This window comes from Pseudomonas sp. LBUM1664, from assembly GCF_059695895.1.
In genome coordinates this window covers 5,593,700-5,707,453 of sequence record NZ_CP166791.1, presented here as the reverse complement: position 1 = coordinate 5,707,453, position 113,754 = coordinate 5,593,700, and the positions used below count along the sequence as shown (strand labels likewise).

The 113,754-nt window shown below is 60.9% G+C and carries 102 protein-coding genes (2 of these 102 only partly in view); 39 read left to right on the top strand and 63 right to left on the bottom strand.

Going from position 1 to position 113,754, the window contains the following annotated elements; all coding sequences use genetic code 11:
- Positions 1-288 carry the beginning of a cytokinin riboside 5'-monophosphate phosphoribohydrolase gene (locus ACA047_RS26590; protein ID WP_497354513.1) on the bottom strand. The gene continues 300 nt to the left of window position 1, outside the view, so only the first 288 of its 588 coding nucleotides appear in the window; the start codon lies at positions 286-288; the stop codon falls past the left edge of the window.
- Between the two features lie 341 nt (positions 289-629).
- Between ACA047_RS26590 and azu the strand changes: the two genes are divergently transcribed.
- Positions 630-1,076, top strand: coding sequence for an azurin (gene azu / locus ACA047_RS26585; protein WP_497354511.1), 447 nt, complete (start codon positions 630-632; stop codon positions 1,074-1,076).
- A 99-nt stretch (positions 1,077-1,175) separates the two neighbouring features.
- On the opposite strand, the gene nadE is transcribed toward azu, so the two are convergent.
- The 3 genes from nadE to ACA047_RS26570 form a co-directional block, all read right to left on the bottom strand.
- Positions 1,176-2,003: an NAD(+) synthase gene (gene nadE / locus ACA047_RS26580; protein ID WP_497354509.1), complete on the bottom strand. Its 828-nt coding sequence runs from the start codon at positions 2,001-2,003 to the stop codon at positions 1,176-1,178.
- A 4-nt stretch (positions 2,004-2,007) separates the two neighbouring features.
- Entirely contained in the window at positions 2,008-3,234 is a 1,227-nt protein-coding gene (gene pncB / locus ACA047_RS26575; protein WP_497354507.1) for a nicotinate phosphoribosyltransferase, read from the bottom strand.
- Positions 3,235-3,452: 218 nt separating this feature from the next.
- Complete coding sequence (locus ACA047_RS26570; RefSeq protein WP_497354505.1) at positions 3,453-4,358, bottom strand: LysR family transcriptional regulator; 906 nt, start codon at positions 4,356-4,358, stop codon at positions 3,453-3,455.
- Between the two features lie 178 nt (positions 4,359-4,536).
- On the opposite strand from ACA047_RS26570, the gene amaB reads away from it, so the two are divergent.
- From amaB to ACA047_RS26530, 8 genes are all read left to right on the top strand, one after another.
- Positions 4,537-6,027 carry an L-piperidine-6-carboxylate dehydrogenase gene (gene amaB, locus ACA047_RS26565; protein ID WP_497354503.1) on the top strand — a complete coding sequence of 497 codons (1,491 nt, stop codon included), beginning with the start codon at positions 4,537-4,539 and terminating at the stop codon, positions 6,025-6,027.
- 51 nt (positions 6,028-6,078) lie between these two features.
- Complete coding sequence (amaA, locus tag ACA047_RS26560; protein ID WP_497354501.1) at positions 6,079-7,362, top strand: L-pipecolate oxidase; 1,284 nt, start codon at positions 6,079-6,081, stop codon at positions 7,360-7,362.
- A gap of 379 nt (positions 7,363-7,741) precedes the next feature.
- Positions 7,742-8,875 carry an ABC transporter substrate-binding protein gene (locus ACA047_RS26555; protein WP_497354499.1) on the top strand — a complete coding sequence of 378 codons (1,134 nt, stop codon included), beginning with the start codon at positions 7,742-7,744 and terminating at the stop codon, positions 8,873-8,875.
- 200 nt (positions 8,876-9,075) lie between these two features.
- Positions 9,076-9,990 (top strand): ABC transporter permease subunit, encoded by a 915-nt coding sequence (locus tag ACA047_RS26550; RefSeq protein WP_135843448.1) that lies wholly within the window; start codon positions 9,076-9,078, stop codon positions 9,988-9,990.
- Positions 9,991-9,993: 3 nt separating this feature from the next.
- Positions 9,994-11,277: a high-affinity branched-chain amino acid ABC transporter permease LivM gene (livM, locus tag ACA047_RS26545; RefSeq protein WP_497354497.1), complete on the top strand. Its 1,284-nt coding sequence runs from the start codon at positions 9,994-9,996 to the stop codon at positions 11,275-11,277.
- Complete coding sequence (locus ACA047_RS26540; protein WP_497354495.1) at positions 11,274-12,146, top strand: ATP-binding cassette domain-containing protein; 873 nt, start codon at positions 11,274-11,276, stop codon at positions 12,144-12,146. The genes livM and ACA047_RS26540 overlap by 4 nt, the downstream gene beginning before the upstream one ends.
- Positions 12,143-12,859, top strand: a complete 717-nt coding sequence (locus tag ACA047_RS26535; protein ID WP_497354493.1) for an ABC transporter ATP-binding protein — start codon at positions 12,143-12,145, stop codon at positions 12,857-12,859. The genes ACA047_RS26540 and ACA047_RS26535 overlap by 4 nt, the downstream gene beginning before the upstream one ends.
- Before the next feature lie 751 nt (positions 12,860-13,610).
- Entirely contained in the window at positions 13,611-14,375 is a 765-nt protein-coding gene (locus ACA047_RS26530; protein WP_497354491.1) for an SDR family oxidoreductase, read from the top strand.
- Between the two features lie 119 nt (positions 14,376-14,494).
- Here ACA047_RS26530 and ACA047_RS26525 read toward each other — a convergent pair whose 3' ends face one another.
- The 7 genes from ACA047_RS26525 to ACA047_RS26495 form a co-directional block, all read right to left on the bottom strand.
- The gene (locus ACA047_RS26525; RefSeq protein ID WP_497354489.1) at positions 14,495-15,628 is read right to left on the bottom strand and encodes an AGE family epimerase/isomerase; all 1,134 of its coding nucleotides are present in this window, start codon (positions 15,626-15,628) and stop codon (positions 14,495-14,497) included.
- A gap of 171 nt (positions 15,629-15,799) precedes the next feature.
- On the bottom strand, positions 15,800-16,372 hold the full coding sequence (locus ACA047_RS26520; protein ID WP_497354487.1) for a HupE/UreJ family protein: 573 nt from the start codon (positions 16,370-16,372) through the stop codon (positions 15,800-15,802).
- 44 nt (positions 16,373-16,416) lie between these two features.
- Entirely contained in the window at positions 16,417-17,031 is a 615-nt protein-coding gene (gene ureG / locus ACA047_RS26515) for an urease accessory protein UreG (RefSeq protein WP_497354485.1), read from the bottom strand.
- Between the two features lie 9 nt (positions 17,032-17,040).
- On the bottom strand, positions 17,041-17,715 hold the full coding sequence (locus tag ACA047_RS26510; protein ID WP_497354483.1) for an urease accessory protein UreF: 675 nt from the start codon (positions 17,713-17,715) through the stop codon (positions 17,041-17,043).
- Positions 17,712-18,212 (bottom strand): urease accessory protein UreE, encoded by a 501-nt coding sequence (gene ureE / locus ACA047_RS26505; RefSeq protein ID WP_497354481.1) that lies wholly within the window; start codon positions 18,210-18,212, stop codon positions 17,712-17,714. The genes ACA047_RS26510 and ureE overlap by 4 nt, the downstream gene beginning before the upstream one ends.
- Positions 18,213-18,390: 178 nt before the next feature.
- Positions 18,391-19,023, bottom strand: coding sequence for a TetR family transcriptional regulator (locus tag ACA047_RS26500; RefSeq protein ID WP_497354479.1), 633 nt, complete (start codon positions 19,021-19,023; stop codon positions 18,391-18,393).
- A 156-nt stretch (positions 19,024-19,179) separates the two neighbouring features.
- Positions 19,180-19,560 (bottom strand): hypothetical protein, encoded by a 381-nt coding sequence (locus tag ACA047_RS26495; RefSeq protein WP_497354477.1) that lies wholly within the window; start codon positions 19,558-19,560, stop codon positions 19,180-19,182.
- A gap of 386 nt (positions 19,561-19,946) precedes the next feature.
- Here ACA047_RS26495 and ACA047_RS26490 point away from each other — a divergent pair, with 386 nt between their 5' ends.
- Complete coding sequence (locus ACA047_RS26490; protein ID WP_497354475.1) at positions 19,947-22,022, top strand: AsmA family protein; 2,076 nt, start codon at positions 19,947-19,949, stop codon at positions 22,020-22,022.
- 144 nt (positions 22,023-22,166) lie between these two features.
- Here the strand turns inward: ACA047_RS26490 and ACA047_RS26485 are convergent, their stop codons facing one another.
- Positions 22,167-23,120 (bottom strand): LysR substrate-binding domain-containing protein, encoded by a 954-nt coding sequence (locus ACA047_RS26485; RefSeq protein ID WP_497354473.1) that lies wholly within the window; start codon positions 23,118-23,120, stop codon positions 22,167-22,169.
- Between the two features lie 97 nt (positions 23,121-23,217).
- Here ACA047_RS26485 and ACA047_RS26480 point away from each other — a divergent pair, with 97 nt between their 5' ends.
- The 4 genes from ACA047_RS26480 (at position 23,218) to ACA047_RS26465 (ending at position 26,604) form a co-directional block, all read left to right on the top strand.
- On the top strand, positions 23,218-23,856 hold the full coding sequence (locus ACA047_RS26480; RefSeq protein ID WP_497354471.1) for an FMN-dependent NADH-azoreductase: 639 nt from the start codon (positions 23,218-23,220) through the stop codon (positions 23,854-23,856).
- Between the two features lie 101 nt (positions 23,857-23,957).
- Positions 23,958-24,848 carry an alpha/beta fold hydrolase gene (locus ACA047_RS26475; RefSeq protein WP_497354469.1) on the top strand — a complete coding sequence of 297 codons (891 nt, stop codon included), beginning with the start codon at positions 23,958-23,960 and terminating at the stop codon, positions 24,846-24,848.
- Between the two features lie 212 nt (positions 24,849-25,060).
- Positions 25,061-25,366 carry a PsiF family protein gene (locus ACA047_RS26470; RefSeq protein ID WP_497354467.1) on the top strand — a complete coding sequence of 102 codons (306 nt, stop codon included), beginning with the start codon at positions 25,061-25,063 and terminating at the stop codon, positions 25,364-25,366.
- 224 nt (positions 25,367-25,590) lie between these two features.
- Positions 25,591-26,604: an AI-2E family transporter gene (locus ACA047_RS26465; protein ID WP_497354465.1), complete on the top strand. Its 1,014-nt coding sequence runs from the start codon at positions 25,591-25,593 to the stop codon at positions 26,602-26,604.
- 116 nt (positions 26,605-26,720) lie between these two features.
- Here the strand turns inward: ACA047_RS26465 and ACA047_RS26460 are convergent, their stop codons facing one another.
- Positions 26,721-27,995 carry an Hsp70 family protein gene (locus tag ACA047_RS26460; protein WP_497354463.1) on the bottom strand — a complete coding sequence of 425 codons (1,275 nt, stop codon included), beginning with the start codon at positions 27,993-27,995 and terminating at the stop codon, positions 26,721-26,723.
- Between the two features lie 295 nt (positions 27,996-28,290).
- Here ACA047_RS26460 and ACA047_RS26455 point away from each other — a divergent pair, with 295 nt between their 5' ends.
- Entirely contained in the window at positions 28,291-29,229 is a 939-nt protein-coding gene (locus tag ACA047_RS26455) for a DnaJ C-terminal domain-containing protein (RefSeq protein ID WP_497354461.1), read from the top strand.
- A 48-nt stretch (positions 29,230-29,277) separates the two neighbouring features.
- Positions 29,278-29,577 (top strand): chaperone modulator CbpM, encoded by a 300-nt coding sequence (locus tag ACA047_RS26450; protein WP_497354459.1) that lies wholly within the window; start codon positions 29,278-29,280, stop codon positions 29,575-29,577.
- 140 nt (positions 29,578-29,717) lie between these two features.
- Here ACA047_RS26450 and ureC read toward each other — a convergent pair whose 3' ends face one another.
- The 25 genes from ureC to ACA047_RS26325 all read right to left on the bottom strand — a co-directional run bounded on the left by ureC (position 29,718) and on the right by ACA047_RS26325 (position 53,549).
- The gene (ureC, locus tag ACA047_RS26445; protein ID WP_497354457.1) at positions 29,718-31,418 is read right to left on the bottom strand and encodes an urease subunit alpha; all 1,701 of its coding nucleotides are present in this window, start codon (positions 31,416-31,418) and stop codon (positions 29,718-29,720) included.
- 126 nt (positions 31,419-31,544) lie between these two features.
- Positions 31,545-31,853 (bottom strand): urease subunit beta, encoded by a 309-nt coding sequence (locus tag ACA047_RS26440; protein WP_497354455.1) that lies wholly within the window; start codon positions 31,851-31,853, stop codon positions 31,545-31,547.
- On the bottom strand, positions 31,850-32,383 hold the full coding sequence (locus ACA047_RS26435; RefSeq protein WP_497354453.1) for a GNAT family N-acetyltransferase: 534 nt from the start codon (positions 32,381-32,383) through the stop codon (positions 31,850-31,852). The genes ACA047_RS26440 and ACA047_RS26435 overlap by 4 nt, the downstream gene beginning before the upstream one ends.
- A 5-nt stretch (positions 32,384-32,388) precedes the next feature.
- Entirely contained in the window at positions 32,389-32,922 is a 534-nt protein-coding gene (locus tag ACA047_RS26430) for a GNAT family N-acetyltransferase (protein ID WP_497354451.1), read from the bottom strand.
- A gap of 9 nt (positions 32,923-32,931) precedes the next feature.
- The gene (locus ACA047_RS26425; protein ID WP_497354449.1) at positions 32,932-33,234 is read right to left on the bottom strand and encodes an urease subunit gamma; all 303 of its coding nucleotides are present in this window, start codon (positions 33,232-33,234) and stop codon (positions 32,932-32,934) included.
- Between the two features lie 116 nt (positions 33,235-33,350).
- Positions 33,351-34,202 (bottom strand): urease accessory protein UreD, encoded by an 852-nt coding sequence (locus ACA047_RS26420; RefSeq protein ID WP_497354447.1) that lies wholly within the window; start codon positions 34,200-34,202, stop codon positions 33,351-33,353.
- Positions 34,203-34,232: 30 nt separating this feature from the next.
- Positions 34,233-34,931 carry an urea ABC transporter ATP-binding subunit UrtE gene (gene urtE, locus ACA047_RS26415; RefSeq protein WP_497354445.1) on the bottom strand — a complete coding sequence of 233 codons (699 nt, stop codon included), beginning with the start codon at positions 34,929-34,931 and terminating at the stop codon, positions 34,233-34,235.
- Between the two features lie 101 nt (positions 34,932-35,032).
- Positions 35,033-35,905 carry an urea ABC transporter ATP-binding protein UrtD gene (gene urtD / locus ACA047_RS26410; protein ID WP_497354443.1) on the bottom strand — a complete coding sequence of 291 codons (873 nt, stop codon included), beginning with the start codon at positions 35,903-35,905 and terminating at the stop codon, positions 35,033-35,035.
- Positions 35,902-36,981: an urea ABC transporter permease subunit UrtC gene (gene urtC / locus ACA047_RS26405; protein ID WP_497354441.1), complete on the bottom strand. Its 1,080-nt coding sequence runs from the start codon at positions 36,979-36,981 to the stop codon at positions 35,902-35,904. The genes urtD and urtC overlap by 4 nt, the downstream gene beginning before the upstream one ends.
- Positions 36,981-38,483 (bottom strand): urea ABC transporter permease subunit UrtB, encoded by a 1,503-nt coding sequence (gene urtB, locus ACA047_RS26400; RefSeq protein WP_497354439.1) that lies wholly within the window; start codon positions 38,481-38,483, stop codon positions 36,981-36,983. Before urtB ends, urtC begins: the two co-directional genes overlap by 1 nt.
- A 158-nt stretch (positions 38,484-38,641) precedes the next feature.
- On the bottom strand, positions 38,642-39,907 hold the full coding sequence (urtA, locus tag ACA047_RS26395; protein ID WP_497354437.1) for an urea ABC transporter substrate-binding protein: 1,266 nt from the start codon (positions 39,905-39,907) through the stop codon (positions 38,642-38,644).
- 240 nt (positions 39,908-40,147) lie between these two features.
- Positions 40,148-41,158: a FecCD family ABC transporter permease gene (locus ACA047_RS26390; RefSeq protein WP_497354435.1), complete on the bottom strand. Its 1,011-nt coding sequence runs from the start codon at positions 41,156-41,158 to the stop codon at positions 40,148-40,150.
- Positions 41,155-42,102: an ABC transporter substrate-binding protein gene (locus ACA047_RS26385; RefSeq protein WP_497354433.1), complete on the bottom strand. Its 948-nt coding sequence runs from the start codon at positions 42,100-42,102 to the stop codon at positions 41,155-41,157. Before ACA047_RS26385 ends, ACA047_RS26390 begins: the two co-directional genes overlap by 4 nt.
- Complete coding sequence (locus ACA047_RS26380; RefSeq protein ID WP_497354431.1) at positions 42,099-42,887, bottom strand: ABC transporter ATP-binding protein; 789 nt, start codon at positions 42,885-42,887, stop codon at positions 42,099-42,101. The genes ACA047_RS26385 and ACA047_RS26380 overlap by 4 nt, the downstream gene beginning before the upstream one ends.
- Before the next feature lie 140 nt (positions 42,888-43,027).
- Positions 43,028-44,407, bottom strand: a complete 1,380-nt coding sequence (locus tag ACA047_RS26375; RefSeq protein WP_497354429.1) for a PepSY-associated TM helix domain-containing protein — start codon at positions 44,405-44,407, stop codon at positions 43,028-43,030.
- Positions 44,408-44,536: 129 nt separating this feature from the next.
- A complete protein-coding gene (locus ACA047_RS26370; RefSeq protein WP_497354427.1) occupies positions 44,537-46,651 on the bottom strand; it encodes a TonB-dependent copper receptor in 2,115 nt (704 codons plus the stop codon).
- A 73-nt stretch (positions 46,652-46,724) separates the two neighbouring features.
- Entirely contained in the window at positions 46,725-47,135 is a 411-nt protein-coding gene (locus ACA047_RS26365) for a DUF2946 domain-containing protein (protein ID WP_497354425.1), read from the bottom strand.
- Positions 47,136-47,174: 39 nt separating this feature from the next.
- Complete coding sequence (locus tag ACA047_RS26360) at positions 47,175-47,654, bottom strand: copper chaperone PCu(A)C (RefSeq protein WP_497354423.1); 480 nt, start codon at positions 47,652-47,654, stop codon at positions 47,175-47,177.
- Between the two features lie 46 nt (positions 47,655-47,700).
- On the bottom strand, positions 47,701-48,111 hold the full coding sequence (locus ACA047_RS26355) for a DUF2946 domain-containing protein (protein WP_497354421.1): 411 nt from the start codon (positions 48,109-48,111) through the stop codon (positions 47,701-47,703).
- Positions 48,112-48,387: 276 nt separating this feature from the next.
- A complete protein-coding gene (locus ACA047_RS26350) occupies positions 48,388-48,663 on the bottom strand; it encodes a helix-turn-helix domain-containing transcriptional regulator (protein ID WP_497354419.1) in 276 nt (91 codons plus the stop codon).
- A gap of 114 nt (positions 48,664-48,777) precedes the next feature.
- A complete protein-coding gene (locus ACA047_RS26345) occupies positions 48,778-49,137 on the bottom strand; it encodes a DUF6124 family protein (RefSeq protein WP_497354417.1) in 360 nt (119 codons plus the stop codon).
- Positions 49,138-49,509: 372 nt separating this feature from the next.
- Positions 49,510-50,232, bottom strand: a complete 723-nt coding sequence (locus ACA047_RS26340; RefSeq protein WP_497354415.1) for a cobalt-precorrin-6A reductase — start codon at positions 50,230-50,232, stop codon at positions 49,510-49,512.
- A complete protein-coding gene (locus ACA047_RS26335) occupies positions 50,229-51,326 on the bottom strand; it encodes a cobalt-precorrin-5B (C(1))-methyltransferase (RefSeq protein WP_497354413.1) in 1,098 nt (365 codons plus the stop codon). The genes ACA047_RS26340 and ACA047_RS26335 overlap by 4 nt, the downstream gene beginning before the upstream one ends.
- Positions 51,319-52,530 (bottom strand): precorrin-6y C5,15-methyltransferase (decarboxylating) subunit CbiE, encoded by a 1,212-nt coding sequence (cbiE, locus tag ACA047_RS26330; RefSeq protein WP_497354411.1) that lies wholly within the window; start codon positions 52,528-52,530, stop codon positions 51,319-51,321. Before cbiE ends, ACA047_RS26335 begins: the two co-directional genes overlap by 8 nt.
- Before the next feature lie 119 nt (positions 52,531-52,649).
- Positions 52,650-53,549: a zeta toxin family protein gene (locus ACA047_RS26325; RefSeq protein ID WP_497354409.1), complete on the bottom strand. Its 900-nt coding sequence runs from the start codon at positions 53,547-53,549 to the stop codon at positions 52,650-52,652.
- Positions 53,550-54,015: 466 nt separating this feature from the next.
- Between ACA047_RS26325 and cobG the strand changes: the two genes are divergently transcribed.
- From cobG to ACA047_RS26300, 5 genes are all read left to right on the top strand, one after another.
- Entirely contained in the window at positions 54,016-55,335 is a 1,320-nt protein-coding gene (gene cobG / locus ACA047_RS26320; protein ID WP_497354407.1) for a precorrin-3B synthase, read from the top strand.
- A complete protein-coding gene (locus tag ACA047_RS26315) occupies positions 55,328-55,954 on the top strand; it encodes a precorrin-8X methylmutase (protein ID WP_497354405.1) in 627 nt (208 codons plus the stop codon). Before cobG ends, ACA047_RS26315 begins: the two co-directional genes overlap by 8 nt.
- Positions 55,951-56,685: a precorrin-2 C(20)-methyltransferase gene (locus ACA047_RS26310; protein ID WP_497354403.1), complete on the top strand. Its 735-nt coding sequence runs from the start codon at positions 55,951-55,953 to the stop codon at positions 56,683-56,685. Before ACA047_RS26315 ends, ACA047_RS26310 begins: the two co-directional genes overlap by 4 nt.
- The gene (gene cobJ, locus ACA047_RS26305; protein ID WP_497354401.1) at positions 56,685-58,379 is read left to right on the top strand and encodes a precorrin-3B C(17)-methyltransferase; all 1,695 of its coding nucleotides are present in this window, start codon (positions 56,685-56,687) and stop codon (positions 58,377-58,379) included. The genes ACA047_RS26310 and cobJ overlap by 1 nt, the downstream gene beginning before the upstream one ends.
- 322 nt (positions 58,380-58,701) lie before the next feature.
- Positions 58,702-65,775, top strand: a complete 7,074-nt coding sequence (locus tag ACA047_RS26300; protein ID WP_497354399.1) for a TcdA/TcdB pore-forming domain-containing protein — start codon at positions 58,702-58,704, stop codon at positions 65,773-65,775.
- A 41-nt stretch (positions 65,776-65,816) separates the two neighbouring features.
- On the opposite strand, the gene ACA047_RS26295 is transcribed toward ACA047_RS26300, so the two are convergent.
- The gene (locus ACA047_RS26295) at positions 65,817-66,476 is read right to left on the bottom strand and encodes a hypothetical protein (protein WP_497354397.1); all 660 of its coding nucleotides are present in this window, start codon (positions 66,474-66,476) and stop codon (positions 65,817-65,819) included.
- Between the two features lie 209 nt (positions 66,477-66,685).
- Between ACA047_RS26295 and ACA047_RS26290 the strand changes: the two genes are divergently transcribed.
- Positions 66,686-67,528 carry a hypothetical protein gene (locus tag ACA047_RS26290; RefSeq protein ID WP_497354395.1) on the top strand — a complete coding sequence of 281 codons (843 nt, stop codon included), beginning with the start codon at positions 66,686-66,688 and terminating at the stop codon, positions 67,526-67,528.
- 20 nt (positions 67,529-67,548) lie between these two features.
- Here ACA047_RS26290 and ACA047_RS26285 read toward each other — a convergent pair whose 3' ends face one another.
- The 8 genes from ACA047_RS26285 to prmA form a co-directional block, all read right to left on the bottom strand.
- Complete coding sequence (locus ACA047_RS26285) at positions 67,549-68,145, bottom strand: MarC family protein (protein ID WP_497354393.1); 597 nt, start codon at positions 68,143-68,145, stop codon at positions 67,549-67,551.
- Between the two features lie 62 nt (positions 68,146-68,207).
- Complete coding sequence (locus tag ACA047_RS26280) at positions 68,208-70,982, bottom strand: hybrid sensor histidine kinase/response regulator (protein ID WP_497354391.1); 2,775 nt, start codon at positions 70,980-70,982, stop codon at positions 68,208-68,210.
- A gap of 99 nt (positions 70,983-71,081) precedes the next feature.
- Positions 71,082-72,377 carry a phosphoribosylamine--glycine ligase gene (gene purD, locus ACA047_RS26275; RefSeq protein WP_497354389.1) on the bottom strand — a complete coding sequence of 432 codons (1,296 nt, stop codon included), beginning with the start codon at positions 72,375-72,377 and terminating at the stop codon, positions 71,082-71,084.
- Between the two features lie 84 nt (positions 72,378-72,461).
- Complete coding sequence (gene purH / locus ACA047_RS26270; RefSeq protein WP_497354387.1) at positions 72,462-74,069, bottom strand: bifunctional phosphoribosylaminoimidazolecarboxamide formyltransferase/IMP cyclohydrolase; 1,608 nt, start codon at positions 74,067-74,069, stop codon at positions 72,462-72,464.
- Positions 74,070-74,152: 83 nt separating this feature from the next.
- A complete protein-coding gene (fis, locus tag ACA047_RS26265) occupies positions 74,153-74,473 on the bottom strand; it encodes a DNA-binding transcriptional regulator Fis (protein ID WP_003186237.1) in 321 nt (106 codons plus the stop codon).
- Positions 74,470-75,477, bottom strand: coding sequence for a tRNA dihydrouridine synthase DusB (dusB, locus tag ACA047_RS26260; protein ID WP_497354384.1), 1,008 nt, complete (start codon positions 75,475-75,477; stop codon positions 74,470-74,472). The genes fis and dusB overlap by 4 nt, the downstream gene beginning before the upstream one ends.
- 185 nt (positions 75,478-75,662) lie before the next feature.
- Positions 75,663-76,892, bottom strand: coding sequence for a DUF3426 domain-containing protein (locus ACA047_RS26255; protein ID WP_497354382.1), 1,230 nt, complete (start codon positions 76,890-76,892; stop codon positions 75,663-75,665).
- A gap of 30 nt (positions 76,893-76,922) precedes the next feature.
- Positions 76,923-77,801, bottom strand: coding sequence for a 50S ribosomal protein L11 methyltransferase (gene prmA, locus ACA047_RS26250; RefSeq protein ID WP_497354380.1), 879 nt, complete (start codon positions 77,799-77,801; stop codon positions 76,923-76,925).
- Between the two features lie 190 nt (positions 77,802-77,991).
- Here prmA and ACA047_RS26245 point away from each other — a divergent pair, with 190 nt between their 5' ends.
- On the top strand, positions 77,992-82,008 hold the full coding sequence (locus ACA047_RS26245) for a dermonecrotic toxin domain-containing protein (RefSeq protein ID WP_497354378.1): 4,017 nt from the start codon (positions 77,992-77,994) through the stop codon (positions 82,006-82,008).
- 64 nt (positions 82,009-82,072) lie between these two features.
- On the opposite strand, the gene accC is transcribed toward ACA047_RS26245, so the two are convergent.
- From accC to gcbA, 5 genes are all read right to left on the bottom strand, one after another.
- Complete coding sequence (accC, locus tag ACA047_RS26240) at positions 82,073-83,434, bottom strand: acetyl-CoA carboxylase biotin carboxylase subunit (RefSeq protein ID WP_497354376.1); 1,362 nt, start codon at positions 83,432-83,434, stop codon at positions 82,073-82,075.
- A 17-nt stretch (positions 83,435-83,451) separates the two neighbouring features.
- On the bottom strand, positions 83,452-83,916 hold the full coding sequence (accB, locus tag ACA047_RS26235) for an acetyl-CoA carboxylase biotin carboxyl carrier protein (protein WP_497354374.1): 465 nt from the start codon (positions 83,914-83,916) through the stop codon (positions 83,452-83,454).
- A 48-nt stretch (positions 83,917-83,964) separates the two neighbouring features.
- Positions 83,965-84,417, bottom strand: a complete 453-nt coding sequence (aroQ, locus tag ACA047_RS26230) for a type II 3-dehydroquinate dehydratase (protein WP_497354372.1) — start codon at positions 84,415-84,417, stop codon at positions 83,965-83,967.
- Between the two features lie 188 nt (positions 84,418-84,605).
- Positions 84,606-86,552, bottom strand: a complete 1,947-nt coding sequence (locus tag ACA047_RS26225) for a methyl-accepting chemotaxis protein (protein ID WP_497354370.1) — start codon at positions 86,550-86,552, stop codon at positions 84,606-84,608.
- A 51-nt stretch (positions 86,553-86,603) separates the two neighbouring features.
- Positions 86,604-88,274 (bottom strand): diguanylate cyclase GcbA, encoded by a 1,671-nt coding sequence (gene gcbA / locus ACA047_RS26220; protein ID WP_497354368.1) that lies wholly within the window; start codon positions 88,272-88,274, stop codon positions 86,604-86,606.
- A 287-nt stretch (positions 88,275-88,561) separates the two neighbouring features.
- On the opposite strand from gcbA, the gene ACA047_RS26215 reads away from it, so the two are divergent.
- From ACA047_RS26215 to ACA047_RS26190, 6 genes are all read left to right on the top strand, one after another.
- A complete protein-coding gene (locus ACA047_RS26215; RefSeq protein ID WP_497354366.1) occupies positions 88,562-89,629 on the top strand; it encodes a DUF2333 family protein in 1,068 nt (355 codons plus the stop codon).
- 3 nt (positions 89,630-89,632) lie between these two features.
- Positions 89,633-90,205: an NUDIX hydrolase gene (locus ACA047_RS26210; protein WP_497354364.1), complete on the top strand. Its 573-nt coding sequence runs from the start codon at positions 89,633-89,635 to the stop codon at positions 90,203-90,205.
- Between the two features lie 155 nt (positions 90,206-90,360).
- Positions 90,361-90,732: a translation initiation factor Sui1 gene (locus ACA047_RS26205; protein ID WP_497354362.1), complete on the top strand. Its 372-nt coding sequence runs from the start codon at positions 90,361-90,363 to the stop codon at positions 90,730-90,732.
- A 211-nt stretch (positions 90,733-90,943) separates the two neighbouring features.
- Entirely contained in the window at positions 90,944-92,857 is a 1,914-nt protein-coding gene (gene speA, locus ACA047_RS26200; protein WP_497354360.1) for an arginine decarboxylase, read from the top strand.
- A gap of 233 nt (positions 92,858-93,090) precedes the next feature.
- Positions 93,091-94,410 carry a contractile injection system protein, VgrG/Pvc8 family gene (locus ACA047_RS26195; RefSeq protein ID WP_497354358.1) on the top strand — a complete coding sequence of 440 codons (1,320 nt, stop codon included), beginning with the start codon at positions 93,091-93,093 and terminating at the stop codon, positions 94,408-94,410.
- The gene (locus ACA047_RS26190; protein ID WP_497354356.1) at positions 94,407-95,204 is read left to right on the top strand and encodes a DUF4123 domain-containing protein; all 798 of its coding nucleotides are present in this window, start codon (positions 94,407-94,409) and stop codon (positions 95,202-95,204) included. The genes ACA047_RS26195 and ACA047_RS26190 overlap by 4 nt, the downstream gene beginning before the upstream one ends.
- Here the strand turns inward: ACA047_RS26190 and ACA047_RS26185 are convergent.
- The 3 genes from ACA047_RS26185 to ACA047_RS26175 form a co-directional block, all read right to left on the bottom strand.
- Positions 95,195-96,556 (bottom strand): MATE family efflux transporter, encoded by a 1,362-nt coding sequence (locus ACA047_RS26185; protein ID WP_497354354.1) that lies wholly within the window; start codon positions 96,554-96,556, stop codon positions 95,195-95,197. The two genes, ACA047_RS26190 and ACA047_RS26185, sit on opposite strands and share 10 nt — an antisense overlap.
- A gap of 153 nt (positions 96,557-96,709) precedes the next feature.
- A complete protein-coding gene (locus tag ACA047_RS26180) occupies positions 96,710-97,069 on the bottom strand; it encodes a DUF6124 family protein (protein WP_497354352.1) in 360 nt (119 codons plus the stop codon).
- Positions 97,070-97,506: 437 nt separating this feature from the next.
- Positions 97,507-97,800 (bottom strand): hypothetical protein, encoded by a 294-nt coding sequence (locus ACA047_RS26175; protein ID WP_003197447.1) that lies wholly within the window; start codon positions 97,798-97,800, stop codon positions 97,507-97,509.
- A 165-nt stretch (positions 97,801-97,965) separates the two neighbouring features.
- Here ACA047_RS26175 and ACA047_RS26170 point away from each other — a divergent pair, with 165 nt between their 5' ends.
- The 4 genes from ACA047_RS26170 to ACA047_RS26155 are packed head-to-tail and all read left to right on the top strand — an operon-like array spanning position 97,966 to position 100,216.
- Entirely contained in the window at positions 97,966-98,271 is a 306-nt protein-coding gene (locus tag ACA047_RS26170) for a MazG-like family protein (RefSeq protein WP_497354350.1), read from the top strand.
- Positions 98,268-99,017, top strand: coding sequence for a methyltransferase (locus ACA047_RS26165; protein ID WP_497354348.1), 750 nt, complete (start codon positions 98,268-98,270; stop codon positions 99,015-99,017). Before ACA047_RS26170 ends, ACA047_RS26165 begins: the two co-directional genes overlap by 4 nt.
- 12 nt (positions 99,018-99,029) lie before the next feature.
- Positions 99,030-99,638 (top strand): DUF4136 domain-containing protein, encoded by a 609-nt coding sequence (locus ACA047_RS26160; protein ID WP_497354346.1) that lies wholly within the window; start codon positions 99,030-99,032, stop codon positions 99,636-99,638.
- A gap of 20 nt (positions 99,639-99,658) precedes the next feature.
- On the top strand, positions 99,659-100,216 hold the full coding sequence (locus ACA047_RS26155; protein ID WP_497354344.1) for a DUF4136 domain-containing protein: 558 nt from the start codon (positions 99,659-99,661) through the stop codon (positions 100,214-100,216).
- Positions 100,217-100,349: 133 nt separating this feature from the next.
- Here the strand turns inward: ACA047_RS26155 and ACA047_RS26150 are convergent, their stop codons facing one another.
- A complete protein-coding gene (locus tag ACA047_RS26150) occupies positions 100,350-101,204 on the bottom strand; it encodes a MaoC family dehydratase (RefSeq protein ID WP_497354342.1) in 855 nt (284 codons plus the stop codon).
- 2 nt (positions 101,205-101,206) lie between these two features.
- The gene (locus tag ACA047_RS26145) at positions 101,207-102,559 is read right to left on the bottom strand and encodes a 3-oxoacyl-ACP reductase (RefSeq protein ID WP_497354340.1); all 1,353 of its coding nucleotides are present in this window, start codon (positions 102,557-102,559) and stop codon (positions 101,207-101,209) included.
- 163 nt (positions 102,560-102,722) lie between these two features.
- On the opposite strand from ACA047_RS26145, the gene ACA047_RS26140 reads away from it, so the two are divergent.
- Positions 102,723-104,000, top strand: a complete 1,278-nt coding sequence (locus tag ACA047_RS26140; protein ID WP_497354338.1) for an acetyl-CoA C-acetyltransferase — start codon at positions 102,723-102,725, stop codon at positions 103,998-104,000.
- On the opposite strand, the gene ACA047_RS26135 is transcribed toward ACA047_RS26140, so the two are convergent.
- Entirely contained in the window at positions 103,987-105,015 is a 1,029-nt protein-coding gene (locus ACA047_RS26135) for a bile acid:sodium symporter family protein (RefSeq protein ID WP_497354336.1), read from the bottom strand. The genes ACA047_RS26140 and ACA047_RS26135 overlap by 14 nt on opposite strands.
- A gap of 79 nt (positions 105,016-105,094) precedes the next feature.
- On the opposite strand from ACA047_RS26135, the gene ACA047_RS26130 reads away from it, so the two are divergent.
- Both ACA047_RS26130 and ACA047_RS26125 read left to right on the top strand, forming a co-directional pair.
- Positions 105,095-105,886: an AraC family transcriptional regulator gene (locus tag ACA047_RS26130; RefSeq protein WP_497354334.1), complete on the top strand. Its 792-nt coding sequence runs from the start codon at positions 105,095-105,097 to the stop codon at positions 105,884-105,886.
- 258 nt (positions 105,887-106,144) lie between these two features.
- The gene (locus ACA047_RS26125; protein WP_497354332.1) at positions 106,145-107,038 is read left to right on the top strand and encodes a PA4780 family RIO1-like protein kinase; all 894 of its coding nucleotides are present in this window, start codon (positions 106,145-106,147) and stop codon (positions 107,036-107,038) included.
- Positions 107,039-107,228: 190 nt separating this feature from the next.
- Here the strand turns inward: ACA047_RS26125 and cueR are convergent, their stop codons facing one another.
- The 3 genes from cueR to ACA047_RS26110 all read right to left on the bottom strand — a co-directional run bounded on the left by cueR (position 107,229) and on the right by ACA047_RS26110 (position 110,541).
- Entirely contained in the window at positions 107,229-107,642 is a 414-nt protein-coding gene (gene cueR / locus ACA047_RS26120; RefSeq protein WP_497354330.1) for a Cu(I)-responsive transcriptional regulator, read from the bottom strand.
- The gene (locus ACA047_RS26115) at positions 107,639-110,032 is read right to left on the bottom strand and encodes a heavy metal translocating P-type ATPase (protein WP_497354328.1); all 2,394 of its coding nucleotides are present in this window, start codon (positions 110,030-110,032) and stop codon (positions 107,639-107,641) included. The genes cueR and ACA047_RS26115 overlap by 4 nt, the downstream gene beginning before the upstream one ends.
- Before the next feature lie 125 nt (positions 110,033-110,157).
- Complete coding sequence (locus ACA047_RS26110) at positions 110,158-110,541, bottom strand: hypothetical protein (RefSeq protein WP_497354326.1); 384 nt, start codon at positions 110,539-110,541, stop codon at positions 110,158-110,160.
- Positions 110,542-110,690: 149 nt separating this feature from the next.
- Here ACA047_RS26110 and ACA047_RS26105 point away from each other — a divergent pair, with 149 nt between their 5' ends.
- Both ACA047_RS26105 and ACA047_RS26100 read left to right on the top strand, forming a co-directional pair.
- Entirely contained in the window at positions 110,691-110,888 is a 198-nt protein-coding gene (locus tag ACA047_RS26105) for a heavy-metal-associated domain-containing protein (RefSeq protein ID WP_497354324.1), read from the top strand.
- A gap of 95 nt (positions 110,889-110,983) precedes the next feature.
- Positions 110,984-112,192 (top strand): multidrug effflux MFS transporter, encoded by a 1,209-nt coding sequence (locus tag ACA047_RS26100; RefSeq protein ID WP_497354322.1) that lies wholly within the window; start codon positions 110,984-110,986, stop codon positions 112,190-112,192.
- A 1-nt stretch (position 112,193) separates the two neighbouring features.
- On the opposite strand, the gene ACA047_RS26095 is transcribed toward ACA047_RS26100, so the two are convergent.
- A complete protein-coding gene (locus ACA047_RS26095; protein WP_497354320.1) occupies positions 112,194-112,364 on the bottom strand; it encodes a hypothetical protein in 171 nt (56 codons plus the stop codon).
- A 193-nt stretch (positions 112,365-112,557) separates the two neighbouring features.
- A complete protein-coding gene (locus tag ACA047_RS26090; RefSeq protein WP_497354318.1) occupies positions 112,558-113,571 on the bottom strand; it encodes a zinc-binding alcohol dehydrogenase family protein in 1,014 nt (337 codons plus the stop codon).
- 113 nt (positions 113,572-113,684) lie between these two features.
- Here ACA047_RS26090 and vimR point away from each other — a divergent pair, with 113 nt between their 5' ends.
- Positions 113,685-113,754, top strand: partial view of a transcription regulator VimR gene (gene vimR / locus ACA047_RS26085; RefSeq protein WP_497354316.1) — the 5' end (the start) only. The gene runs 860 nt beyond the window's last position; only the first 70 of its 930 coding nucleotides appear in the window; its start codon is at positions 113,685-113,687; the stop codon falls past the right edge of the window.

The following is a 113,754-nucleotide window of genomic DNA, read 5'->3' as shown; positions in this document are numbered from 1 at the left end:
CATGCGTGCCTTGCGGGCGTGCATGCCGTCCACCACTTCCAGGCGGGTCAGGCCGCTGTGGCCGATTTCCTTGTCTTTCAGGCTTTGCGGGATGATGCCAATGACTTCGCCGCCAGCCTCCAGCGCCGCATCGGCGACGATACCCATCAGGCCCACCGCACCACCGCCGTAGACCAAGGTCAGCTTTCGTTCCGCCAACGCTCGTCCCAGGGCCTGAGCCGCTTCACGATAGGCCGGATTCGTACCGGTGCTGGCGCCGCAAAATACACAAACAGACGCTATGGTCATGCTTCACTCCGTGGTCAGTAACCGCTCCAGAGTAAAGCCTGGCCTTTCTTGCGCAAAGGACTAAACCTCGTACAAGGTTTTTTCGTAGGTGCCACTGGCGCCGCAGGCGTAGGCGGCGAGCAGGCTGCATAACAGGCTGTTGAAGTTCATGACGGGCGCTCCAGAGGGGTGATGTGGCCGATCATAGAAGGGTGTCATCCGTCTGGCTGGTTGATTGTATCCATCAGGCTGATAGCCTTAAGTTGTATACAATCTTTGATTCAGGTCATAGGAACTTGTCTCAAATTCAGGCAGTCTTTGCCCTTGAAGGAATTTTGTTAACCATGCCTTGGAGATTAGCGATGTTTGCCAAACTTGTTGCAGTATCCCTGTTGACGCTGGCCAGCAGCCAACTGATGGCAGCGGAGTGCAAGACCACCATCGATTCGACCGACCAGATGTCCTTTAACACCAAGGCCATCGAGATCGACAAGAGCTGCAAGACATTCACCGTTGAGTTGACCCACTCGGGCAGCTTGCCGAAAAACGTCATGGGCCATAACTGGGTGCTGAGCAAAGAGGCTGACATGCAGCCGATCGCTACCGATGGCCTGGGCGCTGGCATCGACAAGAACTACCTCAAGGAAGGTGATGCTCGCATCATTGCCCATACCAAAGTCATCGGTTCCGGCGAGAAAGACTCGGTGACCTTTGACGTCTCGAAACTTGATGCCGCCGAAAAATACGGCTTCTTCTGCTCGTTCCCGGGCCACATCTCGATGATGAAAGGCACTGTTACCCTGAAGTGATGACCCCAGGCACAAAAAAGCGCCCCATGCAGGGCGCTTTTTTGTGTCTGGCAAATAACCGCACCTCCTGTGGGCGCTCGCTCCCACAGGAATTACCAATCAAGGCGCGTACGGCATCACCCGCTTGTGCTCAGTCTTGCGATAGGTCTCGCAAATAATTTTGGCCGCTTCTTCCCGTATCGTTTGGCCATGCAAAAAGGCATCGATCTCGCCATAGGTCACGCCGTGGGCTGCTTCGTCGGGCTTGCCGGGGGACAGGTCTTCGAGGTCGGCGGTGGGGACTTTTTCCACCAGCGATTCCGGCGCGCCGAAGTCACGAGCGATGGACCGGACCTGGTGTTTCACCAAGCCGCTCAGCGGAGTCAGGTCACAAGCGCCGTCACCGAACTTGGTGAAGAAACCCATCACGGCTTCGGCCGCATGGTCGGTGCCGATCACCAGGCCCTGCTCGGCGCCGGCGATGCTGTATTGCGCCACCATGCGCATCCGCGCTTTGGTATTGCCCACCACGAAATCCCGCATGCCTGGCGCTTTGCCTTCGAACGCCAGGATTTCGTTGGCCAGTGCCTTGACCGCCGGGCCAATGTTGACGGTATGGCGTTCGTCCGGTTCGATGAAGTCCACACAGGCTTGTGCTTCATGCTCGTCGAACTGGGTTTCGTAGGGCAGGCGCACGGCGATGAACTTGTAGGCCGCGTTGCCGGTTTTCTCCCGTAGTTCGCGCATGGCACGCTGGGCCAGCAGGCCGGCGGTCAACGAGTCGACCCCACCGCTGATGCCTAGCACGAGGGACTTGAGCCCGGAGTTGACCAGGCAATCCTGAATAAAGCTCACCCGGCGAGCGATTTCGGCCTTGAGGGCGGCGTCATCGGCGAACGGTGGCTGGACCTTGAGCTGTTCAGCAATCTCACGCTGTACGGCTTGCATGAATTCACTCCTTGCTTGATGTGTCAGAAAGGGCGGCAGGTACTTGGAAAACGTGTCGCATGTAGGCGACAAAATTCGGGTCTTTGCAATGGGTCTTGCCGGGCTCGTCTGAAATCTTGGCCACGGGCTGCCCGTCACAGCTGATCATTTTAAGCACGATGCTCATGGGCTCCACACCTGGAATGTCACAGGTCAGGTTGGTGCCAATGCCGAAGCTGACATTAATGCGACCATGCAATGCCCGAAAAATCTCCAGGCATCTGGGCAATGTCAGACTATCGGAGAACACCAGGGTCTTGCTCATCGGGTCGATACCGAGCTTGTGATAGTGAGCAATGGCTTTTTCAGCCCAGATGATCGGGTCACCCGAGTCATGGCGCAAACCGTCGAACAGCTTGGCGAAGAACAGATCGAAGTCCGTCAGGAAGGCGTCCATGGTGATGCAATCGGTCAGTGCGATCCCCAGCAGGCCCCGGTACTCGCGCACCCAGCAATCGAGGGCGGCGATCTGGCTGTCGATCAGCCGAGGGCCCAGTTGCTGGTGGGCCATGATCCACTCATGGGCCATGGTGCCCAGGGGTTTCATGTCCAGCTCGCGGGACAGGTGCACATTGCTGGTACCGACGAAACGCCCGGGGAAGTCGTGTTTGAGCACGTTCACCACTTCTTCTTGGGTGCGGTAAGAAAACCGACGACGGGTGCCGAAGTCCGCTACTTGCAATTCGGACAATTCGTCGCTGCTGGCGTTGGCGGTCAGCCAGTCGAACTTGCGGTACAACTGCTCCCGCGCCTGCTCCAGGACGATTTCACGGTAGCGATAGCGATTGCGCACTTCGCTGACAATGGCCAGCAGCGGTACTTCGAACAGAATGACATGTAACCACGGCCCACGCAGGCGGATAAACAGCTCGCCGTTCTCGATGCCGGTGTGTACGTACCGCAGGTTGAAGCGAAACAGCCCCAGAAAGCGAAGGAAATCCGGCTTGAGAAAACTGATGCGCTCCAGGAAACCCAACTGGTCGGCGCTCAGGCTCAACTCGGCCAGGCGTTCGATCTGGAAGCGGATTTCCGCCAGATACGGGCGCAGGTCCTCGCTGTTGCGGCAGCGAAACTCCCATTCGACTTCGACGTTGGGGTAGTTGTGCAGCACCGCCTGCATCATCGTCAGTTTGTAGAAGTCGGTGTCGAGCAGGTTCTGCACGATACGATCGGCAAACACACTCTCGCTCATAGCGGGGTCTCCAGACAGGCCACTGCGCTGGGCAGTGGGATGCAGCGGTTTGTAGTGAAGGGGCTAGTGGCGCATAACCTTGGTGGGTATTGCCAGCGATTTTTTAGCAGCAACGGGTACCACGCTGGAGTGTCTGGATACGACAACTGGTCTCATCGCGGGCAAGCCTTGCACCCACCACAACCCTGTGGGAGCAAGGCTTGTCCGCGATAGCATTCTCAAGGTGCCATTGGAGCTTCGATCTGTTCCAACATCCACTTCACAAAATCGCGCACCTTGGGCACTTCTGCCGAATGCTCGGGATAGGCCAAATAATAGGCGTTGGTACTGGGCATCGCATGCTGCCACGCGATTACCAGTTTGCCGTCGGTCAGTTCCTCTTCCACCAGAAACCGTGGCAGCAGGGCTACGCCGCAACCGACCTGGGCGGCACGGATGCACATGTAGAAGGTTTCGAAGCGCGGCCCGTGGTAGCTGTGTTCAGTGTGGTAGCCCTGGCTGTCGAACCAGTCGTGCCAAGCCTGGGGGCGCGACGCGTTTTGCAGCAACACCAGGTCGGCCAATTGGGTCGGGTCGGTGAAGGGCTGATCCGGCAGAGTGCCCGGCGCGCAGACTGGCACCAGTTCTTCGCCGAACAGTTTCAGCGATTCGGTGCCCGGTCGTGAGCCCTGGCCGAAGTAGAACGCCAGGTCGCTGCGTCCTTGCACCAAGTCGTCAGCCTCCTGCTCACTGCACAAATCCAGATGAATTGTCGGATGCCGCAGGCGCCAGCCCTTCAGGCGTGGGACCAGCCATCGGGCACCGAAGGTCGGTGGTGTGGAAACCCGCAGGACTTCGGTATCGCCGCCGTAGGAGCGCAGATAGTGGGTGGACATTTCCACCTGTGTAAGGATTTTTCGCACTTCCCCCAGGTACAAATTCCCGGCTGGTGTCAGCTGCAAGCGTCGGCGTACGCGCCGGAACAGCAGGTGCTGCAGCAATTCCTCCAGTTGGGCGACCTGTTTGCTGACGGCGCTCTGGGTCAGGTTCAGCTCTTCGGCGGCGCGGGTGAAGCTCAGGTGACGGGTCACCGCTTCAAAGCACTGCAGCGCCGTGATCGACGGCAAATAGCGTTTATTGAGCATGATGAGGCCTTATTTCTTGTCGCTCTGCTTATCCGGTCATGGCCAGCATGAATAAACGGAATGATATCTCGCTTAAAGGTCGTTTGTTGGCAAGTCTCGGGCCAGCTACAACTACAGGTCTGATCAGCCGTGATCGTCCGGCTGCCAATCCTTTGTTTTTCGTTTGAGGAAATTCCCCATGGTTGCTGCATTGCTTGATCGTCTGGGCGTCAATCCGGCCCTGTACCAGAACGGCGCACAACCGGTGCATTCGCCCATTGATGGCAGCCGCATCGGCGCCGTGAACTGGGAAGGTGCCGCTGAAGTCGAGCAGCAAGTCAGCCGGGCCGAGCACGCCTTCGACCTGTGGCGCCAGGTGCCGGCCCCACGTCGCGGCGAGCTGGTGCGCCAGTTCGGCGACCTGCTGCGCGAATACAAAACCGATCTCGGCGAGCTGGTGTCGTGGGAAGCCGGCAAGATCACCCAGGAAGGCCTGGGGGAAGTGCAGGAGATGATCGACATCTGCGACTTCGCCGTCGGTCTGTCCCGTCAGTTGTACGGCCTGACCATCGCCTCCGAGCGTCCGGGCCACCACATGCGTGAATCCTGGCATCCGCTGGGCGTGGTCGGGGTGATCAGCGCCTTCAACTTCCCCGTGGCGGTCTGGGCCTGGAACACCACGCTGGCCCTGGTGTGCGGCAACGCGGTGATCTGGAAGCCGTCGGAGAAAACCCCACTGACCGCCCTGGCTTGCCAGGCGCTGTTCGAGCGTGTGCTGAAGAACTTCAGCGATGCGCCGCCGTACCTGAGCCAGGTGATCATCGGCGGTCGCGATGCCGGCGAAGCGCTGGTGGATGACCCGCGTGTGGCGCTGATCAGTGCTACCGGCAGCACTCGCATGGGTCGCGAAGTGGCGCCGAAAGTCGCCGCGCGTTTCGCCCGCAGCATTCTGGAACTGGGTGGCAACAACGCCATGATCCTGGCCCCGAGCGCCGATCTGGACATGGCCGTGCGCGCCATCCTGTTCAGCGCCGTCGGCACCGCCGGCCAACGTTGCACCACCCTGCGCCGGCTGATTGCCCATGAATCGGTGAAGGAAGAAATTGTCACCCGCCTCAAGGCCGCCTATTCGAAAGTGCGCATCGGCCATCCGCTGGAAGGCAACCTGGTCGGGCCGCTGATCGACAAACACAGCTTCGACAACATGCAGGATGCATTGGAGCAAGCGCTGAGCGAAGGCGGGCGGGTGTTTGGTGGCAAGCGCCAGCTTGAAGATCAGTTCCCGAATGCCTACTACGTGTCCCCGGCCATCGTCGAAATGCCGGAGCAGAGCGACGTGGTGCGCAGCGAAACCTTCGCGCCGATTCTGTATGTGGTCGGCTACAAGGACTTCGCCCAAGCGCTGGACCTGAACAACTCAGTGCCTCAGGGCCTGTCGTCCTGCATCTTCACCACCGACGTGCGTGAAGCCGAGCAGTTCATGTCGGCAGTGGGCAGCGACTGCGGCATAGCCAACGTCAACATCGGCCCGAGCGGCGCGGAAATCGGCGGCGCGTTCGGCGGCGAGAAAGAAACCGGCGGCGGTCGCGAATCCGGCTCCGACGCCTGGCGCGGATACATGCGCCGCCAGACCAACACCGTGAACTACTCGCTGCAATTGCCGTTGGCCCAGGGGATTACCTTCGACTGAGGGAGCACATTGAATTGTGTAGTGGTTGGGTTTCATTTCCGGAGTCTGGCAATGCCGTTACGCGAAGAATGTCTGTGGGAAAAACTGACGCCGCAAAGGCCTGAAAATACTGCGCTCAATGGTGAAGTCACGGTCGATGTCTGCGTGATCGGTGCCGGCTTTACCGGGTTGTCGGCGGCGGTGCACTTGCTGGAGCAAGGCAAGCGTGTCGCAGTGCTCGAAGCTCACCGGGCCGGGCATGGCGGGTCGGGACGTAACGTAGGCCTGGTGAACGCCGGCCTGTGGATTCCACCGGACGACATAGAGGCCGGGTTCGGCGAAGCGGTGGGCAGTCAGCTCAACCGCATGCTGGGGGCTGCGCCGGCACTGGTGTTCAGCCTCGTCGATAAATACAACATCGATTGCCAACTGCGCCGCGAAGGCACCTTGCACATGGCCCATAACGCTCGGGGCGAGGCAGACCTGCGCAGTCGCGAAGAACAATGGAAGCGCCGCGGTGCTCCGGTGGAACTGCTCACCGGCCAGGCCTGCCTTGATGCCACCGGCACTTCGAAAATCGCCGCGGCATTGTTGGACCGGCGCGCCGGCACGCTCAATCCGATGGCCTACACCAGCGGATTGGCCAAGGCCGCCACGGACCTTGGCGGGCAGCTGTTTGATCATTCGCCCGTGACACGCCTGGAGCGCCAGGGCCAACGCTGGTCGGTGCAGACTGCCGAGGGTTCGGTACTGGCCGAGCAGGTGGTCATTGCCTCCAACGCCTACACCGAGGGCGACTGGACCGAGCTGCGGCGCAATTTCTTCCCTGGTTATTACTATCAGGTCGCCTCCGTCCCACTGACCGACGAGGCGGCGCAACGCATTCTGCCGGGCGGCCAGGGCTCGTGGGACACTCGCCAAGTGTTGAGCAGCATCCGTCGGGACAAGGACGGCCGCCTGTTGCTGGGCAGCCTGGGCAATGGCAACCGCAAGCCGACCTGGTTTCTCAAGGCCTGGGCCGACCGGGTGCAGCAGCACTATTTTCCCTACCTCAAGCCGGTGGAGTGGGCGTGCACCTGGACCGGTTGCATCGCTTTCACGCCCGATCACCTGATGCGCCTGTTCGAGCCGGCGCCCGGCCTGGTGGCGGTAACCGGTTATAACGGCCGGGGCGTGACCACCGGTACGGTGGTGGGTAAAGCGTTTGCCGATTACTTGTGCCATGGCGACACCAAGGCGCTACCGATCCCCTTCGCTCCCATGCAGCCGTTGGCCGGTGTTGGTCTGCGCAGTTGTTTGTATGAGACGGGTTTTTCGCTGTATCACGCGGGCCAGTGCCTGCGGATTGTCATTTGAGTGTTGAAAAGTGTTGCTGGAACCGGCTTTTTTTTCCGCAGCGTCTAGCCTGTTATGGTGCGGGTTGTAGCAGTTGCGCACCGCCAGTGTGCAGTTCGGTGACGTGGGTTGTTACACGCGGGTTGCACGTCGTTTCGCGGGAAGGTTGCAATGATGGCTCGTGAAGGGTTGCTCCTATTTAAATAGTAGGTTGTACCTCGTGCGGTTTAGACGGTTGCACGCCCTATGAAAAAGGGCTCGAAACAGTCGAAATAACAATAAGGCAGCGACTTTTTTCAGAATAAAAAACCGATGGCACGGCCCTTGCTCTGAGCTTCTCCGTGAAGCGCTTTTCAGTGAAGTCGCAGTGCCAACTAAAAAAACCTAGGAGCACCACCTCATGTCCCAGACGTTTTACAAGAAAGGCTTTCTGGCCCTCGCAGTGGCAACTGCGCTGGGTGTTTCTGCGTTTGCCCAGGCCGACATCAAGATCGGCGTAGCGGGTCCCATGACCGGTGCCAACGCGGCATTTGGCGAGCAGTACATGAAGGGTGCACAGGCCGCGGCAGAGGAGATCAATGCCAAGGGCGGCGTGAACGGGGAAAAAATCGTGCTGGTCAAGGGCGATGACGCCTGCGAACCGAAACAGGCTGTGACGGTTGCCAAGGACCTGACCAACCAGAAAGTGGCAGGTGTTGTCGGTCACTTCTGCTCCTCGTCGACCATCCCGGCCTCCGAGATCTACGACGAAGCGGGCATCATCGCCATCACTCCGGGTTCTACCAACCCACAGGTGACCGAGCGCGGCCTGAGCGCCATGTTCCGTATGTGCGGTCGTGACGATCAGCAAGGCATTGTCGCCGGTGACTACATCGTCGACGTGCTCAAGGGCAAAAAAGTCGTAGTGCTGCACGACAAGGATACCTACGGCCAAGGCCTGGCGGATGCCACCAAGGCTCAACTGGTAAAGCGCGGCGTTACGCCAGTGCTGTACGAAGGCCTGACCCGTGGTGAAAAAGACTTCAGCACCATTGTCACCAAAATCCGCGGTGCTGGCGCCGATGTCGTGTACTTCGGCGGTCTGCACCCGGAAGCGGGTCCTCTGGTTCGTCAACTGCGTGAGCAAGGCCTCAAAGACGTCAAGTTCATGTCCGACGATGGCATCGTGACTGACGAACTGGTCACCACCGCTGGCGGCCCGCAATTTGTCGATGGCGTGCTGATGACCTTCGGCGCCGACCCGCGCATGCTGCCAGAGAGCAAGGCTGTGGTGGACGCATTCCGTGCCTCGGGCACCGAGCCGGAAGGCTACACCCTGTATGCCTACGCTTCGGTTCAAACCCTCGCGGCTGCCTTCAATGGCGCCAAGTCCAACAGTGGCGAAAAAGCTGCCGAGTGGCTGAAGAAAAACCCGGTTAAAACCGTGATGGGCGAGAAGAGCTGGGACGCCAAGGGCGACCTGAAAGTCTCCGACTACGTGGTTTACCAGTGGGACAAGGATGGCAAATACCACCAATTGGAAAAACAGAAGTAATTTGAAGGGATGACCGGCCGGTGGCGAGGGAACTTGCTCCCTCGCCACCGAGACTGTGTTCACCCTTCCCGGATTGGCATTAGCCAGAAGGCCCGTCTGTTTTTTCTCTACGAGCCGCACATCCCCGGGGAGCGCGGGGCCTCGGGCCCGTTGCCGCGCTTTGCGAGGTTGTGCAGTCTCTTACTGCGTGAGATTGCGTTATGGATGGTATTTTCCTGCAGCAACTGGTCAATGGCCTGACCCTCGGGTCGGTCTATGGCCTGATCGCCATCGGCTACACAATGGTCTATGGCATCATTGGCATGATCAACTTCGCCCATGGCGAGGTTTACATGATCTCTGCGTACCTCGCGGCGATCAGTCTGGCTCTGCTGGCATACTTCGGTATTGAATCCTTCCCTCTGCTGATGCTTGGCACACTGATCTTCACCATCGTCGTCACGGCGGTATATGGCTGGGTCATCGAGCGTGTCGCCTACAAACCCCTGCGTAACTCCACCCGACTGGCACCGCTGATCAGCGCCATCGGTATTTCGCTGATCCTGCAAAACTATGCGCAGATCGCCCAAGGCGCGAAGCAACAAGGCGTTCCAACCTTGCTGACGGGTGCCTGGCGCGTCGAAGTCGGTACAGGTTTCGTGCAACTGACTTACACCAAGGTTTTCATTCTGGTCGCAGCGTTTGCCGGGATGGCCCTGCTGACCTACGTCATCAAATACACCAAACTCGGCCGTATGTGCCGCGCGACCCAGCAAGACCGCAAGATGGCCTCGATCCTGGGGATCAACACCGACCGCGTGATCTCCTATGTGTTCATCATCGGTGCAGCAATGGCCGCACTGGCCGGCGTGCTCATCACCATGAACTACGGGACGTTCGACTTCTATGCCGGTTTCATCATCGGGATCAAGGCATTCACCGCCGCGGTACTCGGCGGCATCGGCTCGCTACCCGGCGCGATGCTCGGCGGGATCATTCTCGGGATCTCCGAGTCGCTGTTCTCGGGTCTGGTCAACTCGGACTACAAAGACGTTTTCAGCTTCTCGCTGCTCGTTCTCGTTCTGGTCTTTCGGCCCCAAGGCCTGCTCGGCCGTCCTCTTGTGTCGAAGGTGTAAGCGATGTCTTCAACCACTAAAAAAACCATTGATATCAAAAGAAGTCTGGTTGACGCGATTCTTGCCGGTCTGGTCGCCCTCATTGTGTTCGGCCCGATTGTTGGCGTCGTCCTCGACGGCTACGGCTTCAACCTGCAGCCGACCCGTGTGGCTTGGATTGTCGCCATCGTCATGGCTGGCCGCTTTGCCCTGAGCCTGTTCCTGCAAACGCCCAAGGGTTTGAAAATTCTTGAAGGCTTTGAAAGCACCGGCTCCGGGGTTCATGTACTGCCGCCCGATTACAAAACCCGCTTGCGCTGGATCATCCCGCTGGTGATCGTCATCGCCGTGGTGTTCCCGTTTTTCTCCAACTCGTACCTGCTGGGCGTGGTCATCCTCGGGCTGATCTACGTGCTGCTGGGCCTGGGCCTGAATATCGTGGTCGGTCTGGCCGGCCTGCTCGACCTGGGTTACGTGGCGTTCTACGCCATTGGTGCCTATGGGCTGGCGCTCGGTTATCAATACCTGGGGCTGGGTTTCTGGACGGTGCTGCCACTGGCGGCGATCACGGCGGGGCTGGCCGGTTGCATCCTTGGTTTCCCAGTGTTGCGCCTGCACGGAGACTACCTGGCGATCGTGACCCTGGGCTTCGGTGAAATCATCCGGTTGATCCTCAATAACTGGCTGAGCTTGACCGGTGGTCCGAACGGCATGCCGGCACCGTTGCCAACCTTCTTCGGCCTCGAGTTCGGCAAAAGAGCGAAGGACGGCGGTATACCGTTCCATGAGTTTTTCGGCATCGCCTACAACCCGGACGTGAAGTACTACTTCATCTATGCGGTGTTGTTCCTTGTCGTGCTGGCCGTGCTGTACATCAAGCATCGCCTGACCCGCATGCCGGTCGGTCGCGCCTGGGAAGCCTTGCGTGAGGATGAAATCGCCTGCCGCTCGATGGGCCTGAACCACGTGCTGGTCAAGCTCTCGGCGTTCACTATCGGGGCCTCGACGGCCGGTCTGGCCGGGGTGTTCTTCGCCACTTACCAAGGCTTCGTCAATCCGACGTCGTTTACCTTCTTTGAATCGGCGTTGATCCTCGCCATTGTGGTGCTGGGCGGCATGGGCTCGACTATCGGCGTGGTGATTGCGGCCTTCGTGCTGACTGTGGCCCCGGAACTGCTGCGCGGATTTGCCGAATACCGGGTGCTGCTGTTCGGCATACTGATGGTGTTGATGATGATCTGGCGGCCTCGCGGCCTGATTCGCATCAGCCGTACCGGCGTGACGCCGCGCAAGGGGGTAGCGCCATGAGCGAAGTCGTACTCAGCGTTGAAAACCTGATGATGCAATTCGGTGGGATCAAGGCCCTCAACGACGTCAGCCTGCAAGTTAAACGCAACTCGATCTTCGCTCTGATCGGCCCCAACGGTGCGGGCAAGACCACGGTGTTCAACTGCCTGACCGGGTTTTACAAGGCCACGGGGGGCAAGATCGAACTCAACGTGCGTGGCGAGCAGACCAATGTCATCCAGTTGTTGGGCGAAGCGTTTCGCCCGACGGACTTCGTGTCGCCGAAATCCTTCGCCAGCCGGATGTACTACAAGATGTTCGGCGGCACCCATCTGGTGAACCGCGCCGGCCTGGCGCGCACTTTCCAGAACATTCGCCTGTTCAAGGAAATGTCGGTGTTGGAAAACCTGCTGGTGGCCCAGCACATGTGGGTCAACCGCAGCTTGTTGGCGGGCATCCTCAACACCAAGGGCTACCGCAAGGCCGAAAGCGATGCCCTGGACCATGCCTTCTACTGGTTGGAAGTGGTGGACCTGGTGGATTGTGCCAACCGCCTCGCCGGGGAGCTTTCCTACGGCCAGCAACGGCGCCTGGAGATTGCCCGGGCCATGTGCACCCGCCCGCAGATCATCTGCCTCGACGAGCCGGCCGCCGGCCTCAATCCTCAGGAAACCGAAGCGCTGAGCGCGATGATCCGGCTGCTGCGCGACGAGCACGATCTGACCGTGGTGCTGATCGAACACGACATGGGCATGGTAATGAGCATTTCCGACCACATCGTGGTGCTGGACCACGGCACCGTTATTGCCGAGGGCGGTCCCGAGGCGATTCGCAACGATCCGAAAGTGATCGCGGCCTACCTGGGTGCCGACGAAGAGGAGCTGGTATGAGTGGACCTATCCTCGAACTCAAGGAGCTGGACGTGTTTTACGGGCCGATCCAGGCCCTGAAAAAAGTATCGATGCACATTGGGGAAGGTGAAACCGTGAGCCTGATCGGCTCCAACGGCGCCGGCAAGTCCACGCTGCTGATGTCGATTTTTGGCCAGCCGCGCGCGTCGGGCGGGCAGATCCTTTACCGGGGGGTGGACATCACCCATAAGTCGTCCCACTACATTGCGTCCAATGGCATCGCGCAATCGCCGGAAGGGCGACGGGTGTTCCCCGACATGACCGTCGAGGAAAACCTGCTGATGGGCACCATCCCCATCGGTGACAAGTACGCCAGCGAAGACATGCAGCGCATGTTCGAGCTGTTCCCGCGGCTCAAGGAGCGGCGCAACCAGCGGGCCATGACCATGTCCGGGGGCGAGCAGCAAATGCTTGCCATCGCTCGGGCGTTGATGAGCCGGCCGAAGTTGTTGCTGCTCGATGAGCCGAGCCTGGGGTTGGCGCCGATTGTGGTGAAACAGATCTTTGCCACCCTGCGTGAACTGGCGTCCACCGGCATGACCATCTTCCTGGTGGAACAGAACGCCAACCACGCCCTCAGGCTGTCGGACCGGGCCTATGTCATGGTTAACGGCGAAATCCGCCTGACTGGGACCGGCCAGGAACTGCTGGCCAACGAGGAGGTGCGTAACGCGTATCTGGGCGGACATTAAGCCTGGTGCTGCAATGAAAAAAACCGGCGAGTGATCGCCGGTTTTTTATGTCTTGAAATCAAGGGATTTGTTGCTTTGTAGCAATTGTGGACAACAATCTCGAGCCCCTGCGAAACCGCGACATAAAGTCGCCGCAAATAGTTGTTTTGTCACGGTTTTGACTTGTCCCCGTTTGCTGTGGAACCGGCTGTGGGTAACGTGGGAGTAGCTGGCTGAAAGCCTTTGAATACGTGGCTTACAGGCTTGTGATCGTTTTTTGATCAGGCGTTTTTGGTCAAGCGTGAGTAGCGGTTGTCAACCCTTTTATGAGCACTGGAACAGGCTCGAAAAACGGTGTGCGGGCCTGTGGATAAGTCTGTGACTAAACTCTGGAAAGACCGCGCTGAGGGCCGTGGTTACTGGCTTGGAGCCATCGCCCTGTCGAGCATCGGCTTATAGCAGATAACTCGAGCTGCACAACCGCACTTGCAGGGTCAAGGGAAAAAATTTTCCAAACACCCCGCAAAGCCTTATGCACAGCGGCTTGTGGCATTTGCACTTGCCCCCGATTACTGTGGACCCGCCTGTGGATAAGGTGCGGGCAGTCGGCTGCGGGCCCCGTTTAATAAGGCCTGGCGGCGATTGGTTGTTTTATGAGCAGTCATTGGGCAACGCTTGCCTTCACAAGCCTTGCCCCTACCGTGCCAGGCCGGGCATTCTGTTGGCCGATTTCCATTCAATGGCTGCCTTAAGCCCCAGCAAGGAGAACACGATGTCCAACACCCTATTTATTACCGGTGCGACGTCCGGTTTTGGTGAAGCCTGTGCCCGTCGTTTTGCCGAGGCCGGCTGGAAACTGGTACTGACCGGTCGTCGTGAGGAACGCCTCAATGCCCTGTGTGCCGAGTTGTCGAAGCAGACCGAAGTCCATGGCCTGGTCTTGGACGTGCGTGACCGCAAGGCCATGGAAGAGGCCATAGCCAACCTGCCACCGTCCTTCGCCAAACTGCGTGGGCTGATCAACAACGCCGGGTTGGCCCTGGGCGTTGACCCAGCGCCCAAGTGCGATCTCGATGACTGGGACACGATGGTCGACACCAACGTGAAAGGGCTGATCTACAGCACTCGCCTGCTGCTGCCGCGTCTGATCGCCCATGGCCGTGGTGCCGGGATTATCAACCTGGGTTCCATCGCCGGTAACTATCCGTACCCGGGTAGCCACGTGTATGGCGCGAGCAAGGCGTTCGTCAAACAGTTCTCGCTGAACCTGCGCTGCGACTTGCAAGGTACCGGCGTGCGGGTGAGCAACATCGAGCCGGGCCTGTGCGAGAGCGAATTCTCCCTGGTGCGCTTTGGTGGCGATCAGGAGCGCTACAATGCGACCTACGCCGGGGCCGAGGCGATCCAGCCGCAGGACATTGCCGATACCATTTTCTGGGTGCTCAACACACCGGCGCATATCAATATCAACAGCCTGGAACTGATGCCGGTGAGCCAGACCTGGGCCGGGTTTGCCATCGAGCGCAACAAGGCATAAGACCGCGTTATCGTTCATCGCGGGCAAGCCTTGCTCCCACGGGGATTTGAGCAGTCTTGCTCCCTAGAGATGAATCAAACCTGTGGAAGCAAGGCTTGCCCGCGATAGCGATTTACCGGTCAGCCTAGATAGTCGGCCAACCCGCGATAGCAGGTCAGCAGGTGATACGGCGTGGTGGACGGCATGTCCAGGCGGCTGACGGTGCCATCGGCGTCCAGGCATTCATTCCAGCCTTGGGCATGCAGGAAATGTTGCTGCAGCGCCTGCAACTGACTCAGCAGCAACGCCTGGTTTTCGGGGCGCAGGGTCAGCGCCCGCAGGTACTCGGCCTGGGCCCAGATGCGCTGGGTGGCGTCGCGCGGCGTGCCTTGGGATTCCAGGCTCAGCATGGCGCACACCGCGCCGGACTGCGGGTTCACACCTTGTTGCTCGGTATGGCTGAAGCTGTGTTCCAGGGCTGTGTGCAACTTGCTATCTCGCAGCAGGGACGAGGAGGCCAGCAGGAAATACCACTCGAACTGGTGTCCCGGCTCGAACCAGTTATCCACAGCCTTGAGCGGCTTTTCCATCATGACGCGCTGCTGCGGGTCGATGAAGCGCTTGAACATCCCGTCGCACAGACTCAGCAACGCTTGACGAACGTAGGCGTCTTCGCGAACCGAGAGGGTGGCGAGGAAGGCTTCGGCCAGGTGCATCAGCGGGTTTTGCAACGGCCCGGATTCGACAGTTGACCAATCGCGCTTGAGGCTGGCTTCGTAGAGACCGTCTGCGGTGGCAAAGCGCCGGGCGATGACTTCCAGGGTGGCGTTGAGCACCGATTCCACCAGCGGTTCGCGGACCTTGCCCCAGTAATGGGCGCAGGCGAACAGGATGAAGGCGTGGGTATAGAGGTCTTTGCCGGTGTCCAGCGGCGCGCCTTGCGGGTCGATACTGTAGAACCAGCCGCCGTGTTCGGCATCGTGAAAATGCCGTTGCAGCGAGCGAAAGAGTGCGGCGGCCCGTTCTTCGGCTGCCGGCACTTCACCGATCAGGCTGGCGAACACATACAGCTGCCGTGCACAGGCCATGGCGCGATAGCGCTGGGGTGGCAGCGGCGCATGTCCGGCGTCCAGGGATTCATGGGGCAATGCCAGCTCGGCATTCCAACCCGGGCCTTGCCACATTGGCACGATCACGTCGTGAAAATGCTGACGCACCGTTGCAAACAGGGCGGTCAATTCAGGCAGAGGAGCAGAGCGGGAAGCATCAGGCATTGGCGGACGTCGTCACGGCAGGGGCGATTGCGCGACATGGTAGCAGAGTGACTGGCTTCAGAGAGATGGCGCCTGTAAGTCCGTCATCGCGAGCAGGCTCGCTCCCACATTAGGTACGGTGTACACCGATCAAACTGTGGGAGCAGGCTTGCTTTGAAGGTGCTGGAAAAATCAGCCCGCCAGCAACCAAACCCCAGCCGCCGCCGAAGCCGCACCGGCCACGCGCACCAATGGCGCGGCTGCTCGCGGCAGGACGCGAACCAGGGCAAAGCCTGCGCCATGCAGCGCCGCCGTGGCAGCGACGAAGCCAACCGCGTAGGCCCATGGGCTCGACATGTCTGGCAACTCCAGGCCGTGGGCCACGCCGTGGAACAGTGCAAACAGTGCCGTCGCGCCGACCGCCAGGCTCAGCGGCGGACGCACCGCCAGCGCCACTGCCAGGCCCAGGGCCAGCACCGAGGCGGCAATCCCGCTTTCCAGCGCCGGCAGGTTCAGGCCTTCAAAGCCCAGCAAACCGCCGATCAGCAGGGTGCCGACGAAGGTGCACGGTAGGGCCCAGCGCGCCGCGCCTTGTTGTTGCGCGGCCCACAAGCCGACCGCCAGCATCGCCAGCAAATGATCGAGCCCGCCGAAGGGGTGGCCGAGGCCGGCGATCAGGCCATTGTCGCCGTGGCCGGGGTGGGCGAAGGCCAGGGCCGGGGTCAGCAGCAGGGCGAGGGCGCCGAGGATGCGTTTGAATGTCATGGATAAGCTTCCTTGTTGAAAGTGTAAAAGTTGACGTTGAAAAGTCAGGCGGCAGTCAGCAGGCCCTGGCGCTCGATGAAAGCAATGATGTCGTCCAGGCCCTGACCGGTTTTCTGGTTGCTGAACACGAACGGCTTTCCGTTGCGCATCCGTTTGGTGTCGCTGTCCATCATTTCCAGGGACGCGCCCACCAGTGGCGCCAGGTCGATCTTGTTGATCACCAGCAGGTCGGATTTGCAGATGCCCGGCCCGCCCTTGCGTGGCAGCTTGTCACCGGCCGATACGTCGATCACGTAGATGGTCAGGTCCGACAGCTCCGGGCTGAAGGTCGCCGAAAGGTTGTCGCCGCCGGATTCCACCAGGATCAGATCCAGGCCCGGGAAGCGCCGGTTCAACTGGTCCACTGCTTCGAGGTTGATCGAGGCGTCTTCGCGAATTGCCGTGTGCGGGCAGCCGCCGGTTTCCACGCCGATGATCCGCTCCGGCGCGAGGGCTTCGTTGCGCACCAGGAAATCGGCGTCTTCGCGGGTGTAGATATCGTTGGTGACCACCGCCAGGTTGTAGCGTTCACGCAGGGCCAGGCACAGGGCCAGCGTCAGGGCGGTTTTGCCGGAACCCACCGGGCCGCCGATACCGACGCGCAGAGGTTGTGTGTTCATGTGTGTCTCCTAGGAACGGAACAGGCGGCTGTATTGGCGCTCATGGGCCATGCACGCCAGGGACAGGCCAAACGCGGCGCTGCCGTAATGATCGGGGTCGATGGTCGAGGCGTTGTGCTGGGCCTGTTGCAGCAACGGCAGCAGTTCGCTGGTCAGGCGCTGGGCGGCTTGCTGACCCAGGGGCAGGGTTTTCATCAGCACCGCGAGTTGGTTTTCCAGCCAGCTCCACAGCCAGGCGGCGAGGGCGTCCTGGGGGCTGATATGCCAGGCGCGAGCAGCCAGGGCCCAGCCCAGGGCCAGGTGCGGCTCGGCGCGTTGTTCGAGAAAACCTCGTGCGGCGGCGTCGAGTTCTGGCAGGCCGTTGAGCAATTGCTGCAACGAGTAGCCCATCTGCCGGCTCTCCTGATACAGCTCGCGGGTTTCCCGGCTGGCGCGGTGTTCTTCACAGTGTTGCAGCAGGGCATCCCAGTCGTCGGCGGCAGCTGCGGTGCAGTGAGCCAGCAGCATGGGCGCCTCGAACCGCGCCAGGTTCAGCAGCAATTGGTCGCTGATCCAGCGACGTGCGTCGTCGCAGGTTTTGACCTGGCCGTTATCCACCGCCATTTCCAGCCCTTGGGAATAGCTGTAGCCGCCAATCGGCAATTGCGGGCTGGCCAGACGCAGCAGCGCCCAGGCCGGGTTCATGTGCGCACGCCGAACTGATGCAGGCGCGGCGCGTAGTTGAAATCGTCGTCGCCGTGCCGCGAATGATGATGGCCGCCGCCATAGGCGCCGTGTTCCGGCTGGAACGCAGCTTCGAGGTGCTCAGTGCTGGCACCCAGTTGTTCGAGCATCGCCTTGAGCACGTAATCGTCCAGCAGGCGCAACCAGCCATCGCCCACTTGCAGGGCGACATGGCGATTGCCCAGGTGGTAGGCCGCGCGGGTCAGTTCGAACGCGTTGGCGCAAGTGACATGCAACAGTTGTTCGGGGCGGGCGCAGACACGCACGATGCGTCCGTCTTCGGCCTGCAGGCATTCGCCGTCGTACAGCGGCGGTTGGCCTCGCTCCAGAAACAACCCCACGTCTTCACCCTCGGCACTGAAACAGCGCAGACGGCTCTTGCTGCGGGCGTCGAAGGTCAGGTGCAGCTCGGCATCCCAGCGGGGTTGAGTGTCGATTCTGCGATGAATCACCAGCATCGGAGTGCTTCCAGCAATGAACGGTGCTGTGTTTAGAGCAAGGGGCTTGCCAATCGAAGGGGGTGTAGGAAATAGTGGTAGGAATGCTGGGGAAGGTGTTTCATGGTGCGCCTTTTTGGTGCTTATACTAATGGGCGTGCACTATTTTGTGGCTTGTCGAGAACTTGTGGGACAGGGATTACTCGGTGCTACCCAAACCTTGCCAATGCTTGAGGCCAATAAAGATAAACCGCAGCTGCTGGGTGATCTTCACCTGGGGGGTGAGGTGTTCGGGCAGGGCTTCGGCGGGTGGATCGATGATGTCGGGCAGGGTGGCGAACACGCTTTTGACGATGAGGTCGGCCATCACGCTCAACCCGGCAAGGTCCAAGTGCTGCAATTTAGGCATCAATGCCAAGTCGGCGGCCAAGTCAGAGCTGATGTCTTCGCGCAGCCGTCCGATAGCCTGGCGCACCGGCAGGGAGCCACCGTATTGCTCACGGGCCAGGAACAGGAACTGCGAGCGGTTGGCTTGCACCACATCGAGAAAAATCCGCACCGACGCATCGATAATGCCGCCCATGACGAATTCGTTGTGGCGCACCAGTCGGATGGTTTCGCGGAAGGTCTGGCCGACTTCGCAGACGAGCGCCAGGCCCAGTTGGTCCATGTCGTCGAAGTGCCGGTAGAACCCGGTGGGCACGATGCCGGCGGTCCGGGCGACTTCTCGCAGGCTCAGGCTGCCGAACCCTCGACCGCACTCCATCAAATGGCGGGCTGCATCCATCAGGGCATTTCGGGTCTGTTGTTTCTGTTCGGCGCGGGGCAGCATCGCAAGGCTGACTTCTGATTCACGGGATCGACGCACTCTAGCAAATCGGCTTTGCCGACGTCGAACGGTAGAGAAGGATCAAGCGGGGAAAACGAAGCTCTTGAAAGTCAAAAGCCCGATTGGGGGAATCGGGCTTTTTTCTGGGCCACCATGGGCTCAGCTCACTGTGCCGTTGCGTTCGATCACACGATCACCACCGCCTTCGGCAACAACCTGGCCTTGATGGGTGCGCTCGTAGCCGTCTTCAACCAGGCCTTTTTGCTCCAGACGATCACGACCACCTTCGGCAACTTCCTGGCCTTGAAGAGTGCGTTTGTAGCCGTCTTCGGCAACTTCCCGGCCTTGAAGGGTACGATCATAACCACCTTCGGCAACTTGGCCTTGATGGGTGTGCTCGAAACCGTCTTCAGCAACGGTCTGGCTGTAGACCGAATGGCTGTCCCTGACTTGTGGCGTGGCTTGTTCGGCGGCTGGCAGTGCGAAGGCAGTGGAGGCCAGCAGTGAAAGGCTCAGGCTCAACAGTAATTGGTTTTTCATGATCATTGCTCCTTGGGGGGGCGATAAAGTGGGTACGAGGGCAATGCTACTCTCGATAAATCGATATAAAAGTTCATAAGCGCAATGGTAATAATCAACGGAATTGATTGTTCTGTGGGGAGGCTCTAGAACGGGCCTTTCAGCGGTGCGGTTTTGCACTGTGGTGGGTATTTTGTACCCAGCGGTGCCTCGCAAAAGTGCGGGGTCGGTAACAGGTAGCTGTCGGGTCGGTCAGGATTTTAAGAATTTTTTATGCCGTTCATCGCCTGTGGTGTTAAACCTGTTGGCCGTTTCACCGGTCTTACTCTTCACAACGAGCCGACTACAGGCTCGTGTTTTCCAGGCGTCGCGGTTCGGACGCTGACTTGTCATCAGGAGCCTTGTGCATGACGCGCACCTCAAAAATCCTTGCCTGGAGCTTTGCCAGCCTTGTTGTCCTGCTGGCCGTGCTGGTGCTCATCATCGCCTTCTTCGATTGGAACCGGATCAAACCTACGCTCAACAGCAAGGTTTCCGAGGAGTTGCATCGGCCGTTCGCCATCAATGGCAACCTGGCGGTGGTCTGGCAACGCGAGCCAGAGGAAGGTGGCTGGCGGGCCTGGGTACCGTGGCCGCATGTGGTGGCCGAAGACTTGAGCCTGGGTAACCCGCACTGGTCGAAAACCCCGCAAATGGTCACGCTCAAGCGCGTCGAGTTGCGTGTTTCCCCCCTGGCCTTGCTGGCCCGGCGAGTGGCGATTCCCCGTATCGACCTGACCGAGCCCAACGCCAACCTGCAACGCTTGGCTGACGGGCGTGCCAACTGGACGTTCCAGTTCGACCCGAAAGACCCGGATGCCGAGCCATCCAGTTGGGTCGTGGACATCGGCGCCATTGGCTTCGACAAAGGCCACGTCACGCTAGATGACCAGACCCTGAAAACCCGGCTCGATCTGCTGATCGACCTATTGGGCAAACCCATCCCGTTCAGCGATATCGTCGGTGAAAAGGCCGCAAAAAAAGTCCGGGACCAGGGTGTGGCTCTCCAGGACTATGTGTTCGCCTTCAAGGTCACCGGGCAGTATCACGGGCAAAACCTTACCGGCTCTGGCAAGGTTGGCGGTCTGCTGGCGCTGCAGGATGCATCGAAACCCTTTCCATTGCAGGCCCAGGCGAAGATCGCCGATACCCGCGTCGAACTGGCCGGCACCCTCACCGATCCGATGAACCTCGGCGCCCTCGACCTGCGCTTGAAGCTGGCTGGCAGCAGCCTGGCCAATCTTTATCCACTGACCGGCGTGACCCTGCCGGATTCACCGCCCTATGCCACCGATGGCCGCCTGATCGCCAAGCTCCACGAGCCGGACGGAGCGCTGTTTCGCTATGAGGACTTCAACGGCAAGATTGGCGACAGCGATATCCACGGCAACCTGGCCTACGTCGCCAGCCAGCCCCGACCGAAACTCAGTGGCGCGCTGGTTTCCAACCAACTGTTGTTCAGCGACCTGGCGCCGTTGATCGGCGCTGACTCCAACACCGAGCAAAAGGCCCGAGGTGGCGCCAGCAAACAGCCCTCCGACAAAGTGTTGCCTGTGGAGGAATTTCGCACCGAGCGCTGGGGCGTGATGGACGCCGACGTGGAGTTCACTGGCAAACGCATCGTCCACAGTGAACAGCTGCCGTTCACCGACCTTTACACTCATCTGGTGCTCAACGACGGTCAGCTCAGCCTCGAACCCCTGCGCTTCGGCGTGGCCGGTGGCCGGCTCGATGCGCAGATCCGCCTCAACGGCCACACCCAGCCTCTTGAAGGCCGGGCGAAGTTGACGGCGCGGGGTTTCAAGCTCAAGCAACTGTTTCCCGGTTTCGAGCCGATGAAAACCAGCTTCGGTGAACTGAACGGCGATGCCGATATCGCCGGGCGCGGCAATTCGGTGGCGGCGTTGCTGGGCACCTCCAACGGCACGCTGAAAATGCTCATCAACGATGGTGCCATCAGTCGCGAGCTGATGGAGCTGGCGGGGCTGAACGTCGGCAACTACGTGGTGGGGAAAATCTTTGGCGACAAGGAAGTGAAGATCAACTGCGCGGCAGCGGACTTCGGCATCAAGACCGGCCTGGCAACCACCCGACTGTTCGTGTTCGACACCGAGAGCGCAATCATCTACGTCGACGGCACGGCGAACATGGCCACCGAAAAACTGGACCTGACGGTCACCCCGGAGTCCAAGGGCTGGCGGCTGATTTCCCTGCGCTCGCCGTTGTACGTGCGGGGCACGTTCGCCAAGCCCGCCGCCGGCGTCAAGGCCGTGCCGCTGATGCTGCGCGGTGCCGGGATGGTGGCGCTGGGTCTGATCGCCGCGCCGGCGGCAGGGTTGCTGGCCCTGGTTGCTCCCAGCGGTGGCGAGCCGAACCAGTGCGCGCCGCTGCTGGAGCAGATGAGGGCTGGCAAGGCACCGGTGACGGTCAAGCCGACCCGGTAGCCAGACTTTGCGGTGAGGCTACCGACCCTATCGCGAGCAGGCTCGCGATGGCGGTATTACAAATCCGCGATCTTTCCCCGGACAATTGAGTCGCGAGCGAGCGCCCACAGATCAAGATCAAAAAATCGCAGCCTTCGGCAGCTCCTACAACGGCGACGGTGTCAGGAGTGATGCGCACTGCCGCACCTCTTCGCGCAACCACTGGAAGAACGCCCGCACCGGCGGATGACGTTCGCGGCCCGGTACGCACAGGGCGCTGTAGCCGGCGCCGTTGACCTGGATCTGCGGGCGATAACCCGCCAGCAAACCGCTGGCAACGCTTTCCGAGACCAGGATATTGCTCGCCAGCACCAGGCCTTGCCCGGCGATCGCTGCTTGCAGGGCGTAGTGTTCCTCGTCGTACTCGCGTACGCAGGGCTGCCGGGCCATCCAGGTTTCCCCGGCCTGGGCGCACCAGGCATCCCAGCCGTGGGCATACAGCTTGGTGTTATGCCAGCGCACACTGATCAACGTCGGCGCTTGCCGGGCCGCCAGGACCACCTGTTCGGGCGAGCCATACACGCCGAAGCTTTCATCGAACAGACACAGGCCGTACAGGTTCGGGTAGGTGTCCAGGCTGTAACGCACCACCAGGTCGACGCTGGCGTCCTGGTGCAGGTCAATCACTTCGCAATGGGTGTCCAGACGCACGTTGATGTTCGGGTGGCGTGCATAGAACCGGCCCAGGCGCGGCACCAGCCAGAGGGCGGCAAACGCCGCGGTGGTAGAGATCGTCAGGTGGTTGCCGCTGCGTTGCGGGCGCAAGGTGTCGACGCTTTGCGCCACCTCCAGCAAGGCCCCGTGCAGGCTGTGGAACAAGCGTTGGCCGCCCTCGGTGAGCCGCACCTGGCGCGGCAGGCGCTCGAACAGCGGCATGCCCAGCCAGGTTTCCAGGGTGCGAATCTGATGGGAGATCGCGGTGGGCGTCACGGACAGTTCTTGGGCCGCTGCCTTGAAACTGAGCAGCCGCGCGGCGGACTCGAAAGCACGCAGGGCGTTGAGGGGCAGGTTGGCGAACATCTGTAACCTCCAGAATCCAAATGGATGAAATAAATTCATCCAGATGAACTAGCGCTCATTTGAATGAAAGCAGCGATGCGCTCCAAGCTCAAAGGCACAGGCGGTGTTAATTCTAGTCGCAAAAAAGGAGATTCAGATGAGCAGTATTCTTGTAGTGCATGGCAGTCCCCGTGGTGAGCGCTCTCATTCCCGGCGCTTGGCAGAAACGTTTTTATCGGCTTGGCAATCCGTCCATCCGCAAAACCAGCTGACCCGCCGCGAAGTCGGAAGGGCCATGATTGCTCCCGTCAACGAAGCCTTCATCGCGGCAGCGTTCTACCCCGAACCCCAGGCTCGACCCTTGATCATGCAGGCGGATCTGGCGCTGAGCGACGCGTTGGTGGCGCAACTGCTGGCCCACGAGCGGCTGGTGATCTCCGCGCCCATGCACAACTTCAGCGTACCCAGCGGCGTAAAGGCCTGGATCGACCAGATCGTGCGCATCGGGCTGACGTTCAACCACAGCCTGGACAACGGCGTGTCGCAATACGAGCCGTTGGTGCTGGGCAAGAAGGCCTTGATCGTGACCAGCCGTGGCGATTTCGGTTTCGGGCCCGGTGGGCAGTTGGAGGGGATGAACCATGCCGATACACTGCTGCGAACGGTCTTGGGTTTTATCGGCATCACCGATGTGACAGTGGTGGCCGCCGAAGGCGAAGAGTCGGCCGAGCGCAGCTTTGCGCTGTCCTGCGCCGAGGCCGAGCAGCGCTTGCTGGCGTTGGCGCGGACGTTCTGATGGCGTGGATTGTGGCGGGGGCGGGCTGAAGTGACGCGAGTGTCATAGACTGGTCATCATCGATACCGATGCTGACCACCTATTGATCACAGGATGTCGTTATGTCGCAACAGTGTGCCACTCGCTACCCGCTGGTGCTGGTTCCGGGAATGCTCGGGTTCATTCGTCTGGTGTTGTATCCGTACTGGTATGGGATCGTTTCGGCGCTGCGTCGGGGTGGGGCGGTGGTGATTGCCGTCCAGGTATCGCCGCTCAATTCGTCCGAGGTGCGCGGTGAGCAATTGCTCGCGCGTATCGAGGAAATTCTGCGGCAAACCGGTGCGCAGAAGGTCAACCTGATCGGCCACAGCCAAGGCGCCCTCACTGCCCGCTACGCGGCGGCCAAACGCCCGGATCTGGTGGCATCGGTGACCTCGGTGGCTGGCACCAACCACGGCTCGGAGCTGGCTGATTACCTGCAAATCCATTACCCGGCCGACAGCGCCAAGGGCCGCTTGCTCAGCGCTTTGTTGCGGCTGATCGGCGCCCTGATGAGTCTGCTGGAAACCGGCTATCGCGGGCCGAAGCTGCCGGTGGATATCCATGCTTCCCACAACTCGCTTACTACGACGGGCGTGGCGCTGTTCAACCAACGTTATCCACAGGGCCTGCCTGAAACCTGGGGCGGGCATGGACCGGAAGAGGTCAACGGCGTGCGCTATTACTCCTGGTCGGGGACGTTGCAGCCGGGCAAGACCGATAAGGGACGCAACCTGTTCGACGGCACCAACCGCAGCTGCCGGCTGTTCGCCCGCACCTTTGTGCGCGAGGCAGGGCAGTGCGACGGTATGGTCGGGCGCTACAGCTCGCACCTGGGTACGGTGATCGGCGATGACTATCCGCTGGACCACTTCGACATCGTCAACCAGTCGCTGGGGCTGGTGGGCCGGGGCGCCGAGCCGATCCGGTTGTTCGTCGAGCATGCGGCGCGGTTGAAGGCTTCGGGGGTGTAGCCAGTCGGTCCGCGTTCTCGTTCATCGCGAGCAGGCTCGCTCCCACATGCGACCGAGGTTCTGCAGAAGGAATGCGGTCAACTGTGGGAGCGAGCCTGCTCGCGAAATCGGTAGGACCAGGCACAGAGAATCAAGCAGATGAAGGTGTAACGGGCTTTGTCTACACTGCAACCCATCGCCGTCCCCATCGGACGGCAATCAGGAGAAATACTATGAAGATGTTGCGCGTGCCCTTGTTGATGATCGGTTTGTTGCTGTGTTCCCAGGGCTTCGCCGCCACGGCTCAACAGACCAAGATGACCACTTGCAACGCCGACGCCTCCGCCAAGGCTCTCAAGGGCGACGAGCGCAAAGCCTTCATGAGCAACTGCCTCAAGGCCACTCCGGCTACCCCGGCCGTCGCTGCCCCGAGTACGCCGCAGGAACGCATGAAAACCTGCAACGCCACGGCCACCACCCAGGCGCTGAAAGGCGATGCCCGCAAGGCTTTCATGAGTGATTGCCTGAAGAAAAAATAACTGCTGGGATTTTCTTGAGCCTGTGAAGGCCTCATCGCGAGCAGGCTCGCTTGCACAATGGGCCCAGCAATGAAAACGCCTGAGGGAGCGAGCTTGCTCGCGATGGGGGCGGGGCGCAGGCACTACAAGAACTCCGACCAAGGTCGACCAATACAATCTCTAGTGCTGTTGGTGGAAGGCTGGCAGACTGCCAATCCTTTCACGCCGTTTCGTTCTGAGGCTGTATGCCAACGTTTTCTCAGCGTCATGTATTGTTGGTGATCAGTTGGGTGATCATTTTTGGTGGGCTGCTGCTGGTTCTGCCGCTGCGCCTGCTACCGAGCCTGCTGGCCGGGTTGTTGGTGTTCGAACTGGTCAATATGCTCACCCCGCAGTTGCAACGGCTGATCGAAGGCCGGCGAGCTCGCTGGCTGGCGGTGGCGTTGCTGGGCACGCTGGTGGTCAGTGTGCTGACATTGATTTTCGCCGGGGCCTTCAGTTTTCTGCTGCATGAAGCGGAAAACCCCGGCGCCTCTCTGGACAAATTCATGGTGGTGGTCGACCGCGCCCGCGGGCAGTTGCCGCCGTTCATCGACGCCTACCTGCCGGCCAGCGCAGCCGAGTTCCGGGTGGCGATTGGTGACTGGATAAGCAAGCACCTGAGCGACCTGCAACTGGTGGGCAAGGATGCGGCCCACATGTTCGTGACGCTGCTGATCGGCATGGTGCTGGGGGCAATCATCGCCTTGCAGCGCATCCCCGACCTGACCAAGCGCAAACCCCTGGCCGCCGCGCTGTTCGATCGCCTGAACCTGCTGGTCAAGGCGTTCCGCAACATTGTCTTCGCCCAGATCAAGATTTCCCTGCTCAACACCTTCTTCACCGGGATCTTCCTGGCGGTGGTGCTGCCGCTGTTCGGTATAAAACTACCGCTGACCAAGACCCTGATCGTGATGACCTTCCTGCTGGGGCTGCTGCCGGTCATCGGCAACCTCATCTCCAATACGCTGATCACCATCGTCGGCCTGTCGCTGTCGATCTGGGTGGCGGTGGCGGCGCTGGGTTACTTGATCGTGATCCACAAGCTCGAATACTTCCTCAACGCCCGCATCGTCGGCGGACAGATCAGCGCCAAGTCCTGGGAGTTGCTCCTGGCGATGCTGGTGTTCGAAGCCGCGTTCGGCCTGCCGGGAGTGGTGGCGGGGCCGATTTATTATGCGTATTTGAAGAGTGAGTTGAAGCAGGTGGGGATGGTTTGACTCAAGGGATGTGTTGTCTGTTCTGACGCCATCGCGAGCAGGCTCGCTCCCACATTGATCGGCATTCCGTCTGAAGGAACTCGGTCTATTGTGGGAGCGAGCCTGCTCGCGACGGATCAGACCTGGGTGCCGTAGCGCTTCATCGCCTCAATCGCCAACCCGCTGCCGATGCTGCCGAAGATGTTGCCTTCCACATGCCGCGCCAGGGGCAACATGGCCGAAACGCTGTTGCGCAGCGCCGGGATACCGCTGGAGCCGCCGGTAAAGAACACCGTATCGACCTGATCGACGCGTACGTTGGCATCGTTAAGCAATTGCGTGACGCTGCCGCGAACCCGCTCCAGCAAACCGTCGATGGAGGTTTCGAATAACCCCCGGCTCAGGTCCACGCTCAGGCCTGGCTCGATCCGGTCCAGGGCCACATGGCGGTGGTCAGTCTGGGTCAGGTGGATCTTGGTTTCTTCCACTTCCATTGCCAGCCAATGCCCGGCGCGCTGTTCGATCAACTTGAACAGCCGGTCGATGCCGCCGGTGTCTTCGATGTCGTAGCGCATGCTGCCCAGGGCCAGGGTGGATTTCTGCGAGTACACCGCGTTGATGGTGTGCCAGGTCGCCAGGTTCATGTGGTGGCTGGTGGGCATGTAGGCGCCGCTTTTCATGCGGCTGCCGTAACCGAACAACGGCATCAGGCCGGCCAGCGAGAGTTGTTTATCGAAATCGGTCCCGCCGATGTGCACGCCGCCGGTGGCGAGGATGTCGGCGTGACGGTTATCGTGGGTGCGGCGTTCGGGCGACAGGCGCACCAGGGAGAAGTCCGAGGTCCCGCCGCCGATGTCGACGATCAGTACCAGCTCTTCTTTCTCGATGGTCGATTCATAATCGAATGCCGCTGCGATGGGTTCGTACTGGAATGACACTTCCTTGAAACCGATGGCGCGGGCCACATCCACCAACGTGTTTTCGGCTTCCTGGTCGGCCAGTTCGTCGTCATCGACGAAAAACACCGGACGACCCAGTACCACTTCTTCGAATTCCCGACCGGCGGTGGCCTCGGCGCGCTGTTTCAGCTGACCGATGAACAGCCCCAGCAGGTCCTTGAATGGCATGGCCGTGCCCAACACGCTGGTGTCGTGCTTGATCAGCTTGGAGCCCAGCAGGCTCTTGAGCGAGCGCATCAGCCGGCCTTCATAACCTTCCAGATACTCGTGCAGCGCTAGGCGGCCGTACACCGGGCGACGCTCCTCGAAATTGAAAAAGACCACCGAGGGCAGGGTAATCTTGTCGTCCTCCAGCGCGATCAGCGTTTCCATGCCGGGGCGCAGCCAGCCGACAGTGGAGTTGGACGTGCCAAAGTCGATACCGCAGGCACGGGCCGGGGATGCGTTTTTCATTCTTTCGGGTTCCAGTTGAAAAAACGGCCGCGCAGTGTATGTCAGTGCGGCCCGGATTCGAAGGCCGGTTATCTGCTAATTCGCAAACTCTGGTCTTGAAAGATGCCCTTTTACCCCCAAACTTGCTGGCATGGGTCTGGCAGCCACAGGTCGGGTACAAGAACCGCCGCCAGCTGCCGATAAACTTCTGATGCACCGCCCGGTCACAAACCTTGAGATCGGTCAAACCCCAGGACTTGTACCACGAGCATGCTGCGGGTGGCGGTGCGATATCGATAACGGTGGTGATACTTAGATGGACTTCAAAGACTATTACAAGATTCTGGGTGTGGAGCCGACCGCGGACGACAGCACGATCAAGGCCGCCTACCGCAAACTGGCGCGCAAATACCACCCGGATGTGAGCAAGGAAAAGGACGCCGAGACCAAGTTCAAGGACGTCTCCGAGGCCTATGAAGCGCTGAAAAGCGCCGACAAACGCGCCGAATATGACGACCTGCGTCGGTACGGCCAACATGGCCAGCCGTTCCAAGGCCCGCCGGGCTGGCAGAGCCGTGGTGGTTTTGGCGGTCAGGACACCGGGGATTTCTCGGACTTCTTCAGTTCGATTTTCGGTAATCGCGGGCCGGGTTTCGGTGGCGGACAATCAGGTCGCAGCACCGGCCGTCGAGGGCAAGACGTGGAAATGGAATTACCGATCTTCCTGGAAGAAACCCTGTCGGACGACTCGAAGAAGGTCAGCTTCCAGGTGCCGCAATACAACCCCGCCGGCCAGCACGTGAGCAACACCAGCAAAAGCCTGAACGTGAAAATTCCGCTGGGCGTGACCGACGGCGAACGCATCCGCCTCAAGGGCCAGGGTGCGCCCGGCGTCGGTGGTGGCGCCAATGGCGATTTGTACCTGACCATTCGTTTCGCGCCGCACCCCAAGTTCGATGTCGAAGGCCAGGACCTGATCATCACCTTGCCCCTGGCACCGTGGGAACTGGCGCTGGGCGCTGAAGTGGCGGTACCGACCCTCACCGGCAAGATCAACCTCAAGGTCCCGGCCGGCAGCCAGAACGGCCAGCGCATGCGCGCCAAGGGCCACGGCCTGCGCAACAAGGCGAGTGAGCGCGGTTACCTGTTCGTGCAGCTCAAGGCTGTGATGCCTAAGACCTGCGACGAGGAGGTCAAGGCGCTGTGGGAGGAGTTGGCGAAGAAAGCCGCGTTCGACCCGCGGGAGAACTTTTGACGGCTAGGCTATTCGCACCGAGCCTGTAAGCATTGGGAGAAGCAGACCATGGACAACCCGATCATTGAACTGAACCTGATGGAGTTTTGCGAGGCCGCTGCGTTGGCCGATGTCCATGTGATCGAAATCATCGCGCATGGCATCCTCGAACCCCACGGCGCGGCCCCGGCGGATTGGCGTTTCACCGATTACGAACTGGTCCTGGCCCGGCGCGCCGCCAAGCTGCGACGCGAGTTGGAGCTGGGATGGGAAGGCGTCGCCCTGGCGCTGGACCTGTTGGAAGAGGTGCAGCACCTGCGCAACGAAAACCGCATGCTCAAGCAGCGGTTGGGGCGGTTGGTGGAGTGAAAAGCGGTCAATGAGCAAGCGCCAACCTGTGGGAGCAAGGCTTGCCCGCGATGAATTCAACTCGGTTCCAAAGAGTTGAGGCGCCTGTATCGCGAGCAAGCTTTGCTCCCACAAGTCTTGCTCTCAGGTCCTTACTCCATTCAAAACAGAAAATACCGCTGCGCCATCGGCAGCACGTCGGCCGGTTCGCACCAGAGCAACACGCCGTCGGCCTTGACTTGGTAAGTCTGCGGATCGACGTCGATGCTCGGCAGGTAATCGTTGTGGATCAGGTCGGTTTTCTGCACGTCGCGGCAGCCTTTGACCACGGCGATTTTCTTCTTTAGCCCAAGCTGTTCCGGTAGCCCCGCCTCGGCGGCCGCCTGGCTGATGAAGGTCAGGCTGGTGGCGTGCCGCGAGCCACCGTAGCTTGCAAACATCGGCCGGTAGTGCACCGGTTGCGGCGTCGGAATCGAGGCATTGGCGTCGCCCATCAGGCTGGCGGCAATCGCCCCGCCCTTGAGGATCAGGGTCGGCTTGACGCCGAAGAACGCCGGACGCCACAACACCAGGTCGGCCCACTTGCCCACTTCGATGGACCCCACTTCATGGCTGATGCCATGGGTGATCGCCGGGTTGATGGTGTATTTGGCGATGTAGCGCTTGATGCGGAAGTTGTCGTTGCCTTCGCCGTCACCGGGCAGGGCGCCGCGCTGTTTCTTCATTTTGTCGGCGGTCTGCCAGGTGCGGGTGATGACTTCGCCGACGCGGCCCATGGCCTGGCTGTCGGAGCTGATCATCGAGAACGCACCGAGGTCATGGAGAATGTCTTCGGCAGCGATGGTTTCACGACGGATGCGGCTTTCGGCGAAGGCCACGTCTTCGGCGATGCTCGGGTCCAGGTGATGGCAGACCATCAGCATGTCCAGGTGTTCGTCGATCGTGTTGCGGGTGAACGGTCGGGTCGGGTTGGTGGAGCTGGGCAACACGTTGGGGAAACCGCAGGCCTTGATGATGTCCGGTGCGTGACCGCCGCCAGCGCCTTCGGTGTGGTAGGTGTGAATGGTGCGGCCCTTGAACGCGGCCAGGGTGGTTTCCACAAAGCCGGACTCGTTGAGGGTGTCGGTGTGGATCGCCACCTGCACGTCGTACTGGTCGGCCACGCTCAGGCAGTTGTCGATGGCCGCCGGCGTGGTGCCCCAGTCTTCGTGCAGCTTCAAGCCGATGGCGCCGGCCTTGACCTGCTCGACCAGCGGCTCTGGCAGGCTGGCGTTGCCCTTGCCGGTGAAGCCTAAGTTCATCGGGAAGGCATCGGCGGCCTGGAGCATGCGCGCCAGGTGCCAAGGGCCGGAGGTGCAGGTGGTGGCGTTGGTCCCGGTGGCCGGGCCCGTGCCGCCGCCAATCATGGTGGTCACGCCGCTCATCAGCGCTTCTTCGATCTGCTGTGGGCAGATGAAGTGGATGTGGGTATCGATACCGCCGGCGGTGAGGATCATGCCTTCGCCAGCAATCACTTCGGTGCTGGCGCCGATGGCGATGGTTACGTCGGGTTGGATGTCCGGGTTGCCCGCCTTGCCAATGGCCGCGATGCGCCCGTCCTTGAGGCCGACATCGGCCTTGACGATGCCCCAGTGATCGATGATCAGCGCGTTGGTGATCACGGTGTCCACGACCTCGGCGGCCAATAGCTGACTCTGGCCCATGCCGTCGCGAATCACTTTGCCGCCGCCGAATTTCACTTCTTCGCCGTAGGTGGTGCAGTCCTTTTCCACTTCGATCCACAACTCGGTGTCGGCCAGACGGACCTTGTCACCGACGGTGGGGCCGAACATGTCGGCGTAGGCTTGGCGGGAGATTTTCATGTGTTCGCCTTGGGATTCAATTGGATGTTGGACCGCTTGCATTACTCGCTATCGCAGCCTTCGGCAGCGCCTACGGGGCGTACGCCTTCCTCTGTAGAGCTGCCGAAGGCTGCGATCTTTTGATCTTTAATCCAGGTCGCCCATGATGCGCCCGGCAAACCCGAACACCCGGCGATGGCCGGCCAAGTCCACCAGTTCCACCTCGCGACTCTGGCCCGGCTCGAAGCGCACGGCGGTGCCGGCCGGGATGTTCAGGCGCATGCCGCGGCTGGCGGCGCGGTCGAAGGTCAGGGCGTCGTTGGTTTCGAAAAAGTGATAATGCGAGCCGACCTGGATCGGCCGGTCGCCGCTGTTGGCGACGTTCAGCGTCAGGGTGCGGCGGCCGGCGTTGATCTCGATGTCGCCGGGCTGGACCTGGTATTGGCCTGGAATCATTGCGGTTGCCCCAAAGTCTTGTAGTAAATGGTGGTCGGGGTGTATGTCCCGTCGGGGCTCTGGCAGTAGTCGGGCAGTTCACCGACGCGGGTGTAGCCCATGGCGCGGTAGAACGCCTCGGCCTCGGAGCCGGCCTCGGTGTCGAGGTACAGCAGGCCGCGCTTGTGCTGGTGGGCGCCGAGTTCCAGGGCGCTCATCAATTGCTGGCCCAGGCCTCGGCGGCGGGCCTCACCCCGCACGAGCAGCTTCTGCACTTCGGCGCGGTTGAGCCCGTTGGGTTTCTGGCACAGGGCAAGCTGGACGCTGGCCTGCACCTGCTCGTCCTTGACCACCACCCACAGCAGCAGGCTGCCCTGGTTAAGGCTGGCCTGGACCTCGTCAAAGTACGCACGGGCCTGGACGGCATCGAGGTCGGCCATGAACCCCACACTGGCGCCATACCCGACGGCGTCGAGCAACAGATCGATCAGGCCCTGGCGATAATGCGCAAAGCTTTCAGCGTGGACTCGACGCAATTGGGCGGCGTTCATCGGTTTCACTCCTTGTTGAAGGCAGGCGGTAGCGCCCCGGGGTTGAGGCTCAACTGCATGAAGGTCAGGTCCAGCCAACGGCCGAATTTAGTACCCACTTGGGGCATTTGCCCCGTGGTGGTGAAACCGGCCCGTTCATGTAAACGAATCGAAGCCGCGTTGCCGCTTTCGATGGCCGCGACCATGATGTGTTTGCCGCAGGCCCTGGCGCGCTCGACCAGCGCCGTCATCAACAGTGGACCGAGGCCATTGCCGCGCTGGTCGCTGCGCACATACACCGAATGCTCCACGGTGTACCCGTAGCCGTCGAAAGGCCGCCAGTCGCCGAACGAGGCGTAGCCGAACACGTTCTCCTCGCCATCGACGATCACCAGCACCGGATAGCCTTGGGCTTGCCGGGCGCTGAACCAGGCCTGGCGGTTACCCAGGTCCACGGTCTGTTCGTTCCAGATCGCCGTGGTATGGAGCACCGCATCGTTGTAGATGTCGCGGATCGCCGGCAAGTCCACAGGCTGGGCATCACGAATGTGGTAGGTCATGACACGGCCTCAGGCGATGGGCTGGTGGACGGTGACCAGTTTGGTGCCGTCGGGAAAGGTCGCCTCGACCTGGATCTCCGGGATCATCTCCGGGATGCCTTCCATCACCTGCTCGCGGGTCAGCAAGGTGGTGCCAAAGTGCATCAGCTCGGCCACGGTCTGGCCGTCGCGGGCGCCTTCGAGCAGGGCCGCGGAAATATAGGCCATGGCTTCCGGGTAGTTGAGCTTCAAGCCGCGAGCCAAGCGCCGCTCGGCGACGAGGCCGGCGGTGAAGATCAGCAACTTGTCTTTTTCGCGTGGGGTCAGGTCCATGTGCAGTCCATAAGGGCAGATAAATAATTCAAACTCAAAGCACGAATCCCTGTGGGATCGAGCCTGTGGGAGCAAAGTCATTGCTTCCACACCATTGCTCCCACAGAAAAGCAAATTCATGTGCTCCAGATTCTCGGTGGTACGGCCTCTCTTCCGAGCAATGCCGGGCGCAAAAGCCGCCACAATGCAATCAACCACCCCCGCGCCAGCAATGCCTCTTTCGCCAGGCAGCGGGCTACAACCAGCCCGGGCAATTGGGTCAGGTCGCCGCGTACGTCATGGCCCAGGGAGCGGCATTGCTCCAGCAACGCGCTATCGATATCCCCTGTCACCAGCAACGTGGCAAAAACCGGATCGCCACCCAACCCGATTGGCGAGTCGAGCAATCCATCACCGCCCACAATGCGCTGGCGCTCATGCCACAGCAACTGCCCGTCGCGGCGAATGTCCAGCCGCGCCTGAAAATGCCCAAGGTCAAACCGCTCGCCGCTGGCCGGTCGGCCAAGGGCAACCATGTCCCAGTAGAACAAACGTCCGTCGCCCTGCAGTTCGATGGAGGTGCTGAGTTCAGCCTGGGCCGCGCTGAAGACGATGGTCTCCTGGGGCAGCCATTCCAGCGTCGCACCGGCGGCCACACTCAGGCTCAGTTGCTGGTACGCCGGGCCGGCGGCGCGATACCACTTGGCCGCGCCGGGGCTGGTCAGCTGCGCCCAGGCGCCAGTGCCGACGTGGGCCGAGATGTCCAGCCGGTCACCGCCGGCAATCCCGCCGGGCGGGTGGACGATGATGTGCTGGCACACCTCGGGGCCTTCGGCGTACAGATGCTTTTGCACCCGCAGCGGACCTTTATGGCGACGCTGTACCGGGCGGGTGCAGTCGCCGAATCGGGCGTAACCCAGTTCCAACTCGGCATGCCAGCTGGGGGTGAACAGGGCCGAAGGCGCCAGTAAAGAGACAGGTAGGTTCATGATTTCTGATTATCGTCAGGACGCTACAGACTAGATCGTAACCAGCCCGCGCACACCCTCGGCTTCCATATTTTCTCCGCGCCCCTGCTGCACGATCTCGCCCCGGGACATCACCAGGTATTGATCGGCCAGTTCGGCGGCGAAGTCGTAGAACTGCTCCACCAGCAAAATTGCCATGTCGCCCCGGGCCGCGAGTTTCTTGATGACCACGCCGATCTCCTTGATCACCGAAGGCTGGATGCCCTCGGTGGGCTCGTCGAGAATCAGCAGGCGCGGGCGGCTGGCCAAGGCCCGGCCAATGGCGAGCTGCTGTTGCTGGCCGCCGGACAAGTCACCGCCCCGACGCTGTTTCATTTGCAGCAGCACCGGGAACAATTCGTAGATAAACGCCGGCACCTCTTTGGCCTCGGAGCCGGGAAAACGCGACAGGCCCATCAGCAGATTTTCTTCCACCGTCAGCCGCCCGAAAATCTCCCGGCCCTGGGGCACGTAGGCAATGCCGGCATGGACCCGCTGATGCGGTTTGAAGGTGGTGATCGGTTTGCCTTCCCAATTCACCGCGCCTTCCTTGGCCGGCAGCAGGCCCATCAGGCATTTGAGCAGGGTGGTCTTGCCCACGCCGTTGCGACCCAGCAGGCACGTCACCTCGCCGACCTTCACGTCGAACGACAGGCCCCGCAGGATGTGGCTACCGCCGTAGTACTGGTGCAGCTTGTCGACTTGCAGCATGTCTTAAATTCCCCTCAAGTCCCCTGTGGGAGTAATAGCTTTCTGTGGGAGCAAGCTTTGCTCCCACAGGCCCGCTCCCACAAGGGAATGTGTTCACAGGCCTATCGACCGAGGTACACCTCGATCACCCGCTCGTTTTCCTGCACCTGTTCCAGCGACCCTTCGGCCAGCACGCTGCCCTGGTGCAGCACGGTGACGTGGTCGGCAATCGCGCCGACGAAGCCCATGTCGTGTTCCACCACCATCAGTGAATGCTTGCCCGCCAGGGATTTGAACAGCTCGGCGGTGAAGTCGGTTTCGGCGTCGGTCATGCCCGCCACCGGTTCGTCGAGCAGCAGCAGTTGCGGGTCCTGCACCAACAGCATGCCGATCTCCAGGAACTGCTTTTGCCCGTGGGACAGCAACCCGGCGGCGCGATTGACCGAGGCACTGAGGCGGATGGTCTCCAGCACTTCGCTGATACGATCATGCTGCTCGCCGGTCAGTTTCGCCCGCAGGCTGGCCCACACCGATTTGTCAGTTTTGAGCGCCAGCTCCAGGTTCTCGAACACGCTCAGGGCTTCGAACACCGTGGGCTTCTGGAACTTGCGACCGATGCCGGCCTGGGCAATCTGCACTTCGCTCATGCTCGTCAGGTCCAGGGTTTCGCCGAACCAGGCCTTGCCGTGGCTGGGACGGGTTTTGCCGGTGATCACGTCCATCAGCGTGGTCTTGCCCGCGCCGTTGGGGCCGATGATGCAGCGCAATTCGCCGACGCCGATGTACAGGTTCAGATCGTTCAAGGCCTTGAAGCCGTCGAAGCTGACGCTGATGTCTTCCAGGGTCAGGATGGTGCCGTGACGGGTGTTCAGGCCAATGCCGGCTGCCTGGCCGAGGCCGATGGCGTCGCGGCTGCTGCCTTGGTCCCGATTGGCATCGACAGGGGGGTCAAGGATGGGTTCGAGCATGAATTCGGCCGTTGGAGTGATTCTCATGATTCGCCCCTTTTCTTCAGCAACCCGATCACGCCCTTAGGTAGGTACAAGGTCACCACGATGAACAGCGCGCCGAGGAAGAACAGCCAGTACTCGGGAAACGCCACGGTGAACCAGCTTTTCATGCCATTGACCACGCCAGCGCCCAGCAGCGGGCCGATCAGCGTGCCGCGCCCGCCGAGCGCCACCCACACAGCGGCTTCGATGGAGTTGGTCGGCGACATTTCGCTGGGGTTGATGATGCCCACCTGTGGCACATACAGCGCACCGGCCAGGCCGCAGAGGACCGCACTCAATACCCAGACGAACAGCTTGAACCCCCGGGGATCGTAGCCGCAGAACATCAGGCGATTCTCTGCGTCTCGCAGTGCGGTCAGCACCCGACCGAATTTGCTGCGGGCCAGGCGCCAGCCGATGAACAGGCTTGTCACCAGCAACAGCACGGTGGCCAGGAACAGCACCGCCCGGGTGCTGGGCTCGGTGATGCCAAACCCCAGGATCGAGCGGAAATTGGTGAAGCCGTTGTTGCCACCAAACCCGGTTTCGTTACGGAAAAACAGCAGCATCCCGGCGAACGTCAGGGCCTGGGTCATGATCGAGAAATACACGCCCTTGATCCGCGAGCGAAAGGCGAAGAAGCCGAACACCAGCGCGAGTAAACCCGGCGCCAGCACCACCAGGCACATGGCCCAGAGGAAGCTGCTGGTGCCGGCCCAGTACCAGGGCAATTCGGTCCACGACAAAAAGGTCATGAACGCCGGCAACTCATCACCGGAGGCCTGGCGCATCAGGTACATGCCCATGGCGTAGCCGCCCAGGGCGAAGAACAGGCCGTGGCCCAGAGACAGCAGGCCTGCGTAACCCCATACCAGGTCCAGCGCGAGGGCGACGATGGCGTAGCAAAGAATCTTGCCCACCAGCGTCAGGGTATAAGCGGAGACGTGCAGCGGGTTGTCCGCCGACAACAGCGACAGCAGCGGCAGGCTCAGCAGCACTGCCAGGATCACCGCGCCGATGGCGAGGGTGACTTTGGGGCCGGCCTTTTGCGTGGCCGTGAGCATCAGGGGCTGGTTCATCAGTCGATTACCCGTCCTTTGAGCGCGAAGAGGCCTTGCGGACGCTTCTGGATGAACAGAATGATCAACGCCAGGATCAGGATCTTGCCGAGCACGGCGCCGATCTGCGGTTCGAGAATCTTGTTGGCGATGCCCAGCCCGAATGCAGCGAATACGCTGCCGGCCAATTGGCCGACCCCGCCGAGCACCACCACCAGGAACGAGTCGATGATGTAGCTCTGGCCCAGGTCCGGACCGACGTTGCCGATCTGGCTCAGCGCCACGCCACCCAGCCCGGCGATGCCCGAGCCGAGGCCGAAGGCGAGCATGTCTACGCGACCAGTGGGCACGCCGCAGCAGGCGGCCATGTTGCGGTTCTGGGTCACGGCACGCACGTTCAGGCCCAGGCGGGTTCTGTTCAGCAGCAGCCAGGTGAGCACCACCACGAACAGCGCAAAAGCGATGATCACGATGCGGTTGTACGGCAGCACGAGGTTGGGCAACACCTGGATCCCGCCTGACAGCCAGCCCGGGTTGGCGACCTCGACGTTCTGTGCGCCGAACACCAGGCGCACCAGTTGGATCAGCATCAGGCTGATGCCCCAGGTGGCGAGCAGGGTTTCCAGCGGACGCCCATAGAGGTGGCGAATCACCGTGCGCTCCAGGGCCATGCCGATGGCGGCGGTGATGAAAAACGCCACCGGCAGGGCGATCAGTGGATAGAACTCGATGGCGTTCGGGGCGAAGCGCTGGAACAGCATCTGCACCACATAAGTGGAATAGGCGCCGAGCATGAGCATCTCGCCGTGGGCCATGTTGATCACCCCCAGCAGGCCGAACGTGATTGCCAGGCCGAGGGCGGCCAGCAGCAGGATCGAGCCCAGGGACATGCCGCTGAAGGCCTGGCCCAGCAGTTCGCCGACCAGAAGCTTGCGCTTGACCTGAGCGAGGCTGGTTTCGGCGGCGGTGCGCACCGTGGCATCGGCTTCGACGCCAGGTTCGAGCAAACCTTCGAGGCGCGTGCGGGCCAGCGGATCGCCGGTTTCCCCCAGCAGCCGGACGGCGGCCAGGCGCACGGACGGGTTGGCGTCCACCAGTTGCAGGTTGGCCAGGGCCAGGCTCAGGGCGGCATGCACGTCTTCGTCCTGCTCGCCGGCCAGTTGCCGGTCAAGAAAAGCCAGTTGGGCCGCACGCGCGCTTTTTTGCAGTTGCTGTGCGGCGCCCAGGCGCAGGCGGGCATCGGTGGCGAGCAGTTGATGGCTGGCCAGGGCGGTTTCGATCAGCCCGCGCAAGCGGTTGTTCAGGCGCAGGGTCTTGGGCTGGCCATCGACGGTCAGTTGGCCTTGCTGCAAGGCGTTGATCAGTTCGACACGTTCAGGCTCAGGCTGCGCGGCCCAGGCTTCCAGGAGTTTGGCCTGCTGGGTCGGGTTGGCGGCGACGAAGTCTTCGGCGTCGCCGGCGTGGGCGGCCATCGGCAATAACAGCGCGATGGCGAGGATGAGGCGGTAAAGGGCAGTGGGCATATTGTTGGCCTTGCGCAAACTTCTATGTGGGAGCGAGCCTGCTCGCGATTGCGGTATGTCAGTCACATCTTTTCTGGCTGACCCACCGCAATCGCGAGCAGGCTCGCTCCCACAAGGTTGTGTGTCGGTCCTGGGATCCGGGACCGACACCCATGGGCTCAGTTGCTCTTCACCGCATAGTCAGGCTTCTTGTCGTTGCCGGCGATGAACGGGCTCCACGGCTGGGCGCGGATCGGACCTTCGGTCTGCCAGACCACGTTGAACTGACCGTCGGCCTGGATCTCGCCGATCATCACCGGCTTGTGCAGGTGGTGGTTGGTCTTGTCCATGGTCAGGGTGTAGCCCGACGGTGCAGCGAAGGTCTGGCCGGCCAGGGCTTCGCGGACTTTGTCGACGTCGGTGGACTTGGCTTTTTCAACCGCTTGCGCCCACATGTGGATACCCACGTAGGTGGCTTCCATCGGGTCGTTGGTCACCGCTTTATCGGCGCCTGGCAGGTTCTTGGCCTTGGCGTAGGCTTTCCAGTCGTCCACGAATTTCTTGTTCACCGGGTTATCGATGGATTCGAAGTAGTTCCACGCCGCCAGGTTGCCCACCAGCGGTTTGGTGTCGATGCCACGCAGTTCTTCTTCACCCACCGAGAATGCCACGACCGGTACGTCGGTGGCCTTCAGGCCCTGGTTCGCCAGTTCTTTATAGAACGGCACGTTGGAGTCGCCGTTGACCGTGGAGATGACCGCAGTCTTGCCGCCGGCCGAGAATTTTTTGATGTTGGCCACGATGGTCTGGTAGTCGCTGTGGCCGAACGGGGTGTAGACCTCTTCGATGTCCTTGTCCGCTACGCCTTTGGAGTGCAGGAACGAGCGCAGGATTTTGTTGGTGGTGCGCGGGTAGACGTAGTCGGTGCCCAGCAGGAAGTAGCGTTTGGCGCTGCCGCCTTCTTCGCTCATCAGGTATTCCACCGCTGGGATCGCCTGTTGGTTCGGCGCTGCGCCGGTGTAGAACACGTTTGGCGACATCTCTTCGCCTTCGTATTGCACTGGGTAGAACAACAGGCCGTTGAGTTCTTCGAACACCGGCAACACGGATTTGCGCGACACCGAAGTCCAGCAGCCGAACACCACCGCGACCTTGTCCTGGGTCAGCAACTGGCGGCCTTTTTCCGCGAACAGCGGCCAGTTCGACGCCGGGTCCACGACCACTGCTTCAAGCTTCTTGCCGTTCACCCCACCCTTGGCGTTGATCTCGTCGATGGTCATCAGCGCCATGTCCTTGAGGGACGTTTCGGAGATCGCCATGGTGCCGGACAGCGAATGCAGGATACCGACCTTGATGGTCTCGGCTGCCTGGACGGTCCAGGTCATGCCCATCGCGGCAATGCTTGCCGTGAGTGTAAAAGCCTTGATCAAGCTACGACGCTTCATGGTGCGATCTCCGTGGATTTATGAGTTTTTTTCGAAGGTAGATGCGGACGCTGAAGGCGCTTTTGCAAGGGGTGTGCCCGGTTGGGAAAAGTCCCGTAAATACGGGGTTGGCGCACAGGGGATAAACGACGATGCACCATGAGCGACCGCGTCATGGGGGTTGGTGCGAAGAGATGCGCCACTTTGGAGCGCAGGCTTGCTCCCACAGGTTATTTTGCAAGTCAGGGGAAAGGGGGACGTTCAGCGGCGGCGCATCAGGCCGATGAAGAACAATCCGCCAATGGCGGCAGTGGCGACGCCAATCGGCAGGTCCTCCGGTGCGATCAAGGTCCGGGCGGCCACGTCCACCCACACCAGGAACAGGCTGCCCAGCAGCACGCAGGCCGGCAGCAACCGACGATGCTCGGCGCCCACCAGGCGCCTGGCAATGTGCGGCACCATCAGCCCGACAAAACCGATGGAGCCACTGATGGACACCAGCACGCCGGTCATCAGCGACGCGATCAAAAAGACCCACAGCCGCACCTTCGGCGCGTTCAGGCCCAGGGTCACGGCGGTTTGCTCGCCCGCCATCAGCGCATTCAGCGGGCGGGCCATGCCCAGCAGCAACACCAATCCCAGCAACACACTGGCGGCCGGTACTGCCAGCAGTTCCCAGCGCGCCAGGCCCAGGCCACCGAGCATCCAGAACATCACTGCGGAACTGGCGCGATGATCACCCAAAAACAGCAGCAAATTAGCCGCCGCCATCATCACAAATGACACCGCCACGCCGCACAGCAACAGACGATCGCTTTCCAGGCGACCCTGGCGGCTGGCGATGGCCAGCACCAACAGCATGCTCAGCAGCGCGCCGATGAACGCGGCGAGGGGCAGGGTCAGCAGGCCGATGATTTCGCCGACATGCAACACCACGATGACCGCCCCCAGGGTCGCGCCGGACGTGACACCCAGCAGGTGCGGATCGGCCAGCGGGTTGCGAGTCACCGCTTGCAGCACCGCACCGATCAACGCCAGCCCCGCGCCCACCAAGGCACCGAGCAGCAAGCGCGGTACGCGAATCAGCCACACGATGTGTTCCTGGCCGGGCGTCCAATAGACGTTACCCACACCGAAAGCCTTGTTCAGCAGAATGTCCCAGACCACAGCCACCGGCACCCGCGCCGGACCGAAGCCCAGGGACACCACGCAGGACACCAGCATCAGTGCGCCGAGCAGCATCAGCAGAGCGCCATAGCGACGATCGTTCATGGGGTGTGAAAACCCTTCGCCAGGGTTTGTACCGCCAACACGTTATCGATGCCCGGCGTGGCCTGGACGTAGGGGATCACGATGAAGCGCCGATGCTTGATCGCATCCACCGATTGCAGGGCCGGGTTGTTCAGCAGAAATTGCTGCTTTTGCTCGGCGGTGACTTCGCCGTAGTCGACAATCACGATCACTTGGGGGTTGCGTTCGACCACGTTCTCCCAGTTCACCCGGGTCCAGCTGGCCTCCACGTCATCGAGGATGTTGCGCCCGCCGGCCGCGTCGATCAGGGCCTGGGGCATGCCCAGGCGGCCGGAGGTCATGGCGCGGTCTTCGCCGCTGTCGTACAGGAACACCCGTGGCTGCTGGGCAGGCAAGTGCTTGCGGACTTCGGCCACCTGAGCCTGCATCGTGGCGATCAGGTCGTTGGCGCGGTCCTGGACGTCGAAAATCTTCCCGAGATTGCGCAGGTCGTTGTAGGTGTCTTCCAGCGAGGCGGCGGGACGTTTCATCACGAACGCGCAGGACTCGGTCAATTCGTACACGTTGATGCCCAGCGGTTGCAGGGTCTGTGGCGTCAGGTCGCCGCCCACCCGCATGCCGTAGTCCCAACCGGCGAAGAAGAAATCCACGTTGGCATTGAGCAGGGTTTCCACCGACGGGTATTTGGCGGCCAGTTCTGGCAGGCCATCGAGGATTTTCTCCATCTGGGGCGTCACCGACTTCCAGCCACTGATGCCGCTGTAGCCCACCATGCGTGACTTGAGGCCCAGGGCGAGCATCATCTGGGTCATGTTGATGTCATGGCTGACGGCGTGCCGGGGGGCCTCGTTGAACACGACCTGGCGGTTACAGCTCTGGATTGTCAACGGGTAGCGGGTGGCCTCGGCCAGGGCATGAGCACTGCCCAGCAGCAGAGGGAGACACAGCAGGTGACGCAGATTCATGGTTGGGTTATCCAGGTGATTCGTGGGTAGCCGGACAAAGGGTGTTCGTCCACCAGCGCTTCGACGCCGAACACGTCACGCAACAGCCCTGCGGTGAGGACGTCCTTGGGCGTGCCGCTGGCGACGATATGTCCGTGTTCGATCACGTACAGCCGGTCACAGAACGCGGCGGCCAGGTTCAGGTCATGGATGCTGGCCAGGGTGCCGATACCCAGGCCTTTGATCAGTTGCAGCAATTGCAGTTGATAGTGCGGGTCGAGGTGATTGGTCGGCTCGTCGAGGATCAGCAACTGCGGCTGCTGGGCCAGGGCGCGGGCCAGGATCACCCGTTGTTTTTCACCGCCCGACAGCGTGGCGAAGGCATGGTCGCCAAAACCTTCAAGCCCCGCCGATTCCAGTGCCTGGATGACCAGGCGCCGATCCTCCTGGTTATCGCCGTCGAACAGGCCTTTGTGGGGCGTGCGGCCCATGGCGACCACCTCTTCGACCGTCAGGCCGAAGGCGTCGGGAAACTCCTGCAACACCACGGCGATGCGCTGGGCACACCAGCGCGAGGACTGTTTCCAAACGTTGTGGTGCTCGAGTTTCACCTCGCCGCTTTCCGGCTGGCTGAACCGATAGGCGCAGCGCAGCAGGCTGGTCTTGCCACTGCCGTTGGGCCCGATCAACCCGACGAACTCCCCGGCCGCCACCTGCAACGTGACGTCACGCAGCTGGAACTGGTGATGGCAGTGGCCATGGCCCAGAGGTGTCCAGGCGAGGTGGGAGAGGGTCAGCGAGGTCATGCGTGCACTCAAGTTATTAGGTTGAAACACAATCCCATTGTGGGAGCGAGCCTGCTCGCTCCCACAGGGAATTGTGTTCGTAGTTCGAAAGGCGGGCGCGATTGTAGAGGTTTCGCACCCTTTCCGTTAACGCACTGTCTTCAGCTTGAAGATGAAGCCGACTCAGGCTGGCGATTGACCCGGGTGACGAGCCAGTCCAGCAACCACACCCCCACCAGCGAAGCCCCCACCAGCGGAAATACCACCGCCAGCGCCAGCATGATGAACACGCCGGTTTTCCACGTCGGCAGATCGTGACGCAACGGCGGCACGCCGAACTTGCCCTGTGGCCGGCGCTTCCACCAGATCACCACGCCACTGACGGCGCTGAGCAGGATCATCAGGCAAATCAGCAGCACGATGATTTGGTTCAGCGGGCCGAACATCTTGCCTTCGTGCAGCATCACCCCGGTTTCGGTGGCGCGGGCCACGGTGCTGTAGTGGGCCCAGCGCACGTCGGCCAGGACTTTGCCGGTGTACTGGTCCACGTGCAGGGTCGCGTCGTTGCGCGGGTCGTCGGCGAACATGGCGATGGTGAACACCCCCGTGGAGGTGGTCGGCAGGGTGATGCTGTAGCCCGGTTCGACCTTGCGCTCGGTGGCGATGTCCTGCACCGCTTGCAGGCCGACGGTCGGAGCGGCGGGGCCTTCGTGCATGCCGCCGTGGCCCATGTGCTCGGCATGGTCGCCAGACATCGGCATCGGCGTGTTTTCCATGGCCCAGGGCACGGTCTGGCGGTGGGCGTTGTTGAGGCTGCCGGCCTCGACGTCGGACTTGGGCACGTCGTTCCACATCGCCGCCGGGAAGCGGTTCCAGAGGTTGGCGTATTGCTTGCCCCAGAAGCCGGTCCAGGTCATGCCACTGAGCAGCATCACCAACAGCAACGCCGAGCCCCAGAAGCCGATAACCACATGCAGGTCGCGCCAGAACAAGCGGCCGCGACTGCTCCAGCGTGGCCACAGCACACCGGCCGGCGATTGGCCGCGCGGCCACCATAGGAACAGCCCCGACACCACCAGCACCACGCCCCAACCGGCGGCCATTTCCACCAGCCGGTCACCGACGGTGCCGATCAGCAATTCGCCGTGGATGGCCCGGGCCATGGCTTGCAGGTTGTTTTTCGCATCCTGTTCGCCGAGTACATCGCCATGGTACGGGTCGATGAAGACGTTCAGCTCCCGGCCCTTGTCGATCACCACGAACTGCGCGCTGCGCTCGGCGTTGACCGGCGGCAGGTACTGTTTGACCTGGCCTTCGGGGTAGGCCTGGCGGATCTGTTTGAGCAGATCGTCCGCCGCCAGGGTGTGATGGCCGGCCGGCACGTTCAGCAGGCTGCCGTACATCAGTGGATCGAGTTGTGGCTTGAACAGGTAAATGATGCCGGTCAGGGCCAGCATCACCATGAACGGCGCCACGAACAGCCCGGCATAAAAATGCCAGCGCCAGGCTAGGTTGTAGAAGTTCGGTTTCGGTTGGCTCATCAGAAAGCGCTCCGCTTGGCAAATTGGGTTGTTATGTTTTTTGCGGTTGCCGTGCAACCGATCGCGGGCAAGCCTTGCTCCCACAGTATTTGTCATTGCTGTGGGAGCAAGGCTTGCCCGCGATGCTTTTTAGAAACTCATATCCACCTTGGTCCAGAGCGTACGCCCCGGTTCGTTGATGGCCTGCGAGTCGTTCGCCGGGTAGCCGAACCCGGCATTGCCGGCCAGGTTCAGGTGTTCGGCGTAGGCTTTGCCAAACAGGTTGTCGACGCCGCTGCTGACCTTCCAGTGTTTATTGATGCGGTAGGCGCCGTTGAGTGAGAACACACCGAACCCCGAGCTTTTGCCGTAATCCTTGCCCACCACGTTACCCTTGTTTTCGTCGACACGGTTCTGCGCCGCCACCACGCGCCACAGGGCGCCAGCGCTCCAGCGGTCTTCGCTGTAGGTCAGGCCCAGGCGTGCGTCCAGCGGCGGCATTTGCGCCAGGGCGGTGCCGTCGCTGCTGTTCTTGCCCCAGGCGTAGGCCAGGGTTGCGTCGGCTTTCCAGCGTTCGGTCAGCTTGTAGGCCGCGCCCAGTTCACCGCCCATGATCCGCGCGTCGATGTTCTCGGCCTGGGAGGTGGTGCCCATCATGCCGGAGGTGTAATTGAACAGGATGTAGTCGCGCACCTGTCCGACATAACCCGACGCCCAGGCTTCAAGGGTGTCGGTCTTGTATTGCAGGCCGAAGTCGAGCTGGGTGGTTTTCTCCGGCTTGATCGAGTCGAAGGCATTCAGCGAGCCGGCGGGGCCGGCATCCGGCGAAAACAGTTCCCAGTAGTCCGGGAAACGTTGCGCATGGCCCAGGCCCGCATAAACGGTGGTGGGGCTGTCGGCCAAGTCGTGTTCATAGCGTACGAAACCGCTGGGCAGGGTGTCGGCACGGGTCTGATCGGCGGTTGGGTTGGGACTGGAGTCGACACTTTGCCGGTAATCCTTGGCCGAGGCGCGGTCAAGCCGGGCACCGGTGACCAGCCTGTCGCGGTCGGCGGCGTACCAGGTCAATTCACTGAACACACCGTAATTGTGAAAGTCGGCGTCTTGAGTGCGCGGCAGTTCTTTGTAGGTGTCGACGCCCATGCTGCTGCGTTGGCGATGCTCGTTGGTCTGGGCGTCCAGGCCGCTGATCAACTGCACATCGGCCCAGCGCCAAGTGGCCTTGATGCGCGCGCCGAGGGTGCGGCGGTCGACGTTGGAGGCCATGGGGCCGGCCATCATCCCGGTGCCGGAGGGCGTGCGCAGGCTGTAGTTGTCCATCACATGGTCGGCGTAGTTGTAGTAGACCTGCGCCTCGATCTTATCCAGCACGTCGCCGATGTTCGATCGCTCGAAACGCAGCCCGAGGCTTTCACGCTTGAACTGCGAGCCGTCCATGCTGCGCCCGGCGTACCGCGCTTCACCGTCGCCCTTGCCGGCCGTCAACTCCAGCAGCGTGTCGGCATCTGGCGTCCAGCCGAGGGTAACGTCGCCATTCCACTTGTCGTAGCGCGACGCCACGGTGTCGTTATTGCCGTCACGGTAATCGTCCGAATGGGCGGTGTTACCGATTACCCGCACATAGCCCAGCGACCCACCGGCGGCGGCATCCAGCACCTTGTCGATTCGCCCGTTGGAGCCGACCAGGACGCTGGCATTGACCCGGCTGCCCAGTTCGCCGAACTGTTGCGGCTCACGGTCGAACAGGATGGTCCCGGCCGATGCGCCGGGGCCCCATAGCACGGTTTGCGGGCCTTTGATCACGGTGAGTTTGTCGTAAGTTTCCGGGGAGATATAGGACGTTGGCGCATCCATCCGGCCCGGGCAGGCGCCCAGCAGCATGCTGCCGTTGGTGAGGATGTTCAGCCGCGAGCCGAACATGCCCCGCAACACCGGGTCGCCATTGGTGCCGCCATTGCGCACCAGGGCGAAGCCGGGGATGGTCTTGAGGTAATCGCCGCCGTCGCTGGCCGGTACCGGCTGACGTGGGTCCTTGGGGTTGGTGACGACGGTCAGGGGCGAGCTGGGCGCAACGGCGGTAATGACCGTCGGGCTGAGCTCTTCGACCTGGCCCTCATGATGATCGTGCTCGTCGGCCAGCGCGTAGGGCGTGAGCAGCAGGCCGCACAGCGCGGCGGCAGTGTGGCCTAAACGAGCCCGTGGCTCGCTCGTGGGGCATCGAACCTGGGCAGAACCCAAAGCGATGCCAGCAGAAAACCTGGACATGATGATTCCATCAAACAGACGTAAACGACACGGTCGGGCAGTTTTTTGCGACCGGGTTAGGTAAGTGTCGGGTTTACGCTGTAAGAGGGGGCGCACGGGTGCGGGCACCCGGGAAGAATGACTGCCGGGCATGACCCAGGCGCGGGGACGGGCTGGTGTAGGTGTTGGCCGGTGGCGTGTCGAAGACGACAAAGGTGTGACCGCCAGGCAGCGCCGGGCAGTTAAACAACAGGCTGCAATAGCCGCACTTTTCCCATAACGCGTGATGCTCGCTCTGCGGCGGGCAGTGTTCAGCTGCCGGTGCCTCATGCTCGGCGTGGGCGCCCGCCGACATGTCCATGTCCATACTCATGGTCATGGACGAAGACATGCGTTGATCCATCGGCATCGACTGAGAAATCAGTGGACCGATAAAGATCATCAGCATGGCGAACAGGCTGATCCAGCTGCCGCGTGCCAGGCTCAGGGGCTGACGGCGGGGCATGGACAGTCTGGCGCGAAGAGGTTGCACGAGCGGCTACGTTTACTGGGCGTGCATGTGCGTTTTCGTGCCATCAGGGGCTTTTTTCTGCACCGCGACGTCGACGACGATATCCCCTGCTTTTTCGAAATGCAGGGTCATGGAGAAGCGTTTGCCGTCGCTCAGCAGGCTGCGGCCCTTCAGCTCCAGCAGCATCACGTGATAAGCCATCGGCGCGAAGGTGACGGTAGCGCCGGGGGCAATATCGACAGCGGGCACGGGCTGCATCTTCATCATGTCGTCTTGCTTCACATGCTCATGGAGCTCGGCCTTGCCGGCAATCGGCGAGTCGACGCTGAGCAATCGGTCGGCGGTTGTGCCGCCGTTATGAATCACGAAATACGCGGCCACGGTCGGTGCGTTGGGCGGCAACTCCTGGGACCACGGATGGGCGATCTCAAGCTCGCCGATCTTGTATTGGTGAGCATGGGCGAAGCCAACGGGAAGCAACAAGGCAGCCAGCAGGATGAGTCTGTTCAGCATGGTAATTCTCCGGAACGATTCAGGACGCAGATGTAATGCGGAGGAATCAGACCAGAGGCGAGGCGCGGGGGTTGAGGCTCGGCCATTGCTGGCGTGGCGTGGGACTGTCGAGCGGCGCATAGGCAACACCACGATGGGTCGACCGTGCATCCAGGTACAACTGCGGGGCATGCCCGGTAAGCGCCACCAGCGACGCCGAACCTGCGCAGCACCAGCAATGCTGCATCGTTGAGTGATCGTCTTTGTGCGGCGCGCTCTGCTCGAACTTGCCCAGGGAAATCGCCACCATTTTCGTGCCGCTGGAGGAGCAGAAACTGCCCCACAGCAATTGCTCTGCCGGCGACTGGGCCTGAGAATTCGCCATCGCACCACCGTTGCCGGAAAGCGGCATGGCAAGCATGTTGAACAGCACTGCGAAGCAGGCGATCCAGGCAAATGCAAGCCGTTGTCGGGACATGGGCGAATACGCTCGGTTGGGCGATCAGGTGGCGGTATTTAGCCTGATCGGGGTTCAGAAGTAAAAAGGCCACGTGCGGTGTAGGGTCGCAGGGCTTGTGTTGACAGTAGCAACAGATCGTTAAGTGGGTGCTGTCGTGGCGAGGGGACTTGCTCCCGCTGGGGCGCGAAGCGGTCCTGAACCTGACATTGCGCGGCTTCAGGAGAATGGCGTTCACCTTTTTGGGGCTGCTGTGCAGCCCAGCGGGAGCAAGCTCCCTCGCCACGGGGATTTTTATCAGTCGATACTTGATCGTTCCAAATCCTCATCGGGGGCCACTTGCGTCCTACCTTTTGCCCGAGCGATATCGTTAAGGGCTGCTCGAACCAGTACGCCGTCACCCGCATCTTCTTCGAAACAGGCATCCAGATAAGCCACCATTTCCCCAGGCGTCTTGAGATAGGTAGCAGTGTTGAAGCGCGTAGCGGCTTCATCTCGCAGGATGCCGGCGAACTCCGGAGCACGCTTGGCGCGCTCCGCAATCGTATGTTTATAGCTTCGTGTAAGGGCCATTTCGTTACCTTTCGAATCTAATGGCGTGTGTATCTTTGTGGCGAGGGGATAAATCCCCTCGCCACAGGGTTGGGTTTGACCAATCGATTTTGATCAAACCCAAGACCCTGTCGCTTATCTCGGGTCGACCACATCCAGTGCCCGATTCGCCAGCAACTGGCCCAGCTCAATCATCTGTTGGACCCCTAGCGCGATATGCCGTCGCGAACCTTCCAGATCGAATGCTAGGTCGCTGACCATGGCATTGGCCGAGGCCAGTGTTTCGCTGAGGTTGGCGAGCAGGCATTCGGCGTCGATGTCGGGAGCGATGACGAAAAGGGTGTCGAGTGTGTCGGACTTTTCTTTATCGGAGGGCGGCTTGAGGTAGTAGTCCAAGGCGCGGGTGGCGGCGTCGTGGGGTTTTTTTGAATCGAGGCTGCTATAAGCGGATGCGGGGTCGTCGGTGACGGGGGGATTCGGTGTGATCTTGAACATTGCTGAAAACTCCATAGATGGAGCCGCAACGGTTTCGCGACTAAACGAGGGGTGGCGGCTGTACGCAGGTTAGTCGACCGGGGAGTTCAGCATTACCGGCGCGCCCGGGGGCGCCCTGCGCACAACCACCATCAAGTGCAGGGATGAGATACCTGACTGGACGGAGCTTATGAACCTGCTGAAAACCACGGGCGACTAAACCCGATCACAGTGACGCGAACCAAGTTACCGACGAGCCTCCAGGCGCACAAGCCGGCGGATTCTGGCGCAGTTGTAGGCAGCGGCGCAAGACGATGTAGCCTGCTGTTGTAGTTTGGATGGGGCAGAATCCTGGAGGTGTGTAGGTTCAAAAGAATGACCCTGCTGAGCCAGTCAGCTCGCATCCCTCAGCGCCAGCAGCACGTCATCCACCGTCCCAAATTCCCGATCAGCTTTTGGCAACATCGGCCGCTTCAACACTAACACCGGCACCCCACGCTCCCGCGCCACTTCCAGCTTCGGCTCAGTGGCCGTACTCCCGCTGTTCTTACTGATCAGCACATCGATCCGCCGTCGCTCAAACAGCTCGCGCTCATCCTCGATGTGGAACGGCCCACGGGCACCAATGACTTCGCAGCGTTCATTTCCGGGATAAACATCGAGGGCGCGCAGGGTCCAGAATTGCTCTGGCGGAATTTCGTGCAGGTGTTGCAGCGGTTCTCGGCCGAGGGTGAACAGGGGGCGGCGGAAGGGTTTCAGGGCCTGGATCAGTTCGGCCCAGTCGGCCACTTCGCGCCAGTCATCTCCAGCCTGGGGTTGCCATGCCGGGCGGCGCAGGGCCCAGCAAGCAATGCCGCAGGCGCGTGCCGCATGGGCGGCGTTGTGGCTGATCTGGGCTGCGTAGGGGTGGGTCGCGTCCAGCAGCAGGTCGATGCCCTGATCGCGAATGAATTGCGCCAGGCCATCGGCACCGCCGTAACCGCCGACGTGCACCTGACAGGCCAGGTCCGTAGGAACGCGGCCGATGCCCGCCAGGCTGTAGATGTGTTGTGGTCCAAGGGTGCGGGCGATGGCCAGGGCTTCGGTGACGCCACCCAGCAGCAGGATGCGTTTCATGGCAAGGCTCCGGCGTGGCCGACGATCCCGCCCTGGCGGTCGATGGCGAACACTTCGACCTGAACCTGCGCGGGCACCACGCTGCGAGCGAACGCCAGGGCGTGCTCGCACACCGCGTCGCCGAGGGCGATGCCGGCGGCGCTGGCCATTGCCAGGGCTTGCTGGCTGGTGTTGGCCTCGCGGATGCCTTGTTGCAAAGCTTCGTCGGCGCCGACTGCGGCCGCCCATTCAGCCAGCTGTGGCAGGTCGATGCTCGAATGACGGCTGTGCAGGTCCATGTGCCCGGCAGCGAGTTTGCTGATTTTGCCGAAGCCGCCGCAGAGACTGAGTTTTTCCACCGGCACCTTGCGCACGTGTTTGAGCACGGCGCCGACGAAATCGCCCATTTCGATCAGGGCGATCTCTGGCAGGTTGTAGACCCGGCGCATGGTGTCTTCGCTGGCATTGCCGGTGCAGGCGGCGATGTGCAGGTAACCGTTGGTTTTCGCTACGTCGATACCTTGGTGGATCGAGGCAATGTAGGCCGCGCAGGAGAACGGTCGGACGATGCCGCTGGTGCCGAGGATCGACAGGCCGCCGAGAATCCCCAGCCGTGGGTTCATGGTTTTCAGTGCCAATGCTTCGCCGCCCTCGACGTTGACCGTGACCTCGAAACCGCCGGCATAACCGCTTTCTTCGGCCAGCCGACCGAGGTGATCGTTGATCATTTTGCGCGGCACCGGGTTGATCGCTGGCTCACCGACTTCCAGCACCAATCCCGGTCGCGTCACGGTGCCTACGCCTCGCCCGGCGACGAAACGCACTCCCGGCTCGGGCATCAGCCGCACTTGGGAGAACAGCAGTGCACCGTGGGTCACGTCTGGATCGTCGCCGGCGTCCTTGATCGTCCCGGCCTCGGCGCCTTGTTCGGTCAGCCGGCAGAATTCCAGACGCATCTGCACCTGTTTGCCCTTGGGCAACATGATCTCCACGGCATCGGCAGCGGTGCTGCAGAGCAGCAGGCGGGCCGCCGCCAGACTGGTGGCGGTGGCGCAACTGCCGGTGGTCAGGCCGCTGCGCAGGGGGGCGGGCTGTTCGGCGGTTTCGTCACGCATCGAAGGGTTTCACCAGGTCCAGCAAGGTGATCGGCAATGCCTGGCGCCAGGTGTCGAACTCGCCTAATGGCTGGGCCTGGGCGATGTGGATACGGGTCAGTTCGCCGCCGTGAAGTGCGCGCCAGTTCATGAGCGTCATCTCGCTTTGCAGGGTCACGGCGTTGGCCACCAGCCGTCCGCCGGGCTTGAGTTGGGCCCAGCAGGCATCGAGTACGCCTTCGCGGGTCACACCACCGCCGATGAACACGGCGTCCGGGCGCTCCAGCCCTTCCAGTACCAGCGGGGCTTTCCCACAAATCAGTTGCAGGCCGGGCACGCCGAGGGCGTCGCGGTTACGTTCGATCAACCCTTGGCGGCCTTCGTCGGCCTCGATGGCCAGTGCTCGGCAACTGGGATGGGCGCGCATCCACTCGATGCCGATGGAGCCGCTGCCGGCACCGACATCCCAAAGCAATTCGCCGGGCGTCGGGGCGAGGCGGGCCAGGGTAATGGCCCGCACGTCGCGCTTGGTCAACTGGCCGTCATGCTCGAACGCGGCGTCCGGCAAGCCGGCCAGGCGTGACAGGCGCAACGCCGAGGGTTCGGCCCGGCATTCGATGGCGATCAGGTTCAAGTCCGCGATGGCTGGATCGGACCATTGCGTTGCGCAGCTTTCTATCCGTCGTTCTGCCGCGCCGCCCAGGTGCTCCAGCACGGTCATGGGGCTGGGGCCGAACCCGCGCTCGCGCAGTAACGCCGCCACCGCAGCAGGCGTGTGTCGGTCATTGCTCAGCAGCAACAGCCTGACGCCTGTGGATAAATGAACGTTGAGCGCCGCCAACGGGCGCGCTACCAGCGACAGCGTGACCACATCCTGCAATGGCCAACCCAGGCGTGCCGCCGCCAGCGAACAGGAGGATGGTGCCGGGATGACCAGCATCTGCTCGCCAGGCAGCTGTTTGGCGAGGCTGGCGCCCACGCCGTAGAACATTGGGTCGCCGCTGGCAAGTACGCACACCGGTTCGCCCCGCCGTGCCAACAGCGGCTCAAGGGAAAATGGACTGGGCCACAGCTCCCGTTCGCCGCGGATGCACACCGGCAACAGCGCCAGTTGACGGTCGCTGCCCAGAATGCGCGACGCCTGCAGCAATGCGTGACGGGCCGTTCGGCCCAGGCCCTTGAAGCCGTCTTCACCGATGCCCACTACGGTCAGCCAAGGGGTCATCTCTGTTCCTCGAATCTGATGTGTTTGATCGGCGGGCCCGTAGCGTCCGCCAACCGGGCCGCCATCATACCGCGCCCCTCAGATTAAGGCGTGAACCTGTGGCGCAGGTTTGGTCGGGGTTATCGGTACACATACCTGAGGATATAGGTGTAGAGATCGTTATAGAGGGAGTCGGGCGGCTGTGTAGTCGATGTCTGAATGTTGAGCAATGCCAAATGACATTCTTTTACCATTTCTTCGCGATCCTTCAGTTCATAGATAGGGCGATGGGTGATCGTTTCAAAAAGGCTTGCATAATTGTGCTCGGCCCCAGTGATGGTCAGGTTTCCTTCCGCATCTTTGGTATAAGTGCTTTGCGCGCGTAAGGCCCGCTCTTTGAGCGCGCCAAGTCCGCGTTCATAAAAAAAGATCGACGAACCGCTGACTGCTTTGGCGGCCGTATCCAGGGCAGGAAGAGCCGCTTTCGCATGGTCCAGGCTGGCATCAAGCATCGGCACAGTGACGAACCTTTCCATTTCACTCTCTTGGATGCTTTTGAAGGCTCTTTTGATGCTTGATAAATGAGCGAAGTCTTTACTGCAGGCGACGATGTGCGTTTCGAATTGATAGCCGGCTGCCGTGGCTACTGGAGGGAAGGTCGCAAAGTCCTGACTGTCGAAGGCGGCTTCCATGATGATATTGTATTTTTGAGCAAACGCTTCCTCGAAGATTTTTTTGCCGATTTCCCGAATGAATGCTTCGGTGTGCTGATAAGCATGCAGGACACTCTTGTCTTTCAGTTCTGCGTAGTGCGGATGTTTTTCTCGGTATGCGGGCAAGTACAACCGAACATAATTCTTGTAGCTGTTGGTGCGCAGCAGTTTTTTTTCCAGCAGGTAGGTTTTGCCCGAGCTTTGCAGACCCGCGACAACCAGCATTTTAGGGACTGGCTCGGCAGTGATGTCTTTGAACAGTGTGAGGGCGATTTCTTCAAATGCAGCTGTGAGCTGTTCCGGAGTGTAATTTCGATCCTGCGACATAGCTTGATTTCCTTATCAAAAAGATTCGCTTGAAGTGATTGCTGCTCTTTGAATAAAGCGGTGTTTTACGATTTGCTCAAATGGGCATTGATTTCAAGATATATATCTGTTTTTAAAGGTGAAAATACCTACGGGAGAGAAGGCGAAAACCTACATGTCTGTGCCGTCATAGATCCTTGGTGGGAGCGGGGTTGTTCATAAGTTTGGTGCTCATCCCAATATCCTGTGGGGGCGAGCCTGCTCGCGATGACGGCGGCACATCCAGCATTTTCATCACAGACAAACCCCAATCGCGAGCAGGCTCGCTCCTCAGCTTTGATTGGGGTTATTCAAAAGTTGTGTCTGCCACCGGATTCCTGTGGTGAGTTCGCCGCAATCGGACCAGTAAGCTTTTCATGCCCCCCGGCAAAGCAGGCATAATGGCCGTCCTTCGCCGTTGCGGCGTGCCTAAACTAGCGGTTTTTCCTTGAACGAACGTCCATCCTCCTGCGTCATACGCCCCTCGGGTTGCCCGGGGTTGTTGCGTGTCGTCCAGGCGCTGGACGGTGGTATTTGTCGGATCAAGCTCGATGGCGGTTCCATCCACGCGGATCAGGCCGAAGCCGTGGCGTCGGCAGCCGAGCGGTTTGCCGGTGGTGTGATCGAGGCGACCAACCGTGGCAACCTGCAAATCCGTGGCATCGGTCCTGAACACGGCGCGCTGATCGAGCAATTGCTGGGCGCCGGGCTTGGCCCCCGAACACCGGCGGGTGATGACGTACGCAACCTGATGCTCAGCCCCTCGGCCGGTATCGACCGGCAGATGCTGCTCGACACCCGTCCGTTGGCCGCGCAGGTCCTCCTTACCCTGCAAACCCATGAACGTTTTCATGAGCTGTCGGCCAAGTTCGCCGTGCAACTGGACGGTGGAGAAGCGCTGGCGATGCTCGAGCATCACCACGACTTGTGGCTGTCGACCCTCATTCGCGACGGCGAGCCCTGGCTGGCCTTCGGGCTGGCGGGCTCTCCGCTGGATGAACCGGCAGGCGCGGTGCCCTTGGCCCAGGGGCATGGGTTGGTGGTGGCGGTGCTGGAGCTATTTCTCGACCTGGCCCGCCCGGACCAGATACGCATGCGTCACTTGCTGGCTGAAATCCCCACAGATGAATTCATGACCCAGTTGGCCCGTCGCGTGCCGCTGCAACCTTGCCCTGATTGGCAACGGGGCGCGTCCATCGACGGATTGCACATCGGCATCCATCCCCAGCGCGACGACCGGGTCTACGTGGGCGCAGCGGCGCCCCTTGGCCGGCTCGACGCGGTCATGCTGCGAGGGGCAGCTCAACTGGCGCGGGAGAAGGGCGACGCCAGCCTTCGTTTCACTCCCTGGCAAAGCCTTCTGCTTCCCGACGTGCGTCGCGAGGATGCGGATGCAGTGCTGGCGCGGCTCCAGGCGTTGGGCCTGTTGTGTTCGGTCGATCAACCCCTGGCGCAACTCATCGCCTGCACCGGCTCCAGTGGCTGCGGCAAGGCGCTGGCCGACACCAAGGCCGATGCCCGGCAACTGGCCGACCTGCTGCAACGCCAGGGTCATGCCCTGAAGGTTCATCTGTCCGGTTGCCCGCGCTCCTGCGCGGCGGCCCACATTGCGTCTGTCACCTTGCTGGCGGTCGCCCCCGGTCGTTACGACCTCTATTTTCGCGATGCTGCGTTGCCGGGTTTCGGCACGTTGCAGGCGCACAATCTGACTATTGAAGCGCTCGGCCATTGGCTCGACGCTCGCCCCCGGAGTCCCCTTGATGCTTGATTACATCCGCGACGGTCAGGAGATCTATCGCAACTCCTTCGCGATCATTCGCGCCGAGGCCAACCTGGCGCGCATTCCGGCCGATCTGGAAAAACTCGCGGTGCGGGTGATCCACGCCTGCGGCATGGTCGAGGCGGTCGACGGCCTGCAGTTTTCCGCGGGCGCGGGCACGGCGGGGCGCCAGGCGTTGGCCGCTGGTGCGCCGATCCTGTGCGATGCGCGGATGGTCTCTGAGGGCGTGACCCGCGCTCGCCTGCCGGCCAACAACCCGGTGATCTGCACCTTGCGCGACGAGAGCGTGCCGGCGTTGGCCCTTGAACTGGGCAACACCCGTTCGGCGGCCGCCCTGGAGCTGTGGCGTCCGCACCTGGAAGGCAGCGTCGTGGTGATCGGCAACGCGCCGACCGCGCTGTTCTACTTGCTGGAAATGCTCGATGCCGGCGCGCCAAAACCGGCGCTGATCCTGGGCTTTCCGGTGGGCTTCGTCGGGGCCGCCGAGTCCAAGGCGATGCTGGCAGCCAACAGCCGTGGCGTGCCGTTCGTGATCATGCAAGGCCGGCTTGGCGGCAGCGCCATGGCCGCCGCGGCCGTCAATGCCCTCGCCACGGAGGTTGAATGATGCAGCAGCCTGGACGTCTGATCGGCCTCGGCGTGGGCCCCGGAGACCCGGAACTGATTACAGTCAAGGCCCTGCGCCTGCTGCGCGAATCGCCGGTGGTGGCGTACTTCGTCGCCAAGGGCAAGAAGGGTAACGCCTTCGGCATTATCGAGGCCCATTTGCAGGGCGCGCAGACCTTGCTGCCGCTGGTCTACCCGGTCACCACCGAAGCGTTGCTGGCGCCGCTGTCCTATGAACAGGTGATCGCCGACTTCTACGACACCGCCGCCGAACAGTTGGCCGTGCACCTGGATGCTGGCCGCGACGTGGCGGTGATCTGCGAGGGCGATCCGTTCTTCTACGGCTCTTATATGTATCTGCACGATCGCCTGGCCGAGCGCTATGACGCCGAAGTCATCCCGGGTGTGTGCTCGATGCTCGGTGGCGCCTCGGTACTCGGCGCGCCGCTGGTGTATCGCAACCAGAGCCTGTCGGTGCTCTCCGGTGTGCTGCCCTTTGAGGAACTCAAGCGCCGCCTGGCCGATGCCGACGCGGCGGTGATCATGAAGCTGGGGCGCAACTTCCCCAAGGTCCGCCAAGTGCTCCAGGAACTGGGCCTGGACGGACGGGCGCTGTACGTTGAACGGGCAACCATGGCCAACCAGAAAATCGTGCCGCTGGACGAAGTCGAGCCGATGTCCTCGCCGTACTTCTCGCTGATCATCGTGCCGGGCGAACGGTGGCAAGGCTGATGACATCCAAGACACCGGCCATCGTCATCCTCGGCCCGGGCAGCCTCGCAACGGCCCGGCGTATCCAGCAGGGCTATCCCGACGCCTTGATCCACGGCCTGGCCGGGCGGGTTGAGGGCGCGGATCGTCAATACCTTGAGTTCGGCGCAACGTTGCGCGAGCTCTATCAACAAGACACACCGATCATCGCCCTGTGCGCGGCCGGCATCGTCATCCGCACCTTGGCGCCGCTACTTCTGGAAAAAGGCGCCGAGCCGCCAGTGCTGGCAGTGGCCGAGGATGGCAGTGCCGTGGTGCCGCTGCTGGGTGGCCTGGGCGGTGTGAATGTCATGGCCCGGGAAATTGCCGCAGCGCTGCAAGTCGCGCCGGCGATCACCACCAGCGGCGAATTACGGTTTGGTACATGCCTGCTCAATCCACCGAGCGGTTACAGCCTTGGCGACCTGGAGCAGGGCAAGCGCTTCGTGTCCGATCTGCTGGCCGGTGAGGCGGTGCGTATCGAAGGTGCCGCGCCGTGGCTGGATCAGGCGCAGTTGCCCCAGAATGAACAGGCGCGGTTGGCGATCCGCATCGACAGTGCTGCGGGTGCGCCTGCTGGGCACGAATTGCGTATTTATCCGCGCAATGTGGTGGTGGCGGTGAGTGCGGGTGCATCAGCGGCTATCGACCAGGTCTTGCGTGAGGCAGGTCTGGCGGAGCAATCGCTGGCGTGTCTGTTGGCGGTGGACAGCGACATGGCACGTTCAGAATTGCATGAAGCCGCATCGGCATTGAATGTACCGCTGCGTTTCGCAACGGCCAGTGGTGAGGTCACCCAGTGGTTGAGCGCCGCTCTCGATCAACCGTCATCGGTCCGAGCGGTGGGCGATTGTGCCGTCGCGGTGGCTGAGCAGCCCCTCGATCCACAGCGGATCGGCCGCCCGCGCGGGCGTCTTGCGGTGATTGGCCTTGGCCCTGGGGCGGCCGAATTGATGGTGCCGGCGGTGCGCGCCGAGCTCGACCGCGCCACCGACGTGCTGGGCTACGAAACCTACGTGCGCATGGCCGGCCCGTTCCGGGCTGATCAGGTGCAACATTGCACCGACAACCGTGAAGAAATGCAACGTGCCCGACATGCCTTCGAACTGGCCGCCCAAGGGCGATCAGTGGTGGTGGTGTCGTCCGGCGACCCAGGTGTGTTCGCCATGGCCGCCGCTGTACTCGAAGCGCTGCATGAGTCGACGGATGCCCAGTGGCACACCGTCGACCTGCAAATCCTGCCGGGCGTCTCGGCCTCCCTCGCCACCGCCGCCCAGGCCGGTGCGCCGCTGGGTCATGATTTTTGCGTGATGTCGCTGTCGGACAATCTCAAGCCATGGTCGATCATCGAAAAGCGCCTGGACCTGGCGGCTGAAGCGGATCTGGCGTTGGCCTTCTACAACCCGATCTCCCGCGCGCGGCCGTGGCAATTGGGGCGGGCACTGGAAATTGTCGCGCAGCACCGCACCTCCGATACGCCGGTGGTGCTGGGACGGGACATCGGGCGTGCGGGGCAGACGCTTCGCGTTACAACGCTGGGGCAGTTGACCCCGGATCAGGTGGACATGCGCACGATGGTCTTGATCGGCTCATCCACCACCTGCGTATTTGCGCGCCCGGCGGGAGGAAGCTGGGTGTATACGCCACGCTGGTACGGGCTCAAGCCTGTTTCCTGAAATTGGTGCGGCCCGTCCGGGCCGCTCGTCTATTCATGGTGTTGATTAATATTCGATTAAACAAACTATGAATGTGCGGTTAATTAACTGCTCTTTGACATGCGTTGAAAGCCTTAAGGTTTGAACTGCCGGTTTTTAAACGTTAGGGTTTTGCTTGCCGAAAGATTCTTTGAAGTGTGCTGTAACGCCGCGTATCCATGGGTTTCAAGGGGTTAAGTTTTACAATTTTTTTTGATGTAAAAAGGGTCGCCGGACTTTCGTGCTTGCGACAATGCTTTTATAGGTTTGTTTGTTAATGGAATGAGGTTTGGAGTGCGTTTTCATGGAAGAATTTAACGTCAAAAACAACGGCGCCTATGTCAAGTTCGTCAATCTCTTCAAGTTGACTGAGCTTGAACAGGGGCTATTGCCGTATAAAAATACCGAGCAATACGAGTCGGTTATCCGTTATTACTTTGCCTGTATCGGTATGCAGGATTCACCCAGGCTGCTGGAGCCACTGTGTCTCTTGAAACAGGCGCTGTCACAGTTTCAAGGCAGCCGTCGAGTGACGCGCAGCCCGAAATCGCGGACGGCTGGTTCTGTTGCAGGTGTGTCACGGATATCTGGCGAATTAGAGCATTTTTCATCGCGTGTTGAGTTCAGTGTTGAGCGAATGAAAGAATTGCCAACGAAGGTGCCGAAAACGTTGCACTTTGTCTGGCTCGGCGGCGGGCTTGGCGATATTCAGCGCGATTATCTTAATGTCTGGAAGCAGGTGTTGGCCGAGCAGGGTTATATCCTTAACCTTTGGTATGACAGCGATGCGCTGCTGGCTTGGGAAACTAACAGACTGATTGTCGAGGCCGCCAAGGCCGATGCTTTTTTACAGGGGGTGGACGACAGTATTTCTTCAAATGAACTGGCTACCCTGTATGAGGAGCGCGCGATTGTTTTGAAGCAACAGATGTATGCGCATATTAATGAAATAGTGGCAAGCGATGGGTCAGCCGATGCAGCCCGGATCGATTTACTGAGCCGTGCCTACAGCCAGGATGCTGCGCAGTTGCAAGTATTGATGGAAAACAATCGTCGCAGCGTCTTGGCTATGGCCGAGGGTGGCTTTCAATTACGCGATCTTGCTGCCGGAACAGTTCCCTTGCAGGCGCAGGACATCTATGAACAGGAGATGCGTTTGCGCGGCAATATGGCGGCGGCGTCCGATGTTGCGCGCGCCGAGATCCTGTATGCCGAAGGTGGCAGTTATGCCGATATCGACCATCTTCCTCCGTTCTCCAGGACCCTCGGTGGAGTCGACATCAGCGGCCTGGGCCACGATGCCCGTGTGGGAATTTTGCAGTTGCTGCTGAACAACAATCCGGAATGGATGCCTGGGCGTCAGGCATCTTCGCGCTATTACGCGCGTATTCCTTCGGAACATTTTCCTGCACTTGAAGTTTTCGCCAAGAGCCGGCCAGACCTGAGCAGGGTTTTCCAGGCTCCGGCGGATCGGCTTGTGCGTCCCTTCGCGCTGCGGGCCGCGGCCATACGTCAATCATTAACGAATGCATTTCTGATGGCTCATCCAGGCTGCGCAATACTCAAGGCCGTGATTGACCGTTTCCGGTTCAATTATGGGGTGATGGAGGCCTCGACCCGTTTGGCCATTCAGCGCGGTGTTGCATTGAGCGATTTTGGCGCCATGGCACTGCTGGTGGAGGAGGTATTGGAAAAAACCTATGGGCCGCTGACTGAGCTACCGTCGGAAGAAGGGATGATCGCGGCACTTCTGATAGATGCGATGGCGACCTATTTCCGCGACGGCATCCGGCTTCAGAGCGAAGGGACTATCTATCTGACGGGGCCCGTGGCCATTCGCGATGGAATGGGCGACTACGCGAAAGCACACTTGACCCCTTCAATGGCTGAGACCCTGCGCAAAGAGGCCGCCATTGCACCTTATTTGACAGTTAATGGCGCCACCGAAGAGGAGCAAGATCATTCCTGGAAAGACAATGAAACCGATCCCAAAAAATGGGTCAATGACGAGCAGGCGCGTTGGAAAAATGGCCGGTACAAGACGCGTTACAAGGGTGATATCGCGCAGCTTCTCAAGCAATCGACGATAGAGTTCGAACAGGGATGGCCGGTGATCGAAGGACGGGCGGTGCTGCTGACCGACGTGCTGGAGCGGTTGGCCGAGGGGCTCGGCGAGCGGTTTATCGAGGCAATGAGCCAGGGGCACGATGGTGAAATCCGCTTCGAGAAACCTTTACCGTTGAGCTTTAACGATCGCCAGGCCATCAGAAACCAGGCCCCCGAAGCGCTGGCTCCAGCCTTCCTGAGCGATGCGCAAATTGGAGGCCTGGGGGTTGACGAAGTGTTGAGCGATATCGCCAGTGGCTCCCGACGTTTTATTGAGGTGAGTCCTTCGCAAAGGTTGTCGTTGGGTGTGTTGTTGGGCTTGGATTTGTTGGACAACCGGCGCTTTACACAGTCCGCCAGCGAGTTGGAGAACCTCGCCAACAGCGTTGCCGAGCAGGGCGTGTCCGGCCGATATGCTGCCATTGAGCGGCAACTTTACAAGCGTAAGGCCAGGGGGTTCACGGATGGCCTGTCCAGCGAGCCGGATCAGGCGCCGATGCCGTCCGACAACGCGCTGGAGCTGAAAAAAACCGCCTTGAAACAGGCGAGGACGCTGTTTCAGTGGGGCTGTCATGTGGCGCGGATTCAGAAAGTGGCCATCCTTGAACATCGTATTCAGATCGTCGAGCGGTTGGGGTTACTGCTGGATGTATTCGGGCATACCGGCGTCCAAATGATTCCCCAGGATCTGTTGCTCAATAGCGATGGAGAGGCAATTGGTGGGCGGTGTTACCCGCTGGCGCTGGTGATGAGCGCGGCGTTTGCGCAGGATGATAGGGCTTCCCAACAGTTGCGCATGCGTTTCCATCTGGCAGGGGCGACACCTGGGGAAGACGATTCGCAAGCCTTTGTGCAAGCGCTGGAAGAGTTGCGGGACGTGCCACTGAGTGATGTCGGGACGCGGCTTGGACATGCGGATCTGGAGCAGGTCACTGCCGCACTCCAAAGCCACGTCGGCCCCCGTACGCTGATGCTCAATTCTGCCAATCATTCGATGCTGGTAGCCAAGACCGTCAACGGAGAGCGCCTCACTTATCATTTTTTTGACCCCAACTTCGGTTTGTGCAAATTCGAGCGCCCGGAAGCGTTCCAGCTGGCACTGAAACAATTTTTCCTGGAAAAGGACATGGCCAGGTATTACGAAGCCTATGGTCACGAACGACCTGAATTTGATTTGATCGAGCTGCAGGGTGAAAAAATTTCTGCCTTGAAACTGTCTGACGGATTCACGGTGGAGCACCTGCTCAAACCCGATCCTTTGCCAGGAAAACCGGCCCAAGGGATTCGCCAGCGCCTGAACCTTGCTCATGGAAAATCCCTGGTCGACAACTCGCACTTGGGCAGCAGCTTGCTGGAACTGGACAGCCACTGGTGGGGCCAGCAGATCGCCCATGCAACGGTCGCTTTACAGGAACTGCATCCCTCGGCAACACCGTTGGTGCCACTGTTCGAAACGCTGGAGATCACCCCCGAGGGCAAATACCGGGTGAGTCTGATCAACCCGTCAGACCCGCAACACCTGGTTCAGGTGTTCAGCGACGATCATCGCTTGTTGCGGATCAAGAACTGGTTGACGGAACAGTTTTCGACCCTGGCGGGCAAACCGGTCGAGACGGGTGGCGTCCCGGACCCGACCGAAGCCGGCAGCGTCCACACCCTTAACGCAGGCTTCACCATCCAGGCATTGATGATTGCCTTGCGAGGAAGGGAAGGGGATGGTCGGACATTGACCATGGCTGTACGTCTGCATGCTTACGTCAACTATGCGCAGTTGGTACATGGCAACGTCGTGGATGTGGCGGGTCTGGTGCAGTTGGTTCGCACTGCGTTGGCTGAAGAAAAAAACATTGCCCGCACGTGCGCACCGATAGTCGGCGAGGCCTTGGGGCATGCGGCTAACGAGGGGGTCGGCGCCGTGTTGGGGCTGGCCAATGTTGGTTTTGATATCTATCAGTTGACGACGGCGCAAACTGAAGTCGAGAAAGCTCAGTTCGGCACTCAGCTGACATTCGACTCTGCCAGCCTGGCGCTGATGGCAGGCGGCCTCGGTGCCGGGGCGGCTGGTGCTTCGACCGCCGCTGCGGTGCTCGGTGGCGCGGGAGTGATTCTCGGTGGGTTGGCCGTGGGTGTTGCGGCGCTGGCCCAAGGGTTTGCCACTATCGCGCGCGAGGCGCAGGAGGTCGGGAAGTTTTTCGCCGACATGGAGCAGGCCTATCGCGGGGACGCCTATCATTTCGACCACTCCCTGTCCGCGTGGGTTGTACACCCTTCATTGATCGTGAAAAGCATCGACCTCAGCGAGGGGAAGGTGATGCTCGACAGTCCGAAGCTGTACCCTCTGCGCGATCATTTCGGTGTGCCGGAGTACGAACCCGATTACGCAAGGGCGATCAATCTCCGCCAACAATTCGCACTGCCCGGACAAATGGAATTTACACCGCCCGCCGGACAACTCATCGTACTGCCGTGTACGCCGCGGACCTGTTATGGCTATGCGTACAAAGCGCTGCCCTTTGCCAACTGGCGTCACGATCGCGGTTTTGACACCGCCCGGCGCCTGGAAAAGAAAACACCGGACGGCCAATGGCAGTTTCTGTTTTCGTTCTATTCCTTTCCCTCGGATTACATTCTCAATCGCCTGACCCCCGAGTATCGCGAAACGGTTATCAAGGTGTATCTGGATGCGGTGGAGCGTGCGCTGTTAATCCCCCTTTTGCCAAAAGTCTGGCACGGCAAATTGTCCTATTGGCTCAGAGGCGCAGATCACGCCCGCTGTACAGTGACGCTCAATCCCGGGGCTAATCTAAGCCTCGTCGCACCGAGTCAAACGTTTTGCCGCTGGGTGTTGCAGGCCAGTTGGGCCAGTGAGAGTGATATCCGGGTCGAGCCTTCCGGCGAACTGTACATCGGCACCGTTCAGGTGATGCGTTTGGGAGGCGGTCGGCATGAGGTGCTGATCCGAACGCGTGACCAGCTGTTCAGCGTCACTCAAGATAAACGCGAGTTGGACCTTATCGAGCAGACGGCGGCAGAAGGACTCGATGAGCAAAAGTTGCTTGAGCGCTACAAGACCCTGACGCAGGAGCATCGACTGGCGCTGCCGTATACGCCGGTTCATCACTATCTGATCCCGTTCGAAGATCCGCAGGTACCGCGCCATACCACCGCCTGGTATGACTCGCGCGAAGATCGCTTTCTGTACGTTCGCGACGAGGAGGTGTTGGGGATCAATGAGCCGCAGCTGTCGGCAGTCATCGGTGGCGCTGCGTATTTCTACGACCCGGAGAGTTTTCAGATTTGGCAAACGGACTGTGTCACGGGCTTGCTCACACATCGGTATCGGTTATTGATTGAGGATGGAAAAAGCACGATTAGCAGTGTCGAAGCCGACGCCCAAGGGGTGATTCATGTCGTGCAGGAATGCACCGTGGGCAATCAACCCTCCAGGCAATACCGTTATCTGATTCATGATGGGCAACTGTTGTTGAGTTCCGTCACTCACGACAGGGCCCCGCAACTGCAGGCACTGCTGTCGGGCGGCGATACCCTGGCCGAGTGGTCAACGGTACTGGGCAATTTTCAGCGGCTCAAAGCCCCCTCCTTGAGCAACGGTGCCTCAACGGTCGAGTGGCAGCCGGCACCCTATGTGTCGATCTGCTGGAAGATTGATTCGCAATACCGGGACATGGTGTGGGTGCGCAGCCGCGATCGACTTCTTATCCCCGCGCAGCCCGGTCGCAACCATGCCCGTGGCTGGGACGATTCAATCAAGAACCTGAACGGCCTGATGCTGTTTGCCATGGCCGACGACAGTGATGTGTTCTTCATTTACCAACGAGTCGCCCTCAACCAAACACTCTGCCGGCTGCAACGCAACGTAATCAACGGCGAAGTACGATGGACGCACAAATGGGTGCAACCCAACGGGCTCAAGGACGTCTTCGCCGTCGAGGGCGGCTATGTATTAGTTGATAAAAACGGGCTGTTTTTCAACCTGACCGAGCAAGGCGAGGCGCAACTGGGGGGCTTGAGTGCGCAGTGGCTCAAGGATCGTGTTCAGTGGTGGCAGGCGCTCGAGCCGATTGCCAAGCGATACCCGGGCAAAGATTTTGCCATTGTCGGTTTGCGCAATTTCCAAGGTAACGGCAACTTGTGTGCCTGGTACGTGGATAACCGTTTGCTGCTGTGCGATCCAGGCCCCGGCAAGGACGTCCGTTTGCTCGGCGTAACCCCGGACAATCAGGCGGTCTGGTTATTCGATCTATCGAACGGTGAGATCTGGAGTCAGACATTCATCGATCTGCAACAACTTGATCAGGCATTCGGCACCGGTTCGCAATTGTTGCTAAGCGCCAGTCTGCCGCCTTATCAACGGGAGTGGGAGGACTGGCGGTTCGCCGATGTTACTGTCGATGGCGCCGGATTACGCGGGACAACCATCGACGGCGTGTCACTGACGCTTCGTCATCAGGAGATGGATGTCATCACCGGGGTCAAGCACGTTTGGGTGACCGCCCATAGCGACCGCTTGATCGAAGATCTCCAGCTATTGCTGGAAGAGGCGGAACATGGCGAGTTTGTGTCGGTGGAGTCCGAGCCTGGCAGCTTGCAATGGTATGACGTGAAATGTACTCGACTGATTCTGATCGCCGATACAAACCTGCCCAGGGATTATGCGCTGCTGGGTACTCAAGACCAGGTCAATGTGTTGCTGCATGAGCGCGAGGATGGACGGGTGCATATCTATCCGGACACGAGCAGTATCGGGCCGTTCGATTATGTCCAGCGCAACGCCGGAGTGCTGGTTGTCGAGGGGCAGAAGGTCCGTAGCCATCTCGCGGCGCTGATACCCGATGATGTCAATACGTTGCTGGTGCGATTGGGCCAGGGCGCTGTGACCTGTCACCTGACGAAGGCTGTCTGGCTGAAGCTCGATTCGGTCGTTGTCGACTGTCGACATGGCCTGGATGAAGTTCCCGCCATCCCAGGCAAATTAATCTGGGCGTTCGATGAGCCAGAAAAACTGTTGTTCGAGATCGTTCAGGAGCACCTGGTCATTGTTGATCCGGACAGCGAGCACTGCTTGATCTTCCGTGATGTGTGTTCCGTCGACCCGGTATTGCGCGGCGAAGTGTTCCTCGGGTTTGACGGGGTTAAAGTGCTGCCGTCGGTCCCGGTATCGACGCTGGTCGCGCTGTTACGGGACAGAAAAAACAAGGTTGGCGGTACAACCCTGTTGGCGCTACAGGGGGAATTGCCAATTGCAGGGTAGGCCGTTGCCACTGTAGAGCCGTCATTGGTGTTACGAGCCAATTAATCATTCATGGGGCGATTTTTCCTTAAGGTGAATCGACTCATGAGATGTTCTTCCAGTTTCTTTTTGATCAGCACTCTTTTGTTGTCGAGTTCGTTTTTGTCCAATCTCAGGAACACGCGCCGCTGAACGATTTTTGCAGATCGCTTTTCCCAATCCCAAAACAGAAAGCTACGTTTTTTTATATCAACGCTCAATTCGAGTTTATAGATAGCGATATGCAGGTTGCCTTGTGAGTCGTATCGGGCCGGGATGATTTGAAAGGCCTCGCCTTGTTGGGTCTCACTGTCAAAAGACAGCAGTGCCGGGTGATCGGTTTTCAAGGTGTCGAGCGTATCGATCATCGCGTTCGCTTGCCGCGAATCCTTCATGGTATGGGCGCTCTCTACCAGGAAGTCCGCCACGGAGCCTGAGACGATATGCTGGGTACGCGTGTAGATGGTGTCGCCATACAGCGACCAACCCAGAAAATTCAACGTGCGAGCATACTCTTCAAACCAGCCTTTCGGGTCGGTATAGCGGTGATGGCCAAGGTCGGCTGATTTCGTGGCGATGTTGGTGCAATCGGCGATGTCATTGTGGTCTTGCAGGGGCGGTGTTTCGATGTACGAAAACAGATTGGGGCCGGTTACCAGTCCGGTTAACAGTTCGTTGTCCATGAAGTTCTCTCCGTCAGAGTAGGTGGGCTGTTGTGCTTTTACAAATACAACAATGGGCGTGGACTTCAAGTGTGCGGGAGGCTTTAATTTAAAACTGGATGTTTTAATTTTGGTCTGGGAAGTGTCGCGGCCTACATATGTTGTAATCAGTCGGAGTTGTTGTTTGTGTGAAGGATAAATTAGATTGGCGTCTGTCCGCAGGAGCGGTCATGTACATAACCAAGGAAGTTTTTATGGAACAGTTTGAAAGTGAAGTCAGTGTTGCGCAAAGTGCCGAGTTAATCCAGACGCGTATAAACAAACGCAAGGTGCCGTTCTCCGCCAGTCGGCGTGTGCGTAGATCTCTCGAGCAGCTTGATGCTCCAACCAAGGCAATGGATGCACTGATGTTGGGCGATGCGCTCGTCGGCTATGGTAATAACATGTCGCTCAATAATATGGCGATCATGGAAAACCTCATGACCATGGCCATCATGGAGGCTAACTTTGAGTTTCCTGGCGGCAGGAATACCCAGGCGTGGTATGACGAGTTTATCCGATGCTTGCATGACCTCGGGTGTTTCGTGGCCGATGACGGGTATACACGCTACTCCGAGAGTTCCCAGCGTGTAGACATGGACTATGTGATCAGCGATATCGTCAAAGGGATCATTGACGGAGTGAAAGCCAGTCTGCCGGCAGCGTCGGTGCTCGGAGCGGTGGTAGACACCACGATTGACGGTTTGAAGAACGATAAGGAAACCATCAATCTGTTCAACAGCCAGGTCAAGACGGCCGACGGTGCGCGTTTATCGGTCATTCCCTGCGAACAGTTGGCCAACGGTATTCTGATCGCCTCGTCTGCCTCGATAAAACAGTCCGGTTCGTCGAATAACGGCGGTGTTCTTTTCGTGAACTGGCAAGCTTCGGCGCGGGAGATCTTTCGCGGTAAATCGTTCGTGACCTTCAACCCTGCTCGTTATGAGGAGTTCAGGTCCGATATCGAAGAGTACCTGGGCGAACATCGCAGGGAAGTCCTGAGGAAAAGATTCAACCGTCGCAAGCAGGCCTGAGTCTTCAGTTGCTGATGTTGCTACGGCACCAGATACCCTTTCACCCCGGTAAAGATAATCTGCGCGGCTAACGCACAAACAAACAGCCCCATCAGGCGGCTGACAATCTGCAAGCCCTGGTCGCCAAGAATCCGCTCGATGCGGCTGGACAGGTAAAGCACTACGCCGACGGTGAAGCTGGCCAGGGCGATGCTGATGATGGCCATGAGTTTGTCGTCCCAGTGCGGCTGGCTCACGCCCATCACCAGCAGGGCGCCGATGGTGCCGGGGCCGACGGTCAACGGAATGGTCAGCGGGACGATGGTCACGTCCTGCTGAACGTTGTCAGTTTGTACGGCCGACTTGCCTTGGGCCATGCCCAACGCCGAAATGAACAGCACGCTGCCGGCGCCGATACGAAACGCATCCACCGTGATGCCGAACACGCTGAAAATCACCCGCCCGAACAAGTACAGCAATACGCTGGACACCAGCGTCGCGGTCGCGACCTTCCAGGCCAGGCGTCGTTGTTCCTTGCGCGAATAACCGCGCGTCAGGCTGATAAAGCACGACAACACAAAGAAGGGGCTATAGAGCACCAGCATTTTCAGGTAAACACTGAACAGCACATGGAGCATGGTCGAAGCTCAAGACGGAGAAAGACGACGGGAGTCTATCAGGCGTTTTGCCGTCTGTCGGCTCAGGTCGTCTGCACTGTCCGGTTCTGCTGATCGCGCTGGGCCACCCAGTGTTCGATCAGCTCGCGCAGTTGCGACAGTTCCACCGGTTTGGCCATGTGCCCATCCATCCCGGCCTGACGCGCGCGTTCCTTATGTTCGGCCAGGATGTGTGCAGTGAGCGCCACCACCGGTGTGCGGGTTCGTTGGTTGCCGACTTCCCAGGCACGCAGTTGTTCGGTGGCGGAAAACCCGTCGAGGATCGGCATTTCGCAGTCCATCAATACCAGGTCGTAGCGCTGCTCCTTCATGGCCTTGAGGGCTTCTTCGCCATTGCTGGCGGTGTCGGGTTGCAAGTTGAGCTTGCCGAGCATGCCACGGATAACCTTGGTGGAAATGCTGTTGTCCTCGGCCACCAGGATGCGGAAATCGCTGGGTACTTTCACCGCGGCGGCAGGGACTGCGTTCACCGGTACGTTCGGCGTCTGACCTTTGTTGCGCTGGTTCAGTTCGTCCGCCAGGGTGGTCTTGAGGGTATAGCCGGCCACCGGTTTGGCGAGGATGCGCTTGACCCCGCTGTTACGCGCCACGATCTTGCTCGGCGCGTTGCTGATGCCGGTGAGCATGATCAACAGGATGTCGTGGTTCAGGCTCGGGTCTTCCTTGATCTTCGCCGCCAGTTGCATGCCGGTCATCCCGGGCATGTTCTGGTCCAGCAGCACCACGTCGAAATAGTCCCGCAGGTGAGCCTTGGTGCGCAGCAGCGCCAGGGCTTCCTTGCCTGATGGCACCGCGCTGACATTCAAGCCCCAGGCGCTGCATTGCTGTACCAGCACTTTGCGGCAGGTGTCATTGTCATCGACGATCAACACCCGCGCGCCTTGAAGGGGGCCATCGAGGTCGGAAGTTGGATGTTCGAGGCGATCCGGGTCCAGCGGCAAGGTCAGCCACAAGGTGCTGCCCTGTTTGCTGCCGCTTTTGATGCCGAATTCCCCGTGCATCAGCATGATCAGTTGGCGGGCGATGACCAGGCCCAGGTTGCCGCCCAGGCGTGTGGCCGAGAGGAAGTTCTTGCTGTGCAACTCGGCATGCATCAGCGTGTCACGTTCTTCGGCGTCCATGGGCGTCCCGCTGTCCTGCACTGCGATGCGCAGGCGCGGCTGATTGCTGCGCTCGTCGAGGGCCACGACGAGCAAGACTTCGCCCTCGTCGGTTTTTTTCAAGGCGTTTTCCAGCAGGCTCAGCAACGCCTGGCGCAGCCGCGTCGGGTCGCCGCTGATCACCCGCGGCACCTGAGGCTGGATGAAGCTGATCAGCTCGACGTTTTGCTGTTCGGCCTTGGCGCGGAAGATGCTCAGGCAGTCCTCGATCAACGCATTGAGGTCGAACTGCACGTCGTCCAATTCGATCTGCCCGGATTCGAGTCGGGAAATGTCGAGGATCTCGTTGATCAGGGTCAGCAGTTCATTGCCGGCGCTGTGGATCGTCTGCACGTAGTCGCGCTGCTTGACCGACAGCGGTGTGCCCAGCAGCAGTTCGGTCATGCCCAGTACGCCGTTCATCGGCGTGCGGATCTCGTGGCTGATCTTGGCCAGGAACTCGGCCTTGGCATTGATCTCGGCATTGCTCGCCGCCAGGTCGCGGCTGATGCTGAAACGGCTCTCGTTGATGGATCGCTGGCGTTCGCCCAAAGCGACACTCATCAGCAGGCCACTGATGCAGATGAACCCCAGCAGTGTAACGATCAGGCCTTGGGGCGCGACTTCCGTGAGCCCTTGCAGGGCGGGAAGGATGATCAGCGTGCCCAGGTTGAAAACCACCATCGCCGCGACGAACAGCCGTGCCGGGCGGTAGCCCTTTTGCCAGTGCCAGGCGCTGACGAACAGCATGCTCAGGCCGGCCAGGGCCACCAGTGCATAGGTCATGACATTGAGCGGCAGTGTGTTGACGAACAACAGCAGCAGGCCGCACAGCATGATGAACATGATCTCCCCCAGCAGCAGCCGGTTCAACGGATGCGCTCCCAGGGGTGCGAAAAAGCGGTAGGCAAACATCAGGCCGCAGGGCGCGGTCAGCAGCAGGGCCAGGTAGGCGCCCGGTGTCTGGATTGCCGGCCAGTCAGGCAGCCAGGCCCCGGCCAGGTTCAGCAGCAGCACCAGGCTCAGCATCAGCAGCCCTTCACAGGCCGCCAGCCACAGGCAGCTGCGGGAACGGGTGTAGGCGTAGCGGGTGAGGTTGTGCAGGATCAGCATGGCGATGCAGCCGAACAGCAACCCATAGATCAGCGTCTGGTTCTGATCGGCCGCCGCCATTATTGCCGGTTGCAGGGTTACGTAGGGGCGCAGTTCGAGTCGGGACGACAGGCGCAGGTAGACGTCCAGCGGTTTATCGCTGCGAGGCAGCGCGAGCATGAAATCGCTGCTGGGCATGGGGTGTTCGGTACGTGGCAGGGTATTGCCGATGACTTGCTGGTCAACCAGGGCATCGCCGTCCAGCACGTAGAGATTCAGGCGTGCCAGGTCGGGCGCGAAGACGCGCAATATTTGTTCATGCTGGTCGGGGGCCAGCCGGAAACGCAGCCACAGAGCCCCGTTGGGTGCGGCTGGCCTGAGGCGGTCCAGGTCGATGGGGCTGAATTGATTGGTGTAGCGGGCAGAGCGGATGTCGCTCAGCTTCAGGTCGCCCTGTTCGTCGAGCAATACCGCCCAGCCACTGCCTGGCACGGCCTGCGCCGGGAGCATGCAGAGCAGCGTCAGCAGGGTGACGGTAAAGCCTATGGCAATCCTGAGCCAGCGCACGGCGAAATCCCTTCGTAGGTTGATGCCAGATTATAACTATGCGCGGCGCCCGAGCAGACAGGCAAGGGCCATGGACCCTTGCCTGGCTAAATGGCCGGGTTATTCCAGACTTTCGCCACGTTCGCGGGCAATGGCGCGGTAGCCAATGTCCTTGCGGTAGAAACAGCCTTCCCAATTGATCTCGGCGGCAAGCTTGTAGGCCTGCTGCTGAGCGGCATCGACACTGGCGCCCATGGCGGTGGCGCAAAGCACGCGACCGCCGGCGGTGACCACTTGTCCATCCTTCAACCCAGTGCCAGCGTGGAAAACCTTGCCTTCCAACCGGGCCGCGGCGTCCAGGCCTTGAATCGCGCTGCCCTTGGCGTAGTCGCCCGGGTAACCGCCAGCCGCCAATACGACACCGACGCTTGGGCGCGGATCCCATTGGGCTTCGACTTTGTCCAGCGCCTGGGCCAGGGCGGCTTCGACCAGCAACACCAGGCTCGATTGCAGGCGCAGCATCACCGGCTGGGTTTCAGGATCGCCGAAACGGCAGTTGAATTCGATGACTTTTGGGTTACCAGCCTTGTCGATCATCAGGCCGGCATACAGGAAACCGGTGTAGACGTTGCCTTCCTCGGCCATGCCGCGCACGGTCGGCCAGATCACCAGGTCCATGACCCGCTGATGCACTTGGGCGGTAACCACTGGGGCAGGGGAGTAGGCACCCATGCCGCCGGTGTTCGGACCGCTGTCGCCGTCGCCGACACGTTTGTGGTCCTGGCTGGTGGCCATCGGCAAGACGTTCTTGCCATCGACCATGACGATGAAGCTGGCTTCTTCGCCGTCGAGGAACTCTTCGATCACCACCCGGGAACCGGCGTCACCGAAGGCATTGCCGGCCAGCATGTCGCGCACCGCGTCTTCGGCCTCGGCCAGGGTCATGGCAACGATCACACCTTTACCGGCGGCCAGGCCATCGGCCTTGATCACGATCGGTGCGCCTTTCTCGCGCAGGTAAGCCAGGGCCGGCTCGATTTCGGTGAAGTTTTGGTAATCGGCGGTCGGAATCTTGTGACGCGCCAGGAAATCCTTGGTAAAGGCTTTAGAGCCTTCCAGCTGCGCGGCGCCAGCGGTCGGGCCGAAGCAATCCAGGCCACGGGAGCGGAACAGATCGACCACACCGGCAACCAGCGGCACTTCCGGACCGACGATGGTCAGCGAGACGTTCTTTTCGGCGAAATCGGCCAGTTGTTCCAGGGCCAGCACGTCGATAGCGACGTTTTCGCACTTGGCTTCGATGGCGGTGCCGGCATTGCCCGGTGCCACGAAAACTTTCTGCACACGCGGATCCTGAGCCACTTTCCAGGCCAGGGCGTGTTCACGGCCACCGCTGCCAATGATCAAAACATTCATTTCAAAAACCTCGGATGACGCTGATTCTGTTGAGCACCGCAGAGATGCTTTTCTGTGGGAGCCAGCTCCCACAGTGGATCTATGTTAGTGACGGAAGTGGCGCATTCCCGTGAATACCATTGCAATCCCTGCCTCATCAGCGGCAGCAATCACTTCGCTGTCACGCATCGAGCCACCCGGTTGGATCACCGCAGTGATACCCACTTTGGCCGCGTTGTCGATGCCGTCGCGGAACGGGAAAAACGCATCGGAGGCCATGACCGCGCCCTGTACCTGCAAGCCGGCGTGTTCAGCCTTGATCGCGGCGATGCGGGCCGAGTTCACGCGGCTCATCTGGCCGGCGCCGACGCCGATGGTCTGACGGTTCTTGGCGTAGACGATGGCGTTGGACTTGACGTACTTGGCGACTTTCCAGGCGAAGATCAGGTCGTTGATTTCCTGCTCGCTCGGGGCGCGCTTGGTCACCACTTTAAGATCTTCGCTGCCGATCATGCCAATGTCGCGGCTCTGTACCAGCAGGCCGCCGTTGACACGCTTGTAGTCCCAAGCCGGCGCACGATCAGCCGACCATTGACCGCAGGCCAGCAGGCGCACATTGGCCTTGGCGGCGACAATGGCACGGGCTTCTTCGCTGACCGAAGGCGCGATGATCACTTCGACGAACTGGCGCTCGACGATGGCCTTGGCGGTCTCGGCGTCCAGTTCACGGTTGAAGGCGATGATGCCGCCGAAGGCCGATTCAGTGTCGGTGGCGTAGGCCAGTTCGTAGGCCTGGCGAATGCCGCCCTCGGCGTCCGGGCTCACGGCCACGCCGCACGGGTTGGCGTGCTTGACGATCACGCAGGCTGGCTTGACGAAGCTCTTCACGCATTCCAGCGCGGCATCGGTGTCGGCCACGTTGTTGAACGACAGTTCCTTGCCTTGCAGCTGGGTGGCGGTGGCAATGCCGACTTCGGCAGGCTTGGCTTCCACGTAGAACGCCGCGCTCTGGTGCGGGTTCTCGCCGTAGCGCATTTCCTGGGCCTTGATGAACTGGCTGTTGAAGGTGCGCGGGAACTCGCTGCGACCGGAGGTCGAAAGGGCTTCGGCCGCCTGGTTCACGGTGCCCATGTAGTTGGCGATCATGCCGTCATAGGCGGCGGTGTGTTCGAAGGCCTTGAGCATCAGGTCGAAACGCTGGGCGTAGGTCAGGCCGCCGGCCTTGAGGTTGTCCAGCACGCTGGCGTAGTAGCTGGCGTTGACCACGATGGCCACGTCTTTGTGGTTCTTGGCCGCCGAGCGGACCATGGTCGGGCCACCGATGTCGATGTTCTCGATGGCGGTCGGCAGGTCGCAGCCTGGCTTGTTGATGGTGGCTTCGAACGGGTACAGGTTCACCGCTACCAGGTCGATCGGCTTGATGCCGTGTTCGTTCATGATGGCGTCGTCGATGCCGCGACGACCCAGGATCCCGCCATGGATTTTCGGGTGCAGGGTCTTGACCCGACCGTCCATCATCTCCGCAAAACCGGTGTAGTCCGCAACTTCCACTGCGGCTACGCCGTTGTCCTGCAGCAACTTGAAGGTCCCGCCGGTGGAGAGAATCTCGACGCCTAGCTGTTGCAGCTCGCGGGCGAATTCGAGGATCCCGGTCTTGTCGGAGACGCTGATCAAGGCGCGGCGGATCGGCAGGCGGGTGGTCTGGTCGGTCATTTCAATTTCCATCAAAAGCAAGGGAAGTCAGCAAAAAAGGCGACCGTTTTTTACGCGGGCGCCTTTCTGGTTTGATTGAATGCTTACAGCAGATCGTACTGCTTGAGTTTCTTGCGCAGGGTGCCGCGGTTCAGGCCCAGCAGCTCACTGGCCTTGGTCTGGTTGCCCTTGACGTAGTTCATCACGCTTTCGAGCAGGGGTGCCTCGACTTCGGAAAGCACCAGGTTGTACACATCCGTGACGGCAGCGCCCTCAAGGTGGGCGAAATAATTGTGCAGCGCCTTCTCGACACTCCCGCGAAGGGTCTGACCTTCTTCGCTGGGCGTATTGAGGTGCTGTTTCAAATTCACGTTGTCGCTCACGGGTGTTGTTCCACTCACTAAAGTCTCGGTCATCATCGTCATGCGGCCACCCCTTCGTCCCCTGTCAGGCTCTTGTAACGTTCAGCGAAGAACACCTGAACGTCGGCGCATTGTGCTTGCGTACCATCCAAACGATTGAAGCGGGCGCGAAACTCCCTGGCGCCCGGCAGGGTTGCGAGATACCAGCCCACATGCTTGCGTGCGATGCGTACACCCATGACTTCTCCATAGAAGGCATGCAGCGCGGCCAGATGCTCTAGCAGAATACGTTCCACCTCGGACAACTGCGGCGCAGCGAGCTTTTCGCCGGTGCGCAGGAAGTGTTCGATCTCACGAAAAATCCATGGCCGCCCCTGGGCAGCCCGGCCGATCAACAGGCCATCGGCACCGGTCGCGTCCAACACGTACCGGGCCTTCTCGGGCGAATCGACGTCGCCGTTGGCAAAGACCGGAATCGACACCGCCTGCTTGATCGCGGCGATGGTGTCGTACTCAGCCTCACCGGTGTACAGGTCGGCACGGGTGCGGCCATGCACCGCCAGCGCCGTGATACCTGCCTGTTCGGCGATCTTCGCCACCGTCAGGCCGTTCTTGTTCTCCCGGTCCCACCCGGTGCGGATCTTCAGGGTCACCGGCACATCAACCGCGGCGACGACCGCCTGCAGGATCTCGGTGACCAGGGCTTCATTTTTCAACAGTGCCGAGCCTGCAGCCTTGTTGCAGACCTTCTTCGCCGGGCAGCCCATGTTGATGTCGATGATCTGTGCGCCCAGCGCCACATTGGCGCGGGCCGCCTCCGCCAGCATCTGTGCGTCGCCACCGGCGATCTGTACCGAGCGGGGCTCGGGATCGCCTTCGTGGATCATGCGCAGACGCGATTTGCGGGTGTTCCACAAACTCATGTCGCTGGTGACCATTTCCGAAACCACAAGACCGGCGCCCAATCGCTTGCACAACTGACGAAAGGGCTGATCGGTGACGCCCGCCATAGGGGCGAGAACCAGGCCGTTCTGTAATGTATATGGGCCGATGCGTACCGCCGACATAGGACTTCCCTGAAGTGGGGCCGGATCATGAGACTTCGAAAAAGGGTTGGCATGATACCCGCTCTCGATGACTGGATAAAGGTCGAATTGGATAAAATCTGAACAGCTATTTTGTTATCGCCAGCGGTTTGGTCCGGGTGGGGTGAGTCAGGAACCTGCCGTCAATTGGCCGGCCCTGGCGGCTTTCACTCGGGTGAATGGAAGCTCAGGCTGTAGTTCACCGCTTTGGGTCCAGGGTCCAGGATATCCAGCGCGATGTGGATGGGCGTCTGCGGTGGCATTTCCCCCCGGCCTTCAAGATCGCCACCCAGATACTCCCCGGGCTTGAAACGTCGACTGGCGATCAGGTGCCCGTTGAGGTCGGCGAAGCGCAGTTCCAGCAACGGAAAAGGTTGGGAGAAAGGCGCACGGTTGTAAATGATCGCGTCTACCACAAGGGCGCCGCTGAACTCCGGATGGCTGCGCACCACCAGATTACTGCTTTTGATCTTGGCGATGTCGACCTTGGACGGTACGTCGCAACCAATGGTCGGGCAGATTTGCAGGAACCACGGGCGGTACTGGTCCTGGCGGGCCAGTTCCTCGAAATGGTAGGCAATGTACTGGCCGGCCAGGGCGGCGGCGGCGAGCAGTATCAACAGGCTCCACAGCAGGCGTCGACCCCAGGGCGAGCGGCGTTTGCGCCAGTCCAGTTGCAGTGGGTCGTCGTCCAGGTCCTGAAGGGCTTCGGCGCGTATTCCGGGCTCGTGGCGCTCGCGCGTCTTGCGAGGCGGCACCAGTTGCGTCGGTTCTTCGTCGTGGTCGTCGGTGGCCGACAGGCGCTCGAGGTGTTCGTGGGGCTCGTCGTCCGGCTCCAGGCGCAACGGCGTGGCAGGCTCATCGTCCGGCTCCAGCGGTTCAAGGGCCAGGGACAAGGACGGCTCGGTGCGCGGCGGCCGGGCGGGCTCATGGGGGGAGAACGGCTCGGCGGGTGCCTGGATGACGGCTTCGGCGCGTTCGTTGGAGGATTCGCTGTACAGGCTATCGGACCAGGGCTCCTGCTCGTTCGAGAGGGGGTCGCGTTGCGCACTCAGGTTGTCTTCGCGGCGCCTGCCGACATTTCCCGGGGCTCGATTGTCTCGCCGCTCCAGGCGCGCCAGCTCCTTGTCCAGATCATCGAGGTCCAGCTCGGCGGCAGACCATTGTTTCTGGCTGATCGCCCGGGGCGGCACTTGGGCAGCAGGAGGCTTGATGGGCGGCGCAAGGGCGGGAACCGCTTCCTTGACTATGCGTTTTTCCAGCAATTGCCGTGCGGCATTGAACACTTGCAGGCACGAGCCGCAACGAACCACCCCGCGGGCCACGTTCAATTGAGCATGGCTGACGCGAAAACTGGTGTGGCAATGCGGGCACTGGGTGACGAAGCTGTCAGTCATGCGGCAATCCGGTCGATACAAGCGGCCATTCTAGCGCCGACGTCCGGTGATGCGCACCCAGCCATCGCGATTGGCGATCGGGTCCAGGTCAAAGTCTGCGGCATAAGCGGCGGCAACTTCTTCGCCCTGTTCGGCCAGGATGCCCGACAGCGCCAGGCGCCCGCCCGGCTTGACCAGGCTCGACAGTTGCGGCGCCAGGGACACCAGCGGACCGGCCAGGATATTGGCCACCAGCACGTCGGCCTGGACCTGTGGCAAGTCTTGCGGCAGGTACAGCGGGAACAGTTCTTCGGCAATGTTGTTGCGCCCGGCGTTGTCGCGGGATGCTTCCAGGGCCTGGACGTCGATGTCGGTACCGACCGCCTCCTTGGCGCCCAGCAGGAGCGCGGCAATGGCCAGGATCCCTGAGCCGCAGCCGAAGTCGAGCACGTTGCAGTCCTTCAGATCCTGGCCGTCGAGCCATTCCAGGCACAGCGCGGTGGTCGGGTGTGTGCCGGTGCCGAACGCCAGGCCCGGGTCCAGCAGCAGGTTCACCGCATCTGGCTGCGGCGCGGCATGCCAGCTCGGTACGATCCACAGGCGCTGGCCGAAGCGCATTGGCTGGAAGTTGTCCATCCAGCTGCGTTCCCAGTCCTGGTCTTCGATCACTTCGCTGTGATGCTCGGGCAACGGGCTGCCAGTCAGCAGCTCCAGATGGGCGAGCACGCTGGTCGCTTCGGTGCCGCCTTCGAACAGGGCCAGCAGGTGGGTGTGGGACCACAGTGGGGTGGTATTGAGTTCCGGCTCGAAGATCGGCTGGTCTTCGGCGTCCATGAAGGTGACCGATACGGCGCCCACTTCAAGAAACGCGTCTTCGTAGGTTTCGGCTTGTTCCGGGCTGATGGCCAGACGTACTTGCAGCCAAGGCATGGCGGGCACCTTTGGAAAATATCTACAGGGGCAGCGCGGGGCTGCAAAGGCGCGCAGTGTACGCCAGGTCACCGTCAAAGTGGATAAGGAGTCTTGTACCGTTCAGGTGGGTGTTTCGATATATATATGTACGACATGGGCGTGTTGCAGGCGGATAAGGTGAGGGTCCACACAACAGGGAGGAAAAGTGATGGACAACACCACAGAGCAGCAAAGTAAAGGGAATGGCACGGGGCCGGTATCTTCCCCGCAGGTAGTCACTGCAAAAGCGATTCTGGAGAAATTGTCCCAATGGGCGGCTGCCATTGATCCACGGTTGCAAAACCAGATGACCTTGCTGGAGATGCTGGAAGAGTATCTCTTGATCGAACTGCGCACCCATTACAGTGAAGGCAATATAGATCAACACTTCATCGGGGTCCTGCTCGACACCGTACTGCAACGAATGATTGACCAGAAACCTTTGTCTTATGACGAAGAGCAGGATGCGCCCTACCGCTGGCCTGGAGGCGCTGACCTGGGGTTCCCGGCCGAGAGGCGGGATGTCCTGACCCAGATTGTGGAAAGTGCGTCCTCGGGTTTTATCAAACACTACAAGGACTATCTGCATCGTCATTGGAGTTTGACAGGCGAGGATACCGCGCTTGTTCGGGCGGTCGAACAAAAGCGTGCTGAGCACCTGGCTGCAATCAGCACGCTTTTCCAGCGCGACCAGTTGGTTGCCATGAGCGTTGATGAACTACGAGAAAAAGTTGAAGAGACACAGGGTGCCTGGCGTCGGGCGTTGCAAATAACCGCGCTGGCGACATCGCAAGAACGCCAGCGTCTTGAGGCTATCGCGCACTCGCAATTGCCTGGTTGGCTGAGGGCGCTGAGTGAGCCCGATCAAGCACTGTTGCAGGATTACCTGCAGCAGACATCGCAAGCGCAGGAGCTGGTGGATGAGCAGCTCGAGGGCCTGGATTCGCTGCGGGCCTACGCGCGTCGACTGATCAGGGACTATGTCCGGGTTGAGTTGGGCATGGAGGTCGACCCCGACAGCATTCAGCTGCGCCTGCAGTGGAAAACGGTTGTTGGCGAGCCAGTGCACACCTGCAACCTGAGCGAGTTGCTGGCGGGGGGGCCATTAAGGAACGACACCATCTCGGTACTCTCGGTGAAAAATGGCACCATGCGGCGCAATCAGCCCCTTTCTCCTGAGTTCATGACCCGGTTGCTCGCGGATGTGGATGCTCCAGCAGGATATTTGCAAGCGCTTACCGACCAATATGGTCGTGCAGAACTGAAAGACGCCATGCTCGATTGGTACACGGCTCGACTGTGGCAAAGCGCCTTTATTGCGCGTTGCGCAGGCCATTTGAGCGTGACCGGCCATGACAGTTTCAAAGCCCTGTGGGAGAGCGGCCTCTCGCAGAGGTCCGCCACCGTTTTGCGTGTCTGCGGTCTTGAGCTTCCCAACGCCCTGGAATGTGCTGATCTTCTGTTGTTCTACCGCGAAGATGAGCAGGGTGCGGCCAGCGACCTGTTGCTGTATGCCCCCGGCAAGCCCGATGGGCAGGAGTGGATCGAACTGGTCTCTCTGAGGGCTTTGAGCGCAGAGATAGGCGGGTGGACCAAAAACGAGGCCGGTCGTGAGTACCTGTTGCAGCAACTCGATCCCTCCCGTCGTGGGGCGGCCGAGGCTTTTTTTATCACGACGCTGGACAAGCCGGCGTCATGGGATTTGAGCAAAGACCTCCGGGGCGCGGTAGCTGGCCTCGTGTTTTGTCTTGCGGACGCGGTTGAGATGGGACTGGCTAATCATCTGAAGCAAGTGGAGCTGAGCGAGTCCCCCCGATGGTACTCCGCTCGGCCAATTGATTCCCGGCGACTCATTAGCAGTTTGGGTCATGAGCTGCGGGTCCATCAGCAAGTGTTCAATGATCAGCTTGCGAGTTATGAAGTTTTTGTGGACTTCGCCAAACGAACCGTCATGCACGAGATTGCCCCTTACATGCGCAGCAAAGGGGTGCGAGAGCCGGTTGACCCTGCAACTGTTCTCATCGACTACCACCCAGGGCTGGCGGATGGACAGGCGAAGGTAGCCAGCTTGCTGGAGCTGGCGATTCATGGGTACGACGACAACTCGGGTATCGACCATCCCCAAAAAGGTGTGCGCTCTTCTGTTGGGCAGGATCTCAGGCAGGTTCGCAGCGCGGAGTTGGCGCCCTACATCCGAAGTGCGTACCTGGGCGAAAAATATGCCAGGCATATACGTGCCCGGTTTCTTACGGTTACGGATCCTGCATACGATGGGCGCCGCGATGCCTACAAAAGAATGTTGCGGGTCAAGATGGACCGCGACCTGCGGGTCGCCCACGGCAAATCCCGGTTGAACGATGAAGAGTTCTCCAAGCTCACCCGACAAGTCACCCTTTTAGATCGTCGGGACGTTGCGGGCAGTCCTTCGCACCCGAGCGCTGTCGTAGCGCGTGAAGGGCTTGTCAAGTTCACCCTCGGCGGCCATGTGGTACTGGGCGCTTACGTTTTTACCTATTTTGATTCGACGGGAGCCCATTATTGGTTGTACACCCCCGACGCTCCGGACGGTGTCATGTTCCGCCCGTATTGGGGGTTTTTTGGGGAGGTCGTCGCACAACTGCACGATTACCTGCTGGGCCGGGTTGCACTCAGCGCGCGTGCCGCAGCAAGGCGCTCACTGACCGCTTTAAGGGCGTCGACCACTCGCGTCGATACATTGCGCGAGTTCAATCGCGTGAGTGATTTAAAGACTGAGTTCGATGCCTATATCACCCGTGCCCTCACGGATGTGGAGCATGTCACCAAAAGTCGTGCCGAGGTGATCACGCATCAGGTCATCAAGGGGCTGCTCCTGGCGACCGTTCCGGTGTGCATGGTTTATCCACCCTTTGCCTTGCTGCTGGATGTCGTCTTTATTGTCATCAGCTCCAGGCAGGCGATCGAGGCACACTCCGAAGGCGATACGGCCGGCGCGCTGGAACACTGGTTGCACGCATCCTGGGGAGCACTGTTCGCGGTGCTCGGGGCAGGGGCTGCCGTCATGCTGCTAGGGCTGGCGGCCAGGAACTTGAAGACTGCCGTTAGACCTCTGTCATTGGCCGCCCAGCGCTTAAAGAAAGTGACTTCGGTCGCAGCCAGGGAGGGCGGGCCGGTGATTCAGCCCATACGCTTTAAACCGAAACAGGCGGTCAGAGCAACGCCTGAAAACCTGCAACTGGTGACCGAGCAGAGCCTCTATCGGGGCACCTATCGCAGCCCGGCCAGTGCGTCACAACCACTGGATACTTACTACATTGCCAGCAAAGGCAGGTACTACCAGGTGAGGAGGGATCCCTATTTTGACGGCCTGTGTCTGGTGGATGCCAGTCGTCCGGGAGCGTTCTACAAGCAGCCGATAACCAGGATGGCGAATGGGAAGTGGACCTTCAATAAAGTGGGGTTGAGGGGGGGCAACGGCGAGGTGCGCGATCTCGGGAGCATAACCGACCTGCGTGAGGTGTTTCATGGCGCGCCGATAATGGAAAGGGGAGCGTTGCAGGGCGAAGCAGTGGTTGGAAGGTTCAGAGCGCATGCGCATGCCAACTATCTGTTCTCGCTGAACGGACAGACAACCGTGATAGCGTCGTTGTATAACCCGAGCAACAAGCTTGGTGCAGTCATCCATTACGATCACAACATCGGCCATCTCATCGAGCGAAGTGTCCGGGATTTGATCAGGCGCCTGGGGGGATCTGCGAAGGATATTCGCGTCACCCTGGTGGGCGGGGTTGGGCAGGTGGACGGTGGTATAGGCAGTTCGGTCAGGTCGGTGATGAGCACGCTAGGGTTGAGCCCCACGGGGCATCATTGGACCCATTACACGAGCTGGAACAGTATTCATGGCGTATCACTGAATCTGGAAAATGGCGTCACTTCGGTGTTCAGGACATCAAGAAGTCTGGTCGAGAGGTACTACTCCTTTACCCTTTCGCAAGCGAAATATCCTTTTGGTAGTCTCGCGGACCCGATATTGGTGCGCTCGCGAATGTTTCTGAGGCGCACCGAGAGTGAAAGGTTGCTGGAGCGGGCGGATGGCTTCGTTTATGACGGGGCTGGCGCGCCAGGGAGCGCTAGGGATATTGAATCATTCAAGTTCCATGCAGTGGATCTGACGGTGGAGATGAGCCCATCCGTTTCCCTGCCGTAACCTGCGGCAAGACAAAAAAAGACCCCGGCCAATGGACCGGGGTCTTTTTACATCACGTGAAGCATCAAGCCTGGTTAGCCAGCTTGTGTTCCAGGTAATGGATGTTGACGCCGCCTTTGCAGAAGCCTTCGTCACGGACCAGGTCGCGGTGCAGCGGGATGTTGGTCTTGATCCCGTCCACCACGATTTCGTCCAGCGCATTGCGCATGCGCGCCATGGCTTCTTCGCGGGTCGCCCCGTAGGTGATCAGCTTGCCGATCAACGAATCGTAGTTCGGTGGAACCGCGTAACCGCTGTACAGGTGCGAATCGACACGAACGCCATTGCCGCCCGGGGCGTGGAAATGCTTGACCGTGCCTGGGCTTGGCATGAAGGTTTTCGGGTCCTCGGCGTTGATCCGGCATTCCAGCGAGTGACCGCGGATAACCACATCATCCTGGGTGAACGACAGCTTGTTGCCGGCGGCGATGCTGAGCATCTCCTTGACGATGTCGATACCGGTGACCATTTCCGAAACCGGGTGCTCCACCTGAACACGGGTGTTCATCTCGATGAAGTAGAAACTGCCGTTCTCGTACAGGAACTCGAAGGTACCGGCACCGCGGTAGCCGATGTCGATGCAGGCCTTGACGCAGCGTGCCAGGACTTCCTCGCGAGCCTTCTCGTCGATGCCCGGTGCCGGCGCTTCTTCGAGAACCTTCTGGTGACGACGTTGCAGCGAGCAATCGCGGTCGCCCAGATGGATGGCATGGCCCTGGCCGTCGGACAGCACCTGGACTTCGACGTGGCGCGGGTTGGTCAGGAATTTTTCCAGGTAGACCATCGGGTTGCCGAACGCCGCGCCTGCTTCGGAGCGGGTCAGTTTCGCCGAGGAAATCAGGTCTTCTTCCTTGTGTACCACGCGCATGCCGCGACCACCGCCGCCGCCAGCGGCCTTGATGATCACCGGGTAACCGACTTCGCGACCGATGCGCAAAGCGGTTTCTTCGTCTTCAGGCAGCGGGCCGTCGGAACCCGGAACGGTAGGTACACCAGCGGCAATCATGGCGTGCTTGGCCGAAACCTTGTCGCCCATCAGGCGGATGGTGTCGGCTTTCGGACCGATGAAAGCAAAACCGGACTTTTCGACCTGTTCGGCGAAGTCGGCGTTTTCCGCCAGGAAACCGTAACCTGGGTGAATGGCGGTGGCGCCGGTCACTTCGGCGGCGGCGATGATCGCCGGGATGTGCAGGTAAGAGTGCGCAGCCGACGCCGGACCGATGCAGACGGATTCGTCTGCCAGGCCCAGGTGCATCAGTTCTTTGTCGGCCTTGGAGTAAACGGCGACGGTCTTGATGCCCATCTCTTTGCAGGCACGCAGAATCCGCAGGGCAATTTCACCGCGGTTGGCGATCAGTACTTTTTCCAACTTCGCAGGTTTCAACATCGAAGGCTCTCCGCGGTTCAAACGATAGTGAACAGCGGTTGGTCGAACTCAACCGGCTGGCCGTCTTCAACGAGGATGGACTCGATCGCACCGCTGGTTTCAGCTTCGATGTGGTTCATCATCTTCATGGCTTCGACGATGCACAGGGTGTCGCCTTTCTTCACGGTCTGGCCAACTTCAACGAAGGACGGTGAGCCCGGGCCAGACTTGCGATAGAACGTGCCTACCATTGGCGAGCGAGCCACGGTGCCGTTGAGCACTGGCGCGGCAGGTGCTGCTGGCGCGGCGGCGGCAACTGGCGCTGCTGCCGGAGCAGGTGCAGCGACCGGAGCCTGCATCGGGGCCGGTGCATAGAACTGCTGGGCCGGGGTTTTGCTGTGGCGGCTGATGCGTACGGACTCTTCGCCTTCCTTGATCTCAAGCTCGTCGATGCCGGACTCTTCCAGCAATTCGATTAGTTTCTTAACTTTACGGATATCCATGAATCATCAACTCCCAAGGGTCGGTCAGGGGCGTTTAACGCTTGTTGTTCAAGCTGTTGCCTGTCTTTCAAGCTGTTCTAGAGCGGCCTCCAGGGCCAGTCGGTAACCGCTGGCGCCAAGGCCGCAGATCACTCCCACCGCTACATCGGAGAAGTAAGAGTGATGGCGGAAAGGTTCGCGTTTGTGCACGTTCGACAAATGCACTTCGATGAATGGGATGCTCACCGCCAGCAGCGCGTCACGTAATGCGACACTTGTGTGCGTAAAAGCTGCGGGATTGATCAAAATGAAGTCCACACCTTCGCCACGCGCGGCATGGATACGGTCGATCAATTCATATTCGGCGTTGCTTTGCAGATAGAGCAAATGATGGCCGGCGTTGCGGGCCCTCTGTTCCAGGTCCTGGTTGATCTGGGCCAGTGTCACGGCCCCGTAGAGCCCCGGTTCACGGGTGCCAAGCAGGTTCAAGTTGGGTCCGTGGAGGACCAATAGGGTCGCCATCTGCTATTCCTTGTTATCTGTGAGCAGGTGTCAGAACCCGGCGACTATGCCGCAAAGCCTTTATGACTGTCCAGTTCTCTGCAATAGCCAGCACGATGACCGATGTTTGCGCGAAATTTGTGACTATGGTCCCAAATCCAGTCACCCCCCCCACCAACCCTTGTGGGAGCGGGCCCGCTCCCACAAAGTTAAACCCGAAACGCCTGTACCGCCGTATGCAGCCGCCCACCCAGTATCAGCAGATTATCGCCCTGTTCCCGCCCCTGGCCGATGCGCAGCAGGTTATCCCCACCCAATTGGTGAATCCGTTCGCTGTGATCGCGGATTTCGCTGACGGCGCCGCTTTGTTGGGCGGTGACATCGGCGATGCGCACCGCGGTTTCGGAAATGGTCTGAATGGCCCCGACGATTTTATCCAATGCACCGTCGGCCGCTTGTGCCTGGCTGGCGGTGGCTTCGGCGTGTTCGACCTGGGCCCGCATGCCATCTACCGACTGACGCGCGGCCAGTTGCAGGCGGGCGATCAGCGTCTGAATTTCGGCCGTGGCCCCCGCCGTGCGTTGGGCCAAGGAGCGGACTTCTTCGGCCACTACTGCAAAGCCCCGGCCCATTTCCCCGGCGCGGGCGGCTTCGATGGCGGCGTTCAGGGCCAGCAGGTTGGTCTGGTCGGCAATCGAGCGAATCACCGTCAGCACGCCACCGATGGTGGCCGATTCCTCGGCCAGTTGTTCGATCATTTGCGCATTGCCTTGCACTTCGCCCACCAGCGCATGCAGGCCCGTGAGGCTCAAACCGATGACTTTCTGCCCGTGTTCCACGGCATGCCCGGCGCTGCGGCTGGCGTCTGCGGCCTGGCTGGCATCGCCGGCCACTTGCTGGATGGTCGCCTCCAGTTCGCTGAGGGAATCGCGGATCAGCGCGGTGTCGTCGGCCTGATCCTCAGCACCACTGTGCAGTTCGCCGCTCAGCTCGGCCAGGGCGCGGCTGCTGCCGGCGACCTGTTCGGCGTTCAGGCGAATGGTGCCCACCAAGTCCACCAAGTAAGCACGTAGACGATTGAGCGATGCTTCGATGTCTTGCAGCTCGCGGTTGCTGGCGCCCACCTGGATGTCACGGCTGAAATCCCCTTCGGCCCAGGTCGACAGGGCCGGTGCCAGGTGCGTCAAGGTGCGAGCCAGGCGCCGCTGCAAGGTGTCGATGAGCAGCGCGATCAGCAGGATCAGGCCGATCATCACCCCTTGGATCAACCGGACCTCTCCCTGGATCTGCCCATGCAGGGCACGAACTGTGGGCTCCATGGCATTGATTGCCTGTTGCACATCTGCGGTTTTCTGATGGGTGGCGTTGCTCAACTCGGTGCGTTTCTGGATCAGTTCGCGGGTGCGCCCCAGTTCCGCGGGGTAGCGGCCAAGCAGGCTGTTGAGTTCGCGCTTGAGGGCGATGCCGGCGTCTTCGGCGGCGGTTTTTTCCTGGGCCTCCAACCCCATCAGTGCGGCGAAGTCATCGTTGCCCGATTCGCTACTGGCCGTTACGCCGAGCAGCGGCAGGCTGTCCAGGTGTTCGGCTTGCGCGCGGATGCTGGCCAGTTCTCGTTCGACATCGACGGCCAACTCGCTGCGGCCACTGCTGACCAGTTTGTCCCGTGTCAGGGACAGTCGGCCCAAGTGTTGCGAAGCGGCGAATAAGGGTGGCAGGTAAGCCGGGGCGCCATTGGCGTATTGGGCGAGTTGGTCCAGGCTGGCGCTCAATTCCCGCTCGGCCTGCAACAGCAGGGCCTGCGGATCGCCGGCCAGTTTGCCGGCGGCCAGCAGATCGGTCTTGCTGAAGCCGTCGAGGCTCGACAGGCTCGGGCGCAGGGTCTGGGCCAGCTCCGGCGGGAATTGATCCAGGTCTTTTTGCAGGGCTTCCAGGGCCTGGGTGGCAGCACTCAGGCGTAAGGCATCGCCGCTGGCCAGATAATCCTCGATGTTGCGCGTCACCTCGCCCTGGAACTGTCGCGACAGACCCAAGTAGCGCTCCATCAGAAGATAGGGGCGCTCCAGGGCGATCTGCGACCACCAAAGCGTGGCGCCCAAGCCAAGGCACACGGCAACTAAAAGAAGAGTATTGAGATTGGTCAGCAGCTTCAGGCGCATCAAGGTCTACCGAGGGCAGAATCGTAAGTGCCTGAAGTTATTGCGTTTTGGTTACAGCTTTATGACCGAATCGGTTGATTCCGATGAAAAGGTGGCACTTTGCTTTGATTGCCGTGCGCTTTGAACTCGGTTGCGTCCGGCGTGCTTGGCGCGGTACAGCGCTTCGTCTGCCTGGCTGGCCATCATCAGGCTGTCGGATTCGTCGCTCATCTCCACCACGCCGGCGCTGAAGGTGCACCACAAGTCATGGGGCTGGGCCGGGTAGTGGATTTCGGCAAAGCGTTGTCGGATTTCATCCAGCACCTTGCAGGCGGCGTCGATGTCAGTGTCGGGCATGACGATGGCGAACTCTTCACCGCCGTAACGGCCAATAAAGTCGGTCTTGCGCAGGCGCTGCTTGAGGAACAGCGCCAGGCTTTTGATCACCCGGTCGCCCATGGGATGGCCGTGGCTGTCGTTGACCCGTTTGAAATGATCGATGTCCAGCATGGCAAAGCTCAGGGGTTTGCCTTCGCGGCGAGCGCGGAAGCTGCAATCTTCGAGCAACTGCAGGATGTGGGTGTGGTTGTACAGCCCGGTGAGGCTGTCGCGCACCATCCGCGCCTTGAGGTTGCGGGCCCGGGCCGCGCGGTTGCGCACGGTGGTGATCAAGTGCCGAGGCTTGATCGGTTTGGTCAGGAAGTCGTCGCCGCCTTCGCTCATGGCGTCGAGCTGTTTGTCCAGGTCGTCTTCGGCGGACAGGTAAATGATCGGCACGCTGACGTAGCGGTCATTGTGGCGGATCACCTTGGCCAGTTCCGTGCCGGTGCAGGCGGGCATGTACATGTCGAGGATGATCAGGTCCGGCTGGAAATCCGCCAACTCGGCCATGGCCTGGATCGGTTCGATCAGCGTGCGGGTGACGATGCCGGCGCTGTTGAGCAGGCGCTCGGTGTGCAAAGCTTGGGCGCGGGAGTCATCGATGATCAGCACTTTGTAGGGTTCGTACTGGGCGACGCAGGTCAGCACTTCGATTTTTTCCAGCAGACTCGAGGCGTCGAGGGTGCCGGTGAGGAATTCCTGCCCGCCAGCGCGCACGGCCGCCAGCCGTGTCGGTGTATCGGTTTCCAGCAGGCTGAAGAACAACAGTGGCAACGGTTGCTCAAGACCTTCCTGGGCTTCGGCCGCCAGTTTCAGGCCGACGCCGGGGCCGCTGAAGTCTACGTCCATGACAATCGCCGCCGGCAGGCGCTCGACTATAGACGCCCGAAATGCCGCGACACTGTCCAGCGCCTGGGCGCTGAGGCCGAAGAACTCCAATTGCTTGGCCAGGCGCTCGGCGCGGTCATAGTCTTGCAACATCACGTAGATGGGCTTGCGCAGCGGCGGCAGGAAGGTTTGTTCGAGCTGGTCGCCGTGGCGCAGGCCGGTGCGGGACAGACGCTGCATCAGGCGATTGATTTCAGTGATCAGGTGGCTGCTCAGGCGCCCGCGATTGGCGTCCACCGCTTGCAATGACTGGCTGATGCCGTGGGCAAGCTGAGAATGCTCCGGCTGCTCGAAGCGCTCGGCAAAGCGCAGCAGGCGCAGATTGGCTTCGCTGAGCTCTGACAGATCGGCACTGGACCATTCACTGCGTTGCAGGCGCTGCCAAATCTCCAGGATCTGACGAGCCTGATGAATTACCCGCTGGGCAAAGTGGTGCTTGAGGCGCTCACGGCTGGGGTCTTCTGGCTCGGTCATATCCTGACTACTAGTTAGGGTGCATGCTGAGGTCGACTGGTGGCTCTATGCTAGCACTTCTTCTCCCCCGGCATGAGTGTCATACGTCAATAATATGTTTGGTCGCGAAATTCAGTTTATGACTGGCCGGTGTCGTAGGCCGATGGCGGCGCTTCCTTTATAGTGGCCGTTCGATTGCCCTGCGGTGGCCGGCATGAGGGGCGCCGCATTATCGCGTTTCAAATCAGGCACGATGGCGTAGGGTTGTGGTCGAAACCGTGAACTCAAGTGATTGAAGGGATATCGCCATGCTGGACTGGAAAAACCGCGCGGGCAGCGCGCCTGAACGTGCCGCCGAGCCGAAATCGGCCACCCGCAGCTACCTGGGTGGGCTGTTTTTCAGCCGGGCGCTGGCCACATTGGTCGGCCTGTACCTGCTGGTGACCATTGCCGTCGGTTGGTATTGGAGCCAGGAGCCCGCTCTGTTCCCCGTGCAGCAGAACGCCCAGGCGGCGGCCGAGAGGGACGGCCGGCAAATGGTGGTTGGCTACACCACCGTCGAGACCCTCAAGACCGTGGCTGGAACCCTGCTGACCAAGCCGGGCGGCTACATTTCCAACGATCGTTTCCCGCCGGGCCTGTGGATGGACAACATGCCGAGCTGGGAATACGGCGTGCTGGTCCAGGTCCGCGACCTGAGCCGCGCCTTGCGCAAGGACTTCGCCCGTTCCCAGTCCCAGTCCGCCGAGGACGCCGACCTGGCCAAGGCCGAGCCGCGCTTCAACTTCGACAACCGTAGCTGGGTGCTGCCTTCCAGCGAGTCGGAATACCAGGAAGGCATCAATTCCCTGAGTCGCTATCAGGCGCGCCTGTCCGACCCTGCCCAGAAAAGCGCACTGTTCTACGCCCGCGCCGACAACCTGAACAACTGGTTGGGGGATGTCGGCACCCGTCTGGGCTCGCTGTCCCAGCGCCTGTCGGCCAGTGTGGGTCGGGTCAAGCTCAATACCTCGTTGAAAACCGAAGTCCCGGCCCCGGGCCAGGTGCCGCAGGTGGATGAAGAGGTGGTTGAAACCCCTTGGCTGCAAATCGATAACGTATTCTATGAGGCGCGCGGCCAGGCCTGGGCGCTGTCCCACTTGCTGCGTGCCATCGAAGTGGATTTCGCCGATGTGCTGGCGAAAAAGAACGCGACGGTCAGCGTGCGGCAGATCATTCGCGAGCTGGAAGCCTCCCAGGAGCCGGTCTGGAGCCCGATGATTCTCAATGGCAGCGGCTTTGGTGTATTGGCGAACCATTCGTTGGTCATGGCCAACTACATCTCCCGCGCCAACGCGGCGGTGATCGACTTGCGGCAATTGCTGAATCAGGGCTGATTCATGAACGAAAGCACCCGGGAGGTCGCTCACCGAGTGGCCTCGGATGCCGAGCTTATCGCTTGGGTCGATGAAAACGACAATCTGCTCGGCAGCCTGGTGCGCTCCGATCTGCGTGAGCGAGGCCTGATTGGCCGCGGCACCTACATCATGCTGTTCAACTCGGCCGGTGAACTGTGCGTTCATCGACGTACCCTGAGCAAGGCGATTTATCCGGGGTTCTGGGACGTGGCGGCGGGAGGGATGGTGCAGGCGAACGAGACCTACGCCGAGTCGGCCGCCCGTGAGCTGGCAGAGGAGTTGGGGGTGAGCGGTGTCGAATTGACGGCTCATGACCATTTTTATTTCGAAGACCCCGGCAGTCGCCTGTGGTGTTCGGCGTTCTCGGCGGTGTGGGACGGCCCCCTGGTATTGCAACCTGAAGAAGTGCTTGAAGCGCGTTTCCTGCCCGTCGAACAGGTCCTGGATGAAATCCAGCGCAAGCCTTACTGCCCGGACTCTCTGGCGGCGCTTGAGCGCTATTTGCGCGCCCATGGCCGTGACGTGAAAAAGAAGCTACAAATTGGCGCCGATTAGCCCTTAGCAAGTCGGCTTTTTGCCGTTACACTGCGCGACTTTTCAAGCTGAACCGGCGTCTGCGGTCCAGCAGCGCTGCCCCTGCCTGAGTGGGGCTTCGCGGTCGAGAGCACTTCTCTGCTCGACCAGTCTTTGTCCTCCCAAGAGGATTGCCGGTGGCCAAAAAAGCCGCATCCTTCGCCGCCTTGGGCGGCCTGGTATTTTCTACCGACGCCGGTCGTCATTGCCCTGATTGCCGTCAACCGGTGGATGCCTGCATCTGCAAACAGACCGTTATCCCCGCCGGTGACGGCATCGCTCGCGTGCGCCGTGAAAGCAAAGGCCGCGGCGGCAAGACGGTGACCACGATCACTGGCGTGCCGTTGGCCGAAGACGCGCTCAAGGAACTGGCCACTACGTTGAAAAAACGCTGTGGCACCGGTGGCGCGTTGAAAGACGGCATCATCGAGATCCAGGGCGATCACGTCGAGCTGCTGCTGGCGGAACTGACCAAACACGGTTTCAAGGCAAAAAAATCCGGCGGCTAGCAGCCTCTGTGAAAACCACCCTCGGCTTGATCCGAACCCGACGTTCGAGATCGCCCACATGGTTTTCACAGAGCCTGTTCTGAACGGGCTTCTAAACTCAGCGCTGCAAGCAGGGTCTACCTTGCTGACAGACAATTCGTCATTTTCACTCTTTAGACTGCGCCAGCCTCCGACCGGATGGTGCATTTTGACTTCTTTATAGGGGACTTCGATGTCCGTAAGACGCACACGCAAAGACGATGGCAGCCAATGGACAGTTGCGGACAGCCGCAGTGTTTACGGGATTCGCCATTGGGGGGCCGGGTATTTCGCGATCAATGACGCCGGTCGCGTCGAAGTCCGTCCAAACGGCCCCGAGAGCTCGCCCATCGATCTGTACGAGCAAGTCGACCAGTTGCGCCAGAGCGGCCTGTCGCTGCCCTTGCTGGTGCGCTTCCCCGACATCCTGCAAGACCGCGTGCGCCAGCTCACCGGCGCGTTCGACAGCAACATCGCGCGCCTGGAATACCAGAGCAAGTACACCGCGCTCTACCCGATCAAGGTCAACCAGCAGGAAGCGGTGATCGAAAACATCATCGCCACCCAGAACGTCTCCATTGGCCTGGAAGCCGGCTCCAAGCCTGAACTGCTGGCGGTGCTGGCGCTGGCGCCGAAGGGCGGGACCATCGTCTGCAACGGTTACAAGGACCGCGAGTTCATCCGCCTGGCGCTGATGGGCCAGAAGCTGGGCCATAACGTTTTCATCGTGATCGAGAAAGAATCCGAAGTCGGCCTGGTCATCGAAGAGGCCGAAGCGCTCAAGGTCAAGCCACAGGTCGGCCTGCGGGTGCGCCTGTCGTCCCTGGCGTCGAGCAAGTGGGCCGACACCGGCGGCGAGAAGTCCAAGTTCGGTTTGTCTGCTGCACAGCTGTTGTCGGTGGTCGAACGCTTCCGCGCGGCCGGCCTGGATCAAGGCATCCGCCTGCTGCACTTTCACATGGGCTCGCAGATCGCCAACCTGGCGGACTACCAGCACGGTTTCAAGGAAGCGATCCGCTACTACGGCGAGCTGCGCAACCTCGGCCTGCCGGTGGATCACATCGACGTCGGCGGTGGCCTGGGTGTGGACTACGACGGTACGCACTCGCGCAATGCCAGTTCGATCAACTACGACATGGACGATTACGCCGGTGTCGTGGTCGGCATGCTCAAGGAATTCTGCGATGCCCAGAGCTTGCCGCATCCGCACATCTTCTCCGAAAGCGGCCGCTCCCTGACCGCCCACCACGCGATGCTGGTGGTGCAGGTGACCGACGTCGAGAAACACAACGACGACGTGCCGGTGATCGACAACAAACAGGAACTGCCGGAAACCGTGCAATGGTTGGTGGACCTGCTGGGCCCGACCGATATCGAGATGGTCACCGAGACCTACTGGCGCGCCACCCACTACATGAGCGACGTGGCCACCCAGTACGCCGACGGCAAGCTGACCCTGGCCGAAAAAGCCTTGGCCGAGCAGTGCTACTTCGCGGTATGCCGGCGCCTGCACAACTCGTTGAAGGCCCGCCAGCGTTCCCATCGTCAAGTGTTGGATGAACTCAACGACAAGCTCGCCGACAAGTACATCTGCAACTTCTCGGTATTCCAGAGCCTGCCAGACACCTGGGCCATCGGCCAGGTGCTGCCGATTCTGCCGCTGCATCGCCTGGACGAAGAGCCGCTGCGCCGCGCCGTGCTGCAAGACCTGACCTGCGACTCCGACGGCAAGATCAAGCAGTACGTCGACGAGCAGAGCATCGAGACCAGCCTGCCTGTGCATTCCCTCAATCCGGGCGAAGATTACCTGCTGGGCATCTTCCTGGTGGGCGCCTATCAGGAAATCCTCGGCGACATGCACAACCTGTTCGGTGACACCGACTCGGTGAACATCTATCAGAACGCCGACGGCAGCGTGTACCACGCCGGTATTGAAACCCACGACACCATCGAAGACATGCTGCGCTACGTGCACCTGTCGCCGGAGGAGTTGATGACTCACTACCGAGACAAGTGCGCCAGCGCCCGTATCAGCGCCGCCGAGCGCACCCAGTTCCTGGATGCCTTGCGCCTGGGGCTGACTCGATCGTCTTACCTGTCTTCCTGATGGGTTAATGAGCACCCTCCGGGCTGTCAGAAAATACACCGTATGTTGCGGGTTTTTTCGGATAGTCCCGGAGGGTGTTTTTATTTGTGCCGCCGTTATTTCCACAAATTGGTTCATTTAATCGGTGCTGTCCTTATTTCGTGTAGTCCCTTTCCTAACTTGTGCTTGGGCTCTCTACTCGGCCATGGCTCTCAGCGAGAATCCCCGGCCGCCCCTCCTGTAGAGATACGCCGATGTCCGATCCAGCCAGCGAGCCATCATTTTGTCTGGAGATAACCGGTCTGCCCGACCCCTTGGTTGTCGTGGCCTTCACGGGTAGCGAAGCCATCAGCGAACCCTTCGTTTATGAAGTGGAGCTGTTGATCAACGACACGTCCCTGGACCTGGCGGGCCTGCTGTACCGCAGCGTCTGGTTGAGTTTCGGGAACTCGGGCCGGGGCATTCATGGGCAGATTCACGCGCTGGTACAGCACCGTCATGGCGCCGGCTGCCGAGTGCGCATCGGGCCGAAGCTGGCTTGCCTGGCGCAGCGCTTCAGCCAACGGGTGTTCAGCGCCCGCTCGGTGCCGCAGATCATCCGCCAGGTGCTCAAGGCCCATGGCATCAGCGGTCGTAGCTTGTGTCTGGATTTGAACGGTGATTATCCGCTGCGGGATTTTTGTACCCAGTATCGCGAGTCGGACCTGCAGTTTCTCCAGCGTGTGTGTGCCCAGGCGGGCATCCACTTTCATTTCGAGCAGGCTCGGGACGGGCATTGCCTGGTTTTCGCCGACAGTGCGGGTAGTTTTCCTTCTGCTGGCGAGGCGGTTTACGGGGGCGAAGCGCAGGCGCCTGGGGTGCGAGCTTTCAGCGTGCAAATCGATGCTTCGGGGGCGCAGCTCGGCCAGGGTCGAAGCGATCTGATGGACCTGCATTGTGGCCAGACACTGTCGCTGACGGCTCATCCGTTTGAAGGTTGGAACCAGCGCTGGCTGTTGACGAAGGTCGAGCATCGCGGCCAGGCCGGCGGCTATGGCAACCAGTTTCGGGCCCTCCCCTGGGGAGTACCGTTCGTGGCGACCAGGGTCCCTGCCAAGCCGCGCATGGTGAGCCGGCAGCGCGGCTGGGTCGTGGCGGTGGATGAGCCGACGGTGCAGATGGCCGGACGAGTGGCAGTGCAGTTTGACTGGGTCTATCAGGGCGAGGGTGCCAGCCCCAGTCATTGCTGGCTGCCCTTGGCTCCCGAGCTGGCCGCTGGCAGGCCGGACGCCATCCGTGACGGCACCGAGGTGCTGGTGAGTTTTATCGAGGGCGACCCGGACCGGCCGTTGATCAGTGCCTTCCTCAACGCGCCTGCCTGCGCAGAACCTGCCCCTGAGTTGCCCTCAAGCGCGACCGTGCAGCAAGCACCTTGGCCGTCTGAAACTGACTCGGTCTTGCTGGCCGCGATCCAGGGTGCCGAGCCGCTGGTGTTGTTGTGCCTGTTGCCCGGAGGAGGCCGCTTCAGCCCGTGTGCTCAGCCGGTGTGTACCTGCCGCCTGCTCACGCGGCGCGGCTCGGGCATTGCACCATGAGCGCAGCCGCCATGTCTGGATCAACGCCGCAATGGCTGCTGCTCGACGTACCGGGCGCACCCGGCGCCGCGCAGCTTGTGCAAGAGCAGTTCGCAGAGACCCGGCGCTTTGCCTTGTTCGAAGGCACCGAGTTCCACGGGTTGAGGGAGCAAGGGCCACTGCTGGTGGACTTGCAGCAATCACCGGCGCTGGCTGGCCTGTGTCATCTGGATGCCGGGGCCTGGCCGGGGTTGCTGTTGGTGAGCGCATCGCCGGCTGCGCAATTGCTGGCGCATCTGCGACGCATGCTGACGGTGACGCTGGGCCTGCATCACAAAGCCTTATTGAGCTATTACAACCCGCACACCGCCAGCTATTTCTTCGACGGTTGCGATCCTCGGGAGCTCAGTTGCTGGTTGGGGCCGATCAGTCTGCTGCGCTGGTTCGGTGGCACCTGGGCCGACCGGGCGATTGGCAGCCAGGGTTGGCAGCAATTGTCCAACCCTGGGCTACCGGTGTCGGTACTGGAAACCGAGCACAGCCTCAGCGACCGGCAGCGGAGCCAGTTGCAGCAGTGCCTGCTGGAGCGTCACGCCTGGTGCTGGTCTCGCTCCACCGGGCGGGATTACCGCTTACTCTGGGATGACTTGCAGCAGGGGTTGGTGCTGGGCTTTACCGAGCGGGCGGTGCTCGACGATTGGTTGTGGCTACGCCTGCAATACCCCAAGGCCCGACTGGTGCCGGTGCTGAAGGGCGAATCGCAGCGCGAGCGTCTCGATCACCTGCGACGGCTGTGGCGGGGCGATCAAGGTTGAACGTTTTGGGCACGGGCACCGAGCCAGCTGTCGCGCCGCTGCAAGTGCCAGGCGATTGCGCCGAGGGTCAGGCTGCGCAATGCCATGAACAGCAAGAAGGTGATCCACAGCCCGTGGTTGCCCCATCCTTGCAGAGCCCAGGCGAACGGCAACACCAGCAGCAAGGTCAGCAGCATGCCGTTGCGCATCTCCCGGGCGCGGGTGGCGCCGATGAACAGGCCGTCGAGCAGATAGCTCCAGACTGCAATTAGCGGCAGGGCTGCCAGGTAAGGCAAGTAGCGGTAAGCGGTGGCACGCACGTCGGGGATGTTGGTTTGCATATCGATGAACAGGTGGCCGGCGAGCAGAAACAGCAGCGCAAATCCGACGCTGGCAATCAGTGACCAACCGCCGGCCACCACCAGCGAGCGGCGCAGGGCCAGGCGGTCGCGGGCGCCAATGGCGTGGCCGCACAGCGCTTCGACGGCATGGGCCAGGCCGTCCAGGGCATGAGCCGTCAGCAGCAGGCCGTTGAGCAGCAACGCGTTAGCCGCCACGGTCGCATCCCCCAGCCGCGCGCCTTGCACCGTGATCAGGAAAAACACCGCTTGCAGCACCAGGCTGCGGATGAAAATGTCCCGGTTCACCGCCAGCAGCGGGCGCCAGCTCTGCCACAACCCCAGGGCCGCCCAGGCAATCTGCCCCGGCCAGGCGCGCAACGTTTTACGGGCCAGGGCCAGGCCGACCAGCGCACCGGTCCACTCGGCGACCACCGACGCCCGGGCCGAACCGATCACACCCCAGTCCAGGCCGATCACGAACCACAGGTTCAGGGCGATGTTCACCAGGTTAGTGACCAGCAGAATGACCAACGGCGCCCGGGCATTCTGGGCACCGAGGAACCAGCCCACCAGCGCATAACTGGCCAGCGCCGCCGGCAGGCCGAAGAGACGGGTGTGAAAGAAGTCCCGGGTCAACTGATTGAGTTCGGCGGATGGCTGCATGAAATGCAAAGCCACGTCACTCAACGGCACGCCAACGGCACCGAGCACCACCGACAGCCCCATCGCCAACAGCAGGCCTTGCAGCAACACCTGCCGCAACGCCGTCCCGTCACCACGCCCGGCTGCCTGGGCGGCGAACCCGGTTGAACCCATACGCAAGAAACCCATGGCCCACGCCAGCACCGTATACAAACTGGCCCCGACTGCCACCGCGCCCAATTGATGGGCATGGGGCAAATGGCCGATGACGGTGCTGTCCACCAGTGCCACCAGCGGCACGGAAATGCTCGAAAGAATCATCGGCGCAGCCAGTGCCCAAACCCGGCGATGGGAGAGGCGGTCGCGCCAGTCGGTGATCAGGTTGGGCATGGGGGCTCCTTGATGGAGCGCGATTGTAGCGGGTTCTCGTACTGATCGTTCCCACGCAGGAGCGTGGGAACGATCTTAAGATTGCGTCAGCCGACTTGGGGCGGCTGCGCCACCCAGCGGGAGCAAGCTCCCTCGCCACGAGGGGTGTAGCGGCTAGCGGGGGTCGACGTTATCCAGCGCTCGGTTCGCCAGCAATCCGCCCAGTTCGATCAATTGCTGAATGCCCAGGGCAACGTGCCGTCGCGAGCCTTCGAGCTCGAATGCCAGGTCGCTGACCATGGCATTGGCCGAGGCCAGGGTTTCGCTGAGGTTGGCGAGCAGGCATTCGGTGTCGATGCCGTTTACCACGCTGAAAATCTGGCCCAAGGAGGGCGCGGTTTCGGGCTTGTCCGGCGTGGGTTTCAGGTAAAAATCGAGGGCGCGTTCGGCGGCTTTGTCGAACTCTTTTGAGTCGATGGGTTTGCAGGGGGAAGTCGGATCGGTGTCCGGTGGGTTGGGTGTTACTTTGAACATGGTGAAACTCCGTGATTGGTTGAGCCACCACGACCTATCGCTAAACAAGTAAAGGTGGCGGCTGTACGCAGGTTAGCGATCCGGGTCACAGAAACCCCGGGTAGACCAGAAGGTCTCCCACGCACAGCCACCATTACGCAAATTGCAGACGTAAAAAATCTGCAATAGAGACTGGGCATTGTTGCGTCTGTGTTGAGTCGGATCGCTAAACCCGATCACTGATTTGTCAGCGACCGAGAAACAATAAAGCCCGACCCCAAGGCGCACAAGCCGGCGGATTCTGGCGTAGTTGTAGGCAACGGCGCAAGGCGACGTAGCCCTGCCCCGTCACCGTCCTACACCAACAAACACACGATGTTCATCAGGCAAACAATCCATTGTGGCGAGGGGATAAATCCCTCGCCACAATGGTGTTCGGCGCGGTATCGATCTCAGCCCTAGTGAATAATCCAACTCAACAACCATAACCCCAACACCAGCCAAATAATCCCCATGACGATCGATGCCCGCATGAAGGCGCGGATCGCCGAGTACAGCAGCATCAGCCCGAGGATCAGCGCGATGATGCTGATGATCGAGGTGTCCATGCCCAGTGTGCGCGACAGGCCATCGACGAAGTTGCCGCCCGCGTTGGCCAGGGTGTTGAACAGGCCGCTGAGCAGGTCGACGATAAAACGGATCACCGAACCGAGTGCCTGGCCGAGCCATTCGAAAAAGCTTTCTACCTGCATGTGTACGTCCTGATGAGGGGGAATCGGAATCGAGCCTTTGGCTGCTGATTGTAGGAGCTGTCGAAGGCCGCGATCGTTCGATTATGGGGCAAACCGCTGCATCATACCGAGACTCTTGCCTTCGCCCGTCATCCCCTTGAAGCTATGCTCATTCAGGAGAGCCCGATGAACCTTGTTGAACTGACCGAACGCATGCACGCCATTCGTGACCGTAACGATTGGCGTCAATTCCACAGCCCGAAAAACCTCGCCATGGCCGCCAGTGTGGAAATGGCCGAGCTGGTGGAGATTTTTCAGTGGTTGACCGAGGACCAGTCGCGCCAGTTGCCGGCGGACAAACTGGCCCACGCCGGGCAGGAAGTCGGTGACATCGTGTTGTACCTGTTGCTGTTGTGTGGCGAATTGGGATTGGACATGGAGGCCGTGGTGCGCAGCAAACTGGCCGACAACGAACGGCGGTTCGGCCAATGAGCGACCGTCATTTCGATCAGCTCGCCACGCGCTTTGCCGAAAAAATCTACGGTGGGGCCAAAGGCGCGATCCGTCTGGCGGTGCTTCAGGCCGATCTGCTCGAGACGTTGCCGCAGCGTCCGTTGCGCGTGCTGGATATTGGCGCTGGCCTGGGTCACATGTCGTTGTGGCTGGCCGAGCGCGGTCATCAGGTGACCCTGGCCGAGCCGGCCGAGCCCATGCTTGAGGGCGCCCGCCAGCGGTTTGCCGATGCCGGACAGAGTGCAACGTTCATTCAAGCGCCGTGGCAGGAACTGCTCGGCCAGCTCACCGAGCCCTATGACCTGGTGCTGTGTCACGCCGTGCTGGAATGGCTGGCTGAACCGCATGCGATCCTGCCGGTGCTGCATCAACTCACGACCCCTGGCGGCTGGCTGTCCCTGGCGTTCTATAATCGCGACGCGCTGGTCTATCGCAACCTGCTCAAGGGGCATTTTCGCAAGTTGCGTAAAAACAATATGGCAGGTGAAAAACAGAGCCTGACCCCGCAACAACCCCTTGATCCGCGGGAATTGGCGGCGCAACTTGAAGGTATGTGGCAGGTCGAAAACCAGAGTGGCGTGCGGGTGTTCCATGACTACATGCCGGTGGAATTCCAGGGGCGCGTCGAGCTTGCGCAGTTACTGGAAATGGAGCTGGCCCACCGTCGCCACCCTGCGTTTGCCGGGTTGGGACGTTATCTGCACTGGATCTGCCGTCCGGTGTGATTGGAGAGCGAAATGAAAGGCCGTTCAGGGTTACTGGTGTTATGTCTGGGACTGGCTGCCTGCCAGGGTAGCAACCCGTATGTGGCGTCTTCCAGACCGTTGCCGCCGGCCCCGCCCGAGGCCGCCACGGTGCTCGACCGCAGCGCCTACCCCGCGCCGCCTCGTGACTACGGGCGCTATCGCAGTTGGGCCTGGCTCAACGGCCAACTGCCACCGGGTACCGTTTGGGCGGACTCGGCCCAGGTGGCCGAAGCGGTGAGCAATGCCCTGGACCAGCGCGGCCTGCGCCCGTTGCATGACAACCGCCCGGCTGACCTGTTTGTAAGCGCCGACTTGCACCTGGAGACCCGTCTGCGTCAGGTTCGGGACGACTATGATGCGGGATACTACGGTGGCTACAACCGTCACGGTCCCGGCTATGGCATGTACAACACGGTGCCGGTGGTGCGCACTTATCAGGAGCAGGTCATGGTGGTTCGGGTGAACCTGTTCGATGCCCGTAATGGTCAACCGGTGTGGAGCGCCAGCGCCGAGACCAGCCAGCGGGGCAGTCAGAGCGAGCGCACCGATGCCATTCGCGAAGCGGTGGAAAAAGCCATGTCGGCCTATCCTCCAAGTTGATTACGTAACGGAGAAAAACCATGTTTCGCCGCCTTGCTCTACTGGCGTTTGCTGTGCTGCTCAGCGCCTGTACTTCCAACCAAGTCAACCACGACTTTGACACCAGCCGTGATTTTTCGGCCTATCGCAGTTGGAGCTGGAAAGAGCCAGCGTTGCAATATCGTCCCGATGATCCGCGCATCCAGAGCGACCTGACCGAGCAGCGGATCCGCCAGGCCGTTGCCGATCAACTCGACCAACGCGGCCTGCGCCCGGCAGCGGCTGGCGCGCGGGGCGATGTCCAGGTCCAGACCTACCTGATCGTCGAGGACCGCCAGCAACAAGTGACCACCAACTACGGCGGCGGTACGGGTGGTCCTTGGAATGGTTATTGGGGCGGACCGGCGTACAACGAAACTCGCAGCATCAGCTACAAGGTCGCCACGGTGCAGATCGACCTGCTCGATGGCAAGGACGGCAAGCTGGTGTGGCGTGGCAGCGATGAGCAACTGCTCAACAACTCGCCCAGCCCGATCGCCCGCAACACGGCGGTGCGTGAGACGGTGGGACGCATCCTGTCCAACTACCCGCCGCGGTAGCTAGAAAAACTGTGGGAGCGGGCTTGCTCGCGAAGACGGCGGCACATTCAGCATTGATGCAAGCTGACCCACCGCTATCGCGAGCAAGCCCGCTCCCACAGGGGGATTACCTCGCTACATGTCATCGCCCCTCTCAGGCAATCGGCCGCCAGCCACCGACCATATGCTCCAACTCCCCAGCCCCGACCAATCGCAAATGTCCACTGGACCCCGCTGCACTCGCCAGCAGTGTCACTTCACTGGGCAGGCGCACCGGCTTCTTGAAGGTTACCTCGATTTCCAGGTTGGCCTCGGGCAAATGAGTATCGAGCGCCGCCAGGGTCCTGGCCTTGTTCCACAGGCCATGGGCGATGGCGGTGGGGAAGCCGAACAGTCGGGCGCTGATGGCGCTCAGGTGGATCGGGTTGTAGTCGCCGGATACTTTGGCGTATTGCCGGCCAATGTCAGCCGGTGCTGTCCAGTGCGCCACTTCGGTCAATGCCAGGCTGGTCTGCGGAGGATCCGCCAGCAGCGTGCCGTCAAGCTGGACGCCCTTGCAGAGCATCTGGCTTTCGGCCTCCCATAGCGGCCCCAATTGATCATCGATGCGGGTCACGAGGTCGAACACCGCGCCCTTGGGGTGGGCTTGCAGGTTTTCGACATTGACGCTGGCCCGCACCTGGCTGACCCCGCCCATGGGCCGCAGCACACGGATGCGGTTACTCAGATGGATCAACCCCAGCAACGGGAACGGAAAGTCCCGGGCGGTGAGCAATTGCATCTGCAAGGCGAACGCCAGTACGTGGGGATAGGTCGGCGGCAGCAGTCCGTTTTCGGCGAACCCACAGACCTTGCGATAGGCCGCCAGCCGTTGCTGATCGACCTGCAGCATTTGGCGCAATCCTTCTTCTGGCAAGGTCTTGCCGGTGACCTTGCGGCGCGTCGCTGCTTTTACGTACAGCTCGGACATACTTGGCGCGGCGCTTACCTCATGCCATTGGATCGTCATGGTCATGCTCCCAAGAGGCTTTGCCCACACACCCGCAACGCCTGCCCGGTGACGGCGCCCGTGCCCGGCTGGGCGAGCCAGGCCACGGCTTCGGCGACGTCCTGGGGCAGGCCGCCCTGGCCCAGGGAGCTCATGCGTCGCCCGGCTTCGCGCAGCGCAAAGGGGATGTCGGCGGTCATGCGGGTTTCAATGAAGCCCGGTGCCACGGCGTTGATGCTGATCCCGCGTGGCTGCAGGGTCGGCGCCCAGGCCTGGGCCAGGCCGATCAGCCCGGCCTTGCTCGCGGCGTAGTTGGTCTGGCCACGATTGCCGGCGATGCCGCTGATGGACGCCAGCAAGATCACCCGGCCGTTGTCCCGCAGGGTGCCGCTGTCGAGCAGGGCCTTGGTCAACACTTGCGGGGCATTGAGGTTGACCGCCAACACCGCGTCCCAGAATTCCGGGGTCATGTTGGCAAGGGTCTTGTCCCGGGTAATGCCGGCGTTGTGCACCACGATATCAACGCCGTTGGGCAGGTGTTCGATCAACTGGGTGGCGGCGTCTGCGGCGCAGATATCCAGGGTTACACTGCGCCCGCTCAAGCGTGCAGCCAGGGCGTCGAGGTCGGCCTTGGCCTGCGGGACGTCCAGCAGGATCACCTCGGCGCCGTCACGGGCGAGGGTTTCGGCAATGGAGGCGCCAATCCCGCGGGCCGCGCCGGTGACCAGTGCCTTGAGCCCTGCGAGTGGTCGGGTCCAGTCCTGAACCTGGGTATCGCACGCATTGAGGCGTATGACCTGCCCGGAAACGTAGGCGCTTTTAGGCGACAGGAAAAACCGCAGCGCTCCTTCCAACTGCGCTTCGGCACCGTCGCCGACATACAGCAGTTGCAATGTCCCGCCGTTGCGCAACTCTTTGGCCAGGGAACGGCTGAAACCCTCCAACGCCCGCTGGGCACTGGCGGCGAACGGATCGCCAAGGTTCTCCGGGGCGCGACCGAGGATGACGACATGGGCGCTGTGATCGAGGTTTTTCATCAAGGGCTGGAAAAATCCCCGCAGCTGCTTGAGCTGATCAGCCTGCACCAGATGGCTGGCGTCGTACACCACAGCCTTGATTTTCGGACCGTGGCCGGGGATCCATTCGGTGGCCAGGGTCGGTTCGCCACCGTAGATGAAGATGGCATCGGTCAGGCGTTTGGCAAATGTGCCGACCTGTTCGGTCAATGGCCCGCCGCCCAGCAGCAGTGCGCCTTCGATCGGCCGCAGCCGCCCGGCCTGCCAGCGCTCCAGACGGACCGGCGATGGCAGGCCCAGGGCCCCGACCAGACGCAGGCCAATGGCCGAATTGGCGAAGTCGATATAACGGTCTGACATGGAACACACTCCGGCTGATGAGGTTCAAAGTGTGGACCATGATTGGCAATCAGTCGTTCGATCGGCGAGATAAAGCCTAAGCTTGAGCGGCAGCCCTGTTCCAAGAGCACCGCGGGCGGTTGATGGGTGATGGGCACATTCGAACATACACAGGGAGTTCTTCATGACACAGCTACGCCGCGTCGCGATTATCGGTGGTAACCGCATTCCCTTCGCCCGTTCCAATGGGCCCTACGCCACTGCCAGCAACCAGGCGATGCTGACGGCTGCACTCGAGGGGTTGATCGAGCGCTACAACCTGCATGGTCTGCAAATCGGCGAAGTGGTTGCCGGTGCGGTGCTCAAGCACTCCCGGGATTTCAACTTGAGCCGCGAGTGCGTACTCGGTTCTCGGCTGTCGCCCACGACCCCTGCCTACGACATACAACAAGCGTGTGGCACGGGGCTGGAGGCGGTGCTGCTGGTGGCCAACAAGATTGCCCTGGGCCAGATCGACAGCGCGATTGCTGGCGGGGTGGATACCACTTCGGATGCGCCGATTGGCGTCAATGAAGGGCTGCGCCGGATTCTGCTGCAAGCCAATCGCGCCAAGACTACGGCTGAGAAAATCAAGACGTTCCTGCAATTGCGCCCCCAGCACCTGGCCCCAGAGCTGCCGCGCAACGGCGAGCCGCGAACCGGTCTGTCCATGGGGCAGCACTGCGAATTGATGGCCCAGACCTGGCAGATCCCCCGGGAAGAGCAGGACCAACTGGCCTTGGAAAGTCATCAGAAAATGGCCGCGGCCTACGCCGAAGGCTGGCAGAGCGACTTGATGACGCCGTTTCTCAGCCTGACCCGGGACAACAATCTGCGGCCGGACCTGACCCTGGAAAAACTCGCCTCTCTCAAACCGGCTTTCGAAAAAAGCGCCAAGGGCACGATGACAGCGGGCAACTCCACGCCACTGACCGATGGCGCTTCGCTGGTGTTGCTGGGCAGCGAGGAGTGGGCCAAGGCGCGGGGCCTGCCGATCCTGGCGTACGTGCGCGACGGCGAAACCGCGGCGGTGGACTTCGTCCATGGCGCCGAAGGGTTGCTGATGGCGCCGGTCTATGCCGTGCCACGGCTGCTGGCGCGCAACGGTCTGACGTTGCAGGACTTCGATTATTACGAGATCCACGAAGCATTCGCCGCTCAGGTGTTATGCACGCTGAAGGCCTGGGAGGATCCGGACTACTGCAAGACCCGTCTGGGCCTTGACGCGCCACTGGGCGTCATAGACCGCAGCCGGTTGAACGTGAAGGGCAGCTCCCTGGCCGCCGGCCATCCGTTTGCCGCCACGGGCGGGCGAATTGTCGCCAACCTCGCCAAGTTGCTGGATACGGCGGGGCAGGGCCGGGGGCTGATTTCCATCTGCGCGGCCGGTGGCCAAGGCGTGACGGCGATTATCGAGCGTTGAGAATCGCCTCGTTCGGTGGTGTGGCCAACGCTCGCTGACGGCTGGCGTAGCGCTCGGCCAGGATCGAACAAACGATCAACTGCAGCGGGTGGTAAATCATGATCGGCAACAGAATCAGCCCCAGGCCGGGGTTGTTGCCGAAAATCAACGCCGCCATCGGCACCCCGGCGGCCAGGGATTTCTTGCTGGCGCAGAACACCGCTGCGATCTCATCCGCGTTGCTGAACCGCAGGGCCCGAGCGGTGCGGGTGGTCATCCACAAAATGATCGCCAGCAATACGGCGCTGCCAAGCAATGCGCTGAGCAGCACGCCGTTGCCCTGCTGCCGCCAGATCCCGGACACCATCGAATTGCAAAACGCCGCGTAGACCAGCAGCAGGATCACCAGTTTGTCGATGATGCTGGTGTAGCGTTTGTACCGGCCGAAAAAACCGGCCAGCCAGCGCCGCAGAAACTGCCCCAGCACCAGCGGCAGCAGCAACATCATGCAGAGATCGAGCAGGGTCGAACCCAGGTCAATGCCCCCGGCGCCGCTGCCGACCACGAAGCTGACCAACAGCGGCGTCAGGAAAATCCCCTGCACACTGGACAGGCTCGCGTTCAGAATCGCCGCCGGCACGTTGCCGCCCGCGCTGCCGGTCAGGGCAACCGAGGAGGAGATGGTCGAAGGCAGGGCGCACAGGTAAAAGAACCCCAGCATCAACAGCGACGGCACGTGGCTGCCCAGCAGCCAATTGCTGGCCAGCCAGATCAACGGAAACACCCCAAAGGTAAAACCTTGCACCATCAGGTGCAGCCGGGTGTTTTTCAGGCCGTGGCGGATCTGCTCGCCGGACAGGTTGACCCCATGCAGGAAAAACACCAGGAAGATGCCGATATTGACGACCCACTCGGCATGCAGGGTGCCGCCGGTGGCGCCAAAGGTCGGAAAGATGTACGCCAGCAGCGTGGCGAGCAACATGCCGCAGAGGAACCAGTCGGTCACCATGCGTTTGAGGTGTCTGAGGATATGCATAGGGCACCGCAGGTTGTAAGAAAAGATAACTTAGCCTAACGTCGATCCTGACAGCCGTCTTGCGACATAAGGCCAATCAATGCCGACTAACGGACACCTTCAGCTCGAACGGCGCATTCCCGACCTGATGGAATTGCCGAGGCCGCTTTACGCACGGGTCGAAAGCTTGAACGCCGGTTCATGGACACAAGCCCATCGTCATGATTGGGTGCAGTTTTCCTACGCGATCAGCGGCGTTCTCGGCGTGCACACCGCTGAAGGCAGTTTCTTTGCGCCGCCACAGTGGGGCATCTGGATTCCGGCCGACCTGGAGCATCACGTCGTGACCTCCACCCGTGCGGAAATGCGCAGCCTTTATGTCCACCGCGAAGCCTGCCTGTGGGCCGATGAGCGCTGCCGGGTTCTGGAAGTCGCGCCGCTGGCGCGGGAGTTGATCAAGGTTTTCTGTCAGTTGCCGGCCGATTATCCACAGGGCGATACCCGGGAAGAACGACTGGTGCAAGTGTTGCTGGATCAGTTGGCAACGCTGCCGGAGGTAGGCTTTTCCCTGCCGTTGCCCCGACATACTCGCCTGCTGGGATTGTGCAACGAACTGATCGAACAGCCCGACCAGAACGTCACCCTGCAAGCCTGGGCCGAACGCTTGGGCACCTCGGAGAAAACCCTGATGCGCCTGTTCCAGCGCGAAACCGGCCTGAGCTTTCGGGCCTGGCGTCAGCGCATGCGGTTGTTGTCGTCCCTGGGGTCGCTTGAGAAGGGCGATAGCGTGACCGGCGCGGCGCTGTCGTGTGGGTATGATTCAACCTCCGCTTTTATCGCGGCGTTCAAGGGGATGTTTGGATTTACACCGGGGGAGTTGTTCAAAGACTGAACTGGGCAGAGCCGCCTTGTGGCACTTGTCTACCGCTAACGGTAAACACGACTGTCAGCTCTTGTCGCAAATACCTTTGTATTCAATTGCCAACGCCACGGTCGGTCTCGGCTATTATTCGGCTCGGTCGATTTAATCCGGCACATTGTGTGCATCGTAAGGTTCATAGGTCGGCAACCCCCTCCCCGTGGAGTGAGGATTGCCGTATAACGACTGTCATTCGCGTGTTCGGTAATAAAGGACCCACAATAAAAGCTGATGAAGACTCCAAAACGCATTGAACCCCTGATCGAGGACGGTCTGGTCGACGAGGTGCTGCGCCCACTCATGAGTGGTAAAGAAGCAGCTGTTTATGTGGTGCGCTGCGGCAATGAGCTACGTTGCGCCAAGGTCTATAAGGAGGCGAATAAGCGAAGTTTTCGTCAGGCGGCCGAATACCAGGAAGGCCGCAAGGTGCGCAACAGCCGCCAGGCCCGGGCCATGGCCAAGGGCTCGAAGTTCGGGCGCAAGGAAACCGAAGACGCCTGGCAGAACGCTGAAGTGGCGGCGCTGTTCCGGCTGGCCAGCGCCGGTGTGCGAGTGCCCAAGCCGTACGACTTCCTCGAAGGCGTGCTGTTGATGGAGCTGGTGGCCGACGAGTACGGCGATGCGGCGCCGCGTCTGAACGATGTGGTGTTGGAGCCGGATCAGGCCCGTGAATATCATGCGTTCCTGATCTCCCAGATCGTGCTGATGCTGTGTACCGGCCTGGTGCACGGTGACCTGTCGGAGTTCAACGTACTGCTCACGCCGACCGGCCCGGTGATCATCGATCTGCCGCAAGCCGTGGATGCTGCGGGCAACAACCATGCCTTCAGCATGCTGGAGCGGGACGTGGGCAACATGGCGTCCTACTTCGGCCGGTTTGCCCCGGAGCTGCGGCGCACCAAGTACGCGAAGGAGATGTGGGCGCTGTATGAAGCCGGCACCTTGCACCCGGCCAGCGTGCTGACCGGCGAGTTCGACGAGCCGGAAGAACTGGCGGATGTCGGCGGGATCATGCGGGAAATCGAGGCCGCCCGCCTGGACGAGGAACACCGCCAGGCCGTACGCGCCGCCGACGATGCTCCACCCGGTAAAACCGAAGAACCGCCTCCACCCTGGATGCAGTGATCGGTTAACCAGAAACCCGGCCAAGGCCGGGTTTTTTGTGGGTACTCAAAAAACTCAGCCTCACCACCAATCCCCTGTGGGAGCGAGCTTGCTCGCGAAAGCGGTGAGTCAGCTTGCAGTGATGTTGGATGTGGCGACGTCTTCGCGAGCAAGCCCGCTCCCACAGGGTATTTGGGTATTGCTGGTGTCATTAGGCTTGGACCGCCTCTTTGCAACACCCTGACGCCAGCTCCTTGAGAATCGGGCAGTCTGGGCGGTGGTCACCGTGGCAGTGTTGCACCAGGTCTTGAAGGGTGTCGCGCAGTTCGGCCAGTTCGCGGATTTTCTGGTTCAGTTCGTCGATATGTTGTCGGGCCAGGGCTTTGACGTCCGCGCTGGCTCGTTGGCGGTCTTGCCAAAGGGTCAGCAGTTTGCCGACCTCTTCGAGTGAAAACCCAAGGTCCCGGGAGCGCTTGATAAATGCCAGGGTGTGCAGGTCGTCGGCGCCGTAGATCCGGTAGCCGCTGTCGGTGCGATGGGCGGCCTTGAGCAGGCCGATGGATTCGTAATACCGGATCATCTTCGCGCTCAGGCCGCTCTGGCGGGCCGCTTGGCCGATGTTCATCGCTTGTCCTCCAGGTGCTCGGGTGTCCAGAATTTCAACAGTAACGCATTGCTCACCACGCTGACGCTCGACAGCGCCATGGCCGCGCCGGCCAGCACCGGGTTGAGCAAGCCGAACGCCGCCAGGGGAATGCCGATCAGGTTATAGACGAACGCCCAGAACAGGTTCTGGCGGATCTTGGCGTAGGTCTTGCGACTGATCTCCAGCGCCGCTGGCACCAGCCGCGGGTCGCCGCGCATGAGGGTGATGCCGGCGGCGTGCATCGCCACGTCAGTGCCGCCGCCCATGGCGATGCCGATGTCCGCGGCGGCCAGGGCCGGGGCGTCGTTGATGCCATCGCCCACCATCGCCACCACCGAGGTGTTCTTCAGCTGCTGAACGATGGCGGACTTATCGGCCGGCAGTACCTCGGCATGGACGTTGGTGATCCCCAGCGCCTGGGCCACCACCCGGGCGCTGCCCCGGTTGTCGCCGGTGAGCAAGTGACTGGCGATGTGCCGTTCATTCAAGGCCTGTACCGCCGCGAGGGCGCCGGGCTTGAGCGTGTCACCGAAGGCGAACAGACCCAGCACCCGGGGCGTTGTGTTTTGTTCGATCAGCCAGGACAGGGTCCGGCCTTCGGTTTCCCATGCTTGCGCAGACTCGACCAGAGAACCGGGGCTCAGGCCCAGTTCGTCCAGTAGACGCCGGTTACCCAGGGCCAGGCGGCGCCCGTTGAGGCTGCCGGCAATGCCCCGCCCGGTCAGGGACTGGCTGTTGCTGACATCCGGCACGTCCAAGCCGCGCTCGGCACAGGCGTCCAGCACCGCTTTGGCGAGGGGGTGTTCGCTACCGCGTTGTAAGGCGCCGGCCATTTGCAGCAGCGTGTTTTCATCACCGTCAAGGGCGCTCAAGTGAGCGATGCGTGGCGTGCCGGAGGTCAAGGTACCGGTCTTGTCGAACACCACCGTGTTGACTTCATGGGCGCGCTCCAAGGCCTCGGCATCCTTGATCAAAATCCCGTGGCGCGCGGCCACGCCGGTGCCGGCCATGATCGCCGTGGGCGTCGCCAGGCCCAAGGCGCATGGGCAGGCGATCACCAGCACGGCGACCGCGTTGATCAACGCGGTTTCCAACGGCGCACCGTACAGCCACCAGCCGATCAGCGTCGCCAGGGCCAGCACCAATACCACCGGCACGAATACCTGACTGACTTTATCCACCAGTTTCTGAATCGGTGCCTTGGCCGCCTGGGCGTCTTCCACCAGGCGGATAATGCGCGCCAGGACGGTTTCGGCGCCCAAGGCCTGAGTGCGCACCAGCAGCCGGCCTTCACCGTTGATCGCGCCGCCGGTGACCTTGTCGCCGGGCTGTTTAGGCACCGGCAGGCTTTCGCCGCTGATCAGCGCTTCGTCGGCGTGGCTCTGGCCTTCGAGCACTTCACCGTCCACCGGGAAGCGTTCGCCGGGTTTGACCAACACCAAGTCATTCAAGCGCAGGGCGCTGATGGCAACGTCCCGTTCCTGGCCGTCAATCACCTGAATCGCCCGTTCCGGGCGCAAGGCTTCGAGGGCGCGGATGGCGCTGGCGGTCTGTCGCTTGGCACGGCTTTCCAGGTATTTGCCCAGCAAGACCAGGGCAATCACCACGGCCGAGGCCTCGAAATACAGGTGGGGCATGCTACCGGGACGGGCGATGACCCACTCATAAAGGCTCAAGCCGTAGCCGGCGCTGGTGCCCAGGGCCACCAGCAGGTCCATGTTCCCGGCCCCGGCACGCACGGCTTTGAACGCGGCGACATAAAAGCGCGCCCCGAAGATGAATTGCACCGGCGTCGCCAAGGCAAATTGCGCCCAGGCCGGTAGCATCCAGTGCACACCGAACGGCTGCAACAGCATCGGCACCACCAGCGGCATGGACAGCAAAATCGCCAGCGCCAGGGCCAGGCGTTCACGGTTCAGACGATTGGTCTGGGCGTCACGGGGTTGCTCGGCCTGCCAGACACTGGCGTCATAACCGGCGTGCCTCACCGCATTGATCAGGGTTTGCGGATCGACCTGGCCGAACAACTGGAGGTGAGCCCGCTCGTTGGCAAGGTTGACGCTGACGCGGTTCACGCCGTCGACTTTACCCAAGGCACGTTCGATCCGGCCAACGCAGGAGGCGCAGGTCATCCCCTCGATGTTCAGCTCCAGGGATTGAACGGGAACGCTATAGCCGGCCTGTTCGACGGCCTGCATCAAGGCTGGCAGGCTACCCTCGGGCGCCTGGACTCGGGCCTGTTCGGTCGCCAGGTTCACGCTGACGGCGCGGGCACCGGTGACTTTGCTCAAGGCCCGCTCGACCCGCCCGGCGCAGCTGGCGCAGGTCATGCCGGCAATCGGCAGATCGAAAGTGATGGATTCGGACATCGGTCAGGCTCCCTGTAGTGAATGACTACAGGATCAACCTTGCCATGCTGGCAAGGTCAAGCGCCAATCAAAAAATGCGCAGAACCTTCGTGGGACCGGTTTGCTCCCACATTGATCTGGCGGTCTCAGTAACCGAGCTCAGCTTGTCTGAGGTACATGCCTTGGTCATTCATGGCGATACGGTACTTCAGAATTTCGCCGGCCCTGAGCGTGATGTTCTGCGAACCCGGCGCGAGCATGCCCGGGTTGCACCCCGGCGCCTGCCCTGGCATTAACTTCAAACGCAGGGAGACTCTGCCAGGTGGCAAGTTGAAGGAGGTGCTCTGCTCTTGGAAGAGCCTGGCGGAGAGCTGATCCTGAATATAGATGCCAATTTCGCAGTTGGTCGCCACTTCCAGGCGCTCCCGAGAAATGATCAACACGCCGTAATCTTCGCCAGCGGCCGATGCTTGAGGGGCTACCGCTGAAAAACCGAGCATGCAAAACAGGCTGAACGATGACCAGCGCATGACTGAACCTCCGGTGTGAAATCCTTGATAGGTGCAGCTTGGCTGAGCGCGGTGCCGATTGCCAGCCCGGCAGTGTCCATCAGAACTTGACCTTGCCATGATGGCAAGCTTGAAACTGCCGGCAACCTCAATTCTCAAGGAGTCATCTCATGCAAACATTCAGTGTGCAAGAAATGTCCTGCGGTCACTGCGTCAAGGCAATTACCCAGGCTGTGCAGGCCAAGGATCCGGCGGCAGATGTGCACGTCGATCTGCGCGCCGGGACCGTCCGGGTCCAGAGCGCCTTGTCGGACAATACCGTGATTGAGGCGATCAAAGAGGAGGGGTATAAGGTCAGTATTGCCTGAAGATTTTTAATTGTTAGCGACCTATCGGAATGTTCAAAAGCAGCCTGCGGGGCTAAACTGTCGGGCTGCTGACTGACGCCTGACCTGGACGCCCGATGAACCTGCGTAGCATTCTTATTCTTGGCGCCTTGAGCGCTTTCGGTCCCTTGGCGATCGACTTCTATTTGCCGGCCTTCCCGGCGATGGCGATCGCCTTTGGCACCGACGAAAAACACATTCAATTGACCTTGGCGGCCTATTTTTTCGGGTTGTCCATCGGGCAGTTGGCCTATGGGCCGGTAGCCGACCGCTTCGGGCGACGTATCCCCTTGCTGGTCGGCGTCGGGTTGTTCACCCTGGCGTCCCTGGCCTGCGCGTACGCGCCGAATCTTGATTGGCTGATCGGCGCGCGCTTCGTCCAGGCCTTGGGGGGCTGCGCCGGGATGGTGATCTCCCGGGCCGTGGTCAGCGACACGTGCGACGCGGTGGGCTCGGCCAAGGTGTTCTCGCAACTGATGCTGGTGATGGGCCTGGCGCCGATCCTCGCGCCGATGCTTGGCGGGTTGCTGGTGAACCTGCACGGCTGGCAATCGATTTTCATTGCCCTGACCCTGTTCAGCGCACTGGCGTCGACGGCCGTGGCCTTGTGGTTGCCGGAAAGCTTGCCGGACCATGTGCCGCGGCAACCGCTGTCGGGAGCCTTGCGCCAATACGGTCGGCTATTGGCCGACTCGGTCTTCCTCGGTCATGCCCTGACGGGTGGCATCGCTATCGCCGGGATGTTTGCCTATATCGCCGGTTCACCGTTTATATTCATCCAGCTCTACGGTGTGCCGGCCGAACATTTCGGCTGGCTGTTCGGTATCAATGCGGCGGGCTTCATCCTGGTGGCGCAGGTCAACGCTCGGTTGTTGTCCAAGCGTGGCCCGGTATCCCTGCTGGTCCGCGGCGTATGGATTTACCTGGTCGCCGGTCTGAGCCTGCTGGCCGTCTGTTCCTTGCAGCCTGCGCAGTTGTGGCCATTATTGATTCCGCTGTTTATCTGCATCTCCAGCCTGGGTTGCATCGTTCCCAATGCGTCGGCCTGCGCCATGGACGGGCAGGGCGCCCGGGCCGGCAGTGCTTCGGCGATGATGGGATGCGTGCAGTTTTCCGTGGCCGCCGGGGCATCCGCGTTGGTGGCGGCGTTGCACGACGGCACCGCCGTGCCGATGGCAATGGTCATCAGCCTTTGTGGGGTGTTGGTGGTGTGCGCCACCCTGCTGACCCGTCGCCTGCAAAATGCCCGGGCGCTGGCGCTGGCGCTGGCCAGTCGCCAGGGCTGATTCAGCCGGCGGCGCGCTGCTGCTGTTCGGGGAAATGATGCGGCGCGTGAAGTCGCGCTTGCAGGGTGGTGGCAAAGGCCTGGGCTTCGGCCTTGGAGCGGAAGGTGACGACGTGCTGGTCAAGACGCACTTGCCATTGGGATTTTGCCACTTCTTTTATCAGGATTTTCATTGCTGACCTCCTCACTTAAAAGATTGCGTTGCAAAGGCCTCGAGTGTAGACCGGAATGCGTTCGTAATTGTGACAACGGTTAATTCTCTGACTGACGGTTAAGTCGTCTGCCAGTGCTGCAATTACCGTGGCGAGGGAGCTTGCTCCCTCGCCACGGTATAAGTGAACAAGATTGGGTTGCCCTGCCAGGCGGTCAGAAGCCTTCAAGCACAATCTTGCCCTTGGACTTCCCGCTTTCCAGCAGCGCATGAGCCCGGCGCAGGTTTTCGGCATTGATGAGGCCGAAGTGCTCGCCAACCGTGGTTTTCAACGTACCAGCATCGATCAGCCCGGCCACGCGGTTGAGCAGTTTGTGCTGTTCAATCATGTCGGCAGTTTCGAACAGCGAGCGGGTGTACATGAATTCCCAATGCAACGACAGGCTCTTGCGCTTGAGCTTGGTCACGTCCAGTGCCTTGGGATCATCGATCAGCGCCAGTTTGCCTTGGGGCGCCAAGGCTTCGACCAGTTGGTCCAAATGTTGGTCGGTCTGGGTCAGGCTGGCGACGTGAGTCACTTGAGGGTGACCGGCTTCTTTCAATACTTCGCTCAACGGCTGGCTGTGGTCGATTACCAGATCGGCGCCCAGGCCTCGCACCCAGTCCTGTGTCTGCGGCCGGGAAGCGCTGCCAATGACCTTCAGCCCGGTGAGCTGGCTGGCCAGTTGCGTCAGGATCGAACCCACGCCCCCCGCGGCACCGACGATCAACAGGCTCTGGCCCTGGTCGCCCTGGCCTTCCTGGATGTGCAGCCGCTCGAACAGTAATTCCCAGGCGGTAATGGCCGTCAGTGGCAACGCGGCCGCTTCGGCGAAACCGAGGGTCTTGGGCATGTGGCCGACGATGCGCTCATCCACCACATGCCGCTCGCTGTTGCCGCCGGCCCGGGCGATGGAGCCGGCGTAGAACACCTTGTCACCGGCCTGGAACAGCGTGACTTCGCTGCCCACAGCCTTGACCACGCCGGCCACGTCCCAGCCCAACACTTTGGCTGCACCGCCTTCGGGCTGGACGTTCTGGCGGACCTTGGTGTCCACCGGGTTGACCGAAATAGCCTTGACCTCCACCAGCAGGTCCCTGGGCCCTGCGACAGGTTCCGGCAGCTCGATGTCTTGCAGCGATTGCGGGTCGGTGATGGGTAACGAGTGGTAGTACGCGATGGCTTTCATGAAGCGGCTCCTTGAGGTCAGTTCGATGAAGCCAATGTTTAGCTATTTATCGCCAAGATAAAACCGGCTAAAAGAACAGGCTCTTTCAATAATTTTTTGATAATGGAGTCGTCATGCTTCGATTCGATGACTTGCAATTGTTTGTCCGGGCGGCGGATCTGGGCAGTCTCTCTGCCGCAGCCA

What these genes read in the sequence shown, in the direction of transcription:
- azu (WP_497354511.1), top strand. Translation starts at nt 630, where the DNA reads ATGTTTGCCAAACTTGTTGCAGTATCCCTGTTGACGCTGGCCAGCAGC.
- nadE (WP_497354509.1), bottom strand. Translation starts at nt 2,003, where the DNA reads ATGCAAGCCGTACAGCGTGAGATTGCTGAACAGCTCAAGGTCCAGCCA.
- pncB (WP_497354507.1), bottom strand. Translation starts at nt 3,234, where the DNA reads ATGAGCGAGAGTGTGTTTGCCGATCGTATCGTGCAGAACCTGCTCGAC.
- ACA047_RS26570 (WP_497354505.1), bottom strand. Translation starts at nt 4,358, where the DNA reads ATGCTCAATAAACGCTATTTGCCGTCGATCACGGCGCTGCAGTGCTTT.
- amaB (WP_497354503.1), top strand. Translation starts at nt 4,537, where the DNA reads ATGGTTGCTGCATTGCTTGATCGTCTGGGCGTCAATCCGGCCCTGTAC.
- amaA (WP_497354501.1), top strand. Translation starts at nt 6,079, where the DNA reads ATGCCGTTACGCGAAGAATGTCTGTGGGAAAAACTGACGCCGCAAAGG.
- ACA047_RS26555 (WP_497354499.1), top strand. Translation starts at nt 7,742, where the DNA reads ATGTCCCAGACGTTTTACAAGAAAGGCTTTCTGGCCCTCGCAGTGGCA.
- ACA047_RS26550 (WP_135843448.1), top strand. Translation starts at nt 9,076, where the DNA reads ATGGATGGTATTTTCCTGCAGCAACTGGTCAATGGCCTGACCCTCGGG.
- livM (WP_497354497.1), top strand. Translation starts at nt 9,994, where the DNA reads ATGTCTTCAACCACTAAAAAAACCATTGATATCAAAAGAAGTCTGGTT.
- ACA047_RS26540 (WP_497354495.1), top strand. Translation starts at nt 11,274, where the DNA reads ATGAGCGAAGTCGTACTCAGCGTTGAAAACCTGATGATGCAATTCGGT.
- ACA047_RS26535 (WP_497354493.1), top strand. Translation starts at nt 12,143, where the DNA reads ATGAGTGGACCTATCCTCGAACTCAAGGAGCTGGACGTGTTTTACGGG.
- ACA047_RS26530 (WP_497354491.1), top strand. Translation starts at nt 13,611, where the DNA reads ATGTCCAACACCCTATTTATTACCGGTGCGACGTCCGGTTTTGGTGAA.
- ACA047_RS26525 (WP_497354489.1), bottom strand. Translation starts at nt 15,628, where the DNA reads ATGCCTGATGCTTCCCGCTCTGCTCCTCTGCCTGAATTGACCGCCCTG.
- ACA047_RS26520 (WP_497354487.1), bottom strand. Translation starts at nt 16,372, where the DNA reads ATGACATTCAAACGCATCCTCGGCGCCCTCGCCCTGCTGCTGACCCCG.
- ureG (WP_497354485.1), bottom strand. Translation starts at nt 17,031, where the DNA reads ATGAACACACAACCTCTGCGCGTCGGTATCGGCGGCCCGGTGGGTTCC.
- ACA047_RS26510 (WP_497354483.1), bottom strand. Translation starts at nt 17,715, where the DNA reads ATGAACCCGGCCTGGGCGCTGCTGCGTCTGGCCAGCCCGCAATTGCCG.
- ureE (WP_497354481.1), bottom strand. Translation starts at nt 18,212, where the DNA reads ATGCTGGTGATTCATCGCAGAATCGACACTCAACCCCGCTGGGATGCC.
- ACA047_RS26500 (WP_497354479.1), bottom strand. Translation starts at nt 19,023, where the DNA reads ATGCTGCCCCGCGCCGAACAGAAACAACAGACCCGAAATGCCCTGATG.
- ACA047_RS26495 (WP_497354477.1), bottom strand. Translation starts at nt 19,560, where the DNA reads ATGAAAAACCAATTACTGTTGAGCCTGAGCCTTTCACTGCTGGCCTCC.
- ACA047_RS26490 (WP_497354475.1), top strand. Translation starts at nt 19,947, where the DNA reads ATGACGCGCACCTCAAAAATCCTTGCCTGGAGCTTTGCCAGCCTTGTT.
- ACA047_RS26485 (WP_497354473.1), bottom strand. Translation starts at nt 23,120, where the DNA reads ATGAATTTATTTCATCCATTTGGATTCTGGAGGTTACAGATGTTCGCC.
- ACA047_RS26480 (WP_497354471.1), top strand. Translation starts at nt 23,218, where the DNA reads ATGAGCAGTATTCTTGTAGTGCATGGCAGTCCCCGTGGTGAGCGCTCT.
- ACA047_RS26475 (WP_497354469.1), top strand. Translation starts at nt 23,958, where the DNA reads ATGTCGCAACAGTGTGCCACTCGCTACCCGCTGGTGCTGGTTCCGGGA.
- ACA047_RS26470 (WP_497354467.1), top strand. Translation starts at nt 25,061, where the DNA reads ATGAAGATGTTGCGCGTGCCCTTGTTGATGATCGGTTTGTTGCTGTGT.
- ACA047_RS26465 (WP_497354465.1), top strand. Translation starts at nt 25,591, where the DNA reads ATGCCAACGTTTTCTCAGCGTCATGTATTGTTGGTGATCAGTTGGGTG.
- ACA047_RS26460 (WP_497354463.1), bottom strand. Translation starts at nt 27,995, where the DNA reads ATGAAAAACGCATCCCCGGCCCGTGCCTGCGGTATCGACTTTGGCACG.
- ACA047_RS26455 (WP_497354461.1), top strand. Translation starts at nt 28,291, where the DNA reads ATGGACTTCAAAGACTATTACAAGATTCTGGGTGTGGAGCCGACCGCG.
- ACA047_RS26450 (WP_497354459.1), top strand. Translation starts at nt 29,278, where the DNA reads ATGGACAACCCGATCATTGAACTGAACCTGATGGAGTTTTGCGAGGCC.
- ureC (WP_497354457.1), bottom strand. Translation starts at nt 31,418, where the DNA reads ATGAAAATCTCCCGCCAAGCCTACGCCGACATGTTCGGCCCCACCGTC.
- ACA047_RS26440 (WP_497354455.1), bottom strand. Translation starts at nt 31,853, where the DNA reads ATGATTCCAGGCCAATACCAGGTCCAGCCCGGCGACATCGAGATCAAC.
- ACA047_RS26435 (WP_497354453.1), bottom strand. Translation starts at nt 32,383, where the DNA reads ATGAACGCCGCCCAATTGCGTCGAGTCCACGCTGAAAGCTTTGCGCAT.
- ACA047_RS26430 (WP_497354451.1), bottom strand. Translation starts at nt 32,922, where the DNA reads ATGACCTACCACATTCGTGATGCCCAGCCTGTGGACTTGCCGGCGATC.
- ACA047_RS26425 (WP_497354449.1), bottom strand. Translation starts at nt 33,234, where the DNA reads ATGGACCTGACCCCACGCGAAAAAGACAAGTTGCTGATCTTCACCGCC.
- ACA047_RS26420 (WP_497354447.1), bottom strand. Translation starts at nt 34,202, where the DNA reads ATGAACCTACCTGTCTCTTTACTGGCGCCTTCGGCCCTGTTCACCCCC.
- urtE (WP_497354445.1), bottom strand. Translation starts at nt 34,931, where the DNA reads ATGCTGCAAGTCGACAAGCTGCACCAGTACTACGGCGGTAGCCACATC.
- urtD (WP_497354443.1), bottom strand. Translation starts at nt 35,905, where the DNA reads ATGAGAATCACTCCAACGGCCGAATTCATGCTCGAACCCATCCTTGAC.
- urtC (WP_497354441.1), bottom strand. Translation starts at nt 36,981, where the DNA reads ATGAACCAGCCCCTGATGCTCACGGCCACGCAAAAGGCCGGCCCCAAA.
- urtB (WP_497354439.1), bottom strand. Translation starts at nt 38,483, where the DNA reads ATGCCCACTGCCCTTTACCGCCTCATCCTCGCCATCGCGCTGTTATTG.
- urtA (WP_497354437.1), bottom strand. Translation starts at nt 39,907, where the DNA reads ATGAAGCGTCGTAGCTTGATCAAGGCTTTTACACTCACGGCAAGCATT.
- ACA047_RS26390 (WP_497354435.1), bottom strand. Translation starts at nt 41,158, where the DNA reads ATGAACGATCGTCGCTATGGCGCTCTGCTGATGCTGCTCGGCGCACTG.
- ACA047_RS26385 (WP_497354433.1), bottom strand. Translation starts at nt 42,102, where the DNA reads ATGAATCTGCGTCACCTGCTGTGTCTCCCTCTGCTGCTGGGCAGTGCT.
- ACA047_RS26380 (WP_497354431.1), bottom strand. Translation starts at nt 42,887, where the DNA reads ATGACCTCGCTGACCCTCTCCCACCTCGCCTGGACACCTCTGGGCCAT.
- ACA047_RS26375 (WP_497354429.1), bottom strand. Translation starts at nt 44,407, where the DNA reads ATGAGCCAACCGAAACCGAACTTCTACAACCTAGCCTGGCGCTGGCAT.
- ACA047_RS26370 (WP_497354427.1), bottom strand. Translation starts at nt 46,651, where the DNA reads ATGTCCAGGTTTTCTGCTGGCATCGCTTTGGGTTCTGCCCAGGTTCGA.
- ACA047_RS26365 (WP_497354425.1), bottom strand. Translation starts at nt 47,135, where the DNA reads ATGCCCCGCCGTCAGCCCCTGAGCCTGGCACGCGGCAGCTGGATCAGC.
- ACA047_RS26360 (WP_497354423.1), bottom strand. Translation starts at nt 47,654, where the DNA reads ATGCTGAACAGACTCATCCTGCTGGCTGCCTTGTTGCTTCCCGTTGGC.
- ACA047_RS26355 (WP_497354421.1), bottom strand. Translation starts at nt 48,111, where the DNA reads ATGTCCCGACAACGGCTTGCATTTGCCTGGATCGCCTGCTTCGCAGTG.
- ACA047_RS26350 (WP_497354419.1), bottom strand. Translation starts at nt 48,663, where the DNA reads ATGGCCCTTACACGAAGCTATAAACATACGATTGCGGAGCGCGCCAAG.
- ACA047_RS26345 (WP_497354417.1), bottom strand. Translation starts at nt 49,137, where the DNA reads ATGTTCAAGATCACACCGAATCCCCCCGTCACCGACGACCCCGCATCC.
- ACA047_RS26340 (WP_497354415.1), bottom strand. Translation starts at nt 50,232, where the DNA reads ATGAAACGCATCCTGCTGCTGGGTGGCGTCACCGAAGCCCTGGCCATC.
- ACA047_RS26335 (WP_497354413.1), bottom strand. Translation starts at nt 51,326, where the DNA reads ATGCGTGACGAAACCGCCGAACAGCCCGCCCCCCTGCGCAGCGGCCTG.
- cbiE (WP_497354411.1), bottom strand. Translation starts at nt 52,530, where the DNA reads ATGACCCCTTGGCTGACCGTAGTGGGCATCGGTGAAGACGGCTTCAAG.
- ACA047_RS26325 (WP_497354409.1), bottom strand. Translation starts at nt 53,549, where the DNA reads ATGTCGCAGGATCGAAATTACACTCCGGAACAGCTCACAGCTGCATTT.
- ACA047_RS26315 (WP_497354405.1), top strand. Translation starts at nt 55,328, where the DNA reads ATGCTTGATTACATCCGCGACGGTCAGGAGATCTATCGCAACTCCTTC.
- ACA047_RS26310 (WP_497354403.1), top strand. Translation starts at nt 55,951, where the DNA reads ATGATGCAGCAGCCTGGACGTCTGATCGGCCTCGGCGTGGGCCCCGGA.
- cobJ (WP_497354401.1), top strand. Translation starts at nt 56,685, where the DNA reads ATGACATCCAAGACACCGGCCATCGTCATCCTCGGCCCGGGCAGCCTC.
- ACA047_RS26300 (WP_497354399.1), top strand. Translation starts at nt 58,702, where the DNA reads ATGGAAGAATTTAACGTCAAAAACAACGGCGCCTATGTCAAGTTCGTC.
- ACA047_RS26295 (WP_497354397.1), bottom strand. Translation starts at nt 66,476, where the DNA reads ATGGACAACGAACTGTTAACCGGACTGGTAACCGGCCCCAATCTGTTT.
- ACA047_RS26290 (WP_497354395.1), top strand. Translation starts at nt 66,686, where the DNA reads ATGTACATAACCAAGGAAGTTTTTATGGAACAGTTTGAAAGTGAAGTC.
- ACA047_RS26285 (WP_497354393.1), bottom strand. Translation starts at nt 68,145, where the DNA reads ATGCTCCATGTGCTGTTCAGTGTTTACCTGAAAATGCTGGTGCTCTAT.
- purD (WP_497354389.1), bottom strand. Translation starts at nt 72,377, where the DNA reads ATGAATGTTTTGATCATTGGCAGCGGTGGCCGTGAACACGCCCTGGCC.
- purH (WP_497354387.1), bottom strand. Translation starts at nt 74,069, where the DNA reads ATGACCGACCAGACCACCCGCCTGCCGATCCGCCGCGCCTTGATCAGC.
- fis (WP_003186237.1), bottom strand. Translation starts at nt 74,473, where the DNA reads ATGACGATGATGACCGAGACTTTAGTGAGTGGAACAACACCCGTGAGC.
- dusB (WP_497354384.1), bottom strand. Translation starts at nt 75,477, where the DNA reads ATGTCGGCGGTACGCATCGGCCCATATACATTACAGAACGGCCTGGTT.
- ACA047_RS26255 (WP_497354382.1), bottom strand. Translation starts at nt 76,892, where the DNA reads ATGACTGACAGCTTCGTCACCCAGTGCCCGCATTGCCACACCAGTTTT.
- prmA (WP_497354380.1), bottom strand. Translation starts at nt 77,801, where the DNA reads ATGCCTTGGCTGCAAGTACGTCTGGCCATCAGCCCGGAACAAGCCGAA.
- ACA047_RS26245 (WP_497354378.1), top strand. Translation starts at nt 77,992, where the DNA reads ATGGACAACACCACAGAGCAGCAAAGTAAAGGGAATGGCACGGGGCCG.
- accC (WP_497354376.1), bottom strand. Translation starts at nt 83,434, where the DNA reads ATGTTGAAACCTGCGAAGTTGGAAAAAGTACTGATCGCCAACCGCGGT.
- accB (WP_497354374.1), bottom strand. Translation starts at nt 83,916, where the DNA reads ATGGATATCCGTAAAGTTAAGAAACTAATCGAATTGCTGGAAGAGTCC.
- aroQ (WP_497354372.1), bottom strand. Translation starts at nt 84,417, where the DNA reads ATGGCGACCCTATTGGTCCTCCACGGACCCAACTTGAACCTGCTTGGC.
- ACA047_RS26225 (WP_497354370.1), bottom strand. Translation starts at nt 86,552, where the DNA reads ATGCGCCTGAAGCTGCTGACCAATCTCAATACTCTTCTTTTAGTTGCC.
- gcbA (WP_497354368.1), bottom strand. Translation starts at nt 88,274, where the DNA reads ATGACCGAGCCAGAAGACCCCAGCCGTGAGCGCCTCAAGCACCACTTT.
- ACA047_RS26215 (WP_497354366.1), top strand. Translation starts at nt 88,562, where the DNA reads ATGCTGGACTGGAAAAACCGCGCGGGCAGCGCGCCTGAACGTGCCGCC.
- ACA047_RS26210 (WP_497354364.1), top strand. Translation starts at nt 89,633, where the DNA reads ATGAACGAAAGCACCCGGGAGGTCGCTCACCGAGTGGCCTCGGATGCC.
- speA (WP_497354360.1), top strand. Translation starts at nt 90,944, where the DNA reads ATGTCCGTAAGACGCACACGCAAAGACGATGGCAGCCAATGGACAGTT.
- ACA047_RS26195 (WP_497354358.1), top strand. Translation starts at nt 93,091, where the DNA reads ATGTCCGATCCAGCCAGCGAGCCATCATTTTGTCTGGAGATAACCGGT.
- ACA047_RS26190 (WP_497354356.1), top strand. Translation starts at nt 94,407, where the DNA reads ATGAGCGCAGCCGCCATGTCTGGATCAACGCCGCAATGGCTGCTGCTC.
- ACA047_RS26185 (WP_497354354.1), bottom strand. Translation starts at nt 96,556, where the DNA reads ATGCCCAACCTGATCACCGACTGGCGCGACCGCCTCTCCCATCGCCGG.
- ACA047_RS26180 (WP_497354352.1), bottom strand. Translation starts at nt 97,069, where the DNA reads ATGTTCAAAGTAACACCCAACCCACCGGACACCGATCCGACTTCCCCC.
- ACA047_RS26175 (WP_003197447.1), bottom strand. Translation starts at nt 97,800, where the DNA reads ATGCAGGTAGAAAGCTTTTTCGAATGGCTCGGCCAGGCACTCGGTTCG.
- ACA047_RS26170 (WP_497354350.1), top strand. Translation starts at nt 97,966, where the DNA reads ATGAACCTTGTTGAACTGACCGAACGCATGCACGCCATTCGTGACCGT.
- ACA047_RS26165 (WP_497354348.1), top strand. Translation starts at nt 98,268, where the DNA reads ATGAGCGACCGTCATTTCGATCAGCTCGCCACGCGCTTTGCCGAAAAA.
- ACA047_RS26160 (WP_497354346.1), top strand. Translation starts at nt 99,030, where the DNA reads ATGAAAGGCCGTTCAGGGTTACTGGTGTTATGTCTGGGACTGGCTGCC.
- ACA047_RS26155 (WP_497354344.1), top strand. Translation starts at nt 99,659, where the DNA reads ATGTTTCGCCGCCTTGCTCTACTGGCGTTTGCTGTGCTGCTCAGCGCC.
- ACA047_RS26150 (WP_497354342.1), bottom strand. Translation starts at nt 101,204, where the DNA reads ATGACGATCCAATGGCATGAGGTAAGCGCCGCGCCAAGTATGTCCGAG.
- ACA047_RS26145 (WP_497354340.1), bottom strand. Translation starts at nt 102,559, where the DNA reads ATGTCAGACCGTTATATCGACTTCGCCAATTCGGCCATTGGCCTGCGT.
- ACA047_RS26140 (WP_497354338.1), top strand. Translation starts at nt 102,723, where the DNA reads ATGACACAGCTACGCCGCGTCGCGATTATCGGTGGTAACCGCATTCCC.
- ACA047_RS26135 (WP_497354336.1), bottom strand. Translation starts at nt 105,015, where the DNA reads ATGCATATCCTCAGACACCTCAAACGCATGGTGACCGACTGGTTCCTC.
- ACA047_RS26130 (WP_497354334.1), top strand. Translation starts at nt 105,095, where the DNA reads ATGCCGACTAACGGACACCTTCAGCTCGAACGGCGCATTCCCGACCTG.
- ACA047_RS26125 (WP_497354332.1), top strand. Translation starts at nt 106,145, where the DNA reads ATGAAGACTCCAAAACGCATTGAACCCCTGATCGAGGACGGTCTGGTC.
- cueR (WP_497354330.1), bottom strand. Translation starts at nt 107,642, where the DNA reads ATGAACATCGGCCAAGCGGCCCGCCAGAGCGGCCTGAGCGCGAAGATG.
- ACA047_RS26115 (WP_497354328.1), bottom strand. Translation starts at nt 110,032, where the DNA reads ATGTCCGAATCCATCACTTTCGATCTGCCGATTGCCGGCATGACCTGC.
- ACA047_RS26110 (WP_497354326.1), bottom strand. Translation starts at nt 110,541, where the DNA reads ATGCGCTGGTCATCGTTCAGCCTGTTTTGCATGCTCGGTTTTTCAGCG.
- ACA047_RS26105 (WP_497354324.1), top strand. Translation starts at nt 110,691, where the DNA reads ATGCAAACATTCAGTGTGCAAGAAATGTCCTGCGGTCACTGCGTCAAG.
- ACA047_RS26100 (WP_497354322.1), top strand. Translation starts at nt 110,984, where the DNA reads ATGAACCTGCGTAGCATTCTTATTCTTGGCGCCTTGAGCGCTTTCGGT.
- ACA047_RS26095 (WP_497354320.1), bottom strand. Translation starts at nt 112,364, where the DNA reads ATGAAAATCCTGATAAAAGAAGTGGCAAAATCCCAATGGCAAGTGCGT.
- ACA047_RS26090 (WP_497354318.1), bottom strand. Translation starts at nt 113,571, where the DNA reads ATGAAAGCCATCGCGTACTACCACTCGTTACCCATCACCGACCCGCAA.